We start from the raw sequence: 113,370 nt of genomic DNA, 5'->3' as shown, positions 1-113,370 counted from the left end.
CCCCTGGGTGGCGGCCGGTTCAGTGCCGCGTTTATCGAGCAGTTGAGCCAGCGCAGCGACGTGTCGTTCGCCTTGCCGCGCACCCGGCAGATTGCCGCGACAGCGGATCTGACCGCTGGCGCTTCGACGGTGACTGTGGAAATGATCCCCACCGCCGCCAACGATCCGTTGCTCGGCAGTCTGCCGATGCCCCAAGGGCTGGATCAGGTGCTGCTCAGCCAGACCGCCGCCGAAAAGCTCGGGGCCAAGGCCGGTGATTGGTTGCAGGCCAGTTTTGGCCGGCAGGTGGCCGGTCGTGGCGAGGCGCAGCGCACTCGCGTTCAAGTTCTGCAGGTTCTGCCGCTGGAAGCCTTCGCCCGGGACGGATTATTTGCGCCGTTGACGTTACTGGAGGCGGCTGAAGATTACCGGGATGGCCGCGCCGTGCCTGCGTTCGGTTGGCCAGGTGATGCGGTGGGCGCGATGGAGCAGCGGGTGTATCCGGCGTTTCGCCTGTACGCCCGCAGCCTCAAGGATGTCGAACCGCTGCGTCAGTACTTCGCTGCGCAGAACCTGCTGGTCTCGACCCAGGCCCAGGCCATCGCCCAAGTGCAATCGCTGAGCCGCAACTTGTCGATCGTGTTCTGGATCATCGCCGGATTGGCCGTGGCGGGAGCGTTCGCGGCGATTTTTGCCGGGGCGCTGGCGGCGGTCGAGCGCAAGCGTCGAGCGTTATCGGTGCTGCGCTTGCTGGGGTTTTCCACGGCGGCGTTGCTGTTGTTTGTGGTGGTGCAGGCGCTGTACAGCGCCGGCCTTGCCGCCCTGTTGAGTGCCGGGCTGTATGGCCTGGCGCAATCGGGCCTGAACCATTTATTTGCGCAGATGCCGGGCGAATACGCCAGCCATCTGCTGGCGCATCACTACGCGTTGGCCCTGGCGGCAGTGCTCGGCGTCAGTGCCGTGGCGGCGCTCTGTGGTGGCTGGCGAGTGGCGCGTATCCAGGCGTGTGAAGGAATCCGAGATGTATAAGTTACTGGGCGCCGCTATGGCGCTGAGCCTGGCCGGCATGGTCTGGGCTGATGAAGGCACCGACAAGCTGGACAACCCCAAGCCATTGCCCGATGACGTCAGCCTGCCGCTGCCGTGCGAAGGGCAGATGGTGTTCCGTTACGTCTACATCCTGGCCCAGGGCAGTCTGGACGACCGCGAGATCAGCCTCGGTTACCCGTTCAGCGAAGGTGAGGCCGGCTATCAGCAGTCGTTCATTTCCGGTTATCGCCGGGACTTCATCAATGGCCAGTTCACCCTCAAGGATCTGCCCAAGGACTGGAGCAAGAGCATCTCCCCGTTGATGCCCAAGACCGACGCCAACACCCCGCTCAAACCGATGCTCTATTTCATCGGCAAATACGAAGTCACCGCCCGCCAATACGCGCAGGTCATGGCCCAGGCGCAATCGTTGGCCAGCGGTGAACCAGCGCCAGCCTGCGAGGCGTTGCAGGCTGAAATTCCGCAAGGCATGGCCGGGCGTTTGCCCAAGGTGAAGCTGTCGCGATTCGACGCTGAACGCTTCTCGGCGGTGTACAGCGCCTGGCTAATGAAATACCACAAGGACCTGCTGCCGGTGAGCGGTCGCGGCACCTCGGCAGAGGAGGGCGGGCTGGGTTTTGTGCGCTTGCCGACCGAAGTCGAATGGGAATTTGCTGCCCGTGGCGGGCAAGCCGTCAGCCGTCAGGACCTGGAAGGGCGCCTGTTTCCCCGGCGCCTGGACGGCAGCGAAAGCGACGGACCGCTGGCCGATTGGGCGGTCTTCAATCAGGTCGCCGGCGGCACCGGTCAGGCCGCGCGCTTGATGCCGATCGGTACCAAACTGCCAAACCCCATTGGCTTGTTCGACGTGATCGGCAACGCCGCCGAGATGGTCCAGGAGTCCTTCCAGCTCGTGCACGCCGGACGCCGCCAGGGCACCTACGGCGGCTTCGTGGTCAAGGGCGGCAATTACCTGGAAGGCGAGGGCACCTTGTTCACCGGGATGCGCCGCGAGTACTCGCTGTTCGCCGCCGACGGCACCGAGCAAAACAACGAAACCACCGGGTTCCGGGTCGCGATTGGTGCGTTGTCGGCGCCCCGTTCGCGCTACAAGGAACTGTTTGCCCAATGGCAGAAAGAAGGTCGGCTGGCTTCGCTGACCGATGCCATCGACGACGCCCAGGACCCGACCAAACGCCTGGACAGCATCATTGCCGCCAGCGTCGATCCGCGTTTGCAAGCCGAGTTGGGGCTGGTCAACGAAGAGCTCAAGCGCAACGTCTCGCTCATCGCCCAACAGCGCGAGGAAGCGGCCGGCAACCTGATCCAGTCGGCGGCCCTGGTGGCCGAGACCGTCAACAACTACAACATTCGCCTGACCAATTTGCAGAAGAGTCGCCAGCAGGCCGTGGACGCCAAGGACGAGGCCAGCGCCAAGCTGTTCGCCATGGCGATCGACAACGGCCGCAGCGCGCTGGACGGCGCGGTGGCGATCTACATCGACAACCTGGCGACTGGCACGCGCTACACCGATGCCGTGATCCAGGCGCAGTTTCAACGCATCAAGGAAGAGTTGGAGCGCAAGCCGGTACTGGGCAAGAGCCTGGTGACGCGCGCGACGTTATTCGTTCGCCATGTCGGTGATTATCGTCAGCAACGACGAGCCGACCCGGCGGCGATATTGAAGGAATTGCTCGCATCGAACGCTCAGCGGTCTTGATCGTTCGTTGTACAGCGAGCTTGGAAGGGACTCAGGCGGCGATGGGCCGTGCTGAGCTGGTCAAACTTAAACGAGAACACAACTATGCTTTCCTCCCGTAAACCTTTTGCTTCGGTTTCCAAGCGTCATCTGCTGCTGATTGCCGTCGGCTTCAGCACTGTACTGACCGGTTGCGCTACGTCGCCGACGTCCAAAGTCGCCTCGAGCACCAAGGTCGAGTACTACCCGAACTGCTACGAGCCGGTGCAGCACCTGCGCGCCACCGATTCGAACATGACCAAATCGGTGGTTACCGGTGCGGCGGTCGGCGCTGTCGGCGGTGCACTGTTGGGCGCCCTGACCGATTCCGAGAACCGTGGCCGCAACGCCGCCATCGGTGCAGCAGGCGGTGCCCTGGCGGGCGGCGCGGTCGGTTACTACAACGAGCGTCAGAAGCAGATCGCCGATGACAACCAGCGCATCGCGTCCTACGCCTCCGACGTCAACAAAAGCGCCGCCGACATCGACCGCAGCACCGCGTATGCCAAGGCTTCGCAACAGTGCTACCAAAGCGCGTTCACCAAACTGGTCGCCGACCGCAAGGCCAAGACCGTCAACGACACCGAGGGCCGCAAGCGCCTGGCAGAAATCGTCGCCGGCCTCAAAGAGTCCAACGACCTGATCGTCGCGGTGAACGGTAAAGCCAGCGAAGACCTGAACAACTACACCCAGGCCTACGAAAAAGACCTGCAGCAAGTAGGTGTGCAGCGCACTGACGTGGTCACCGTGGCGACCGCCGACACCACACCGGTCGTGACCCCGACCAAGAGCAAGAAAGCGGTGAAACCAGCGAAAAAACCGGTGCTGCCAACCGTGCCGAAAGAAGCGGTCACCACCGAGAAAACCCTGCAAACCGCACAAGCCAAACAGGCGGAAAGCAAGCAAGTTGCCAGCGCAGGCACCACTCAGGTCAACAGCATGTGCAAGAACCCGGACCTGGGTGATTGGGCACCGGTACCTTGCCCGAATGTTTGATTGAGTTTTCTGTAGGGCTTTGATCATTCCCACGTGTTGCGTGGGGATGATCTGTACTGGCTACGCTTGGGCGCCATGCGCCGCCATCTCCTGCGCTGGCAAATGATCCAGCGCTCGCTTCACCAGCAACTGCGGATTATCCGCCATTCTGCTCAACGCCAATTTACATCCCTGCCAGCTTCCATAGGGGATGCCGAGTTGGAGCAAGCGCAAACTACCCGGCACGCTTACAAGCGAACAAAAGAATGATGTCGGACGCCTCCAGAAAGTACGTCAGAGTTTTCCGCGTTTCAGAATGTTGCGTCAGCAATGCGCGAAGGGCTTTCGATACTTTTGTAAGAAATTTGAGGCGAACAGAATATGTACTTGGAGAGAAGTAGATCAAATACAAGGCGCCATCATTTTGACGGAATCTTGTATTGCTTATTGTCTGTCACTGCTATGTCCATAGATGACTGTAACTTTTCGGAAACCTCCTACATTTTTCATTTTTTAATTTTGTCATGCTGGGTTCCGCTTCAGAGCGTGAATGTTCAGCGATTTTCACCGGGTTTGATAAACAGCTCTGGCCCAATGGTTTCGGGGGCAATGCGTCGAGATGGGAGGGTTAAAGCCAGCATCAGGGAATCCCCTGTCACATATAGGGCTTTCTCCTACATGCAATAGAGAAACCGCCGTTTTATTGTTTAATTGGATGCTTGCTAATGGCCATCATTGTGATTAGGATGCGCGCACTTGAAAGAGCACGAACTCAATTGGATGAGACTCATCGCAGCTCTTTGATACTGTCCGGCGCCATTGCAACTGCAATGGCCGCATGACCGTTATCCTAATTAAAGGCCATGGATGTCCTACTCAAGCAAACTTTCTGCCCATTACCTTGAACTCGCAAAAGCCTCTGTTTCCCAAGAGAGTTTCGCGGGCGAGGATGTTCGCTTTTCGAGCGAATACGAGGCATTGGAAAGCGAACTGGCCAAAGCCCAGTCCATGCATGAAAGTGGTCAGATCGACTGGCTGAAAGTCCGCGAAAACAGCGAAAACCTGCTGCGCACTCAATCCAAGGATTTGCGTGTCGGCGCGTGGCTGACCTGGGCGCTATACCAACGTGAATCCTTCCAGGGGCTGCTGGCCGGCCTCGGTTTGCTGCACCATCTCTGTGAAAACCACTGGGCTGAAGTTCACCCGAACAAGGCCCGCACCCGCTCCGCCGCCATCAGCTGGTTGGTGCCGCGTCTTGAGCAGGTGCTGAACGAAAACGTTGCGATCAAAGAGCAACTGCCGCTGTTCCGCCGGCTGGTCGAGCATCTGGAAGGCCTCGACGCCGCGTGCACCGAGCACTTGGGCGATGACGCGCCGTTGCTGCTGCCGATCTCCCGCCGCTTGAAAAACATGGTTCAGCGCGCCGCCGACAACCAGCCGGAGCCCGGTGTGGTGGGCGCCGCAGTGGCCCAGGTCAAGCAGGCTGCGACCCAGCTGTTCACCCCCGGCGCTCCGATCGACAACGAGAAAGAAGCCCATAAGGCCCTGCGCGCCCAGCAGGAAAGCGCCCGTCCGTTGTGCGCCTGGTGGCTCAAGCAGAAAGCCACCGACCTGCGCGCCCTACGCCTCAATCGTACGCTGCTGTGGCTGCCTATCGACGCGGTGCCCGAGCGCAATGCCGAGCAGATCACCGTCCTGCGGGGCGTGCCGGCAGACAAACTCAAGGCCTATCAGGACCGCTTCGACCAAGGGAAATACGCTGATCTGCTGGTAGAGCTGGAGGCGAGCCTGGCGAAGGCACCGTTCTGGTTCGATGGCCAGCGAATGGTCTGGGAATGCCTCCAGGGGCTGAACGCCGAGATGGCTATGCGCGAAGTGGAAATCCACTTCGCGCTTTTGGTTCAGCGCCTGCCCGGCATCATCGAATTGCGTTTCCACGACGGCGCGCCGTTCGCCGACCCGGCCACCCGCGCCTGGATCAGCGCCCACGTCATGCCGCACCTGCAAAGCGCCAGTGCGCCGCGCAAGGTCGAAGTCGCCGATACCCAGCCGGCCTGGGAACTGGCCCTGGAAGAAGTCATGCCGATTCTGCGCAAGGACGGCCTCAAGGCCGCCGTGCAGATCCTCAAGCAGGGCCTGCAAAGCGCCCACGGCGGGCGGGTTCGGTTCTTCTGGCAGTTCGCCCTCGCGCGGCTGTGCTTCATGGCCAAGAAATACGAACTGGCCAAGACCCAACTTGAAACCCTCGACCAAACATTACAGGACTCAGGCCTGCACGCCTGGGAGCCCGATCTTGCGCTGGAAGTGCTGCATTTGCTGCATAGCTGCTGCGAGTTGTTACCGCAGAACCATGCAGTGCGTGAACGCAAGGAAGAGATTTATCGCAGGCTGTGCCACCTCGATCTCGAAGTGGTACTCGAATAGGCCCCAGGGCCACAACCGCAAGGAGAAAAGCCATGGCCAAAGAAGGCTCGGTAGCCCCCAAGGAACGCATCAACGTCACCTTCAAACCCGCCACCGGCGGTGCTCAGGAAGAGATTGAACTGCCGCTGAAACTACTGGCAATCGGTGACTACACCCACCGCAAGGACGAACGCAAAGTCGAAGATCGCAAGCCGATCAGCATCGACAAGATGACCTTCGACGAAGTGCTGGCCAAGCAAGAGCTGAGCCTGACCCTGAGCGTGCCGAACCGTCTGCAGGAAGATGGCGAAGCCGACGAGTTGGCCGTGCAACTGCGCGTCAACTCGATGAAGGACTTCAACCCGGCATCCTTGGTCGAGCAAGTGCCCGAGCTGAAAAAACTGATGGAGCTGCGCGACGCGCTGGTGGCTCTCAAGGGCCCACTGGGTAACGCGCCTGCGTTCCGCAAAGCCATCGAAGGCGTGCTCGCCGACGACGAATCCCGCGGTCGCGTACTGGGTGAGCTGGGCCTGAACGCCACAGCCCCGGACGCCTGAGCCCCTATCAGCCAAGGAAGCCAACACAATGAGCACTAGCGCAGCACAGCAAAAGAGCAACGAGAACGGCGAATACAGCATTCTCGACAGCATCATCGCCGAAACCCGCCTGACCCCGGACGACGAAGCCTACGACATCGCCAAGCGCGGTGTGTCGGCGTTCATCGAAGAGCTGCTCAAGCCGCAGAACAACGGTGAGCCGGTCAAGAAGGCCATGGTCGACCGCATGATCGCCGAGATCGATGCCAAGCTCAGCCGTCAGATGGACGAAATCCTGCACCACCCGGACTTCCAGTCCCTGGAGTCGTCGTGGCGTGGCCTGCAGTTGCTGGTCGACCGCACCAACTTCCGCGAAAACATCAAGATCGAAATCCTCAACGTCTCCAAGGACGACCTGCTGGATGACTTCGAAGATTCGCCGGAAGTGATGCAGTCGGGCCTGTACAAGCACATCTACACCGCTGAATACGGCCAGTTCGGTGGTCAGCCGGTTGGCGCGATCATCGCCAACTACTACATGTCCCCAAGCTCGCCGGACGTGAAACTGATGCAGTACGTGTCCAGCGTAGCCTGCATGTCCCACGCGCCGTTTATTGCTGCCGCCGGCCCGAAATTCTTCGGCCTGGAAAGCTTTACCGGCCTGCCGGACCTGAAAGATCTGAAGGATCACTTCGAAGGCCCACAGTTCGCCAAATGGCAGAGCTTCCGTCAGTCGGAAGACTCCCGTTACGTTGGCCTGACCGTGCCGCGCTTCCTGCTGCGTAACCCGTACGACCCGGAAGAAAACCCGGTCAAATCGTTCGTGTACAAAGAAACCGTCGCCAACAGCCACGAGCACTACCTGTGGGGCAACACGGCCTACGCGTTCGGCACCAAGCTGACCGACAGCTTCGCCAAATTCCGCTGGTGCCCGAACATCATCGGCCCGCAAAGCGGTGGCGCGGTTGAAGACCTGCCGTTGCACCACTTCGAAAGCATGGGCGAAATCGAAACCAAGATTCCTACCGAAGTATTGGTTAGCGACCGTCGTGAATACGAACTGGCCGAGGAAGGTTTCATCTCCCTGACCATGCGCAAAGGCTCCGACAACGCGGCGTTCTTCTCCGCAAGCTCGGTGCAGAAGCCGAAGTTCTTCGGCATCAGCGCTGAAGGCAAGGCTGCAGAGCTGAACTACAAGCTCGGCACCCAACTGCCGTACATGATGATCGTCAACCGCCTGGCTCACTACTTGAAAGTGCTGCAGCGCGAGCAACTCGGTTCGTGGAAAGAACGTACCGACCTCGAGCTGGAACTCAACAAGTGGATCCGCCAGTACGTGGCCGACCAGGAAAACCCGAGCGCCGAAGTCCGTGGCCGTCGTCCACTGCGCGCTGCTCAGATCATCGTCAGCGATGTTGAAGGCGAGCCGGGCTGGTACCGCGTCAGCCTGAACGTGCGTCCGCACTTCAAGTACATGGGTGCCGATTTCACCCTGTCGCTGGTTGGCAAGCTGGACAAAGAGTAAGCGGAGCGACTCATGACTGGATACGGCAGCCTTTTCGAACGCCTGGGTGGCGACGCGGACAAACGCGTCGGCTGGAGCCGCGAGGTTTCCGCCATGGCGTCGGTGGCTGCCCATCTGGCCAAGATGCTCAGCACCCGTGCGGGCAGCGTGCAAACGCTGTCCGATTACGGGCTACCCGATCTCAATGACATGCGCCTGAGCCTGCACGACTCCCTGAGTCAGGCCCGCCGGGCCATCGAAAGCTTCATCGAAGCCTACGAACCGCGCCTGAGCAACGTGCGTGTCATCTCCCTGCCGCGTGACAACGATCAGCTTCGCCTGTCCTTCAGCATCGAAGGCCTGCTGGAAGTTGATGGTTTCAAGCGCCAGGTCAGTTTCGCCGCGCGCCTGGATGGCAGCGGTCAAGTAAAGGTCAATTAAGGAGACTCCGATGTCCGGCAAACCCGCAGCACGCGTATCCGACCCCACCGCTTGCCCGCTCCCCGGCCACGGCACCAACCCGATCGCCGCCGGCTCCGGCGACGTGTTCTTCGACGGCCTCGCGGCCGCCCGCGAAGGCGATGCCTCGGCGTGTGGTGGTGCGATGGTTGGCGACCTTGCGACGACTGTTTTGATCAACGGTAAACCGGCGGCGACCGTGGGCTCCGTTGGTGCTCATGGTAATAAAGTTACGGCCGGGTCCGGGACAGTGGTTATCGGGAACTTGCATTCGCCGGTGCCGTTTGTGGCGCCGTTGCCTGTGATTATTCCCGGAATATTCAATCGTGTTTTTGAGTTTAAAACTTCCGATGGAAAAGCGGTGAGCGGATTGAACTACACCATTCGTTCCCAGAGTGGGATAGAAAAAATCGGCTCAACATCGTCAGGTATATCAGGTTCCTTTTCGACCGGCAAAGTAGCTGAGCCTGTCACAATTTTGATTTCGGCGGAATAAAAAACGTGGAGACTATTGTTGTTGTAGACGATGTTCCCTACACCTTTTTGACCTCTGAAGGCAGTACGGCTCTAAAGGTTGAAGCAGAAACAACCGAGAGTAAAGATGTAAAGCCAAAGTCGGTGCCGCTTCCAAGTATCTGGCTAATTACTCGTACAAACGGTACACCGTTGTTTGGGTTGAAACCTGATTCTGAGGATAAAAGTTTTCGAATCATGACTGCGGAAAAACTATACGCGGAAAAGTATCAATGGTTTGAGCCGCTGGCAGATAATTATAGAAAACTCATTTGGGTGAATGAGGAGTCCACGCAAGCAGGTTCTGAAGCATATGTCGCGTATAAGCATTTCGAATGGCAGGAGATTATTGATTACGCCAATGTTGACAGGCCATCAATTGCTTATGCCAAGCAATCATATGCTGATTGGAAGGTGAGATCTGCTGGCGGTGATGGCTACTTGATGGTGTTTGTCAAAGATAAGCCTTATTGGACTGATGGAATAGGCCAGGTTCCTTTCGCTGTGGATACGTATCGACTTTATCTAGAACGGTATCAAGATATTGATACCGCAATCAAGGAAACGATCGTGACTGGTATCCAGTTTGGTGACGGTATGCCAATCGGGGCTAAAGTCGATGAAAAAAATGAATATGATAATTTCATTATTTTAAGAGCAGCGTTGTGGGCTTCCGAAAACTTCAAGCTTATCGTAGAGCATCACGCAGCGAGCCCTATTCGAAGCACCGAAAAAGAAATGAATCCTGTCAGCATTCCTTACGTGCCGACATCTAATGTCAGGCTGGAGAACCCGATTTTGCAGGGCGAATTGGATAAATATGGAATTTGGAACAAGCAGGTTGGCGAATAAATGAATAGTCGAATAGTCATAGGATTCCTGATTCATTTTCTGGCATGTGCACTTTACATTGTCATGAATAATTATGCGGTGCCAATCTACAAAGAGATGGTGGGCGGGTTGACGTCTCGTGGTGTCGCTATCGGGATGGGGATGTATGTGATTTTTTACTTTTTTGTTTTTTGTAATTTCATTATTGTTTTTGTTAAGAGAATGCCAGTCAAGATAGGTATAGCCGTGTTTATGGTCTTGGCTATTTTGTATTACATGCTTCCACAATACCCTGTTCGAGGTATGGCATATAGTGCACTGTCGGGAAGTTTGACTTTTATTGCAATTGTTATGTCCAGTCTATTGGTGAGGGCTTGGGCGAATTTTTTCCCAAAACGTGAATCGCTGTGAGCAAGGTAGTGATATAGAAAGCGCTTAATTAATGGGGCTTGATGTGAATTCCAATCCGACACCGATGAGTTGCGCCGTTTCTAATGGTGCCCAAGTTGCGAAAATAACTTTCGGGGCTGTTGCGTATTTGTTGGTGATCATTTTGTATGTATTTGTTCATGATCTTGGAGTTTCTTTTTATAAAGAACGAATGGGCGGCTTTACGGCGAGGGGCGTTGCTATTGGGATAACTGCTGAGCTGATGTTTGGATTTTTTATATTCATCAATGTGGTTGTTTTCGTGCTGCCTAGAACGGTTTTGAAATTTGCAACGATAGTGCTGATGGTCGCGATCGTACTTTTTTATTTTCTTCCTGAGAATCCAGTTCGTGCGATGGCATACAGCATGCTGACAGGAGGGATGAGTGTCATCGCGTTATTCACGCGCTCACTAGTTCATCGACTGATTATCCGACGGTGGCTTCGTGCCGGTGCGGCAACTTCACTAAATTCATGATCAGGCAGCTACTCAATGTCCTTTAACCACTACTACCAAAGCGAACTCACCGCACTTCGCCAGTTAGGTCGTCGTTTCGCCGAGCGTAGCCCGGCGTTGGCGCCTTTCCTTGGTCAGGCCGGGCGGGATCCGGATGTGGAGCGGTTGCTGGAGGGCTTTGCCTTTCTGACCGGTCGTCTGCGCCAAAAGCTCGACGACGAGTTGCCGGAGCTCAGCCACTCGCTGATGCAGTTGCTGTGGCCGAACTACATGCGGCCGCTGCCGGCGTTCAGCATTTTGCAGTTCGACCCGTTGAAGCGTTCCGGGCCGGCGTTGAGGGTCGAGCGTGATACGCCGGTGGAGAGCGTGCCGGTCGATGATGTGCGTTGCCGTTTCCGTACGTGCTACCCGACCGAGGTGTTGCCGCTGGATCTGGCTGCGCTGAATTACTCGGTGAAGGGTGACGGTTCGCTGTTGAGCCTGCGCCTGGAGATGAGCGCGGATGGTCACCTCGGCGAGTTGGAGCTGAGTCGTCTGCGCCTGCACTTTGCCGGTGAGCGTTACATCAGCCAGATGCTTTACCTGAGCCTGTTGCGCAACCTCGAAGGCATTGAGCTGATCCCGCTGGACGGCGCCGGCAAGCCCATCAACGGCGTAAGCGGTCAACCGATGGCGTTCAAGATGCCCGGCGACCGTGTGCAGCCGGTGGGTTTTGCCGAAGAGGAAGCGTTGATCCCGTATCCGCTGAACACCTTCCGCGGCTATCGCTACCTGCAGGAGTATTTCGCTTTCCAGGACAAATTCCTGTTCGTTGATATCAACGGTCTGGACCTGCTCAAGGCATTGCCGGAAGACACCCTCAAGCAAATGCGCGGCCTTGAATTGCGCTTCGATATTCGCAAGAGCGGCATCATGCGGATGCGTCCGACCCTGGACAACGTGAAGCTCTATTGCACGCCGATCGTCAACCTGTTCGAGCACGATGCGCTGCCGATTCGCCTCGACGGCAAGCAGGACGAATACCTGCTGCTGCCGGCCGAATACGACCTGGAAAACTGCGGTGTGTTTTCGGTGGAAACCGTGACTGGCTGGAAGCCCGGCGGCCTCGGTTATCAAGAGTACGTGCCATTCGAATCCTTCGAGCACGACCCGAGTTTCGACGTGCCCAACAGCCGTCCGCATTACAGCATCCGCCAGCGTTCGTCGTTGCTTCACGACGGCCTCGACACCTACCTGAGCTTCGGCATCCGCCACACCGAAGCCCACGAAACCCTGTCGATCGAGCTGATGTGCACCAACCAGAACCTGCCGCGCAAGCTCAAGCTCGGCGACATCCGCATGGCCTGCGAAGAGACGCCGGAGTTTTTGAGTTTCCGCAATATCACCCCGGCTACCTCGAGTTTCGCGCCGCCGCTGAACCGCGACTTCCTCTGGAAGCTGATCAGCAACATGTCGCTCAACTATCTGTCGCTGGCCGACGTCAACGCGTTGAAGGTGATTCTCGAAACCTACGACCTGCCGCGCTACTACGACCAGCACGCGGAAAAAGTCAGCAAACGCCTGCTGGGCGGGCTCAAGTCGATCAAGCACCAGCATGTCGACAGATTGCACCGAGGGTTGCCGGTTCGCGGGTTGCGCACCGAGCTGACCATCGACCCGGAAGGGTATATCGGCGAGGGCGACCTGTTCGTGTTCGCTTCGGTTCTTAACGAGTTTTTCGCGCTTTACGCCAGTCTCAATTCGTACCACGAGCTGCGGGTAAAAAGCACACAGGGAGAGGTGTACCAATGGACACCACGTATGGGCCTGCAGCCCCTGCTTTAAGCGGGCTGACCCGGGTAATACGCGAGTACTCGCTGTTTCAGGCCGTGCTGCTGGTGATTGACCGGCTGCGCGATGCACACCCGCACCTGAGCGAAGACGACCTGTACGACCAGCTAGAATTCCAGGCCAACCCGAGCCTGGGTTTCCCTGGCAGCGACGTCGATCGCGTGGAGTTTTTCGAAGAACACGGGATGAGGCGCGCGCGTCTGCGTTTCAACCTGATCGGCCTGGTCGGCTCCGGTTCGCCGTTGCCTGCGTTTTATGGCGAACAAGCGCTGGGTGACAGCGAAGACGGCAACCCGACCCGTAACTTTCTCGACCTGTTTCACCATCGCCTGCAACGGCTGATGCTGCCGATCTGGCGAAAGTATCGCTACCGCGCGAGTTTCCAGAGTGGCGCGCTCGACCCGTTTTCGGCGCAGCTGTTTGCCCTGATCGGCCTCGGCGGCGAAGAGATCCGCAAGGCCCAGGAACTGAACTGGAAACGCCTGCTGCCGTACCTCGGCCTGCTCAGCTTGCGGGCGCACTCGGCGGCGTTGATCGAAGCGGTGCTGCGCTACTACTTCAAGCACGCCGAGCTGACCATCGAGCAGTGCATCGAGCGCCGCGTCGAAATCCTCGACGAGCAGCGCAATCGCCTCGGTCGCGGCAACAGCATGCTCGGCGAAGACCTGGTGCTGGGCGAGCACGTGCGCGACCGCAGCGGCAAATTCCGCATTCACATCCGCGAGCTCGACTGGCAACGCTTCCACGAATTCCTGCCGATCGGTTTTGGCTACCAGCCGCTGTGCGCGCTGGTGCGGTTCACCCTGCGTGACCCGCTCGATTACGACATTCGCCTGGTGCTGCGCCAGGAAGAAATCCGCGAACTTCGCATCGGTGAGCAGAACGCCTGTCGCCTGGGGTGGACCAGTTGGCTCGGCCGCGAAAAAGCGGACGGCGTGGTGACCCTGGGCAGCAAAATTCATTAAGGACAGATGACACATGATCAACGTAGACCTGCAACAACTTATCCAGGCGCTGGACGCCGAAACCCGTCGTGACCTGGAAAGTTCTGCCGAACGCTGCGTCGCCCGTGGCGGCAGCAAGATCCTCGTCGAAGACTTGCTGCTGGGCCTGCTGGAGCGTCCGCAAGGCCTGCTCGCACGGGCGTTGCAGGATGCCGAAGTGGACGCTGGCGAGCTGAGCGCCGCGCTGCAATCGCGGGTCGAGCACAGCGCCTCGCGCAACCCGGTGTTCGCCCCGGAACTGGTGCAGTGGCTGCAAGACGCCTTGCTGGTGGCCAACCTCGAACTGGGCCAGAGCCAGGTCGAGCAGGCCGCGTTGATCCTCGCATTGCTGCGCAACCCGATGCGCTATGCCGGCAGCCGTTATCATTCGTTGCTGGCCAAGCTGAACATCGAGCGCCTGAAAGAATTCGCCCTGTCGCAGAAAGAACAACCGGCCACCGGCAAACCGGCGGTGCCCGGCGAATCGCTGCTGGAGCGCTTCACCCACAACCTGACCCAACAGGCCCGCGACGGCAAACTCGACCCGGTGCTGTGCCGCGATGGCGCGATCCGCCAGATGGTCGACATCCTCGCTCGTCGCCGCAAGAACAACCCGATTGTGGTCGGTGAAGCCGGCGTCGGTAAAACCGCCATCGTCGAAGGCCTGGCCTCGCGCATCGCCGCCGGCGAAGTGCCGCAAGTCTTGAAAGGCGTTGAGCTGCTGTCGTTGGACATGGGCCTGTTGCAGGCCGGCGCCAGTGTCAAAGGCGAATTCGAACGTCGCCTCAAAGGCGTGATTGACGAAGTCAAAGCCTCGCCGAAGCCAATCATCCTGTTCATCGACGAAGCCCACACCCTGATCGGCGCGGGTGGCAACGCCGGCGGTTCCGATGCGGCCAACCTGTTGAAACCCGCCCTGGCCCGTGGCGAGTTGCGCACCATCGCCGCCACCACCTGGGCGGAGTACAAAAAATACTTCGAGAAAGACCCGGCCCTGGCCCGTCGTTTCCAACCGGTGCAACTGCACGAACCGACCGTCAGCGAAGCGGTGACCATCCTGCGTGGCCTGGCTCAGGTCTACGAGAAGAGCCACGGCATTTACCTGCGCGATGACGCGGTGGTTGCAGCAGCCGAATTGTCCGCCCGTTACCTGGCGGGTCGTCAGCTGCCAGACAAGGCCGTCGACGTGCTCGACACCGCCTGCGCCCGCGTGCGCATCAGCCTCGCCGCCGCCCCGGAAAGCCTGGAGCGCCTGCGTGGCGAACTGGCCGAAGGTGGCCGTCAGCGTCAGGCCCTGCGTCGTGATGCCGAAGCCGGTTTGCTGATCGATCACGAAGCGCTGGACGCTCTGGAAGATCGCCTGGCCGACGCCGAAGACGAAAAGGTCACCCTCGAAACGCTGTGGACCGAGCAGAAAGAACTGGCCGAGCGCCTGCTGGAGCTGCGTCAGCAACTGGCCAAGGCTCGCGAAGCCGCCGCCGTCGAGCCGACCATCACGGTCGAGGAAGACGCCGAAGGCACCGTGATCGAATCGCTGCCCGTAGACGAAGCGCAAAGCGTCGAAACCCTGGAAGCGGCGCTCAACGAAACCCACAAAACCCTGACCGAGCTGCAAGTCAAAGAACGTCTGGTGAGCTTCGAAGTCTGCCCGCGTCTGGTGGCCGAAGTGATCAGCGCCTGGACCGGTGTGCCATTGGCGCAACTGGCCCGCGAACACAACGCCAAGGTCGCAAGCTTCGCCACTGACCTGCGCACGCGCATCCGTGGTCAGGAGCAAGCGGTTCATGCGCTGGACCGTTCGATGCGCGCCACCGCCGCTGGCCTGAACAAGCCGGATGCCCCGGTCGGCGTGTTCCTGCTGGTCGGCCCGAGCGGCGTCGGCAAGACCGAAACCGCACTGGCCCTCGCTGATTTGTTGTACGGCGGTGATCGTTTTATCACCACCATCAACATGTCCGAGTTCCAGGAGAAGCACACCGTGTCGCGTCTGATCGGTGCGCCGCCGGGCTACGTCGGTTACGGCGAGGGCGGCATGCTCACCGAAGCCGTGCGGCAGAAACCGTACTCGGTGGTGCTGCTCGATGAAGTCGAAAAAGCCGACCCGGACGTGCTCAACCTGTTCTATCAAATCTTCGACAAAGGCGTGGCCAACGACGGGGAAGGGCGCGAGATCGATTTCCGCAACACGCTGATCCTGATGACCTCGAACCTGGGCAGCGACCGCATCAGCGAGCTCTGCGAAAACGGCGCGCGGCCGACCGCCGAAGTCCTCGAAGAAACCATTCGCCCGGTGCTCAGCAAACACTTCAAGCCGGCATTGCTGGCGCGCATGCGCGTGGTGCCTTACTACCCGGTGGGCGGCCCGGTGCTGCGCGAGCTGATCGAAATCAAACTCGGTCGTCTGGGCGAGCGCCTGAACCGCCGTCAGCTGGATTTCACTTACTCCCAGGACCTTGTCGATCACCTGGCCGAACGCTGCACTCAAAGCGACAGCGGTGCGCGCCTGATCGACCACTTGCTCGACCTGCATGTACTGCCGCTGGTGGCCGACCGTTTGCTCGATGCGATGGCCACCGGTGAAAGCCTCAAGCGCGTGCATGCGACGCTCGACGGCAATGCCAGCGTGACGTGCGAGTTCGCCTGAGGTGGGTGTGATGTTCACTCAAGTGCCGCAACCGCTGGTCTATGCCGAAGCCTTGCTGGCGCAGTTCGCCAGCCTGTCGCGGGCGGCGGACAGCGCTGTGCTGCTGGGTGACTTCGTGCGCGGCCTGGCCGAGCTCAGCGGTTGCGAGCTGACGCAGTTGTACCTGCTGGATGCGACCCACACTTGCCTGGGGATGAACGCCGAGTGCCTGAACGGCGTTCTGCAACCCCGGGAAGGGGCCAGCCTGCCGGCGGATTACAACGGTGAACAACTGCTGCAATTCGCCCTGTGCCAGAACCGCGTGGTGTGCCTCAGCGAGCTGAGCGGCAGCCTGCACGAAACCAGCTTCCTGCCGCCCCAGGCCACGCCCTGGCAGTCGCTGCTGTGCGTGCCGCTGGTCAATCAGCAGAAGGCTGTCGAAGGTTTGCTGCTGTGCGCCAGTCGCCGGGTAATCGACCTGCAAGGCTTTGCCGATTCCCTCGGTCAACTGGGCTCGTTCGTGCTCGGCCAACTGCACTTGCTGCAGCGTTTGCGTCAGCCGAACGGTGATACACGCCCGGCGCCGCTCAACGTCCCGAGCGCCAGCGGTTATGGCCTGATCGGCAAGAGCGCGGCGATGCGCCAGACCTATTCGCTGATCAGCAAAGTCCTGCACAGCCCCTACACCGTGCTGCTGCGCGGTGAGACCGGCACCGGCAAGGAAGTGGTCGCGCGGGCGATTCACGATTGCGGCCCGCGCCGGTCCCAGGCGTTCATCGTGCAGAACTGCGCGGCGTTCCCCGAGAACCTGCTGGAAAGCGAGCTGTTCGGCTACCGCAAAGGCGCCTTCACCGGTGCCGATCGCGACCGTGCCGGGCTCTTTGATGCAGCCAATGGCGGCACCTTGCTGCTCGATGAAATCGGTGACATGCCGTTATCGCTGCAAGCCAAGTTGCTGCGGGTATTGCAGGAAGGTGAGATCCGCCCGCTGGGTTCCAACGACACCCACAAAATCGACGTGCGGATCATTGCCGCGACGCACCGGGATTTGTCGGTGCTGGTCAGCGAAGGCAAGTTCCGCGAGGACTTGTACTACCGCCTCGCGCAATTCCCGATCGAGCTGCCGGCGTTGCGTCAGCGCGAAGGCGACATCCTCGACCTGGCGCGGCACTTCGCCGACAAGGCTTGCGCGTTTCTGCAGCGCGATGCGGTGCGTTGGTCCGACGCGGCGCTGGATCACCTGTCCGGTTATGCCTTCCCCGGCAACGTTCGCGAACTCAAGGGTTTGGTCGAGCGCGCAGTGCTGCTGTGCGAGGGTGGCGAGTTGCTGGCCGAGCATTTCTCCCTGCGCATGGAAGCCATGCCGGAAGACAGCAGCCTGAACCTGCGCGAACGCCTGGAGCAGGTCGAGCGAAGTCTGCTGCTCGACTGCCTGCGCAAAAACGACGGCAACCAGACCCTCGCCGCCCGCGAACTCGGGCTGCCACGGCGCACGCTGCTGTACCGCCTCGGGCGGCTGAATATCAATTTGGGTGACTTCGATGGGTAGGCAAAAGACCGTCGGATCCGCCTCATTCGCTTCTAACAGCGCCACCCGAAAGGGTCGGCGCTTTGTGCTTTGTCTACCTCTGGAGACCCTCTGATGCCTGTTCGTCACTGGCAAGCCGTCCTGCTGACCCTCGTCGTTCTATGCGGCCTCGGCGGCTGTAGCGGCAATTACAAATACAACGACAACACCTATCGCCCATTGGGTGATCCGCAGGCGGTCAATCGCGGCAAGTGACCGCAAGGAGCATCATCATGGAACTGGTTTTCGAAATGCTGAACACCAAGCAGTTCGTGCCCACGGATTTGTGCCAGAAGACCTTCAAACAGGCCGGTGGCGTGATCGGCCGAGGCGAGGACTGCGACTGGATCATCCCCGACCGCAAGCGTCACCTGTCCAACCACCACGCGGTGATCAGCTACCGCGAGGGCACGTTTTTCCTGACCGATACCAGCAGCAACGGTATCCAGGACAGCGAAAGCGGCGCGCGCCTGCGCAAGGGCGAGCCGATGCGCATCGAACACGGCAGCGTGTATGTGCTGGGTGACTTCGAGATTCGCGCGCGACTGGTGCGCGACCCGGCGACGTTCGACGTCGAAGTCGGCCGTCCGCAGGCCGCGGGCAGCATCATCCCGGACGATGCGTTCCTCGACCTTGACCCGCTCAATGCCCTCGACCAGCAAGAACGCGTGTACTCGGAGATCGAGGAGCTGATTTTCCCGAGCACGGTGATCGAGGACACCCGTCAGCGCGCCGACTACGCGCGCATCGACATGGAAAGCCTGATGGTGCCGGAGCTGATCGCCGCCCCGGCAGAGCCAGCGCCAGCCCCGCCGCCAAAAGCGGTTGAGCGTCAGAGCGAAGGCTTCTGGGAGCACTTCGGTGCGGCGTTGGGCGTGGACCTCAAAGGCCTCGACCACGACGCCCGCGAAGCCCTGGCCCTGAACGCCGCACGCCTGCTCAAGCAGAGCGTCGGCGGTTTGCAGCAGAGCCTGCGCACCCGCAGCGAGCTGAAAAACGAACTGCGCCTGGCCCAGACCACCGTACAAGGCAGCCAAAAGAACCCGTTGAAATTCGCCGTCGATGCCGGTGAAGCGCTGGGCATTCTGTTGCAGGGCAACAAGCCGGGCCAATTGCCGGCCGAGCAAGCGATCTCCCGTGCGTTCCGCGATTTGCAGGCGCATCAGGTGGCCTTGCTGACCGCCAGCCGCGCCGCTGTTCGCGGCACTCTTGAGCACTTCTCGCCGCAACAGCTGACCCTGCGTTTCGAGCGAGACAACAAGCCGTTGCTCGCCACCTCCGGCAGTCGCTGGAGAGCTTACGGGCGTTATCACCAGGCCCTGCGTCAGGACGATGACTGGAGCGAGCGCCTGCTGGCCCGCGACTTCGCCCAGGCCTACGAAGAACAGATCCGCCTGATTTCCACCCTTCACACCGACCACCAAGGATGATGCGCATGTCTCGCTGTTCCACCGCTTTTTTCAAGATGCTGACTGCGTTCGCTGCTTTGGTGCTGCTGGCCGGTTGCTCGTCGCTGTCGCCGTATTCCACCGTGACCAAACTCAACCTGAAGCTGACCGCCAGCGATCAATTGAACCCGGACCTCAACGGTCGTCCATCGCCGATCGTCGTGCGCCTGTTCGAGCTCAAGCACCCGGTGGCCTTCGAGAACGCTGATTTCTTCAGCCTCTACGAACGCGCCAAGGAATCCCTGGCCCCGGACCTGGTGGCCAGCGAAGAACTGGAACTGCGCCCAGGCGAAACCGTCGAGCTCAAGCTCAGCGTGGAAGAGGGCAGCCGTTACGTTGGCGTGCTCGCCGCCTACCGCGACCTGCCGGAAACCAAGTGGCGCTACACCGTGCAAATCACTCCGGTGCAAGTCACCGCGGCTGACCTGACCCTCGATCAGGCCGGCATCCGCAACACCCATGAAACGCTCGCCAAGGCGGATGACTGAACATGAATGCCCATAAAGTCATTTGGCAGGAAGGCATGCTGCTGCGTCCGCAGCACTTCCAGCACAACGATCGTTACTACGACCACCAGATGAAGACCCGCACCCAGTTGCTGGGCAGCTACACCTGGGGCTTCCTCAACCTGGAAATCGACTTGCAGTTCCTCAACATGGGCAAACTGGTGATCAGCCAGGCCTCGGGGATTCTGCCCGACGGCAGCCTGTTCGAACTGGGCGGTAACACCGAGCCGTTGGCCCTGGACGTGCCGCCGAACACTGGCAACACGCCGATCTACCTGGCGCTGCCATTGGTGACGGGTAACCACATCGAGGCCCGTCGCCCGGAGCAATCCGACGTGCTGGCGCGCTACACCGCGTACGAAGCGGAAGTCGCCGACTCCAACGCCGGCGACGACTCCGCCAGCCAGGTCAGTTGCGCCCGTCCGGACTTCAAGCTATTGCTCGGCGAGCAGCAGAGCGACCAGGCCTACGTGAAACTGAAGATCTGCGAAGTGCTCGACACCACGCCCGACGGCGTGATCAGCCTCGACCCGGATTTCGTGCCGACCTACATTCAGGCGCATTCGTCCAGCTACCTGCTGTCGTGCCTCAAAGAAGTGATCAGCATGCTCGGCCACCGGGGCGACACCATTGCCGACCGGATCCGCTCCAACGGCAAGGTCGGTGGCGCGGAAGTCGGCGACTTCATGATGCTGCAACTGATCAACCGCACTGAATTGTTGCTGCGCCATTACCTCGGCCTGGAACAGGTTCACCCGGAAGAGTTGTACCGCACGCTGCTGACCATGCTCGGTGATCTGGCGACGTTTTCCAGTGACAGCAAACGCCCGCGTCTGGACAGCCGTTACCAGCACAGCGACCAGGGCGCGAGCTTCCGCAAACTGATGGAAGCGATTCGTCAGGTGCTGTCGATGGTGCTCGAACAGCACGCCATCGAACTGGTGCTGCAAGCGCGTCAGTACGGAATCATCGTGTCGCCGTTGCACGACCACAAATTGCTGGGCTCGGCCTCGTTCGTGCTCGCCGCCAGTGCCAACTGTGACTCCGAAGAACTGCGCCATCGCCTGCCGGCGCACCTCAAGGTCGGCCCGGTGGAGCGCATCCGCCAACTGGTCAACCTGCACCTGCCGGGTATCAAGGTCAAACCGCTGCCGGTGGCCCCACGGCAGATCGCGTTCCACTCCAACAAAACCTATTTCATCCTCGAACTCAGTTCCGAAGACCTGGCGCAACTCGAACGCTCCGGCGGCTTCGCGTTCCACGTGTCCGGCGAATTCGCCGAGCTTGAACTGAAATTCTGGGCCATCAGGAACTGACCGACATGATCAAGGACATGGAACACACCCAGGACGACAAAACCGTCCTGCTCGACCGCCAGGGCCACGGCCCGGCCTCGAGTCCGCTGACTGACTTCGCGGCACCGCCGCGTTTTGAACAGTTGGAAGAACGGATGATCTACGCCGCACGTCTGCGCCCGGCCGAAGCGTTCAACATCAGCCTCAACTCGCTGGTGGCGGCAGCGTCCGAACTGCTGTCGGAAGTGGTGCGGCTCAAGCACAGCGACACCCGCGAAGACCTGTACGCGCTCAACGAACGGCTGACCGCCGGGCTGAAGCTGTTTGAAGTGCGGGCGCTGCACAACGGTGCCGAAAGCAGCCAGGTGATGGCTGCGCGTTACGTGCTTTGCACCGTGGTTGACGAAGCCGTCGTGACCACGCCGTGGGGCAACGAAAGCGAGTGGTCGCAGATGAGCCTGCTCAGCAGCTTCCACAACGAAACCTTCGGTGGCGAGAAGTTCTTCCAACTGCTGGATCGCCTGTCGAAAAACCCGGTCAAGCACCTGCCGATGCTGGAGCTGATGTACCTGTGCCTGTCCCTCGGTTTCGAAGGCAAGTACCGCGTGCAGGCCCGCGGCATGCTCGAGCTCGAAGGCATCCGCGACGCCCTGTATCGGCAGATTCGCCAACTGCGCGGCGACGTGCCTCGCGAGTTGTCGCCGCATTGGGAAGGCTTGAACGATCAGCGTCGCAGCCTGGTGCGCATCGTGCCGGCGTGGATGGTGGTGCTGTTCACCGTGGTCTGCCTGGTGGTGATGTATTCGGGCTTCGCCTGGGTGCTGGGCGAACAACGCGAAACCGTTCTGCAACCTTATCAGCAGCTTGATCCGGCCACGGCTCAGCCGCAGTCGCAGCCGTAAACAGGGACGTGTGATGAAAAAGTTTTTCAAGAAAGTCGGCGCCTTCCTGCGCCAGACCTGGGTCTGGACCCTGCTGCTGGTGCTGTTCGTTGCGCTGCTGGTGTGGTTCGTCGGGCCGCTGCTGGCGGTCAATGACTACAAATTCTGGGAAGGTTCGACCTCCCGTTTGCTGACCATCAGTGTGCTGTTCCTGATCTGGGGCCTGACCATGGTCTTCGTCAGCTGGCGCGCCGGTGTGCGCAAAAAAGCTGTGGAAGCCACCGAAGACGGCCAGGACCGTATCCGCCGTGAAGAGCTGATCGACGAAGAAGAGAAAGAGTTGAAGGTGCGTTTCAAGGACGCCCTGAAAACCCTGAAGACGTCGAGCCTGTATCGCGGCCGCAGTGAACTCTGGCGCAGTGATTTGCCGTGGTACTTGCTGATCGGCCCGCAGGGCAGCGGCAAGACCAGCCTGCTGGACTTCTCGGGCCTTGAGTTTCCGATCAACAAGATCGACCGCAAACTCACCCGCGACACCCTCGGCACGCGGCATTGCGACTGGTACTTCGCCGACCACGGCGTGCTGATCGACACCGCCGGGCGTTACCTGACCCAGCCGGATGCCGAAGTCGATGGCAGTGCCTGGAGCACCTTGCTCGACCTGCTGCGCAAGCGTCGCCGTAACCGTCCGTTGAACGGCGTGCTGGTGACCATTCCGGTGGAAACCCTGCTGGGCGGCAGCGAGCAGGACCTTGAAACCCTGGCCCGCCAGGTGCGTGCGCGTCTTCAAGACGTGCATCAGAAATTGCACGTCGATGTGCCGATTTATCTGGTGTTGAGCAAGGCCGATCGCCTGCTCGGTTTCGACGAGTTCTTCGATCAACTGACCCGCGAAGAAAGCGATCAGGTCCTCGGCACCAGCTTCCGCAAAGAGCAGAGCGGCACCGACGTGACCGTGCTGCGCGCCGAGTTCGAAGAGCTGCTGCGTCGCCTCAACAGCCAGGTGATCATGCGCATGCACCAGGAGCGCGACACCCAGCGCCGTGGCCGCATCCTCGATTTCCCGCATCAACTGGGGCAGATCGGCGAGCGCCTGTGCCTGTTCGTCGACCTGGCGTTCACCGGCAACCGCTACCAGCGTGTCAGCCAGTTGCGCGGTTTCTACCTGACCAGCGCGCCGCACCTGACTCAACAGATGGACCAGACCACCGCCGGCATCGGCGCCAGCCTGGGCATGAACGCCGGCATGCTGCCGACCCTGCGCAGCGGCCGTTCGCGGTTCATTCATCATTTGCTCAGCCGGGTGATCTTCCCCGAGGCCGACCTGGCCGGTCTGGACAAGCGCGAGCGCAGCCGCATCCACTGGGGCCAGCGTGCCCTGTACGTGGGCGCACTGGCGGCACTGGCGCTGTTTGGCATGCTCTGGGCCGGTGGATTCTCGGCCAACTATGAGCGTCTGGAAAACCTGCGTTCCCTGGCACAAACCTGGAAGCAACAACGCTCGGCATTGACCGCACGCGATGACTCCATGGCGGTGCTCAAGACCCTCGACACCAGCTACGCGGCGACTCAAGTCTTCCCCCACAAAGGTGACGTGTCGTACCACGAGCGCGGCGGCCTGTACCAAGGCGAAGACGCCAATCCGGTGGTCAAGAGCGCCTACGAGCGTGAGCTCGAAGCGCAACTGCTGCCACGGGTTGCGACGCTGCTGGAAGGGCAGATCCGCGCCAACATGAAGGACCGCGAACGCCTGCTCAACAGCCTGCGCGCATACCTGATGCTGAACATGAAAGATCGCCGCGATGCGGCATGGCTCAAGGATTGGGTCGCCACTGACTGGTCCCTGCGCTACGCCGGCAACACCGCGGTGCAGAACGGTTTGAACACCCACTTCGAGCGTTTGCTCAAGCAGCCGTTTATCTACCCGCTCAACGAACAACTGGTGGCGCAGGCGCGTCAGGTGCTGCGCAGCGAGTCGCTGGCCAACGTGGTTTACCGGATGCTGCGCGAGCAGGCTCGCAACCTGCCGGAATACCGCCTGAGCCAACACATCGGCCCGCAGGGTTCGTTGTTTGTCGGCACCGATTACGTGATCCCGGGGTTCTACACCCAGCAAGGCTATCAGCAGTATTTCTCGGTCCAGGGCGCTGCGTTGGTCACCGATATCCTGCGTGATAACTGGGTACTGGGCGAAGGCTCGGGCATCAGCGGCATGGACTTGCGTCGCCTGATGGTCGAGCTGGAGCAGCTGTACTTCCGCGACTACGCCAACTTCTGGAGCGAAGCGGTCGGCCAGGTGGCTCTACCCGCGATCAGCGATTTCAGTGAGGGTGCCGAGCAACTGGCGGGCCTGACGTCGGCCAATTCCCCGGTGCTGCAACTGCTGGTGGAAGTGCGCGAGAACACCCGTTTCCCGGCGGAAGCCGAACCGGTTGATGAAGCCGCCGATGCCGCCGCGAAACTGGGCGAGCAGAAGGGCAAGCTCGGCAAGTTGGGCAAACTGGCGTCGGCCGCAGCGGACGCGGCGTCTGACATGGCCGCGACCAAAAACCTGCCGGACACCGCGAAGAAATCCCTGCAACGTCGCTTCGAACCATTGCACCGCTTGCTGGATGACAACAACGGCCCGGCCGCTGATTTGACTCCGGCCCTGCAAGCACTCAACGACCTGCAAATGCAAATGGCCAGCCTGGCCCGCGCCAGTTCACCGGAGCAGGCTGCGTTCGAAATGGCCAAGACCCGCATGAGCGGCCAGCGTGATGCGCTGAGCAACCTGCGCAATGCGTCGAACCGTCTGCCGCGTCCGGTGAGCGTGTGGTTCAACGTGCTGGCCGAAGACACCTGGCGTCTGGTGCTCAACGATTCCTACCAGTACCTGAACCAGCGTTATCAGAGCGAGCTGTACAGCTTCTACGGCAAGGCGATCAACAAGCGTTACCCGTTCAGTGCCCACAGCACCAGCGACGTCGCGATCAGCGACTTCCGCGAGTTCTTCAAGGCTCAGGGCATCGCCGATCGGTTCTTTGATACCTACATGCGTCCATTCGTCAGTGGCGATCCAGGCAACTACCGCCTGCGCAGCATCGACGGTCACAGCATGCCGATCTCCAAGGTCTACCTCGACCAGATGGCCGCGGCACAAGTGATCCGCCAGAGCTTCTTCGCCATCAACCCGGCCGAGCCGCAAGTGCAGTTCAAACTGGAGCCGTACACCCTTGACCCGGCCGTCAGCCGTTCCGAGTTCAAGTTTGGCGATAAGACCATTGAATACCGCCACGGCCCGATCGTGCCGGTGTCGTTCAAATGGCCGACCGACGCTGAAGACGGTCGCACCAGCCTGGTCCTCGACAAAATGGCTGGCCGCCCGATCGGCATCGAAAAGAACACCGGCCCATGGTCGCTGTTCCGTCTGTTCGACCTGATGCAGACCGAGTACCTGACCGGTCGCGACGTGCTGGTGCTCAAGGCTGATGTGGGTGGCCTGCGCGCCAATTACCTGCTCAGCAGCCAGCGCACGCCGAACCCGTTCGATATGGGCGTGCTGCGCACCTTCCGTATGCCGGTGCAGCTCTGATGTTGGTTGCCAGTCCCTGGCGCAGTGCTGCGCGTACCGATCCGGGCAAGGTTCGGGCGCGCAACGAAGATGCTTTTCTCGACTGCCCACAGCAGGGGCTGTGGGTGGTCGCGGACGGCATGGGCGGTCATCAGGGTGGCGACATCGCCAGCCAGTTGATCGTCGCCAGCCTGGCGGAGTTGCCGGTGCAAAATGACTTCGACGAACGACTCAAAGGTATTCGCCAGTGCCTGCACTGGCTCAACCGCCGTTTGGGTCAGGAGTTGACCGTCACCGCTGGGCGCCACGACAGCATCATGGGCAGCACCGTGGTGGCGCTGCTGGTGGAAGGCAATCGTGCGGCCTGCATCTGGGCCGGCGACAGCCGCTGCTACCTGTGGCGCGGCCAGCGTTTGTATCAGCTGTCCAAGGACCATTCGCTGCAACAGCAACTCATCGACGAGCAGAACATGAGCGTCGAGCAAGCCCAGGCTCACCCAGCCGCCCACGCCCTGACCCGTGCGGTCGGGGCTGCCGAGCAGCTGACCCTGGACGTGCTCGAACTCGAGGTCTATCCCGGCGATGCGTTTCTGTTGTGCAGCGACGGTTTGTATCAAGGGCTGAGCAGCGATGCCCTGGGCAATGCCCTGAGCCTGACCGCGCCGCACGTTGCGCTGGAACGCCTGTTCGACGGCGCCCTGCGTGGCTCGGCCCGGGACAACCTGACTGCCGTGGTGATCCGCCAATGACTGAATTCATGCCACCGATCGACGACCTGCTGGTGACCGAGGAAGAAGCCAATAACCTGACTTACTTCGCCTTCGCCAAACCTCTAAACGGAAAGCCGCATAAGGCTGAGCCTGCGTTGGCGCCCACCCGGGCCAGCGTCGGTGCACTGCCTGACGTGCTGGCGGGGCGTTACCGCATCGAGCGCCTGCTCGGTGCCGGTGGCATGGGTGCGGTTTACCGTGCACGGGACTTGCTGAGCGAACAGTTCGGCGATCCCGACCCTTACATCGCGCTGAAAATCCTCAGCGAAGAATTTGCCGAATCGCCGGACGCCAGTGCCTTGCTCTACAGCGAGTTCGCCCTGACCCGACGCCTGCGCCACGACAATGTGCTGCGACCGCACACCTTTGAAGTGGACACCGACTGCCAGCGCGCCTTCATCACCATGGAACTCATGCGTGGGCTGACCCTGGACAAATTACTCTGCGAGCGGCCCCTGGGCCTGCCGTGGACAGAACTGCGCGACATCGCGCTACCGCTGCTCGACGCGCTGGCCTACGCCCACGCTCGCGGCGTGCTGCACGGTGACATGAAGCCGAGCAACGTAATGCTCAGCGAAGAGGGCGTGCGCCTGTTCGACTTCGGCCTCGGCCAGGCGCAAGAGGGCATCCTGCCCGGCCTGCCACACCTGAGCCGCAATCGCTTCAACGCCTGGACCCCCGGCTACGCCGCCCCCGAACTGCTCGAAGGCCAGCCGCTGTCAGCCAGCGCGGACGTGTACGGCGTGGCCTGCGTGATCTACGAATTGGCGGGCGGCAAACACCCGTTCCGCCGCTTGCCCTCGACCGAGGCCCGCGACGGGCATCTGGAGCGCGAGCTGCACGCACCAAAGAATCTACCGAAACACTGCTGGCCAGCCCTGCGAACGGCGCTGGCTTTCGATGCGGCAGATCGAACGATCACTGCCGCCCAACTGCGTGACGCTATGGGCGCCACATCGTCTTGGCTGCAACGCCTTCGACTGCGGGCGTAACGGATGACTACCGAACAGGGAGCAAGCAATGTTCAACTCAGCTAACGAAACGCACTTCAGCCTCACAGTCGAAGACTACGCCGGCGACCTGCAAGTGCTGTCGTTCACCGGCACCGAAGGCATCAGCCAGCCGTATCGCTTCGACCTCGAACTGGTCAGCGAAAATCCGGATCTGGACCTGGAAAAACTCCTGCACAAGCAGGCCTTTTTGGCGTTCGATCCAAAGGGTTCCGGCATCCACGGCCAGATCTACCGCGTCGCCCAAGGTGATGCCGGCAAGCGCCTGACCCGCTACAAAGTCTCCCTGGTGCCGCAGCTGCAATACCTGCATCACCGCACCAACCAACGCATCTACCAGCAGATGTCGGCGCCGAAAATCATCGCCCTGATCCTCGAAGAACACGGCATCAAGGGCAACGCCTACCGCTTCCAGCTGAGCACCCCATGCCCGGACCGCGACTACTGCGTGCAATACGACGAAACCGACCTGCACTTCGTCCAGCGCCTGTGCGAAGAAGAAGGCATTCACTACCACTTCCAGCACAGCGAAAAAGCCCACCTGCTGGTGTTCGGCGACGACCAGACCGTGTTCCCGAAACTCGGCCAGCCCACCGCCTACGTCCAAGGCAGCGGCATGGTCGCCGACGAACCGGTAATCAAAGGCTTCAAGCTACGCCTGGAAACCCGCACCGGCCGCGTCACCCGCCGCGACTACGACTTCGAAAAGCCCAACCTGCGACTTGAAGCCGCCTACAAACCCGACGGCGGAAGCACCGAACCAGACCTCGAAGACTACGACTACCCCGGCCGCTTCCTCGACCGCGCCCGTGGCAAATTCCTCAGCCAACGCGCCCTCGAACGCCACCGCGCCGACTACCAACAAGCCGAAGGCCATGGCGACCAAACCACCCTCGTCAGCGGCCACTTCGTGGAAATGTCCGACCACCCACGCACCGAGTGGAACGACCTCTGGCTACTCACCGAAGTCGTCCACGAAGGCAAACAGCCGCAAGTGCTCGAAGAGGCGGTCACCAGCGACACCACCGACAACAAAGACGACTTCCACCAGGGCTACCGCAACCGCTTCCTCGCCACCCCGTGGAACGTGTTCTACCGCCCGGCCCTGGAACACCCAAAACCCCGCGTGCTCGGCAGCCAGACCGCCATGGTCACCGGCCCCAAAGGAGAAGAAATCCACTGCGACCCATACGGCCGCATCAAAGTGCAATTCCACTGGGACCGCGAAGGCCTGGCCGACGACAAAACCAGCTGCTGGATGCGCGTCTCTTCGAGCTGGGCCGGCGACCGTTATGGCGCCATCGCCATCCCGCGCATCGGCATGGAAGTACTCGTCACCTTCCTCGAAGGCGACCCCGACCAACCGCTGGTAACCGGTTGCCTGTACCACAAGGAAAACCAGGTTCCCTACGACCTGCCGGCGAACAAAACCCGCACCGTCTTCAAAACCCTCAGCTCACCGGGGGGCGGCGGGTACAACGAACTGCGGATTGAAGACAAGAAAGGGGCGGAGCAGATCTTCATCCATGCCCAGCGGGATTGGGATGAAAACATCGAGCATGACCAGAAGATTCGGGTGGGGAATGAACGCCACGATACGGTGGTGAAGAACACCTACACCGAGCTGAAGGCCGAAGAACACCGCACCACCATCGCCGACCGCAAGACAGAAGCGCGGATGGATGATCACCTGACGGTTGGGCAGAACCAGCATGTGAAGCTTGGGACTGCGCAGCTGACCAGTGCCGGGAAGGAGATTCACCTGAAGGCTGGGGACAAGATTGTTATCGAGGCTGGGATGGAGCTCACGGTTAAGGCCGGGGGGAGTTTTATCAAGCTCGATGCGGGTGGGGTTACCGTGGTTGGGCCGGTGGTGAAGATTAATGCCGGTGGGTCGGCAGGCTCGGGGACCGGGATTGGGATTAAGCCGCCGGTGCTGCCGGGGGCTGCGGATAAGGATAAGGCGGGGAGTTTGATGGATCAGGCGTTGGGGAATGCGGTGCCTGAGAAGGTTAAGCCGAAGGCTTTTTTTGTGTTTTCTGAGTGATCGACATGAATGGTGTTTTGAAGAAGAGCAATGGCTTCGCTGTAGCGGTTTTCACCGCGTCGCTGCTGAGCCTGTTTCATGGCAGCGTTTATGCGGATGAATGTCCGTCAGAAGACTTCGCTCAATTTCTGCCAGCGTTCTCTGCGAACGCAGAAACACAGCAACGTCTGACCGCGATGACGGTGAAGTCGCTGGTATTGAAGCCAGCGGGAGAGAGCAGAAATTTTGAGCCGCAAACGACGGGAGTCAACAGCTCCACGTTGGCGTTTCCACTGATGGCACCCGTAGCCACAGACAAGACAGAAGGTGTTGAAGTCGAAGCGGTGGACGACAGGCACTTCAACGTTGTGGATAAGCGCGCGGGTAACAGCAACATCAAGATTTTTAACTTTTCCCGTCAAGCGTGCTGGGTGCTAGAGGGGGTCGAGGACTGGTCGATTAGTGAGAAAGACCTAGTTGTGGCGAGTACTCCGACCATGAGCGCTGCCGAGAATTTCTGCTTTCAGCGTGCGGAAGCTTACGGAGGACTGGGGGGAGTGGAGCAGTACCGGTTGACAGGCGAATTTTTTGAGGCTTCGCTGGAAAACTACCTGTGCGCTGCAGCTTCGGGGGATCCTCAAGCCAGCTTGAATGCTGCCAGTTTGAGTCTCTCAGGTATGGCTCCACAGCTTGAGACGGAGAAGGTTGAGGCGCTTTTCAAGGCAGCGGCGACCACTCTCGCCGATGGTGCCGCCTCTCTATCAACGTTTTATTGCTACGGAAATAACCCTGCGGCTGAAGGCCCTTGCCAGCACCCCGAACAAGCTGAAAAGGAGCTTATTCGCGCGGCATCGATGGGCTCGGCTGATGCTATGAATTATTTGGGTTACTCCTTTGAAACAGGGGAGTTGGTGACCAAGGATATGTCTAGAGCGCTGGCGTGCTATCGCTTGGCTGCCGACAAAGGTAACGGCACCGCTCTGAACAATTTAAATCGATTGAAAACGCAAGCGACTGAAGCGGCTCGAGCCGGCAGCCATTGCTACTAATTTGCAGGATGCAGAAATGACAGAGCCACTTGATTTAAAGAACAACTACACCGGCGGTGATTACGTTTATCTGATGGGCGGGGACGGTGTTAGAACAAACGCTGCGGGTAAAAAACTGATTGATTGTTCCCATATGGTGAACTTGTTACTCACCGGAGCTGGTTACCAGATTCCGTATGAAGAAACACGCACCATGGAAAATTCCACTTACTACACAACGGTCCTACCGCAAGATGTGCGACGAGGTGACATCGCGCTTTGGATCAATGCGGCCCCAAACAGACCCGGTTCGCCTTTGTTCCATACGGGCATCGTTGAAGACTTCAATCCGGCTACCAAGGTCGGACATATATTTGGGGCTCAAAACAGCACCGGCCCGGCCAAAGCGATATTTGGCCCAAAACCTCCCAGCTTTTACTGGCCAGTAGTTACTAAATTTCTGCGAGCTAAAGAAGAGTTCAGAACAGGAGCAGCACCTGCACCCGCACCCGCACCTGCACCAGCTCCGGCGCCCGCTCCGGCACCAGCCAGCCCAGCTCCCCTGATGAACTTTCAATATCCATTCAGAAAAGCAGATGGTAAGCAGTTCACTGACGCTGAAGAAGTCTATAAGGCGATCGAAAGTGAAGCGTCGGGCCATTACCTGCTGGGCAGCAACAAATTTTGGCACGGTGGCATCCACATCTCCGACAGGAGCGCTCCACAGTGCGTGCTGAATGAGCCGGTTCGCTGTATGGCCGATGGCGAAGTCGTTGCGTATCGCCTTAACGAGGATTATCTGGAGTCGACCTTCGGCGACAACGAGAAAAAGCTGAGGTATTCCAACTCCTTCTGTCTAGTGCGTCACGAGTACAAATCAGCACCCAACCCGGAAGAAGGGCCGAACAAAGGCAAGCAAAACAAGCTGAACTTCTACAGTCTGTATATGCATTTGCTGCCTTATAAGCGCTATCCGCTATCTGAGGAAGAAACACCGAAACCCAAAGTGACCATGAAGGTAAATGACTTCAAGGCATACGACGAGTTTCCCGAAACTAGCAGCGTTCAGTCACCCGGAAAACTGGCTATGGGCACCAAGCTTGAGGTGCTGGAGCAGAGAAGCGTCGGTAACGTCACCTATGCTAAAGGAAAAATCCTTTCCGGCAGTGTAAAGAACGGGTCACACAAAGTTCGTGAAGCAGGGAGAGAGGTTTGGTTCGCCTATTTGAAGAATGGTGCACCTTACCAAAACTCCCAACCCAAACGTATTTGGCTCGCGGACGATGTACCAGAACGTGCCAGGCCAAATTATTGGCAAGGGAAAGTAAAAGCTAGGACGTGCCAACGCTTGGCGATGTATGCCGCACCAGCGAATCCTTCAAGCGGGCAACCAGCAGGTGCGCGTATAGAGGAAAATCGAGAGATCACGGTCAACAGCATCATTGCGTTCGATAGTAAGGATGTTGTGAGCTTGGTTCTCGACAACAAACTGCGGCGAATGGCCCCATGTACACCGGTGGAAGCTAGCATATGGCAAGGCGCTGGGAGCGTACCGTCAAATTTCTGGGCGATTATCGAAAGCGATCCGGAAAGTCAGTATGTGCAGTGGGAAACTGTAACTCCTACAGATTTTGATGTTGTATCAACAAGCATCGGCATCAAGGCTGGCGACCCAATTGGGTACTTGGGTAAAACTGAAAACCTTGTCAATGAGCAAGGTCAGACAGACAGTAAATTCCAGGTTCATGTGGAGATATTCACCGCCGAGGCTGACATCAAGAACTTCCTCGACAACCTCGCGGGCTTAAAGCTTGGCAAGCAGTACCTGTATTTGCCGATTGGAACCAAATTAAAGAAGAAGTTACCTGCTACTGGCACCAGCGATCCAATCAAGAATGAGCATGCGATTGACTTCAACAAGGCTCCTATCATCAAGGAGGGCAACGAAGATTGGTATGACATCAGCGTTGTTGAGGGTGATCAAACTGTTTCTGGACTGATCAAAAAGGCTGGCGCTGAAATTATCACTCAGCATGATTGGACGAAGTTGGGCTTTCAGATAGTTGAGGAGTCCAACGCCACGGCGGATGGCTTTCTCGATCCCGAAGACATGCCACAGTTCTTCAAGGATCTTTTCAAAAAAATCGATAAAAATCACGATGGTGACGTTGATCCAGAAGAGCTCGCTGACGCGTTGAAGAATGCTGACACTAGAGGTCAGTGGGCGAAACTGATTGCTCATCATCCAACCGAGTGGAAGTTCGAAGCAGATTCCGCGAAATGGAGTAAGTTGGACAAAATATTTGAAGCAGTTCCAAAAATGTTGAAGCATGAAAAAGAAAGAATAACTAATTACATTTTTTGGGAAAAACTTGCCGGCAAGGCAGTCATGAGTTCGGATGTGATTTGGCATTTTCATCCGATTAGCTTCGTAGACAATTTTTTATCATCTGTATGTATTCCTTTGGAAAAGGCGCAAGAGGTTGCCCTTCTTGTTTCTTCCGGCTATGAGGGCTCAACCTCAAACACGCTGGATTACGAGGCCGTGGCTGGTAACTTTGATGGTCAAGGCGTGTCTTTTGGCATAATTCAGTGGAATTTCGGGCAAGGTACACTTGGGCCATTGTTGCTGGCGATGAGGTCGGAGAATCAGGTCAAATTTGATAGCTGTTTTGACACCAATATGAACTTTCAGGCTTTGCTGAATGCGATAAATGCTGCGAGCATCCCTTCTCAGATGAATTGGGCTACAGGTGTAGCTGCTAGTAATCCTAACTGGAAGTCCGCCTTTAGGAAGGTTGGTGAAGTGGAAGAATTCCGAAAAATACAGTTGAAGTTTGCGGCTCATTACAATGACAATATTAAATCGTGCCTTGCATTAATGCGAGAGCTTGCCCCGCATTTAATGGTGAAAGTTCAGTTGAGGACGTATTGTGCTTTGTTTGATTTGTGTGTGCAGCAAAATAATCTAAATAGCGCTAAGGAATTAATTCAGGCGGAATTCCCAGTTGCCCAAATTACAACTCAGAAAGAGCTTCTTGTATTTGTATGTAAGAAGCGTGCAGAAAAAGCCTTAACTGCCTGGCGGTCCGACGCCTTTAGTCGCCGAATGGGAATAATTCAAGGGCAGGCATACACTGCGACGATGAATGGTATAACTAAAACTAGAAGTAATTCAAATTACGGTTTAATAGTCGAAGGAGACGTGTGTGAGATTTAATATTTCTTATTTCCTAGGGGCGCTGGTTTTTGCGGCTTCCTCTTTAGCTGGTGCCCAAGATTTGGTTTGTGATTCTGATAGTAATGTGTGCACAGTTTTGGTTGCCGAAAATTATTGTGGGGCAGGCGAGACGGCGAAAACTAAGTGGGATATACGAACTGGGGAATATATTTTAAGTTGTGAGTGCAATTGCACTTCACAGGAGAATACGTTCTGGCTTGTTTCTGGCGCCAATAAGGAGTCTGTGAGAAAGGTTGAAACCAGTAAGATAGTGAGTACTATCGACTTAAGAAAAAATAAGAATGGTGTGCCGGATGTGTTTGGTTTGGTTCCTTATTGCACGACTCTGCATACAGATTCAGATAAGCTAGTTAGCTTGCAAAAAATTCCAAGCGAGAATGATGCCCAGCATCCTTATTGTTATGAGGTTGATGAGTCGGCTTCATCAGAGCTTTGTTCGACGTCGGAATGCAAGGACAAGGAGGAACTGGTTAAAAAAATCACCAGCTCTATAAAGGCTGAAACTCTAATTGAGTTTAAGAGCGCTACTGCGAGACTTTATAAGGACAAAGTTCGCTTCCAGGACTTCCCTAAACGAGTGTTTGTGGAGAAGTACATTGCTGCGTATGCGTACTCAGTGAATAATCAACAATCGTACAATGATATCGCATACTATTGGCAGCAAGCGGGCTTTAATGAGGATGCTATTTGGTTGCTCGAGAAGGTGATATCGAATAGTCCTGATCGTACAGTTGCCTATCTTAATATAGCCGATGCGTACTGGTCGAAAGGGGATAAGCAGAAGGCATCTGCCAACTATAAGAAGTATGTCGATCTGATGGTGTCATCAGGTAAGCAGAAAAAAATTCCTGAGCGTGTTAACGAACGAAGTAAGTTATGACCAAAAAGGGGGGCGATTTATTTGTGGGGTAGATTTAACTTTCGATAAATAAATCTGTCCCCTTTGTTGTCGGGAAGGTCTGATCAAGGCTTATGGCGTCACGAAGAGGCAGCCTCAGCAGGAGAGTCCTGCGGTTAAAAGGATCGACTATGAGCGGCCTTAAGTCGGCGGTGCAAGTCTTTGAAGAATGGTCAGCTCGTGGATCAACAGGGAAGTAAATGGAAATGGCCAGGTTTTTTAGTTGTGTATGCGTGGTTGTATCAATCATCGGTTTTTCGTCACAACCAGCGTTAGCCAAAAACCTGCAAACCATCGAGCAGATGCACCCGGCCAATGTTGCTTGTCCCTCGAACGAGTTTTCAGCGTTCCTCGCAGCCTTTTCCGAGCGCGCAGACGTGCAAAAAGCGTTCGTCCGACAGCCGCTGAAAATGGTCACGACCGTAGCGGGAGATCCCGAGCCTGAGATGGAAAAACGCAGCGTCAGTGGTGATCAGATCAAGTTTCCAATCATCCCGGATCGTGTGAAACGAGAGGCCGATGGTCTTACGTTGACCGTCAAGGAAGAGCGGGGCAACAACGCCACGGCGATCCTGCAGAAGCCGGATACCGATTATGTCTTCGAGTATCAGTTTGTTCGTGGGCAATGTTGGCGGCTTGCAAAAGTCTCGGATTTTTCACTTTAGGCATGCGGTAAGCTCTACTGAGAGCACGACATCGTTTTCAAAAAAATGAGATCAGAGGGATCTGTGAAGAAGTTATTTTTAATGCTGTTGTTGGTATTGCCGCTGACGGCCCGTAGTGAGATCACAACACAGGTCTCGTGTTTCCGTTCGCTGGAAGGTAAAAACATCAATTTCGAATTCAGAACCTATTACGACTCGGTTACCCAATGGAGCGGCACTGGGGTTAGGTATAGCAAGTCGAAGAAGGCCATTTCTCTAGTCCATCGAAGCACCGAGCAAGAAATCCTGGCAGAGGATCGGCCCTATCAATTCACGACAACTTGGGTGGAAGTTTCCGAGGGGGCGCTGACGGGTGAGTATGAGATGGTCCGTCAGGGTGCTCGGATCTATGGGATGACCTATACGAATTACAAATCCGGTAAGAAATATTCGTTCGATCAAGATATCAGCATGGAGGCGTCACCAGAGACAGGCTGTCAGTGGTGAGTCGAGATTATCGAGAAAGGGGACTCAACGTCCCCTTTCTCTTTCTGTGGTCCCTTTATGCCTTAGCCCGATGCTCCGCCGGATTCGGCGAATCGATATGATCCAGCGCTCGCTCCACTAACAACTGAACCCCATCGGCCATTCTGCTGAGCGCCAGGGCTACTGATCTTCGAGTGCCGTCGATGTCGTCAGCCAGGTCGGCGGCGATGGCGCTGATGGACTTCAGGTCTTCCGAGGCGTTGGCCAGGAGGGCTTCGGTGTCGATGTCGGGGGAGACGGTGAAGAGTTTGCCTTTGCGCTTGGGTTTTTCTTTGGGGGGTGGGGCGAAATGGTGGTCGAGGGCGCGTTCGGCGGCTTCGTGGAGTTTTCTGGAATCTAAGGATTCGTAGGGGGATGTAGCTGGGTTTTCTGGGGGATTCGGTGTTGGCTTGAACATGAAGTGTTACTCCAAAATTTAAGGAGCTGACACCGTTTCGCGTGCACTTCGAAAGAGGTGGCAGCTGTGCATAGGTGTGCAAGACCGGTGGAGTCACCCGGCAGACCCGAAGGTCTCCCATACACAGCAGCCATAACGATTCGCGAGCATAGGAAAACGCTCGATGAATTGCCATAACCGAATGTGTACTCCATCGGACTTGCACGTCCGAATCACCGATTTTGCGGTGACGAACAGAGGTTATCGGTGAAGGCCAAGGGTGCCTAGTTCATGGACAGCCCGGCGTTTTGAAGGAAATGTCCGAGTGGTTTGAGGGCATCAGGATCAAAAGATCGCAGCCTTCGGCAGCTCCTACAGGAATGTGTTTCTTTAGGTGTAGGTCTGGTCCCTCAGAATGAAGTGCAAAGCGTGACTTGGCGGTCATCATGCGGGAAAAGCGGTTCATCTTCTTCTAACGCAACCCGATGGTGGCGTTCTTGCTTGAAGCGGCTACACTGCGCCGGCCGTTCATTTTTCTTTTGAGGCTGTGCGCATGAAATTTCGTTTTCTTCTGTGGATGCTGGGTTTGTTGATGGGTAAGGCCAGTCGGACTAATCCTGCGTTTCAGCAGCAATTGGGTGACAAGGCGTTGGTGTTTCAGCTACAGACCCTGGACGGGAAGGTGGCTCGGCATTTCTTTGTGAAGGACCAGCGCATTACCAGCAAGTCGGGCGTGTATGCCGAGCCTGCGTTTGCGATTGCCTTTAAAGACGCGGCGTATGGCTTTGCCACGATGCAGGCGAAGAACAAGCAGTTGGCGTTCATGCAGGGGATTCAGGACAAGTCGATTCAGATCAAGGGCAACCCGGCGCTGGTGATCTGGTTTCAGGGGTTGACCAAGTATCTGAAGCCTAGGAAGGCTAAGGCTAAGGCCTGAGAACCTTGATCCAGTCAGGAGGCTTTTGTGGCGAGGGAGCTTGCTCCCGCTGGGCTGCGAAGCGGCCCTAAACCTGAGATTGGGTTGTTTCAGGTCGACCGTGTGGGCCGGGGTTGCGACTGCTGCGCAGTCGAGCGGGAGCAAGCTCCCTCGCCACAGAGGTTGTGGTGATCAGGTAGATCGGTGGGGGATTCATCGCGGGCAAGCCCGCTCCCACAGGGATTACCTGAGTCCTGTGGGAGCGTGGCTTGGTGCGGGCGGCGATCCGACGATGCTTTTAGGCCTGGCCAAATTGCGAAGCCAGTTCGCGCAGCAGCACTTCAGCTTCAAGCACTTTGCTGACCACGTCGTTGGCCTTGTCGCGAGTCAGGCCCACACGCTCCAGCAAGGCATCCGGAATGTCTTCATCCGGACCCGAACCAATCCCGCGACTACGCAGCAAACGCACGGCCAAACATACGAGGTTCGGGTACTCGGCGTAGTCGCCGTCGTAGCTTGGGTCGTGCTGGAAGCGCAGGGCTGTGGCCAGTTCTTCGGGCATGTCCCAGTAGCGCATCAGCCATGAGCCGATCTGTTCGCGGCTGATGCCCAGCAGGTGTTGCTCGACGTAGCTATGGCACAGGTGCGGGTTGACCTCCAGGTGACGGCAGATCAGCGAGAAGTGCGGCGGGAAGACGTGGGCCAGCAGCAGGTAGCCGAAGTTGTGCAGCAGGCCGGCGAGGTAGGTCAGGCCGGCTTCCGGGCGCTGGGCGCGGGGCATGGCGCGGGTCAGGCCTTCGATGACGGCGGCGGTGTAGATCGATTGCTGCCAGTACGGCGTGGTGTGTTGCGGGTGGTCTTTGGGCAGGCTCAGGGTTTTGCCCAGGGCCAGGCCCAGCGCCAGGTTGATCACCAGGTCGAAACCCAGCACGCGGACGATGGCGTCTTCCACCGAACGAATCTTGCCCGGCGAGGCGTAGTACGGCGACGCCGCCCAGCTGACGACTTGGGCGGCCAGGGCTGGGTCGGTTTCGACCACGCCGGTGATGTCGTCGATGGTGGCGTTGGGGTCGACCCGCAGTTTGATGATTTTCTGCGCGGTTTCGGCCAGTGGCGGAATTTCGATGGTCGCTTCCAGGCGTTGCTGAATGCGCCGCGCGGTGAACGCTTGCACGGCCTGGGTGATTTCCTCGCGGTCATCGTCGGGACGGTCGAGGTTCGGGCGGATGCTGTGCACGGCTTCGCCGAAGTTGCCGGCGCTGGCCTTGGTCAGCATGGTTTTGAAATCTTCGCTGGTGATTTCCAGCAGCACGCCCGGCTCGCCCGAGTTGATCAGCAACTTCGGTTCGCGCAGCAGGCTTTCTTCGTACAGGCACGGTGAGCTGGTGAGCGCCGGCAGGCCGGGCAGCAGGCTCAGGCTGTGTTTGCCGAGCATTTTTACCAAACGTTCGGTGGATACGGCGGTCAACCGGCGGCCGGTGAGTTCGGCGAGGCGGTTGAGGTCGAGCAATTGACTTTGCGGAAACAGCACCATGAGCGCGCCGACGGCATCGTCCAGCAAAACCGCCTGCACTTTGCGTGAGGCATTCAGGCCGTGATGGTCGAGGACTTCCTGGTAGGCGATGCCCAGTTTGCCGAGCAGCAGCCGAATAACAGACGGAGCGTGCGGGGTTTCAGGGGCGAGGGCAGCTTCTGTCATGGTCTGTATCCGTTTTCAAACAATTGCAGGAGTATAACCAGCTTGTTTAAGGCCAGGGTCCAGAAACTGCGACAGTGCTCACACTTGGCCGTATTGCTGCCCATGGCGTAGCCAGCGGTCGAGCAGCGGGCTGACGTGATCCGGCCAACGCTCGAGCAAGGCCTGGGCGGCGTCGCGCACGGCGGGCAGCAAGTCGGCGTCGCGCATCAGGTCCGCGACCTTGAATTGCAGCAGGCCGGTCTGGCGTGTGCCGAGCATTTCGCCGGGGCCGCGCAGTTCGAGGTCTTTTTCGGCGATGACAAAACCGTCGTTGGTTTCGCGCATGATGCCCAGCCGCTGACGGCCGATCTGCGACAGCGGTGGATGGTAGAGCAGCACGCAATGGCTGACGGCGCTGCCCCGGCCGACGCGGCCACGCAACTGGTGCAATTGTGCGAGGCCAAGGCGTTCGGGGTTTTCGATGATCATCAGGCTGGCGTTGGGCACGTCCACGCCAACTTCGATCACGGTGGTGGCGACCAGCAGTTGCAGGTTGCCGGCCTTGAATTCGGCCATGACGGCAGCTTTTTCGGCGGGCTTCATGCGGCCGTGGATCAGGCCGACCTTCAACTCGCCGAGGGCGGCGGTGAGGTCTTCGTGTGTGGTTTCGGCGGCCTGGCAGGTCAGCTCTTCCGACTCTTCGATTAGCGTGCACACCCAATAGGCCTGACGGCCCTCGGCACAAGCGCCGCGCACCCGTTCGATCACTTCGACGCGCCGGGTGTCGGTGACCAGCACCGTGTTCACCGGGGTGCGACCAGGGGGCAGTTCGTCGAGGATCGAGGTGTCGAGGTCGGCGTAGGCGCTCATGGCCAGCGTCCGGGGGATCGGCGTGGCGGTCATGATCAGCTGGTGCGGACACATCCGCCCGCCGACGCCTTTCTGCCGCAGAGCCAGGCGCTGCTGCACGCCGAAGCGGTGCTGTTCGTCGATGATCGCCAGCGCCAGGTTCTTGAATTGCACTTCGTCCTGGAACAGTGCGTGGGTGCCGACCACCATCGGTGCGCCGCCCGCGATCTGCTCCAGCGCGGCCACGCGGTTCTTGCCCTTGAGCTTGCCCGCCAGCCACGCAACTTCGATGCCCAGCGGTTCGAGCCAGCGCTTGAAGGTGATGAAGTGCTGCTCGGCGAGGATTTCGGTGGGCGCCATCAGTGCGACCTGATAACCCGCTTCCAGTGCCTGAAGCGCGGCGAGGGCGGCGACCACGGTTTTGCCCGCGCCCACGTCGCCCTGAATCAGCCGCAGCATCGGTTCGTGCTGGCTGAGGTCGTAAGCGATTTCGTTGCCGACCCGTTGCTGGGCGCCGGTCGGGGTGAAGCCGAGGTTGGCCAGATACTGTGCTGGCAGCTTGGTGGCTTTGGGCATGGCCGGCGCGCGCAGGGCACGCATGCTTTCGCGCAGGCGTTGCTGGGACAGTTGATGGGTCAGCAGCTCTTCGAAGGCCAGGCGGTGCTGGGCCCAGTGATGGCCGAGGGCGAGTTCGTCGACGTCAGCATCGGCGGGCGGGTGATGCAGGTAGCGGATCGCATCGGCCAGCGGCGCCAGTTGATAGTCCCGGGCCAGTTCGGTCGGCAGCCAGTCGGGCAGGCTGCTGGGGCCGAGCAGGGTCAGGGTTTGCATGCACAACTGGCGCAAACGCTGCTGGGTCAGGCCTTCGGTGAGCGGGTAGACCGGGGTCAGGGTCTCATCCACCGGCGGCGGCTCGTCACCGGTGATGGCGCGGTATTCCGGGTGGTAGATCTCCAGCCCCGAGGCGCCGGGCCGGGCTTCGCCGTAGCAGCGAATCCGCGTGCCGCGTTTGAGGCCTTCTTTCTGGGCGTTGCTGAAATGGTAGAAGCGCAGGCTGAGCCCGCCGGTGCCGTCCTGCAGACGGACTACCAGGCTACGGCGCCGGCCCATGACCACGTCGGCGCCGCTGACGGTGCCTTCGATCACCGCGTCTTGCCCGGGTCGCAAATGGCCGATCGGGACCACGCGAGTGCGGTCCTGATAGCGCAACGGCAGGTGGAACAGCACGTCCTGGAGATTCTCCAGACCGACCTTGGCCAGTTTCTCGGCCATGGCTTCGCCGACACCCTTGAGTGCCGTCACCGACACTTGCGACAACTCGGTCATGACAGCGACTTAACCGGCCACCACCGGCGCTGGCGGCTTGGCCACCGAGCACAGGCGAATGGAGTCGGCGAGGATTTCAATCGCCTTGGGCCGTGGGAAGCTCGCGCGCCAGGCGATGGCTACGGTGCGGAACGGCACCGGCGCACTCAATGGACGCACTTCGATCACGCCCGGGGCGTAGTGGTGGCTGTCCACCGCCGACAGCGGCAGGATCGAAATGCCCAGGCCAGAGGCGACCATGTGGCGGATGGTTTCCAGCGAGCTGGATTCCACGGTGGTGTGCTTGGCGCCGTCGTTGCCTTTGGCCAGGGTCGGGCAGGCTTCCAGCACTTGATCGCGGAAGCAGTGGCCTTCGCCGAGCAGCAGCAGGCTCTTGTCGTTGAGCAGGGCGGCGTCGATGGATTCTTTTTGCGTCCACGGATGCTGGGCTGGCATCAGGACGTAGAACGGCTCGTCGTAGAGCTGCAAGGTCAGTACATCGGCTTCATTGAACGGCAGGGCGATGATGATCGCGTCGAGCTCGCCGTTGCGCAGTTTGTCGCGCAGCACGTGGGTGAAGTTTTCTTCGATGTACAACGGCATCTGCGGGGCGACCCGGTGCAGTTGTGGAATCAGGTGCGGGAACAGGTACGGGCCGACGGTGTAGATCGCGCCGACTTTCAGCGGTGCAGTCAGCTGGTTCTTGCCGGCCTGGGCCAGTTCGCGGATGCCTTGGGCCTGTTCCAGGACTTTTTGCGCCTGGGCAACAATGCCTTCGCCCACCGGGGTCAGGCGCACGGCGCTCTTGCTGCGCTCGAAAATCAGCACACCGAGTTCGTCTTCAAGCTTTTTCACGCCCACCGACAGGGTTGGCTGGCTGACGTGGCAACGCTCGGCCGCGTGACCGAAGTGCTGCTCTTGGGCGAGGGTAACGATGTAGCGTAATTCTGTGAGAGTCATAGCAAGCGTCCATGAAGTTGCGGGCCAAGCATACCGGCTGCAATCGATAGACGCACGTTATCAGACTGAGTGTGCTAAGTGACACTGGGCAATGCAGGTTTGCCGTTTCCAGATATGCAAAAAGGCACCTTTCGGTGCCTTTTATAGGTTTTGTAACCGCCGAAGAACCTGTGGGAGCGGCGGTGTTTTTAGCGTCGGCGTTCCAGCGAGTAAACAAACGGTGCAACGATTTCGATGGTGTCGTTGGTCAGCATATCAGCCGGTGGTTTGGGCAGCGGCTGGGCGCGGCGAATCATTTCCAGGGTCGCCCGGTCCAGATCGGCGTTGCCGGAGCGGCCCACCAGTTCGAACGACAACACGTTACCTTCGGCATCCACTACAAAGCGCAGACGGTTCAAACCTTCCTTGCCTCGCTGCTGGGCACTGGCCGGGTACCTTTTGTTCTTGGCCAGGTGCGCGAGCAGGGTGGCTTGCCAACTGGCCTTGGCTGCTTGTTGCGCGGGCGATGGACCGGGAGCCGGCTGAGCGGACTTCTCCGTCGGCGCCTGGGTTGGTTGCGTGTCGCTAGGCTTCTCCTCGGAAGGCTTTTCCTTCGGTGGCTCCGGCTTTTTCTCCACAGGCTTGGGCGGTTGCGGCTTCGGCTTGGGTTTGACCGGCTTGGGCACGGCAATCTCGGCCTTCGGCGCTTCAGCGAGTTTTGGAATCGGCAGTTCTTCCACCGGTGCCGGTGGCTGTGGCGGCGTGATCACCTTCGGCGGTGCGGGCGGTGGCGGGGCCGGTATCGGCGCCAGCTCGACCATCATCGCTTGCGGCGGCAGCTCGATCGGCGGGCGCGAGGTCCAGTTCAGCGCGAGCGCAATGGCCAGCGCATGGACGCCCAGCACCACGGCCAGGCTACCGCTGTAACGCGTCAGCTTTTGGCGCGTGTTGATCATTTTTTGGCTGCCGTCTCGAGTCCGACCAGACCGACCTTCAGGTAGCCGGCGGCGCGCAGGGCGTCCATCACGCTCATCAGGTCGCCGTAGTCCACGCCTTTGTCGGCCTGGAAGAAGATCGTCGTGTCTTTCTTGCCCTGGGTCTTGGCGTCGAGTGTGGCGCCGAGGGCTTCGGTCTTCACTTCGTCTTCGCCGAGGAACAGGCGCTGGTCAGCTTTGACGCTGAGGAACACCGGTTTCTCTGGCCGCGGCGCCGGTTTGGCGGTGGAGGCGGGCAGGTCGACCTTGATGTCCACGGTGGCCAGCGGCGCCGCCACCATGAAGATGATCAACAGCACCAGCATCACGTCGATGAACGGCGTGACGTTGATTTCGTGGTTCTCGGCCAGATCGTCGTCTGCGCCTTCTTTCAAATGCAGGCCCATGGCCGATTACCCCACTTTCACCATGTGCGGTTGCGAGCTGCGCTCGGGCGGCTGGTGGTCGAGGTCACGGCTGACCAGCAGCAGGACTTCTGCCGAGGCGTCGGACACTTGTGCCTTGTAACCGGCAATGGAGCGGGCGAAGACGTTGTAGATGACCACCGCAGGAATCGCTGCAACCAGACCCAGCGCGGTCGCCAGCAGGGCTTCGGCGATGCCGGGGGCCACGACGGCGAGGTTGGTGGTCTGGGTTTTGGCGATGCCGATGAAGCTGTTCATGATGCCCCACACGGTGCCGAACAGGCCGACGAACGGCGCGGTGGAACCGATGGTGGCCAGCACGCCGGTGCCGCTGCTCATGTTGCGACCGCAGGCGGCAACCAGGCGCTCGAGGCGAAAGCTCACGCGTTCCTTGATGCCTTCCTTCTCGCGGCTGTTGGCCGACAGGCGCATTTCTTCCAGCGCGTCATGGACCAGCAGGTTGGCCAGGGTGCCTTCCTTGGCCGCCGTCGTGCTGGCTTCCTTAAGGGTGGCGGCTTTTTTCAGATGAACGATTTCAGCGCGCAGACGACGCTTGGCGCCCATCAGCTCGAAGCCCTTGGCGATCCAGATGGTCCAGGTGATGATCGAGGCGATGGCCAGGCCGATCATCACGATCTTCACGATAATATCGGCGTTCTGGTACATGCCCCATGGCGACAGGTCGTGGGCCATGCCCAGGGAGTTGTCGGCTTCGAGAGCTTGCGGCATGTCCGCGGCGTCTACGGCCTGGACCGGATCGGTCGCGACAGGTGCGGCTTGAACGGCTGGTGTTTGAGTGGCCGCGGGCTGTGTGGCCGGCGCTTGCGCATCGGCGAATGCGGCGGTCGGCGCCAGCATCAGGCTGAGCAGCAGGGCGGCTACCGCGCTCCAGGCGCGAGGTCGTTTGGTTGGCGAAGCGGAGAGTTGATTGCGTGTCATGCTGGCCGGACCTGAGAGGAAAAGACGGTAAGTGTTCTTCCAGGCCTCGTAAGGCCGAGAACAAAAGTGGCTGGCATTATTGCAATTAATTCTTGTTAACAAAAGTAATAGCGTCTCTTTTTTTCTTCCATTGCTAGCTGCTTATCCATTTCGGGCGCTAGTCTGTACCTTTCTTGAGGGAGTCTTCTGATGTCCGCGCCTTCTGTTTTGATCGCCGGCTGCGGTGATGTCGGCAGCCGTCTGGCTACGCAATTGCTGGCAGGGCACTGGCAGGTTTATGGTCTGCGCCGCAATGTGTCGCGCTTGCCAGCCGGAGTGGTTGGCGTTGCAGGTGACCTGTTCAGCGCGCAATGCCCGGCTGACTGGCCGACCACGCCACTGGACTATCTGGTGTACAGCGCCGCTGCCACCGACCACGACGAGGCGGGCTATCGCGCCGCCTATGTCGAAGGCTTGCAGCATGTGCTGGGGTGGTTGAAGCGGCATGGCCAGCAGCCAAAGCGCATTCTGTTTGTCTCCAGCAGCAGTGTTTACGGTCAGCAGGACGGTGAGTGGGTCGATGAAACCTCGCCGACGGTGGCGGGCGGTTATTCGGGGCGTTTGATGCTGGAAGCCGAGCAAGTGGCGCGTGATAGTGGCATCCCGGCCAGCATCGTGCGTCTGACCGGTATTTATGGTCCGGGTCGAGAGTGGCTACTGACTCAGGTTCATCGCGGTTATCGCGTGGCGATCGATCCCCCGCTGTACGCCAATCGCATTCACGTCGACGACGCGGCGGGGTTGCTGGCGTTCCTGCTTGAGTCGGATCGGCGTGGAGTGGCGCTGGATGATGCCTATATAGGTGTCGATGATGCGCCTGCGCCAATGGCAGAGGTGGTGGGCTGGTTGCGTGAGTATCTGGGCGTGACCGAGTGGGCCGATGATGCCAGTGTGCGTCGTGCCGGCAGCAAGCGCTGCAGCAATGCTCGGGCGAAGGCGTTGGGCTGGACACCGCGCTATCCGAGTTTCCGCGAAGGTTATGCCGCGATCCTCGAAGGCCGCTGCTGACTTCCAGTCACCTCAAACCAAATGTGGGAGCAGGCTTGCTCGCGAAGGGAACATAACATTCAACATCATCGTTGATTGTTACACCGCTTTCGCGAGCAAGCTCGCTCCCACATGGGTTCTGCGTTGGCCTCAGGGCCGGCTTACTGCTTTTCGAGCAACCACTTGCGATCACCCGGTGTGAACGAAGGCATCTCGTCCGCCAGTGCAGTGTTCACCGTCTGGAAAATCTCCAGTTCTTTGCCCTTGCGCGCAAAGATCCAGGTATTGCCCTGGCCATTCAACTGCAGCCAGATGTTGTCGTTGCCGCCGCTCATCGACGCGCAATCGCCCGCCAGGCACAGGGCATAGCGATCTGCACCGGGCAGACCGGCGACCTGGCCGTCTGCCTGGAACTGGACGGTGCTGCCTTCGCCCGGGCCACTGAGGATTTTCCAGCTGCCGCCCATGTAAGCCGAATACAGCGCCCGCTCGAAACTGGCGCCAATCGGCGCTCCTTCCGGAACCTGGACCGATGCACGGTCGAAGACTTGCTCGGGCTCGTTGTCGTTGGCAGCCTGGTTCAGTCGCTTGCCATCACGCTTCAGCTCGCTGGCGGAGCTGCCATAAAAGTCGACATTCCAGGCGCCGGACTTTTCGCCCAGCAGCTTGCCTTCGACGTTTTCAAAACCATTGGTGTAGCGGGCCTGACCGGCTCTGGTGTTGACGTTCCATTCCAGATTCGGGCCATAGGCCTGGAGCGCTTCACGCAGGGGGCCGCCTTTGGATGCGGCATCGATCGCCACCTGGTTGATCCAGGTGCCGCTGATATCACGGTCGGCAGGGTTGCTGGCACATCCGCCCAAGAGTAGGGCGACCAGCGAGAGAGCTAGCGCGTGGCGCATGGTGGAATCCTTTCAGAACCCTTTGTACAAGATCAGTCGGCGCAGCCTCGCAAGGCTGCGCCAGACACATTACTCGATGACCAGAATGGCATCCATTTCAACCTGCGAACCCTTTGGCAGGGCTGCAACGCCGATGGCGGCGCGGGCTGGGTAAGGCTGGTCGAAGTACTTGCCCATGATCTCGTTGACCTTGGCGAAGTGGCTCAGGTCGGTGAGGAAAATGTTCAGTTTGACGATGTCTTTAAACGAACCACCGGCGGCTTCAGCCACGGCTTTGAGGTTCTCGAATACCTGGACGGTCTGGGCTTCGAAGCCTTCGACCAGTTCCATGGTTTTTGGGTCCAGAGGAATCTGACCCGACATGTACACGGTGTTGCCAGCCTTGATCGCCTGGGAGTAAGTACCGATGGCGGCCGGGGCCTTGTCGCTGTTGATAACGGTCTTGGTCATGTATGACTCCTTGTGAAGGGTGGGCTACGCGCGCATGCGGGTGATGCGGATGACCCCGGTCAGGGCGCGCAGTTTCTTGATCACGCGGGCCAGGTGCACGCGGTCGTGCACGCTGACCACCAGTTGGACCACGCTGATACGACCGTCGCGTTCGTCCATGCTGATTTTTTCGATATTGCCGTCGGCCGCGTTGACGCTGCTGGCCAGCAGGGCGATCAGGCCGCGCTGGTGTTCCAGTTCGACGCGCAGTTCGACGTTGAATTCGCCGGTGACATCCTTGGCCCACGAGAGCTGGATGCATTTTTCCGGGTTGTGGCGGATTTCGCTGATGTTGCGGCAGTTGTCCAGGTGCACCACCATCCCTTTGCCGGCGGACAGATGGCCAACGATCGGGTCGCCCGGGATCGGCGTGCAGCACTTGGCGTAACTGAGCACCAGGCCTTCGGTGCCACGAATCGCCAGCGGACCTTCAGGGCTCGGCAGCTGTTCGCCTTCGCCGAGCAGGCGTCGGGCGACCACGTAAGCCATGCGATTGCCCAGGCCGATGTCTTCGAGCAGGTCTTCAATCAGTTCGAGGCGGTATTCGTGGAGCATCAACTGCACACGCTCGGCCGGGACTTTTTCCAGCGAGCTGTCGAAACCGTTGAGCACCTTGTTCAGCAGGCGTTCGCCGAGGCTGATGGATTCGGAGCGACGTTGCAGCTTAAGCGCATGGCGGATGTGGGTCCGCGCCTTGCCGGTGACCACGAAGTTGAGCCATGCCGGGTTCGGCCGTGCGCCGGGGGCGCTGACGATCTCGACCGTGGAGCCGCTTTGCAGCGGTTCGGACAGCGGCGCGAGACGACGGTTGATCCGGCAGGCAATGCAGCTGTTGCCCACGTCGGTGTGTACCGCGTAAGCGAAGTCGACCGCCGTGGAGCCTTTTGGAAGCTCCATGATCCGGCCTTTGGGCGTGAACACGTAGACCTCGTCCGGGAACAGGTCGATCTTCACGCTCTCGATGAATTCCAGCGAGTTGCCGGCCCGTTGCTGCATCTCCAGCACGCCTTTGACCCACTGGCGGGCACGGGCATGAGTGCCTTTTGGCTGCTCGTCGCCGCTGGATTTGTACAGCCAATGGGCGGCGATGCCATTGTTGGCCATCTCTTCCATTTCACGGGTGCGGATCTGGATCTCGATGGGTACACCGTGCATGCCGAACAGCGTGGTATGCAGCGACTGGTAGCCGTTGGCCTTGGGGATCGCGATGTAATCCTTGAAGCGCCCCGGCAACGGTTTGTACAAATTATGCACAGCACCCAGCACGCGGTAGCAGGTATCGACCTTGTCGACGATGATCCGGAACGCATAAACGTCCATGATCTCGTTGAAGGCCCGGCGCTTGCCGCGCATTTTCTTGTAGATGCCGTAGAGGTGTTTCTGACGACCGCTGACCTCGCCCTGGATGCCGTCGATGGCCAGGCAGTGGCTGAGGGACTCTTCGATCTTGTTGACGATTTCCTTGCGGTTGCCCCGGGCGCGTTTGACCGCCTGGTTGATCCGCGCGGAACGCATCGGGTGCATGGCCTTGAAGCCGAGGTCTTCGAATTCTATGCGGATGGCATGCATGCCCAGCCGGTTGGCGATGGGCGCATAGATTTCCAGGGTTTCCTTGGCGATCCGCCGGCGTTTTTCGCCGGACAGCACTTCCAGGGTACGCATGTTGTGCAGGCGGTCGGCCAGTTTGACCAGGATCACGCGAATGTCGCGCGCCATGGCCATGGCCATTTTCTGGAAGTTTTCGGCCTGGGCTTCGGCTTTGGTCTCGAAGTTCATCTGGGTCAGTTTGCTGACCCCGTCGACCAGTTCGGCCACGGTTTCGCCGAACTGCGCTTGCAGCGCTTCCTTGGCAATACCGGTGTCTTCGATCACGTCATGCAGCATTGCAGCCATCAAGCTTTGATGGTCCATGTGCATGTCGGCAAGAATATTCGCCACCGCAAGAGGATGCGTGACGTACGCCTCACCGCTGCGGCGGCGTTGACCGTCGTGGGCTTGTTCGGCGTAGAAGTACGCTCGGCGGACCAGGTTGACCTGGTCCTTGCCGAGGTAGGTCGATAAGCGATCGGCGAGGGCGTCTATGCTCGGCATGATAATTCCTGCCGTTTGCTATGACCCCGCGCCGTGCTACGTCGACCAGGCATGGCTTATACTGCCTCGTTGGACTCGTCCTCGAACGCTGCGAACAGCGGTTCGTCTTCGACGATTTCAGCGTTGGCGATGAACTCGTAGCTCATCAGGCCTTCAGCGATTTCACGCAGCGCTACAACTGTAGGCTTGTCGTTTTCCCACTGAACCAGGGGCTCTTTGCCACCAGTGGCCAGTTGACGGGCACGCTTGGTAGAGAGCATGACCAGCTCAAAGCGGTTTTCCACGTGTTCTAGGCAGTCTTCAACGGTTACGCGGGCCATGGTATTCCTCGGAGCGAATGCAATATGCGCGCTGCCCGGTTGGGCGAGCGGACTCAACAGTTTAAAAAATCACCAGCGATTAGGGAAGCGCTGATTTTTTGACCAGGCTCTTCAACGCGCTATAAGCACCAATGTAAAGCCCTTGCAGCGGTTTTGGGAAGAGCTGATTAGCCGAGCAATTCAGCTAATAATTTGCCATGACGCTGCTGCTGACGCTTCTGATGCAGCTGATTGGCGCGGAAAATCGCCTTCAGATCGTCCAGTGCGTGGGCGAAATTGTCGTTGATGATCAGGTAATCGTAGTCGACGTAATGGCTCATCTCGCTGACGGCTTCGCGCATCCGGCCTTCGATGATCTCGTCACTGTCCTGGCCGCGATTGGTCAGGCGTTGGTGCAGGGCCTCCAGGGACGGCGGCAGAATGAAGATCGAACGGGCCTGGGGCATCAACTTGCGCACTTGCTCTGCACCCTGCCAGTCAATTTCCAGAATCAGGTCGTGGCCTTCATCCAGGGTCTGCTGCAGGTGGCTTTGCGAAGTGCCATAGAGATTGCCGAACACTTCGGCGCGCTCGAGGAAATCTCCGTGCTCGATCATCTTCACGAACTCGCTGCGTTCGACGAAGTGATAGTTCACGCCGTTCACTTCACCCGGGCGCATGGCGCGAGTGGTGTGGGAGACCGAGACGCGGATCTCCTGATCAGCGTCGGTCAGGGCTTTGACCAGGCTGCTCTTGCCCGCGCCCGAAGGTGCGGAAATGATGTACAGGGTGCCGGTACTGTGGGTCATGTCAGGTTTGCCTTACTCAATATTCTGCACTTGTTCGCGCATCTGCTCGATCAACACCTTGAGGTTGACCGCCGCTTGGGTGCTGCGCGGGTCGAAGGCTTTGGAGCCCAGTGTGTTGGCTTCGCGGTTGAGCTCCTGCATCAGGAAGTCCAGGCGCCGACCGGCAGCGCCGCCGGATTTGAGCACCCGGCGAACTTCGATGATGTGGGTGCTCAGGCGATCCAGTTCTTCGGCGACGTCGCTCTTCTGCGCGAGCATGACCATTTCCTGCTCCAGACGCTGCGGGTCGAGGTCGGCCTTCATGTCGGTGAAGCGGTCGAGGACTTTCTGACGCTGGGTGGCGAGCATCTGCGGGACCAGCTCACGCAGGATCACCACATCTTCTTCAATGGACGTCAGGCGTTCGTTGATCAACCGCGCCAGCTCCGCGCCTTCGCGCTCGCGGCCGGCCTTGAGTTCTTTCAGGCCCTGGTTGAACAGCGTCAGGGCTTCGGCATTCAGCGCTTGCGGGTCGGCGGCGTCGGCCACCAGCACGCCGGGCCAGGCCAGGACTTCCAGCGGGTTCAGCGCGGCCGGGTTCTTGATCAGGCTGGCGACGGTCTCGGCGGCAGCGACCAATTGCGCGGCGCGCTCGCGGTCCACTTGCAGCGGTTTGCCAGTGCTTTCTTCGGTGAAACGCAGGGTGCATTCGAGCTTGCCCCGGGAAATTCCCTGGCGCAGGGCTTCGCGGACGGCGCCCTCGAGGTCGCGGAAAGATTCCGGCAGGCGCAGATGGGGTTCCAGGTAGCGGCTGTTGACCGAGCGCAGCTCCCAGCTCAGGGTGCCCTGGACGCCGGCTTTCTCGACGCGGGCGAAGGCGGTCATGCTGTGCACCATGGAGGTACCTCGCAATGCAGGTCGGCGCGTAACCCATGGTTCGCGGACCCGCTATCTGTGAATTAAAGCCGACAGGCAGCAAAGGCGCAGGATTGTAGCGCAGTGGGGCGGATGCGCCCAATCACACGCTGTGACAATGAGCTGCAGGCCGTCGGCTACGCTCTATTCAGAGCCTTCAATCGTCGGGCGAATTTTTTAGAAGTGCCCACTCGCGGCCCACGGCTCTATAATGCTCGGCAGTTTTCCGTCCCCCGTACAGGTAATCCCTATGAAACGTCCAAGTGGTCGCGCTGCCGATCAGCTCCGCTCGATCCGCATTACCCGCAACTACACCAAACACGCCGAGGGATCTGTACTGGTCGAGTTCGGTGATACCAAGGTCATCTGCACCGTCAGCGTCGAGAACGGCGTGCCGCGTTTCCTCAAAGGGCAGGGCCAGGGCTGGTTGACCGCTGAATACGGCATGCTGCCGCGCGCCACTGGCGAGCGTAACCAGCGTGAGGCGAGCCGCGGCAAGCAAGGCGGCCGCACTCTGGAAATCCAGCGTCTGATCGGTCGTTCCCTGCGCGCTGCGCTGGACATGTCCAAGCTGGGCGACGTCACCTTGTACGTCGACTGCGACGTGATCCAGGCTGACGGCGGCACCCGCACCGCGTCCATCACTGGCGCCATGGTTGCACTGGTCGATGCCTTGAAAGTGATCAAGAAGCGCGGCGGCCTCAAAGGTGGCGACCCGCTCAAGCAAATGATCGCTGCCGTTTCGGTGGGCATGTACCAGGGCGAGCCTGTGCTTGACCTCGACTACCTGGAAGACTCGGCTGCCGAGACTGACCTCAACGTGGTGATGACCAGCACTGGTGGTTTCATCGAAGTCCAGGGCACTGCCGAAGGCGCACCGTTCCAGCCGGAAGAGCTGAACGCAATGCTGGCACTGGCGAAGAAAGGCATGATCGAGATTTTCGAACTGCAGAAAGCTGCACTGGCTGACTGATTGTTTTGACGTCCGGCAAAGGAGAGCGCCATGAGTGATGAACAGCAGTTGCTTCCCACCCCGAGCTCCGAGGCTCGCCAGTGGGCGATGTTTTGTCACCTCTCGGCGTTTCTCGGTGTCTGGTTTCCGTTCGGTCACCTGATCGGGCCGCTGATACTCTGGCAGTGGAAGCGTGAAGCCGACCCGTTCATCGATGCCCAGGGCAAAGAAGCGCTGAACTTTCAGATTACCGTGGCCCTGGTCTCGGGCATCTGTTACGTGCTGATGCTGGTGTTGATCGGTTTTGCGCTGCTGCCGCTGGTCCTGATCGGGGCGATGGTGCTGTGCATCATTGCCGGGCTCAAGGCCAATGACGGGGTGCCTTACCGCTATCCCTTCACCTGGCGGTTGATCAAATAACAGGCAGTAAAAATCAGCGCGCACAAAAAAGCCGACAGCGATGTCGGCTTTTTTGCATCTGCGAAAAGACGCTTAGATCGTCAGCGTCCAGTCGTAGTCCACGATCAACGGTGCGTGCTGCGAGAACCGTGGCTGACGTGGCAGGCGTGCGCTGCGTACGAAGCGGCGCAGGCCAGGGGTCAGCAACTGGTAGTCGAAACGCCAGCCCAGGTTGAGCATCTCGGCCTGTTCGTTGTCCGGCCACCAGCTGTACTGGTCGCCTTCGCGGCTGACTTCCCGCAGGGCGTCGACATAACCCATGTTGCCGACAATCTCGTCCATCCAGGCACGCTCAGGCGCCAGGAAGCCCGGGGATTGTTGGCTGTCGCGCCAGTTCTTGATATCCAGCTTCTGTTGCGCCACGTACAGCGAGCCACAATAAATGTACTCGCGACGTTTGCGTCGCTGTTTATCCAGATAACGGGCGAAGTCGTCCATTAGCTTGAACTTCTGGTTCAAGTCTTCATCGCCATTCTGCCCCGAAGGGAGCAGCAAGGTCGCGATGCTGACCTTGTCGAAATCGGCTTGCAGGTAGCGCCCGTAGCGGTCGGCCGTCTCGAAGCCGAGACCGCTGATGACAGCCTTCGGTTGCAACCGCGAGTACAAAGCCACGCCACCTTGGGCGGGAACTTCGGCTTCGCAGGCATAAAGGAAGTAGCCATCCAGTTGGAAGGCTGGATCGTCCAGTTCAAAGGCGGAGGCGCGGGTGTCCTGCAGGCAGATGACGTCGGCATTCTGTGCTTGCAGCCAACTGAGCAAACCACGCTCGACTGCAGCCTGAATACCATTGACGTTCACACTGATGATCCGCATAAGTGGCCCCAAAAATCGCGTGCGGGTATGATACACGGCGTCTACCTAATTAGCTAAATCCGTGGTATTTGGGGTTTTTTTCATGCAAGCGTATCAACGCGATTTCATTCGTTTTGCCATCGATCGCGGCGTTTTGCGCTTCGGTGAGTTCACCCTGAAGTCCGGGCGCACCAGTCCATACTTCTTCAATGCCGGCCTGTTCAACTCAGGAAAAGCCCTGGCGCAGCTGGGCCGTTTCTACGCGGCAGCCATCGTCGAGAGCGGTATTTCCTTCGACGTACTGTTCGGCCCCGCCTACAAAGGCATCCCGTTGGCGGCAGCCACCGCCGTGGCGCTGGCCGAACATCACGACCGTGACCTGCCATGGTGCTTCAACCGCAAGGAAGCCAAGGCCCACGGCGAAGGCGGTAGCCTGGTCGGCGCGCCATTGACTGGCGACGTGCTGATCATCGACGACGTGATCACCGCGGGCACCGCCATCCGTGAAGTGATGCAGATCATCGCTTCCCAGGATGGCGCCAAAGCTGCCGGTGTGCTGATCGCCCTGAACCGTCAGGAGCGTGGCAACGGTGAGTTGTCGGCCATCCAGGAAGTGGAACGTGACTTCGGCATTCCAGTGATCAGCATCGTTTCGCTGAACCAGGTGCTGGAGTTCCTGGCTGACGATCCGCAGCTCAAGCAACATTTGCCTGCGGTTGAAGCCTACCGCGCCCAGTTCGGCGTGTAATCACGCTCCCACAGGGATTGCAGACAGCAAAAGACCCCGCTCAGCAAGTTGAACGGGTCTTTTGTTTATGTATGGCCCAGTCCCCCAGCTTTATTTTTTGCTGGTGCTGCTGAATGTCTCGGCTTTTTTGATCCCGGTGGGTTTATTGGTTTTCTCCGGGTACGGATCAGCCACAGCATCGCCCTGGCCAGTCAGAATTCTCCAGCCATGACGGATGTGCGCGGTTTTGCGGAGTTGCGGGCAGGGCGGCATCGATGTTTTGCCCTGATTCGAGTATTCGTGACCGCAATCGACGCAGGCGTAGGTGCCAGGTGAAACATCGCTGCCGTAAGGGACGTAGTCTTTTTGCATGGGTAGACCTCCTGTGGATTCAGAGAAGATCCTATGCAGATGGCTTCCTTCATGATGTCGGACGTTTCGCCCAATCAGGTCAGGCATTTCCTGCGCGCATAAAAAAGATCGCAGACTTCGTCAGCTCCTACAGGTTTTTCGTACATCCGAAATCCGTAGGTGCCTGCCGAAGGCTGCGATCTTTTTAAGGTTTTGAATCAGGGACGCTTGCGATTGCTGATCAGCGTGCCCACACCGGTGTCGGTGAAGATTTCCAGCAGAATGGCATTTGGCACTCGACCATCAATGATCAGCGAGCTGCCCACGCCACCCTGTACCGCTTCCAGTGCGCAACGGATCTTCGGCAGCATGCCGCCGTAAATGGTGCCGTCGGCGATCAGATCGTCGACTTGCTGGGTGCTCAGACCGGTCAGGACCTTGCCGCTCTTGTCCATCAGGCCGGCAATGTTGGTCAGCAGCATCAGCTTCTCAGCTTTCAGAGCCTCGGCCACTTTACCGGCCACCAGATCGGCGTTGATGTTGTACGACTCGCCGTTGGCACCGACGCCGATCGGCGCGATCACCGGAATGAAATCGCCTTTGACCAGCAGGTTCAGCAGGTCGGTGTTGATCCCGACCACTTCGCCGACGTGGCCGATGTCGATGATTTCCGGCTGGGTCATCTCAGGGGTCTGGCGGGTGACGGTGAGCTTCTTCGCGCGAATCAGCTCGGCGTCTTTACCGGTCAGGCCGATGGCGCTGCCGCCGTGACGGTTGATCAGGTTGACGATGTCCTTGTTGACCTGGCCGCCGAGGACCATTTCCACCACGTCCATGGTCGCGGCGTCGGTGACGCGCATGCCATCGACAAAGTGGCTCTCGATCGACAGCCGCTTGAGCAGGTCGCCGATTTGCGGGCCGCCGCCGTGAACCACCACCGGGTTGATGCCGACGGCTTTCATCAGCACGATGTCGCGGGCGAAGCCGGTTTTCAGCTCCTCGCTTTCCATCGCGTTGCCGCCGTATTTGATCACCAGCGTCTTGCCGACATAGCGGCGAATGTAAGGCAGCGCTTCGGACAGGACCTTGGCGGTGTTGGCGGCGGCTTCGCGTTCGAGGGTCATTCAGGGCTCCGGGTGCTTCAATAGATCAAAACGGTAGTTGGAGATCAGGTGCAACGCGCTTCAGCTGGACGTGGAATACATCCTTGATGCGCTGCAATTCAGCCTCGTCATCGGCCTCGAAGCGCAGCACCAGCACCGGTGTGGTGTTGGAGGCGCGAACCAGGCCCCAGCCTTTGGCATAGTCGACTCGCACGCCGTCAATGGTGGTCAGGTCGGCGCCTTCACCCCACTGTGCGTCGTGCAGTGCATCAATGATGCTGAATTTGCTCTCTTCGGTCACATGGATATTGATTTCCGGCGTAGAAATATCGTTCGGGAAGGTCGCGAACAACTCTTCCGCGGTGGATTTCTCTTTGCTGAGGATCTCCAGCAGCCGCGCGGCGCTGTAAATGCCGTCGTCGAAACCGAACCAGCGCTCCTTGAAGAAGATATGCCCGCTCATTTCGCCGGCCAACAGGGCGCCGGATTGTTTCATTTTCTTTTTGATCAGCGAGTGACCTGTTTTCCACATCAGTGGGCGACCGCCATATTCTTTGATCAGCGGGATCAGGCGACGGGTGCATTTGACGTCGAAGATGATTTCCGCGTCGGGGTTGCGTGCTACCACATCCTTGGCGAACAGCATCAGCAGGCGGTCCGGGAACACGACGCTGCCGGTGTTGGTGACCACGCCCACGCGGTCGCCATCGCCGTCGAAGGCCAGGCCCAGGTCGGCGTTGGTTTCCTTGACCTTGGCGATCAGGTCTACCAGGTTTTCCAGCTTGCCCGGGTCCGGGTGATGGTTCGGGAAGTTGCCATCGACATCGCAGAACAGCGGGATGACTTCGCAGTTCAGGGCTTCGATCAGTTGCGGGGCAATCACGCCGGCCGCGCCGTTGCCGCAATCGACCACCACTTTCAGGCGGCGGGCGAGTTTGATGTCCTGGACGATTTCGGTGTTGTAGCGGTCGAGGATCTCGACCTTGGTGATGCTGCCCTTGCCGCTGCTCAGGTTGTTGGTCTTGAGTCGGTCGTGCAGGGCCTGGATCTGTTCGTTGGCCAGGGTATCGCCAGCAATGACGATCTTGAAGCCGTTGTAGTTCGACGGGTTGTGGCTGCCGGTGAGCATCACCCCGGATTTGCCGGCCAGTACGTTGGCGGCGTAGTACAGCGCTGGCGTTGGCACCAGGCCGACGTCGCTGACGTGGCAACCGCTGTCGGCCAGGCCCTGAATCAGTTGTTCCACCAATTCCGGGCCGGACAGGCGACCGTCGCGGCCGACGGACACATTGGGTTCGCCCTGGGCCAGGCTCTGGGAGCCGATGGCGCGACCGAGCCAATAAGCGGTTTCAGCGTTCAAGAATTCCGGGACGGTGCCACGAATGTCGTATGCGCGGAAGATGCTGTCGGGGAACTTGGGTGCGACTTGGGCTGGGGTGCTCATCTGTAGGAATGCTCCATCTTGAAAGTGGCTGGACCTGCCGGCGAAAAACTCGTCTGCGGGCTCAAACTGAAGGGTATGACGGTGTTTTCCACCGAGAGTTCGTGGTGTGAAAAGGCCATGCCATCAACATCGGCGAGCAATTGGCCGGCCAATGCCTTGATTTCCAGTGGTAAACCTTCCAGATGACGTCTGTGCAATTTTCATCCTTAAAATGCAGGGGGTAGGTCAGGCCAGGCAGTGCTCCCAGCCTGAATGCCGATGATCAGTGGCTGCCGGAGTGGCCGAACCCGCCGGTGCCGCGCTGGGTTTCGACGAACTCTTCGACCATTTCAAAATGCGCTTGAACCACCGGCACCAGCACCAATTGGGCCAGCCGTTCGCCGACAACGATGTTGAAATCGGTCTGGCCACGGTTCCAGCACGAGACCATCAGCGGGCCCTGGTAATCGGAGTCGATCAGGCCGACCAGGTTGCCCAGCACGATGCCGTGCTTATGGCCCAGGCCGGAGCGCGGCAGAATCAAGGCCGCCAGGCCCGGATCGCCGATATACACCGACAGGCCGGTAGGGATCAGCAGGGTCTCGCCCGGCTTGATGACAGTGTCTTTTTCCAGCATGGCGCGCAGGTCGAGGCCGGCGGAGCCGGGCGTGGCGTACTGCGGCAGCGGAAATTCGCTGCCGATGCGTGGGTCGAGGATCTTGGCTTGCAAAGCGTGCATGTAAATTAAACCTGGTTCAGACGTTCGGCGATAAAAGTGATCAGCTGGCGGGCAATCTTGCCTTTGCTGGTCTGGGCAAAAATAGTGGCGTGCAGCTCCCGGTCGATCACGCTGCAGGCGTTTTCTTCGCTGTTGAAGCCAATACTCGGGTTGGCGACGTCGTTGGCGACGATCAGATCGAGGTTCTTGTCTTTCAACTTGCGGGCAGCGTAGTCGAGCAGGTGTTCGGTTTCGGCGGCAAAGCCGACACTGAACGGACGGTCGGGACGGGTGGCGATGGTGGCCAGAATGTCTGGGTTGCGCACCATCTGTAGCAACAAGCCGTCGCCGCTTGTAGGGTCTTTCTTGAGTTTCTGTGGGGCCACGACTTCCGGGCGGTAGTCCGCGACCGCTGCCGAGGCGATAAACAGGTCGCAAGGAATCGCGGCTTCACAAGCGGCGAGCATGTCCCGGGCGCTGACCACGTCGATGCGGGTGACGCGATCCGGGGTCGGCAGGTGCACGGGACCTGTGATCAGGGTCACGCGGGCGCCGGCTTCTACCGCGGCTTCGGCCAGGGCAAAGCCCATTTTGCCGGAGCTGTGGTTGGTGATGTAGCGCACCGGGTCGATATTTTCCTGGGTCGGGCCGGCGGTGATCAGCACGTGTTTGCCGGTCAGCGCCTGGCGCTGGAAGCAGTCTGCCGCGCACTGGGCGAGGTCGGTGGCTTCGAGCATGCGGCCCATGCCGACGTCGCCGCAGGCCTGGCTGCCGGAGGCCGGGCCGAAGACTTTGAAGTCGCGGCTTTCGAGGGTTTGCAGGTTGGCCTGGGTCGCCGGGTCGCGCCACATGGCCTGATTCATCGCCGGCGCCACGGCGACTACCGCGTCGGTGGCCAGCACCAGCGTGGTCAGCAGGTCGTCGGCAATGCCTTGGGCCAGGCGAGCGATCAGGTCCGCAGTGGCGGGGGCGATCAATACCAGATCGGCCCATTTGGCCAGTTCGATGTGGCCCATGGCGGCTTCGGCCGCCGGGTCCAGCAGGTCCAGGTGGACCGGGTGCCCGGACAGGGCCTGCATGGTCAGCGGGGTAATGAATTCGCTGCCGCCACGGGTCATGACCACGCGCACTTCAGCGCCCTGGTCGATCAGGCGGCGAACCAGCTCGGCGCTCTTGTAGGCAGCAATGCCGCCGCCGACGCCCAGAACGATGCGTTTCCGATACAGCCGCTGCATAGGTCTGCCTTTCATTTCGTTGATGACTGCATGGCGATACCCCCTCCCCAGGGGTGAAATCGCCCGCAAAAAAGATGGGCTACGATATCACAGCGACCGCTACGGAACAGCGGCGCCCACTTACATGGAGGTGTTATGAGCATTCGCGATTGGCCAGCGGCGGAGCGACCGCGGGAGAGGTTGCTTGAGTTGGGTTCGGCGAGTCTTTCGGACGCCGAGTTGCTAGCGATTTTTTTACGTACCGGTGTATCGGGTAAAAGTGCAGTAGATCTGGCACGGCATCTGTTGAGTCAGTTTGGCAGCCTGCGTTCACTGCTCGAAGCCGATCAAACTGCGTTCAGCAGGCAATTGGGGCTCGGGCCGGCGAAATTCGCTCAGTTGCAAGCGGCACAGGAAATGGGCAGGCGGCATTTAGCCGAACGTGCGCGCCAGAAATCGGCACTGGAAAATCCGCAGGCGGTTCGTGATTACCTGAAGTCGATGCTGCGCCACGAGCCTCACGAGGTATTCGGCTGTCTGTTTTTGGATTCAAAACATCAAGTGCTGACCTTTGAAGTGCTGTTTCGCGGCTCCATCGACAGTACCAGTGTCTATCCAAGACAAGTGGTTAAACGCGCTTTGGCCCACAACGCCGCAGCGTTGATCCTCTGCCACAACCATCCGTCGGGTAACTCCAACCCCAGTCAAGCCGACCGGATGCTGACCAAGCGCCTGCAAGAAGCGCTGGACCTGATCGATGTGCGGGTGCTCGACCATTTCATCGTCGGTGACGGCGATCCGTTGTCCATGGCCGAGTACGGGTGGATGTGAAGGGGAAAGGCTGGATGAGTCCCTGTGGGAGCTAGCCTGCTCCCACAGCTTTTGTGGCGACGCTGATTACTTGAAGTTGACCTTGGAGTAATCCTGCCGGCCAAACGGGCTGACCTGATAACCCTCGACGTCTTTGCGCGTCAGGGCGAAGGCGGTCGGGTGAGCCAGCGGCAGCCACAACGCCTGTTGCTGGATCTGCGCCTGGGCCTGCTCGTAGAGCTTGGTGCGTACACCTTGCTCGCCGGTGGTCTTGCCGGCGCTGATCAGCTTGTCCAGGTCCTGGTTGCAGTAGCGGGCGAAGTTGGTGCCGGATTTGACCGCCGCGCAGGAAAACTGCGGCGTGAGGAAGTTGTCCGGGTCACCGTTATCGCCGGCCCAGCCCATGAACAGCAGGTCATGCTCGCCGGCCTTGGCGCGGCGAATCAGCTCGCCCCATTCGATCACACGGATTTCGGCCTGGATGCCGATTTCCGCCAGGTCGGATTGAAGCAATTGCGCGCCGAGGCTCGGATTGGGGTTCAGCAGGCTGCCGGAAGGGCGGGTCCAGATGGTGGTCTGGAAGCCATTCTTGAGCCCGGCCTTGGCCATCAGCGCCCGGGCTTTCTCGACATCGTGAGGGTAGCCCGGCAAATTCCTGGCGTAGCTCCAGGTATTGGGCGGGTAGGGCCCATTGGCAGGCTCGGCGGTGTCTTCGAATACCGCTTTGACGTAGTTGGCTTTGTCGAACGCGAGATTGATTGCCTGGCGCACTTCCGGCTTGTCCAGCGGCGGATGTTGGCTATTGATGCCGACGAATGCGGTCATGAAGGCGTCAGTCTTTTCCACCTTCAGGGTCGGCTCCTGCTTCGCAGCCTGTACGTCCAGCGGCTTCGGCGACAGGGCGATCTGGCACTCGTTGCGGCGCAATTTCTGCAACCGCACGTTGGCGTCCGGGGTGATCGCGAAGATCAACGGGTCCACCGATGGCTTGCCCTGGAAGTAGTCGCGGTTGGCCTTATAGCGAATCGAGGCATCTTTCTGGAAACGCGTGAAGATGAACGGGCCGCTGCCGATCGGCTGGCTGTTGAGCTTCTCCGGAGTACCGGCCTTCATCAGTTGCTCGGCGTACTCGGCCGAATAGATCGAGGCGAAGCCCATGGTCAGGGTCGGCAGGAACGTCGAGTCCGGGTGATCGAGGGTGAAACGGATGGTGAGTGGGTCCAGGGCGTCGATTTTCTTGATCAGTGTCGGTAACTGCATCGACTGAGCGTGCGGGAAGCCGCTCTGGGCGACTTTGTGCCACGGGTTTGCCGGATCGAGCATGCGGTCGAAACTGAATTTCACGTCTTCGGCGGTCAGGTCGCGCGTCGGGCTGAAATACTCGGTGCGGTGAAATTTCACCTGCGGATGCAGTTTGAAGACGTAGGTCAGGCCGTCGGGCGTGACGTCCCAGCTGTCCGCGAGGCTGGCGACCACTTTGCCGCTGGCCGTGTCGAAGTCCACCAGGCGGTTCATCAGCACGTCGGCCGAGGCGTTGGTGGTAGTCAACGAGTTGTATTGCACCACATCGAACCCTTCCGGGCTGGCCTCGGTGCAGACGCTCAGGGCGGCGGCATGGGCCAGGGGGCTCAGCAGAAGCGGGGCGAGCAACAGTGGTAGGGCAGCGAGGCGCATGGTCGGATTCCTTTACAGATCGAAGGCCCATCTGCAAGTGCAGTCTGGAAAAGGCTTACCCTAGTGGGCTCTTTTGCAAATGACTATCCCCTTTTTCATTTTCAGGGGAGTATGGGTGATTGTTTTCGGTGAGTGACGGTTGAGAAAAACCCTGAATTGGCTCGTTGGCCGATTCTCTGCGACGAGCGGTCGCTATCGGGCTTAGCCTTTACCCAAGGCACTCGGCGCCCGAAAAATCAGGTTTTTATCAACTCAATTCACACCGGTTGTTGTTGCTCTCTGGTCTTTCTGGTATAAAGCAGCGCTCTTTTCTAGGGGCCCGGTTCCTTCGTTTGTAGGTGTAGCCGGTAAGACCCTTAAAGAAACGCGGCGCCTGGCGCCAAATGACTGAGAGATTAAGCGGCCAACCCATGCCGGGTTGGGCATGTGGTTTTAGAGGGCTGAGGCATGTCGAGAGTCTGTCAAGTTACCGGTAAGGGTCCGGTGACTGGGAATAACATTTCCCACGCAAACAACAAAACCCGTCGTCGTTTCCTGCCGAACCTGCAGCATCACCGCTTCTGGGTTGAGTCCGAGAAACGTTTTGTGCGTCTGCGCGTATCTGCCAAAGGCATGCGTATCATCGACAAGCGTGGCATTGATGTCGTGCTGGCCGAAATCCGTCGCGATGGCAAGATCTAAGGGAGCTAATCATGCGTGAATTGATTCGTTTGATTTCGAGCGCCGGTACTGGTCACTTCTACACTACCGACAAGAACAAGCGCACTACTCCGGACAAAATCGAGATCAAGAAATATGATCCGGTTGTTCGTAAGCACGTGATCTACAAAGAAGGCAAAATCAAGTAATTGATTTTTCCTCCTTACGAAAAAGGCCCGTATCGCGAGATACGGGCCTTTTTTGTTGGCTGTCGGTTCAAGCGGCACAAACCCTCAAGCCTTCTGTTCAAACACCACATAAATCTTGCGGCACGGCTCCAGCACTTCCCAAGTGCCTTTGAAACCGGCCGGAATCACGAAGCGATCCCCCACGCGCAGGGTCTTGGCGCCGCCGTTGTCATCGCGCAGCACTGACACCCCCTGAACGATTTCGCAGTATTCGTGTTCGGTGTAGTTCACCCGCCACTGACCGACTTCGCCTTCCCAGACACCTGCGCTCATCTGGCCGCACGGGCTGTTGTAGTGGTTGTACACCGTTTGCTCGGGGTCGCCCTTGAGGACTTTGGCCGGGTCTGGCCGATAGCGATCGGGCTGGGTGGTGGCCTGACTGAAATCGACGATATCCTGAATGCTCATGCTGGTATTCCCACGTGATTGCGGCGCGACTGGCTGGAAAATTGAAAGTCTATGTTTATTAAAATGAACATCGCAAGGTCGTTTAACGGCCTTTTGTCAAATATATTGAAACTTCACCCGCCGCTGGTTTAGGGTAGCGGTTGCCTTGAGCCGAAAAGCAGGCTGGCCGGGCAGAATTCCTGACAGCACCCGCGAAGAGCGCGGGCGCTCGTATTCAATAAGAGGAGGACACTCGTATGACCACCCTGACTCGTGCCGACTGGGAACAGCGGGCTCGCGATCTGAAGATCGAAGGCCGTGCCTACATCAATGGCGAATACACCGATGCAGTCTCCGGTGAAACGTTCGAGTGCATCAGCCCTGTCGATGGCCGTCTGCTGGGCAAAATTGCCAGCTGTGACGCCGCCGACGCCCAGCGCGCCGTGGAAAACGCTCGCGCCACGTTCAATTCCGGCGCCTGGTCGCGCCTGGCGCCGACCAAGCGCAAAGCCACCATGATTCGTTTTGCCGGCCTGCTGAAACAGCACGCCGAAGAGCTGGCCCTGCTTGAAACCCTGGACATGGGCAAGCCAATCAGCGATTCCCTGTACATCGACGTTCCCGGTGCGGCACAAGCCCTGAGCTGGAGCGGTGAGGCCATCGACAAGCTCTACGACGAAGTCGCCGCCACCCCGCACGATCAGCTGGGGCTGGTGACTCGCGAGCCGGTCGGTGTGGTCGGCGCGATCGTGCCGTGGAACTTCCCGTTGATGATGGCCTGCTGGAAACTCGGCCCGGCGCTGTCCACCGGTAACTCAGTGATCCTCAAGCCTTCGGAAAAATCGCCGCTGACGGCTATTCGTATTGCAGCGCTGGCAGTTGAAGCCGGCATCCCGAAAGGTGTGCTGAACGTGCTGCCGGGTTACGGTCATACCGTCGGCAAGGCCCTGGCCCTGCACAATGATGTCGACACCCTGGTGTTTACCGGTTCGACCAAGATCGCCAAGCAACTGCTGATCTACTCCGGCGAATCGAACATGAAGCGTGTCTGGCTTGAAGCCGGTGGCAAGAGCCCGAACATCGTGTTCGCCGATGCGCCGGACCTGCAAGCCGCCGCCGAATCGGCTGCCAGCGCTATTGCCTTCAACCAGGGCGAAGTCTGCACCGCCGGTTCGCGCCTGCTGGTCGAGCGTTCGATCAAAGACAAATTCCTGCCATTGGTGATCGAAGCCCTCAAGGCCTGGAAGCCGGGCAATCCGCTGGATCCGGCGACCAACGTCGGTGCGCTGGTGGATACCCAGCAGATGAACACCGTGCTGTCCTACATCGAATCCGGTCATACCGATGGCGCCAAGCTGGTGGCTGGCGGCAAGCGCATTCTTCAGGAAACCGGGGGCACCTACGTCGAGCCGACGATTTTCGACGGTGTCAGCAACGCGATGAAAATTGCCCAGGAAGAAATCTTTGGCCCGGTGTTGTCGGTGATCACTTTCGATACCGCCGAAGAAGCCGTTGCGATTGCCAACGACACACCGTACGGCCTCGCGGCTGCGGTATGGACCACGGATATCTCGAAGGCTCACCTCACCGCCAAGGCTTTGCGCGCCGGCAGTGTGTGGGTCAACCAGTACGACGGCGGCGACATGACTGCGCCGTTCGGTGGCTTCAAACAGTCCGGCAACGGTCGCGACAAGTCGCTGCACGCGTTCGACAAGTACACCGAGCTGAAGGCGACCTGGATCAAGTTGTAAGCAAGTGAGGGCGCCTGGCGGTAAATCGGGCTCCTGAACGACGCAGATCCCTTGTGGGAGCGAGCTTTTGTGGCGAAGGGGCTTGCCCCCTCGCCACAAAAGCTCGCTCCCACACTGTTTTGTGCTGTACATAAAATATCCACAGGAGCGTGGAACATGCGTTGGGCGACTTATTTCGCCGTGTTGGCGTCTGTCTTGAGTGTCGGCCTGGCCCTGGGTGTCAGCATGCCGTTGGTGTCGCTGCGTCTGGAAGGTTGGGGTTACGGCTCGTTCGCGATCGGCGTGATGGCGGCGATGCCGGCCATTGGCGTACTGCTGGGGGCAAAGATCTCCAGCCATCTCGCGGCCCGTCTCGGCACGGCCAATCTGATGCGCCTGTGCCTGTGGGGCGGGGCGGTGTCCATCGGTTTGCTGGCGCTGTGGCCGAGCTACCCGATCTGGCTGGTGCTGCGGTTGATGATCGGGGTAATCCTGACCCTCGTCTTCATCCTTGGTGAAAGCTGGATCAACCAACTGGTGGTCGAGCAATGGCGCGGGCGACTGGTGGCTCTGTATGGCAGCAGTTATGCGCTGAGTCAGCTGGCCGGGCCGCTACTGTTGGGGGCGTTGGGCACCGAGCATGATTACGGTTTCTGGGTGGGCGTCGGTTTGCTGATGACGTCACCGTTCCTGCTGCTGGGTCGTAGCGGCGCACCTGCCAGTGAAGCCTGCAGTGTGACCCTCAGCGACTTGCTGAACTTCTGCCGTGGCCTGCCGGCAATTGCCTGGGCGGTGTCGCTGTTTGCCGCGTTCGAAGCGATGATTCTGACCTTGCTGCCGGTCTACTGCCTGCGTCAGGGTTTCACCACGGAAATCGCCCTGGCGATGGTCAGCACGGTGGTGGTGGGGGATGCCTTGCTGCAATTGCCGATTGGCGCACTGGCCGATCGCTTGTCGCGGCGTACATTGTTTACCGGCTGCGCGATGCTCTTGCTGCTGTCGAGCCTGGCGATTCCATTGCTGATCGATACGCTGTTGATCTGGCCGCTGTGGGTGTTGTTCGGCGCCAGCGCCGGTGGTCTGTTCACCTTGTCGCTGATCCTGATCGGTGAGCGTTACCGCGACGATGCGCTGGTGCGGGCCAATGCCCATATCGCGCAGTTGTGGGGCATCGGTTGTCTGATCGGACCCTTGGCGGCCGGTGCCGGCAGCCAGTGGATCAGCGGGCATGCCTTGCCGTTGCTGATGGCGGCGGGCGCGTTGGGGTTGGTGATTCTGGTGTCGCGGCAAGGCGCGTTTGGGACGGTGCAGCCGGCGTAGATCCTGGCAATTCAAGCTACAGCATCCGCTCCAGGCCGACCATGCTGCTGAGCCATGAATTGAAATGCTGCCACCAACTTCCCGGTTCTTTGGTCAATGTGTGCTGCTTGCCGTCGTCTTCGGTGATCCAAACGATCTGACTATTTTCCAGTCGGGCCTGATAGCTGAGGGGGGGCGCCATACCTTCCAGTGCCAGTTCGCGCACCCGTCCGGCGAGCTGTGGGTTGTCCACCAGTACTCCGACTTCGGTGTTCCACAGTACCGAGCGCGGGTCGAAATTGAACGAGCCGATGAAGGCTTTCTGTCGGTCGAATACCATCGCCTTACTGTGCAGGCTGGAGTCGGAGCTACGGGAGGAGCTGCTCCCGCTGTGAAACAGGCGCGGTCCGCTGCCGCTGCCTCCGTTGTCGCCGGGCTGGCGGCGTAATTCGAACAGCTGCACGCCATGCTCCAGCAAGGCTTTGCGATAAGGTGCGTAACCACCGTGCGTGGCCGGCACATCGGTGGCTTCCAGTGAATTGGTCAGCAAACTTATCGACACGCCGGCATCGGCGCGACCGGTCAGGTACACCAGGCCCGGTTGGGCGGGTACGATGTAGGGCGAGACCATGATCAACTCCTTGCTGACTCCATTGAGCTCGGGTGCCAACTGGGTGGACAGCTGCAAGTACGGAGCCGGCTCGCCATCGGCCAGCACCTTGGTTGGTGCGTCCCACAGCGCCTGGTTCCAGGCCCAGATCAGCTCCTGGCGCCAGGTCTCCAGGCGCGGATGAGTGGTATAGGTCATCAACTGTTGGTAGAGCGTGTGATTCTGTTTGCGCGTTTCCTCCAGGGATTCGTCCAGTCGCGTCCGGGTATTTTCCAGGTCCTTGAGTGTCGGCCTGATCGAGAGAAACTGCTCGATCGGCTTGCTCAGAGCACTGTTCCAATACTCGTCGAAGCTATGCCCCAGCTGCTGGGCAACCGGGCCGACGCTGAGCATGTCGATGTCGGTGAAATTACGGTTGGGCTCGGCATCGAAGTACTCGTCCCCCAAGTTGCGCCCGCCAACGATTGCCACGCTGTTGTCCGCCACCCACAGTTTGTTGTGCATGCGGCGATGTTGCTGCGACAGGTTGAACAGCCGGCCCATGGTACGCGTCACGACGGTGCTGCGGCCCAGGTGCAGCGGGTTGAAGACGCGGATCTGAATCTTCGGATGGACAGCGAGGGTTGCGATGATCTGATCCAGGCCATCGCTGGTGGTGTCGTCGAGCAGAATCCGCACCCGTACACCGCGGTCGGCGGCCTTGAGCAGCTCGCTTATCAGTATCCGTGTGCTGATGCCGTCATGGACGATGTAGTACTGCAAGTCGAGGCTGCTTTGGGCATTTCGAATCAGCTCGGCGCGGGCGGTGAAGGCCTCGGTGCTATCGGATAGCAAGCGGAAGCCCGACTGGCCCTGGTGGGGAGCGGCCTGGGCCTGGATCGAACGGCCAAAAGCAGAGTCGGCGGCCGGCAGGGCCTGGCTCGGTTCGCGAGGGATATTGAGTGTCGTACAGCCACCCAGAAGTGAGGCGAGTAACAGAAGAGCAAGCGGGGGCTGTCTGATTCTCACGGCGCGTATTCCGGATGGTGGCGGATAGCATATGGACGCCGTATCCCGAAGAAAGGTCAGTCGGTTTCCGCCAGCAGTTTGATTGCTGTCGCACCGACCTTGCGCACAGCTTCTTCAATCTGCGGGGTCGTTTTGGCAGCGTAGTTCATCCGCAGGCAATTACGGTATTTGCCCGAGGCGGAAAAGATACTGCCCACGGCAATCTGTACGCCTTGATCGTGCAGGGCACGATTGAGTTTCAGGGTGTCGAAGCCCTCCGGCAGCTCAACCCACAGCATGAAGCTGCCTTGCGGACGGCTGGCGCGGGTGCCGGCCGGGAAATAACGGGTGACCCAATCGATCATTGCGTCGCGATTGCGCTGGTATTGCATCCGCATCCGCCGCAAATGCGGTTCGAAGTGCCCGGCCTTGAGAAATTCGGCAATCGCAATCTGTGGTTGCGTTGCGGTGGAGCCGGTGCTGATGTACTTCATGTGCAGCACGCGCTCCAGATACCGGCCCGGCGCGACCCAGCCAATGCGCAGGCCCGGTGCCAGGGTCTTGGAAAAGGAACTGCAGAGCAGGACGCGGCCGTCCTCGTCGAAGGATTTGATCGTGCGCGGGCGGGGGTAGGTGTAGGCCAGTTCGCCATACACATCGTCCTCGATAATCGCCACGTCGAAACGCTGTGCCAGGTTCAACAGCGCACGTTTGCGTGACTCCGGCATGATGTAGCCCAGCGGGTTGTTACAGTTGGGGGTCAACTGTATGGCTTTGATCGGCCATTGCTCCAGCGCCAGTTCCAACGCTTCGAGGCTGATGCCGGTGAGCGGGTCGGTGGGGATTTCCAGCGCTTTCATGCCAAGGCCCTTGAGGGTCTGCATGGCGCCGTGAAAGCTTGGCGAATCCACTGCGACGATGTCACCCGGTCCGCAGATGGCGCGGATGCTGGTCGACAGTGCTTCGTGGCAACCGGTAGTGATTACCAGATCGTTGGCGCTCAATTGGCAGCCGGAATCGAGCATCAGGCGAGCGATTTGTTCGCGCAGTTCGAGGGTGCCGCAGATGTTGTCGTAATACAGGCCTCGCATGTCCTGCTGGCGGCTGATACGTGCCAGGTTGCGCAGCAGCGGTTTCATGGTCGGCGAGTTGATGTCCGGCATACCGCGGCCCAACTGCACGACATCCTTGCGCGGCACGGCGCGGATCAGTTCCAGCACCTGATCCCACTGTGAAATATCCACCGGTCGTTGGGCTGGGCGGCCGACCACGGGTAGCTCTGGCAGTTCGCGGCTCACCGGTACGAAATAGCCGGATTTGGGTTTGGGCATCGCCAGGCCTACGTCTTCCAGCACTCGATAGGCCTGTTGCACCGTGCTCAGGCTGACCCCGTGCTCGACACTCAGCGCCCGCACCGAGGGCAGCCGGTCACCGGGGCGATAGAAGCCCTGTTCGATACGTGTGCCGAGCAACTCGGCGAGGTTGACGTAAAGGGTCATGGTGCAGTCTCGATGTGGGTGATTCGGTTAACCAATACAGATGGGGCAAAAATAAGCGATTCAGAGGTTGAAACAGAAAAACTGTATGGAATTAATACTGCTCCGTTGAATCTGTAATGCTTTTTGCCGTCCGCGCATCATGAAAGCTCTGGCTACCCAAGTAAACAGGAGCGACGAAAATGAACGGCTTGAGCGATGTGCGGCTGACGTTACACAGTCAGGAACTGGCGGCAGGGCAACAGAACGGCGCGCGCGAGGTAATTATGCGCAACGCACCGTCCTGCCTGGGTCGCTGGGGTCTGTTCTGGCATCGTCTGCACACGCGTAAGGCGTTGTTGGAACTGACGCCGGAGCAACTCAAGGATGTCGGGTTGAGTCGGGAGCAGGCGCGGGAGGAGGGGCTTAAACCTTTCTGGCGGATCTAGTACTGTTGATCGTTCCCACGCTCTGCGTGGGAATGCCACCCCGGACGCTCCGCGTCCGCTGTGACGCAGAGCGTCACTGGATGCATTCCCACGCAGGAGCGAGGGAACGATCATCTTCCTCAAACCAACTCTTTAAGTCGATGCCACAACATCCCCAGGGCCAATAATGGCGAACGCAAATGTTTGCCCCCGGGAAAGGTAATGTGCGGCACCTTGGCAAACAGATCGAAACCACCACTGTGCTGGCCGCTGATGGCCTCAGCCAACAACTTGCCTGCCAGGTGCGTGGCGTTTACGCCATGACCGGAATAGGCCTGGGCGTAATACACATTCGGTTGCTCCTTGAGCCGGCCGATCTGCGGCAGGCGATTAGCCCCGATGCCGATCATCCCGCCCCACTGATAGTCGATCTTCACCCCGGCCAGTTGCGGGAACACCGCCAGCATCTTCGGACGCATGTAGGCGGCGATGTCTTTCGGATCGCGTCCTGAATAATGGCAGGCGCCGCCGAACAGCAGGCGGCGGTCCGCCGAGAGTCGGTAATAATCCAGCGCTACCCGTTGATCGCAGACCGCCATGTTCTGCGGCAGCAGCGCGTGAGCCTGCTCTTCACTCAAGGGTTCGGTGGCGATGATGTAACTGCCGGCGGGCAGCACCTTGCCGCCAAGTTGCGGGTTGAGATCGTTGAGGTAGGCGTTGCAGCCCAGCACCAGGGTCTTGGCGCGGACCGAGCCCCGGGCGGTGAGGACCTTGACCTCGCGGCCATAATCGATGCGGGTTACAGCCGATTGCTCGAACAGTTTGGCGCCCAATTGCCGGGCGGCGGCCGCTTCGCCCAGCGCCAGGTTCAGTGGGTGCAGATGCCCGGAGCCCATGTCGATCAAACCACCGACATAGCGATCGGAACCCACCACGCTGTGCATTTCGTTAGCTTGCAGCAGACGGGTTTCGTAACGGTAACCGAGGCTGCGCAGCTCGCTGGCGTCTTCAGCGAAGCCTTCCAGGTCATGGGCCTTGTTGGCGAGGTCGCAGTAGCCCCAGGTCAGGTCGCAAGGGATCTGAAAGCGCTCGATTCGCTGTCGGACGATTTCCACCGCTTCCAGACCCATCAGTTTCATCTGACGCACGCCGTCTGCACCGATCACGTTGGCGAACTGATCGAGGCCATGGCCGACGCCGCGAATCAATTGCCCGCCATTGCGTCCGCTGGCGCCCCAACCGATCTTGTGCGCCTCCAGCAGCACCACGCGCAAGCCTCGTTCAGCCAGTTCCAGCGCGGTGTTCAGCCCCGAGAACCCGCCGCCCACCACGCACACGTCCGCGACCAGCTCACCTGTGAGTGTTGGAAGGTCGGGTTGCGGCAGGCTGCTGGCGGCGTAATAAGAGGCGACGTGCCGGTGGTTAGGGGCAGGTTGCTGAACGGCGGCGTTCATGGACGTCATCCTGATGCGTGTGTTTGAAAAAGTTGACGGAGCATAAGCCGCCCCTTCGGATACGGGCAACATTGGTCGGTTGGTGCTGTCTGGGTCGGGGCTTTTGCGTCAGAATCCCCATCTATTCCGCATTCGGTCACCGTTTAGATGAGCTGCAACAGTCAGAAAATTCGCACGCTGCGCCAGCAGATTCCCACCTTCGAGTGCGTGCCCGGCTGCCATGACTGCTGTGGGCCGGTCACCACCTCGCCCGAAGAAATGTCCCGCCTGCCGCGCAAGACCCGGGCTGAGCAGGACGCGGCGATGGACGAACTCAATTGCGTCCATCTGGGGCCCGACGGCTGCACGGTGTATGACGAGCGCCCATTGATCTGCCGTCTGTTCGGTACCACCAAGACATTGCCATGCCCCAATGGGCGGCGGCCGGTGGAGCTGATTCACCCGCGGGTCGAGAAGCAGATCCACGAATACATGGCCAGTACCCGGCAGGTGTTGGTGTAGGGCTCAATCCGGAATTGGCAGACTCAAACTCTCTTTCACTTCTTCCATCACGATATAGCTCTTGGATTCGCGCACATGCGGCAACTTGAGCAGGATGTCGCCCAGCAATTTGCGGTACGAGGCCATTTCGGAAATCCGCGCTTTCACCAGGTAATCGAAGTCCCCTGACACCAAATGGCATTCAAGTACGTGGGGCAGTTTCAGCACCGCGCGTCGGAACTCTTCGAAAGTATCGCCGGATTTGTAGTCGAGACTGATCTCGACGAACACCAACAGACTACCCTTCAGGTGCTGCGGATTCAGCCGGGCGTTGTAGCCCATGATGATCCCTTCGCGCTCCAGGCGCCGTACCCGTTCAGTGCAGGGGGTGGTGGAGAGGCCGACCTTTTCCCCCAGTTCGGTGAAGGAGATACGCCCGTCCGCTTGCAGAATCCGCAGGATGTTGCGGTCGATCTTGTCCAGCTCACGTTTGGTCTGAGTGTTGGTCCGCATAGGGGATGCGCCTCCGTGAAAAGGGTTTTTACCGAGAATTGTCGCCAAATATAAGCACTTATATAGTGAAAAGCACTGGCTAATCTTTTTTAAACTGCCCACATCTTCGGTCTGCACAATAAACGTCAGCGGTAAGCCGCGATGAGGGATATGAAAATGCGCGTTCTGGTCTTGGGTAGCGGCGTCATCGGTACCGCCAGTGCCTATTATCTGGCACGAGCCGGCTTTGAAGTGACGGTCGTGGACCGTCAGCCAGCGCCGGCCATGGAAACCAGTTTCGCCAACGCCGGGCAGGTTTCGCCGGGTTATGCCTCGCCGTGGGCCGCGCCGGGCGTGCCGCTCAAAGCCATCAAGTGGCTGTTGCAGCGCCACGCGCCATTGGCGATCAAGGCCACTGCCAATATCGACCAATACCTGTGGATGGCGCAGATGCTGCGCAACTGCACCGCCAGCCGCTACGCGGTGAACAAAGAGCGCATGGTGCGCCTGTCCGAGTACAGCCGCGACTGCCTCGACGAATTGCGCGCCGAAACCGGTATTGCCTACGAAGGCCGCAGCCTCGGTACTACCCAGCTGTTCCGCACCCAGGCGCAACTTGATGGGGCCGCCAAGGACATCGCCGTGCTGAAAGAGTCCGGCGTGCCGTTTGAACTGCTTGATCGCGCCGGCATTGCCCGGGTCGAACCGGCCCTGGCCAGCGTCACCGACATCCTCGCCGGTGCCTTGCGCCTGCCGAACGACCAGACTGGCGACTGCCAGATATTCACCACCCGCCTGGCCGAAATGGCCGTGAAACTGGGTGTGGAGTTCCACTTCGGCCAGGATATCCAGCGCCTCGACTTCGCCGGTGATCGCATCAACGGTGTGTGGATCGACGGCAAGCTGGAAACCGCCGACCGTTACGTGCTGGCCCTCGGCAGTTACTCGCCGCAGTTGCTCAAGCCGCTGGGCATCAAGGCCCCGGTGTACCCACTCAAGGGTTACTCGCTGACCGTGCCGATCACTAACCCGGCGATGGCCCCGACGTCGACCATTCTCGACGAGACCTACAAGGTCGCGATCACCCGCTTCGACAACCGCATCCGCGTCGGCGGCATGGCTGAAATCGCCGGTTTTGACCTGTCGTTGAACCCGCGCCGGCGCGAAACCCTGGAGATGATCGTCAACGACCTTTATCCTCAGGGCGGCAATCTGCCCGAAGCGAGTTTCTGGACTGGCCTGCGTCCGACCACTCCGGACGGCACGCCGATTGTCGGTGCCACACCGTTCAAAAACCTGTTCTTGAATACGGGCCACGGTACGCTCGGCTGGACCATGGCTTGTGGGTCCGGTCGTTTGCTGGCTGACCTGATGGCCAAGAGAACGCCGCAGATCAGCGCCGAAGGCCTCGATATTTCCCGTTATGGCAATAAACTGAAGGAGCCTGCAAAACATGTCAATCCAGCGCCAGCTCACCAATGAGCGCATGAGCCAGATCGTTGTCCATAACGGTACTGTGTATCTGGCAGGACAGGTCGGCGACGACATGAGCGCCGGGATTGAACAGCAGACCCGTGAAGCCCTCGCCAATATCGAGCGTTTGCTGGATCTGGCCGGGACTGACAAGAACCGTCTGCTGTCGGTGACCATTTACCTGAAAGACATCGACGCGCACTTCGCAGGCATGAATTCGGTGTGGGACCAGTGGCTGCCAAAAGGCGTCGCGCCGGCCCGTGCCACGGTCGAATCGAAGCTGTGCGAACCGCAAATCCTGGTCGAGCTGTCGGTCGTTGCCGCGCTGCCATAAACGCTCTGCCATAAATCAAGTCACAAAGATCCCTCTCCCGGCGCTGTTGGTGGTTCACGCTGTCAGCCAGCGCCGGTTTTTATCCCAATGACCGACTAGAAGTCCGCCGCCATGCGTCCTGCCCGAGCCCTGATCGACCTCCAAGCCCTGCGTCACAACTACCGGATTGCCCGTGAAGTCACGGGTGCCCGTGCCCTCGCGGTGATCAAGGCCGATGCCTATGGCCATGGCGCCGTGTGTTGCGCCCAGGCGCTGGAAGCCGAGGCGGACGGGTTTGCCGTGGCGTGCATTGAGGAAGCCCTGGAGCTGCGCGCCGCCGGCATTCGTGCGCCGGTGTTGCTGCTGGAAGGTTTTTTCGAAGCCGATGAGTTGGCGCTGATCGTCGAGCATGACTTCTGGTGTGTGGTGCATTCGTTGTGGCAACTCGAAGCCATCGAAAAAGCCACGCTGAGCAAACCGATTACGGTGTGGCTCAAGCTCGACTCCGGCATGCATCGGGTTGGTCTGCATCCAGCGGATTACCAGGCAGCCTATCAACGGCTGCTGGCCAGCGGCAAAGTGGCGAAGATCGTGTTGATGAGTCACTTCGCCCGCGCCGATGAACTGCACTGCCACGCCAGCGTCGATCAGGTCGCGGTATTCGAGGCGGCGCGTAAGGGTTTGGCGGCCGAAATCAGCCTGCGTAACTCGCCGGCGGTGCTTGGTTGGCCGCAGATTCCGAGCGACTGGGTGCGCCCGGGCATCATGCTCTACGGCGCGACGCCGTTCGAAGAGGCCAATGCCGTGGCGTCTCGCCTGCAACCGGTGATGACCCTGGAATCGAAAGTGATTTGCGTGCGTGAACTGTCGGCCGGCGAGCCGATTGGTTACGGCGCGAAATTCGTCACCCCCAAGCCGATGCGTGTGGGTGTGGTGGCGATGGGGTATGCCGACGGCTATCCGCGCCAGGCCCCGAGCGGCACACCGGTGCTGGTGGCCGGGCAGCGTAGCCAGTTACTGGGCCGGGTATCGATGGATATGCTCTGCGTCGACCTGACCGACGTACCGCAAGCCGGCCTCGGTTCGCCCGTCGAGTTGTGGGGCAAAAATATCCTCGCCAGTGACGTCGCGACGGCCGCCGACACGATTCCTTATCAGATCTTCTGCAACCTGCGTCGGGTTCCGCTGCTCTATTCCGGGGCCTGACAAACAGCGCTCCCGACCGAAAGTCGCTTCGCCAGGCTGGATTCAGGCGCAAGTGTTGTAAATACTGAACGCTGTCGCCATGATAACGCTCAATATTCTTGCAACCTGAATCCCTGGAGGCTCCAGCATTGGACGTCGGTGAACGACTGCAATCGATCCGTAAGCTCAAAGGTCTTTCCCAGCGTGAGCTCGCCAAACGCGCGGGTGTTACCAACAGCACCATATCGATGATCGAGAAGAACAGCGTCAGCCCCTCGATCAGTTCGCTGAGGAAGGTACTGGGCGGGATTCCCATGTCCATGGTCGAGTTCTTTTCCGAAGAAATCCTGCAGGAAAAGCCGACTCAGATCGTCTACAAGGCCCACGAGCTGATCGATATTTCCGATGGCGCAGTGACCATGAAGCTCGTCGGTCGGGCTCACCCGAGCCGGGCTATCGCGTTCCTCAACGAAATCTACCCGCCAGGCGCCGACACCGGTGAGGAGATGCTCACCCACGAGGGCGAGGAAACCGGGATTCTGGTGGAAGGTCGGCTGGAACTGGTGGTAGGGCTCGAAACATTTGTGCTCGAGGCCGGCGACAGCTACTACTTTGAAAGTACCAAGCCGCACCGTTTCCGGAATCCGTTCGATGCCCCGGCGCGACTAATCAGCGCAGCCACTCCAGCGAATTTCTAAGAGGCACGGCGTCGTGCCCGGATTGCACAGACGCCCATGCTGTATTCCCGCCTTGTGATAAGACCCCTTCGACTTTGGGGTTGTTTCAGTGTGGCGGGCTTACCGCTATACTTGCGCCCGCCTGCGAACCGTGGCCGCAGGCGTGACTAGCCACCATTGAGGGTGTACGCGTGAACCTAATTATGAAAATGCTGGCCGCACCAGCAACCGTATTGGCCCTTTGGGCAGTCAGCGCACAAGCTGCGACCAACGACGATATCGCTAAACGTCTTGAACCTGTCGGCCAGGTTTGTGTGCAAGGTAAAGAATGCAAGGGGATGGAAGTCGCTGCTTCGGTTGGCGGCGGTGCGTCGAAAACTCCTGACGAAATTATTGCCAAACACTGCAATGCTTGCCATGGCACCGGCCTGTTGGGCGCACCGAAGATCGGTGATGCCGCAGACTGGAAAAAACGTGCCGATAAAGAAGGCGGCACCGCTGCTGGCTTGGCGAAGGTAGCGTTGAGCGGGCTCAATGCGATGCCACCAAAAGGCACCTGCAGTGACTGCGAACTGAAAGACCTTGAAGGCGCCATCCAGAAGATGTCTGGCCTGAAATAAGCCTGTTTTCAACGAAAAGCCGCTTGCGAGCGGCTTTTTTGTACCTGCGATTTGCCTGAGGCTATTCTTTGCAGCAAAGACCCGGCAAGCTCGGTTCAACCCAATTCATGGGGTGTGCGGGAGGATCAGATGGTGCAGTTGTGTTCTATCGAGCAGGCGGTCGATGACGTCCTGGCACGATTGCCGGCGCATATCCACATGGGCCTGCCGCTGGGGCTGGGCAAACCCAACCACTTCGTCAACGCGCTGTATCAACGCATCGCGCAACTGCCCGAGCGGCAGCTGACGGTCTACACCGCCCTGTGCCTTGGACGCCCGCCCTTGGGCGATGGTTTGCAAAAGCGCTTCCTCGAACCCTTCGTCGAGCGGGTGTTCGGCGATTACCCGGAACTGGATTTCCTCGCCGACCTGCATCGCGAAAGTCTGCCGAACAACGTCCACATTCATCAGTTCTTCATGCAACCGGGCAGCCTGCTGAACAGCGCCCCGGCCCAGCAGGATTACGTCAGCAGCAATTACAGCCACGCCGCGCGGGACATCAATGCCGCCGGTTTGAATCTGGTGGCGCAACTGGTCGCCAGCCACAGCGAACATCCCGATCGCCTGAGCCTGAGCTGCAATCCGGACATCACCCTCGACCTGTTGCCGATGATCGCCAAGCGCCGTGCGGCGGGGGAGACAATCCTGATGGTGGGCCAGGTGCACAACGATTTGCCGTACATGCCCGGTGACGCGGAAGTCGGCATCGACACCTTCGACCTGCTGATCGACGCCAAGGACAACACCACGTTGTTCTCCACACCAAACATGCCGGTGGGTTGTCAGGATCACTTCATCGGGCTGCACGCCAGCACGCTGGTGCGCGATGGCGGTACCTTGCAGATCGGCATCGGCGCCATGGGCGATGCCCTCACAGCGGCGTTGCTGGCGCGGCAGGCTGACAGTGACGGTTACAAGGCGTTGCTGGCAGATTTGAATCTCAGCCAGTGGGCGCAGCTGATCGAGCGCGAAGGGGGCGTCGAACCGTTCGCCAAGGGCCTTTACGGTTGCAGCGAAATGTTCGTCAACGGCTTGCTGGTACTGGCGGATGCCGGGATCGTGCGGCGCAAGGTCTACCCGGACGTGCCGACCCAGCAGCAGGCCAACGCCGGGACGCTGAATGAGGCGGCGCAAACCGATGGCATCTCGGTACATGGCGGTTTTTTCCTCGGACCGCGCAGTTTCTACGAGCGCTTGCGCGAGTTGCCGCAGAGCAAGCGGCTCGAATTCAACATGACCCGTATCAGTTACATCAACGAGCTCTACGGCCAGGAAGAGCTCAAACGCTTGCAGCGCCTTGATGCGCGCTTCATCAACACTGTGTTCACCATGACCCTGCTCGGCGCCGGCGTGGCCGATCAACTTGAAGACGGGCGGGTGCTGAGCGGCGTTGGCGGGCAATACAACTTCGTGGCCCAGGGTCATGCACTGGAAGGCGCGCGCTCAATCCTGCTCCTGCGCAGTTGGCGTGAGTCGGGCGGTGAGGTCAGTTCGAACATCGTCTGGGAATACGGCCATTGCACGATCCCACGGCATCTGCGGGACATTGTCATCACCGAGTACGGCATCGCCGATTTGCGGGGCAAGACCGACGCCGCGGTGATCGAGGCGTTGCTGAACATCAGCGACTCACGCTTCCAGCCGGGGCTGATCGAACAGGCGCAGAACGTTGGCAAATTGCCGAAGCATTTCCGCCTCGATCCGCGTTTCGCCGACAACAGCCCACAGCGTTTGCAGGCGATTCAGGCGCGGCATTCGAATCTGTTTCCGGAATATCCGTTGGGGTGTGATTTCACGGCGCAGGAGCGGGATTTATTGCGGGCGCTGAACTGGTTGAAGAGCAAGTTCAAGCTCGCGGAGATTCTGGAATTGGGCAAGGCGGCGCTGGATGCGCCAGAACCTTCGGAGTTTCCCGTGCATCTGGAGCGGATGCAGCTGACGAAACCGGAGGGGTTGAAAGAGGATTTGTTTCAGCGGTTGTTGCTCACTGGCCTCAAAGCCACCGCGCAATAACTGGCAGTCGAAATCAAATGTGGGGGGCGAGCCTGCTCGCTCCCACATTGGTTTTTCGGTGTAGTGGCTTTATTCGATGAAGGTTACAACGCCATCCTTCAGCGACTGCACCCGAGCCAACGATTCCACGCGATAACCCTGGGCATCCAGCTCCGCACGGCCACCCTGGAACGACTTCTCGATCACGATGCCCAGACCGGCCACGGTCGCGCCGGCCTGTTTGATGATCGAGATCAGCGCTTGCGACGCCTTACCGTTGGCCAGGAAGTCGTCGATGATCAGCACGCGGTCGCTGCTGGTCAGGTGGCGAGGGGAGATCGCCACAGTGCTTTCGGTCTGCTTGGTGAACGAGTAGACCGTCGCCGACAGCAGGTTTTCAGTCAGGGTCAGGGACTGATGCTTGCGCGCGAAAATCACCGGTACGCCGAGGTTCAGGCCGGTCATGATCGCCGGGGCGATACCCGAGGCTTCGATGGTGACGATCTTGGTGATGCCCGAATCCTTGAACAGCGTGGCGAATTCGTCGCCGATCAGCTTCATCAGTGTCGGGTCGATCTGGTGGTTCAGAAAAGCGTCGACTTTCAGGACCTGGTCGGAAAGCACGATGCCTTCTTCGCGAATTTTCTTGTGCAGTGCTTCCATGAAGCTGTCCTCTGTTGGCGTCTTTTGTGCCGAAGGTCTAAATAAAAGTGGCTAATTCTAGCGCTTTAACATCGCGCGTATATCTGCCAGCGCGCTGTTGCCGCGAACGGCTTTGACTTCGGTCGGGGTGTCGTCGTTGCCTTCCCAGGCCAGGTCGTCCGGCGGCAGTTCATCGAGGAAGCGGCTGGGCGCGCAGTCGATGATCTCGCCATATTGCTTACGCTTGGCGGCGAAAGTGAAAGCCAGCGTCTGACGCGCTCGGGTAATCCCGACGTAGGCCAGGCGGCGTTCCTCTTCGATAGTGTCGGCTTCGATGCTGGAACGGTGCGGGAGGATTTCCTCTTCCATGCCCATGATGAACACGTAAGGGAATTCCAGGCCCTTGGAGGCGTGCAAGGTCATCATCTGCACACCTTCGGCGCCATCTTCCTCTTCCTGCTGACGCTCCAGCATGTCGCGCAGCACGAGTTTGCCGATGGCGTCTTCGACGGTCATCTCGCCGTCTTCGTCTTTCTCCAGCGTGTTCTTCAGTGCCTCGATCAGGAACCAGACGTTACCCATGCGGTAATCGGCGGCCTTGTCACTGGAGCTGTTGGTGCGCAGCCAATTCTCGTAGTCGATGTCCATGACCATGCTGCGCAGGGCGGAGATCGGGTCTTCGCCGGCGCACTGCTCGCGGACCTTGTCCATGAAGCGCTTGAAGCGCGACAGGCGATCGGTGAAGCGGCTGTCCAGGTGTTCGCCCAGGCCGATTTCGTCGGTGGCGGCGTACATCGAGATTTTTCGCTCGGTGGCGTAGTTGCCCAGCTTCTCCAGTGTGGTCGAACCGATCTCCCGGCGTGGGACGTTGATCACCCGCAGGAAGGCGTTGTCGTCGTCCGGGTTCACGATCAGGCGGAAGTAGGCCATCAGGTCCTTCACTTCCTGGCGTCCGAAAAAGCTGTTGCCGCCGGACAGTCGGTAAGGCACCTGGTGATGCTGCAGCTTCAGCTCGATCAGCTTGGCCTGGTAGTTGCCGCGATACAGAATCGCGAAATCGCTGTAGGGCCGGTCGGTGCGCAAGTGCAGGCTGAGGATTTCCACGGCCACGCGCTCGGCTTCGGCGTCTTCGTTGCGGCAGCGGATCACGCGGATCTCGTCGCCGTGACCCATTTCACTCCACAGCTGCTTTTCGAATTCGTGCGGGTTGTTCGAAATCAGCACGTTGGCGCAGCGCAGGATGCGGCTGGTGGAGCGGTAGTTCTGCTCCAGCATCACCACTTTCAGGGACGGGTAATCGTCCTTGAGCAGCATCAGGTTTTCCGGGCGGGCGCCGCGCCAGGCGTAGATCGATTGGTCGTCGTCGCCTACCACAGTGAACTGGTTGCGTTTGCCGATCAGCAGTTTCACCAGCAAATACTGGCTGGCGTTGGTGTCCTGGTATTCGTCCACCAGCAGGTAGCGGACCTTGTTCTGCCATTTTTCCAGGATGTCGTCGTGTTCCTGGAACAGTTTTACCGGCAGCAGAATCAGGTCGTCGAAGTCCACCGCGTTGAACGCCTTGAGCGTGCGCTGGTAGTGGGTGTAGACGATGGCGGCGGTCTGTTCCTTGGGGTTGCGTGCGTTTTCCAGGGCTTCGGGCGGCAGGATCAGGTCGTTTTTCCAGGCGCCGATCATGTTCTTGATCTCGTCGACGCCGTCGTCGCCCGAGTATTCCTTCTGCATGATGTCGGTCATCAGGGCTTTGACGTCGGTCTCGTCGAAGATCGAGAAGCCCGGTTTATAGCCCAGCCGCACATGTTCCTTGCGGATGATGTTCAGGCCCAGGTTGTGAAAGGTGCACACCGTCAGGCCGCGGCCTTCACCGCCCTTGAGCAGCGTGCCGACCCGTTCCTTCATCTCCCGCGCGGCCTTGTTGGTAAAGGTCATGGCGACGATGTACTGGGCACGGATGCCGCAGCTCTGGATCAGATGCGCAATTTTGCGGGTGATCACGCTGGTCTTGCCGGAGCCTGCGCCGGCGAGCACCAAAAGAGGGCCGCCGACATAGCTCACGGCTTCTTGCTGCCGGGGATTGAGTCGGGACATACGAAATCAGGGAGTCGTTAGCGAAATGGGCCGGCATTTTAACAGGCTCAGCGAATTGTGCTGCTCTCTCCGACTTGTGACGCAACACGCGATCTCTATTTGCCGGTTTTGATACTTTCACGCAGGATGCGCAATGAATTCGCGTCTAAGGTACGTATTCAAGACTCGGAGTCGTGTTTGATAACCGATGATATTGGGTCATTGGTTACCCGAGCGGCATAATGCGCGCCGCCTACATCTTTGCAGAGTCTAGGGAGCTAGCTTGTCTACGCCTGTCGAACCCTTGCGTTTGCTGCTACTGGCCGAAGAGCCGGCGTGGGCAGCGTTGTTGCGCGAGTGTCTGGCTCCAATGGGGAGTTCGGCAGTGCTGCTCAGCGCGCCGAGCTGGGAGTCGGTCAGCAACCTGTTCGATGACAACCGCAGCGCGGTGTTGTTGACGATTCCTGCTCTGCAGCCGGCACCCGGCCGTTGCAGCCTGCCGACGGTGTTGCTGCTCGAACACGAGCCTCTGGCGCCGCCCGACGGTGTGAGCGACTGGCTGGTGCGCAATCTGGTGGATCCCGGCATGTTGCGCCGCTGTCTGCGTCATGTGCGTGAGCGCGGGGTGTTGGAAAACACCTTGCAGCGCCTGGCCGAGCAGGATCCGCTGACCGGCATCGCCAACCGTCAGGGTTTCCAGACCTTGCTGGCGGCACGTCTGGCGGACAACGACGGCCGCGGCCTGGCCCTCGGTCACCTCGACCTCGACAACTTTCGACACGCCAACGACGCCCTCGGCCATCAGGCAGGCGACCGGTTGATTCTGCAAGTGGTCTCGCGGCTGAAAAGCCAGCTGGAGGCCGGCGATCAACTGGCGCGGCTGGGCAGCGATGAGTTCGCCCTGCTGATCGACACCCGCCGCGCCCCGCAGCGCGCTGAATGGATGGCCGAACGCATTACCGAAGCCCTGTCCGAACCCTACTGGATCGACGGCGAAAGCCTGTTGATCGGTTCCAGTCTCGGCATTGCTCACGCCCGGGCGCAGGCCGGCGCCGACCCGCTGATGTGGCACGCGCACATCGCCATGCAGCAGGCCAAGAGTACACAAGGCTGCACCTTTCACATCTTCAACGAGCGGATCAATCGCAATGCCCGCAGCATCGCCGACCTTGAAAGCGAGCTGCGCCGGGCCTTGCGCCGCGATGAGCTGGAGTTGCATTACCAGCCGCGCCTGAACCTTGAGGACGGTCAGATCGTCGGCCTCGAAGCTTTGGTGCGCTGGCGTCACGGCGAACGCGGTTTGCTGCCCCCCAGCGAATTCGTGCCACTGGCCGAGCAAAGCGGCTTGATCGTGCCGCTGGGTTACTGGGTGATTTCCCGTGCCCTGCGGGACATGCAGGCGTTGCGTGAGCGGGGTCTGCCGGCGCTGCACATGGCGATCAACCTGTCGTTCCGGCAGTTTCAGGACAGCCAGTTACTGTCGACCCTGAGCCGGCTGATTGCCGAGCGTGGCGTCGAGGCGCAATGGCTGGAATTCGAACTGACCGAAACCGCGGTGATGCGTCGCAGTGACCTGGTCAAGCAGACCATGGACGCCCTCGGGCGGCTCGGTGTGCGCTTCTCGCTGGACGATTTCGGCACCGGGTTTTCATCGTTCGTGCACCTGAACAGCCTGCCGATCGCCTTGTTGAAGGTCGACAAGAGCTTTGTCGGCGGCATGGAAGAGCGGGAAGAGAATCGCAAACTGGTGCACGCCATGATCAACCTGGCGCACAACCTCAACCTCGAAGTGGTTGCCGAAGGGGTGGAAACACCGGAGCAGCTGGATTTGTTGCGCGGGTTTGGTTGCGATCAGGTGCAGGGGTATCTGATCAGCAAGCCATTGCCGTTGGCGGAATTGGTTGAGTATTTGACCTTCGGCAGTAGTCAGCAGCCCTTACTGGAAGTCGTAAGCTAACCACAAACAACGGTGGATGCTTGTGTGGCGAGGGAGCAAGCTCCCTCGCCACACAGCCTCGCTCCTGCAGGGTTTAATCAGGCTGGGTGGTTTGGAAGCTCGGCTGCGACGATGGCTCGCGCCGAATCATCCGCGTCATCTTCCACTCAAACGCCAGCGTCAGGCTCACGGCCGCACACGCCAGCCCCAGCGCCAACCCCCACCAGACGCCCGTCGGCCCCCAGTTCAGATGGAAGGCCATCCACCACGCGGCCGGCGCACCAATCAGCCAATAGCAGCCCAAACCCACCAGGAACGTGGTCTTGGCATCCTTGAGTCCGCGAATGCAGCCCATGGCAATGGTTTGCGTGCCGTCGAACAGCTCGAACCACGCCGCCACCGCCAACAAGCTCACGGCCAGTTCGATGACCGGGCGAAAGGCTGGGTCGTTGTGGTCGAGGAACAAGCCGATCAACTGATTCGGCAGCAGCCAGAAGACCATCGCAAACCCCAGCATCGACACCGCCCCGAAGGCGATCCCGACCCGTCCGGCCAGCCGCGCATCCAGCAATTGCCCGGCGCCGTAATGCTGGCCGATGCGCATGGTGATCGCGTAGGAAAGCCCCGCCGGCACCATGAACGCCACCGAGACGATTTGCAGGGCGATCTGGTGCGCCGCCAGTTGCGTGCTGCCCATGGTGCCCATGCACAGCGCGGCGAAGGCAAACAGGCCGACTTCCACCGCATAGGTGCCGCCAATCGGCAGGCCCAGGCGCCACAACTCCTTCAAGTACTGACGATTGGGCCGCGACAGCCCCTGGCGCAACGGATAAGCGTCATAGGCCGGGTGCCGACGAATGTGCAGCGCGAGCGCCAGCGCCATCAGGTTGGCCACGATCGCTGTGACCAGACCGATGCCCATCAGGCCCATTTTCGGCAGGCCGAACATGCCGGTGATCAACGCATAGTTGAGCAGGAAGTTGGCCACGGTGCCACCGAGGCTGATGACCATCACCGGCGTCGCCCGGCCGATGGCGCTGGTGAAGCCGCGCAGTGCCATGAAACTCAGGTAGCCGGGCAGGGCGAACGGCAGGATCAACAGAAACTGGCCGGCGGCCTGGACGTTGGTTGCGGTCTGGCCGAACAGCAGCAACACCGGTTTGAGGTTCCACAGCAGCAGACCCGCCACCAGCGCCATCAACCAGGCCAGCCACAAACCGGCCTGGGTCAGCCGCGCTGCGCCGATGATGTCGCCCGCGCCCTGACGGATCGCCACCAGGGTGCCGACCGCCGCGATCACGCCGATGCAGAAGATCGACACGAACGAATACGTCGCCGCGCCCAGACCGCCGCCGGCCAGCGCCTCGGGACTCAGGCGCGCCATCATCAAGGTGTCGGTGAGGACCATCAACATGTGCGCCAACTGAGAGGCAATCAACGGCCCCGCCAGCCGCAGGATGGCCCAGAGTTCAATACGCGCTGGATGCTGCATGATCATCACGCTCGATTGTCAGAGAGAACAGGAAGCGTCGATTCTCGGCGCTCTGCGGGGTTTCCACAAAGGGATAAAAAGGATGGGTGGCATGATTAAAACTCATGCCAGGGACTTTCTGATAAGTTGAGGCAACCGCGCTATAGGAGCTTTCCCAATGTCTCGTCGTCTTCCTCCCTTGTATGCCCTTCGAGCATTCGAAGCGGCGGCGCGACATAGCTCGTTCACCCGCGCCGCCGAAGAACTGTCGATCACCCAAAGTGCGGTCAGCCGGCACATTCGTACGCTCGAAGAGCATTTCGCCTGTCGCCTGTTTCATCGCAGCGGGCGCAACCTGCAACTGACCGAATCGGCGCGGCTGATACTGCCCGGCATTCGCGAAGGCTTCACCGCCCTGGAACGAGCCTGCAATACCCTGCGTGCCGAGGACGACATCCTGCGCATGAAAGCCCCGTCGACCCTGACCATGCGCTGGCTGTTGGCGCGGCTCAGTCGGTTTCGCCACCTGCGACCGGGGAACGAGGTGCAATTGACCAGCGCCTGGATGGACGTTGATACGGTGGACTTCAACCACGAACCCTTCGACTGCGCCGTCATCCTCAGCAACGGGCATTTTCCACCGGACTGGGAGACGACTTTGCTGTTTCCCGAAGAGCTGATTCCGGTGGGCGCGCCGAATCTGCTGAAGGACCAACCGTGGGACGTTGCGCGCCTGGCCAGCACCGAACTGCTGCACCCGACGCCGGACCGCCGTGACTGGCGCAACTGGCTGGAGCGCATGGGCCTGAGCGATCAGGTCTCGCTCAAGGGCGGGCAGGTGTTCGACACCCTGGAACTGGGCATGATCGCTGCCGCCCGTGGCTACGGCGTGTCCATGGGTGATTTGCTGATGGTGGCGGAGGATGTCGCGCAGGGACGTCTGAGTTTGCCGTGGCCGACGGCCGTCGCCAGTGGTGAGCACTATTACCTGGTCTGGCCGAAAACCCGCCCCGGCGGTGAACGTTTGCGCCGACTCAGCGATTTCCTGCAAGGCGAAGTCCGGGCCATGGAATTACCGGATGTCGAACGCCTGGGCTGAATTGATGGAGCCGCTGCAATGGCGGCCTTGAGCCATATCCCGGCTAATCACTCAAGTATTCGGTTTTGCCGCCGAAAATCTGCTGATGGAACCTTAGTGCCAGGCTCCATGTTTTCCCCACTATCAGAAATTTTGCCGAGTGCGACGGGATCAGGATGATCCGGCCCACTGGGTCAGGAGCTGTCATGTCTCAACCTCGTGCTCGGATTGCCTCACAGCTGGGTCTTGCGCTTGCCGTGATACTGGCGATTGTCATCAGCGGCAGCACCGTGTTTGCCCTGCGCTCGCTGGACGCCGCCAACCTCGCCACCCGTGAAGAGCACCTGGCCAGCGAGGCGCGGCTGCTGGCCGATCAGCTGAGCACGTTCCACGGCACGTTGCGTGAGAGTACCCAGCGCCTCAGCGGCCTGTTCGAGAAGCGCTTCAGCGCCGGTTTGAGCGTGCACCCGGATGAGCCGGTGACCGTGGCGGGTGTGCAGACCCCGGGCCTGCACCTGGGTGGCGAAGTGTTGAACAACAACTTCAAGGAAGTGGACGAGTTCAAGCAAATGACTGCCGGCGTTGCGACGCTGTTCGTGCGCAGTGGTGAAGACTTCATTCGGGTCAGCACGTCCCTGAGCAAACAGGACGGCACCCGGGCCATCGGCACATTGCTGGATCACGCTCACCCGGCTTATGCGCGCTTGATGGCCGGGCAGAGCTACGTCGGCCGCGCCTTGCTCTTCGAACGGTCCTACATGACTCAGTACACCCCCGTACGCGACAGCGGCGGTAAGGTGATTGCCGTGCTGTTCGTGGGATTCGATTACACCGACGCCCAGAACGCCCAGTTCGAAAACCTCAAGCGCTTCCGCATCGGCCAGACCGGCTCCCTGGCGCTGCTCGATGAGCAGAGCAAATGGCTGGTGCCGATCGCCGGTGTGCAAGCGTTGGACGTGGCCGTCCCGGCCATCGTCGGTCTGGCCAAGACGCCGGGCAAGGGCGATTTCTGGAGCGACAAGTCGCAAGACTTCTACAGCATTGCCGTACCGTTCGAAGGCGGGCCGTGGTCGGTGGTGGCGAGCATGCCGAAAGCGGAAATCCGCGCGGTGACCTGGAGCGTCGGCATTCGCCTGGCCATCGGCAGCCTGTTGGCGATGTTGCTGGCGGTGGGTTCGGCGGTCTGGTTGTTGCGCAGCAAACTGGCGCCGCTGGGGGATCTGGTGCGTCAGGCCGAAGCCTTGGGTGCCGGTGATTTGAGCGTGCGCCTGAATGTGTCGAGCAACGACGAAATCGGTCAGTTGGCCCGCGCTTTCAACCAGATGAGCCAGGCCTTGTCGACCATGGTCGAGCACATTCGTAGAGCCTCGGAAGAGGTCAACAGCCGCGCCCAAGCGTTGTCCGGTCTGTCTGGCGGTGCCTATGAAGGGATGGAGCAGCAGTCCGGCGAAATCACCAGCATGGCCGGCGCCGTGGAAGAGTTCAGCGCCACCTCGTTGAACATTGCCGACAACATGGGCAACACCCAGCGTCTGGCGCAGGAAAACGCACAGCAAACCCAGATCGGTCGTACGTCGATGGACGAAGCGTCCTCGTCTCTGGAACAAATCGCCGGTGCGCTGAACAGCACCGCGACGGTGATCAACACCTTGGGTCAGCGCTCCCAGGAAATTGGCGGCATTGTCGGGGTGATCACCGCGATCGCCGAGCAAACCAATTTGCTGGCGCTCAACGCTGCCATCGAAGCCGCCCGTGCCGGTGAGCAAGGTCGTGGGTTTGCGGTGGTGGCTGATGAGGTGCGCAACCTGGCCTCGCGTACTCGCCAGGCCACTGACGAAATTTCCGGGATGATCCAAAGTATCCAGCAGGAAACCGGCAACGCGATCAGCACCATGGAGCAGGGTAACGTGCTGATGCAGGAAGGCTTGTCGCGCAACGCCAACGTCGCCTCAGCCCTGGCGCGGATCGATGAGCAAAGTCGCTCGGCCGGTCAGCAATTCGCCGCCATCACCACCGCGACCCAGGAACAAAGCAGCACCGCGACCTTGCTCAGCAGCAACCTGCAAAGCATCGCCCTGGCGAACAGTGAGCAGCGGGAAGTGGTGTCGAACCTGGCGGTGACTGCCAAAGAGCTGGAGAAGCTTGCGGCGGACTTGCGGCATGAGGTTGACCGGTTCCGCTGAGGCACCTCCGAAACAGCCATCGCGAGCAGGCTCGCGATGGCATCAACTCAATTCTCCGCGTTACCCACAAGCCCCGTATCGACGATCATTTGGCATTTGCCATCGTGATCTCGATTTTTATGCTTGCTGAAACGTTTCTTCAAGTTTATAAAAATGGCACAACTCCAAGAAAGGCTGCTGCCATGACCCCGCTCAAACTCTTCGTTGCCCTCAGCGCACTGTCCGCTGCTTCCCACGCCATGGCCTGGGATTACGTCCTGCTCGATACCGACAAAGCCGCCCAGAACTGGCAGATCACCAGCCAGCAACTCGGCGTAAAAACCGCCAAACCCTTCTCCGTAACCCTGCGCACCTTGCACGGCGGTCGGCAGGAGGGTGTCAGCATCGTCGACATCGATAACGGCACGATGAAACTCTCGGTGGTGCCGACTCGCGGCATGAACGTGCTGCAAGCTTCGGTCGGCGATGTGCGCATGGGCTGGGATTCGCCGGTCAAGGAAGTGGTCAACCCGTCCTTCATCGAACTCAACGGCCGCGGTGGCCTGGGCTGGCTGGAAGGTTTCAATGAGCTGGTCACCCGCTGCGGCTACGAATGGGTCGGCCATCCCGGCATGGACAATGGCGAGCTGCTGACCCTGCACGGTCGCGCCGCCAACATTCCGGCCAACAAAGTCACCCTGCACATTGATGAAAAACCGCCATACGCCATCAGCCTGCGCGGTGAACTGAAAGAGCAGGCATTCAAGAAAGTCGACTTCTCCGTCGCAACCGAACTGGTTACCGAGCCCGGCAGCGTAGTGTTCGCCCTCAACGACACCCTGACCAACAACGGTGATTATCCGAAGGAATACCAGGCGCTGTATCACAGCAACTTCAGCACCCCGTTCCTGGAGCAGGGCGCCCGCTTCGCCGCGCCGGTGAAGCAGGTCTCACCGTTCAACGACAAAGCCAAGGGCGATCTGCCGGACTGGCAAACCTACCGCGCACCGACCAAGGACTACGACGAAACGGTTTACAACGTGGTGCCGTATGCCGATGCCAAGGGCGATACGTTGACCGTGCTGCATAACAAGGCCGGCAGCCTGGGTGTCTCGGTCGGCTTCAACACTCAGACACTGCCGGTGTTCTCCCTGTGGAAAAACACCGATACCCAAGGCCAGGGCTATGTCACGGGGCTGGAGCCTGGGACGAGTTTTTCCTATAACCGCCGGTATCAACGGCCACTGAACCTGGTGCCGACAATTGCGCCGAAGGAACAGAAGCAGTTCCGTATCAGCTACAGCTTGTTGGCGGATAAGGCGGCTGTGGATAAGGCATTGAAGCAGGTGAGCGAGATTCAGGGCGGGCGCGAGACAGAGGTGCGGCAGACGCCGTTGGCTGATCTGACCAAGGGGTGACACGGACTAGAGCGCTGTTGGCCGATATTGCAGCGCCTCGGCCAAGTGTTCGCGTCTGATCCCGTCGGCTTGTTCAAGGTCCGCCAGCGTGCGCGCGACCTTGAGCAGTCGATGGGCCGCTCGCAACGACAGCGTTAAACGCTCGCAGGCGGATTCCAGCCAGTTTTCATCGGCTGTGGATAACTTACAGTGCCGGCGTAGGCCTGGCAGGTCGAGGAAGGCATTGGCGCAACCCTGGCGTTTGTGTTGCCGCTCTCTTGCATCAGCAACCAACTCGGCGGCGGTGGCTGTATCGTCGCCGGGTTTCAACGCAGGATTCAACGCCGTGGCCTCACGAGCAACCGTCAGGTGCAGATCGATGCGGTCCAGCAGCGGCCCCGACAGTTTGTTGCGATAGCGCTGCACCATGTCCGGCGTGCAGGAACAACGACCACTTGGCTCGCCAAGATATCCACAGGGGCAGGGGTTCATCGCTGCGACCAATTGAAAGCGCGCCGGAAAGCGAACGCGGTCCTTGGCGCGGGAAATCACGATGTGGCCGGATTCCAGTGGCTCTCTCAATACCTCCAATACCTTGCGATCAAACTCTGGAAGCTCATCAAGGAACAGCACACCATGGTGGGCGAGAGTGATTTCGCCGGGTTGCGGTTTCGAACCGCCACCCACCAGTGCGGGGCCTGAAGCGGAGTGGTGTGGCTGTCGGAAGGGGCGCTGAGGCCAATGACTCAGCGGCACACAACTGGCGACCGATTGAATCGCCGCGACTTCCAGTGCTTCGCTCTCGGCCAATGGCGGTAACAGCCCCGGCAGACGACTCGCCAACAACGTTTTTCCTGTCCCCGGCGGACCGCTGAACAGCAGGTTATGAGCCCCCGCCGCTGCAATCAGCAAGGCTCGCTTGGCCGCAAGTTGTCCCTGCACTTCGTTCAAGTCGGGATAGGGTTTGCTGGCGTAGAGCAAACCGTTGGAAGCGTAGGGTTCGATGGGCGTGTGGCCATTGAAATGCGCGACCGCTTGAAGCAGATGGTCCACCGCAATCACTTTCAACCCCGAAGCCAGGCACGCCTCCTCGGCATTCGCTCGTGGGACTACCAGCGTGCGCCCGGCCTTGCGCGCTGCCAGCGCCGCCGGCAACACCCCGCGAACCGCCCGCACCGCGCCCGACAGCGCCAGCTCTCCCAGGCACTCCACGTCATCCAGCGTCAACGTCGGCACCTGCACGCTGGCCGACAGAATCCCCAAGGCAATCGCCAGATCGAATCGCCCGCCATCCTTCGGCAAATCGGCGGGAGCGAGATTCAAGGTGATGCGCCGCGCTGGAAATTGCAGGCCGGAATTGATGATCGCGCTACGCACCCGGTCCTTGCTTTCCTTCACCGCCGCCTCGGGCAGCCCGACCATGGTCAGCGAGGGCAAGCCGTTGGCCAGATGCACTTCTACAGTGACGGCGGGCGCATCCACACCAATCTGGGCGCGGCTATGGACGATGGAGAGGGACATGGTCGTTCCTTGAGCTGTACGGGAACCGCTTCCTGCGGTTTTTTGAAGGGTAGTTGGCGGAGGAAGTTCTGGTGGGGTGGTTTAGGCGACAAACTTTCACTGGATGTTTCAAGTACGAAGCAGGCCAATCGCGAGGCACAAAAAAACCGCCACTCGGGCGGTTTCTTCGGGAAGCCTAATCAGACTCGTGCACCTGCAAGCAAGCCATCAGGTTCAAGTTCTTTGCCATACGTTGCTGCGACTTTAAAAAAGCGACGCTGACTGGCAGAAACGTTTCCCGCCAAGCGGAGCGCCTCGGCATGATACTCAGCGATCATTGATGGCTTCGCTTTTTGCTTTTTGGGTTTCATAGACACCTCGCGTGCCCGGATGAGTGGATTGATCTTATTGGTCGTCTAGCGAAAAGACAAGGCGGTTGGTTTTGTCAAAAATGAATCCAAGTTTTTGATAATAGGAAATGGCACCCGGGTCAGGTTCTTGTACCTCGATCTCATCGCAGCCCAGCATCCGCGCATACAGTTCCGTAGCCAGCAATGCAATTGGAGCGATCCAGCCTCGCAAAGCGGGGGTGTTTCTTGTATGTCCCTGCAAAAGCACAATTTTTATGCAGATAGTGCTTTCACGCAGAGTCGCATAGCACAAACCACAGAGCTCTTCTTCATACCAGATAGCCAGATCCAGCCCCCTTGCATCCTTACGCTTCCAGTCCGGAATGCATTCCCACGGGTACAGGATTACTGCTTCCCACAGATGACAGGAGTTGATTGCAGCCGCGGTGATCGGATCGAGCCTGAGTGCTGAGACGTTGATTCCTGCGGCACGAATGTCAGGATCATCGGACATGGCTTCGTAAGTGAGATTTCGAGCATCAGACTTGAATATCTGGTTGCGGAGTTCTGTGCCTTTTCCTTTTCTTCTCATCGCTTTTGTACTGTTGAGATCGAGGCGAAGAAGGTAACGGACGCGGGCGTGGTCACGTAATCAGGCGCAGGAGTTGGCTACTGTAGGACCGTACTTAGATGAATGAAGGACGTCAGAAGCGCAACAGGTGGAATTGGGTATGGTTGTGGAAAATGATTACGTCTGGCGCGCAGCAAATGTAGTCCATAGGCTGTGCAAATGAATGATCGTTCCCACGCTCTGCGTGGGAACCACCCCGTGACGCTCTGCGTCACATCTGGAGCGTCCCTGGCGGCATTCTCACGCAGAGCATGGGAACGACCAGGTTACTCGGCGTCAGCAACTGGATTGAGCTTCGCTTCCAGCTCCGCCACTTTCGCCTCCAGGCTCTCCAACCGGGCGCGGGTCCGCGCCAGCACAACCATCTGGCTATCAAACTCTTCCCGGCTCACCAGGTCCAGCTTGCTGAAGCCGCTCTGCAGCAGGGCCTTGAACTGGCTTTCGATTTCGCTTTTCGGCAGTGGGGTGTCGCCGCTGAAGAGGCGGGAGGCTGTGCCGCTCAGGGCGTCGAGGAAGTCTTTGGGCGCGAGCATGGGAAATGTCCTGTCAACAATGGCGGGCAGTGTACCACGCAGTGTCTATAGTCAATCTCGAAGGCTGGGATGCACGCTTTTCGCGCATGCGAGTGGATAGCCACGCACTGTTGTTGTGCGTAACCGTTGCGTCAATCGGCTGGAGAGGCCTGCGTTAGCGGCCAAGGGCTTGAAATCAATGGGTTTTGGATAGATGGCAAGCTTTCTGCTTAGTCGCTGGTGACCCATGCACTGATGCAGTCGCTGTGACGAATGCAGTGCGCCAAGCGGAACGGGGGAAGTTTCGTGCGGAGTGGTTAGCTGGCGTCGAACGGGCAGGTAAGGCCGACGATGCGTTACAAAGCCAGGCACTGCGCTTAGACTTGAGTCGGGTTTGTTTTCCTGGGGCAAGTCCACCAATTCGGGAGAGAGTTTTCATGAAGCTAGTCACTGCCATCATCAAGCCGTTCAAACTGGACGACGTGCGCGAGTCGCTGTCCGAGATCGGCGTGCAGGGCATTACCGTTACTGAGGTCAAAGGCTTCGGTCGGCAGAAGGGTCACACCGAGCTGTATCGCGGCGCGGAGTACGTGGTCGATTTTCTGCCTAAGGTGAAGATCGATGTCGCCATTGACGACAAGGATCTGGACCGGGTTATCGAGGCGATAACCAAGGCCGCCAACACCGGCAAGATCGGTGACGGCAAGATCTTCGTGGTCAATCTGGAACAGGCGATTCGCATCCGTACCGGCGAAACCGATACCGACGCAATCTAAGCCGCCACAAACCCAACGCCCCAGGAGAAAACAAAATGACTCTGCGTAAAATCGCAGGGCTAGGAGCCCTGTTGTCCCTCGTAATGCCCGGCCTGGCCATGGCGGCAGACGAAGTGGCGGCCCCAGTCCTCAACTCCGGCGACACCGCCTGGATGATGACCTCGACAGCCCTGGTGCTGTTCATGACCATTCCCGGCCTCGCGCTGTTCTACGGCGGCATGGTTCGGTCAAAAAACGTTCTTTCCGTGATGATGCAGTGCTTCGCCATTACCGGTCTGATCAGCGTTCTGTGGGTCATTTATGGCTACAGCGTTGCGTTCGACACCACCGGCATGGAACAGGGCGTCATCAATTTCAACTCGTTCTTCGGGAGCCTGAACAAGGCCTTCCTCGCCGGTATCACGCCAGCGAGTCTGACCGGGCCTGCGGCGCTGTTCCCTGAGGCAGTGTTCGTCACCTTCCAGATGACCTTCGCCATCATTACCCCGGCGCTGATCGTCGGCGCCTTCGCCGAGCGGATGAAGTTCTCCGCCATGCTGATCTTCATGGGCGTGTGGTTCACCCTGGTTTACGCACCGATTGCGCACATGGTCTGGTCCGGCAACGGCGGCCTGTTGTGGGACTGGGGTGTTCTGGACTTCGCCGGTGGCACCGTGGTTCATATCAACGCCGGTGTGGCAGGTCTGATTGCCTGCCTGGTACTGGGCAAGCGTAAAGGCTTCCCGACCACTCCAATGGCGCCGCACAACCTCGGTTACACCTTGATGGGTGCTGCGATGTTGTGGGTCGGCTGGTTCGGTTTCAACGCCGGTTCCGCTGCCGCAGCCAACGGCACTGCAGGCATGGCGATGCTGGTGACTCAGATCGCCACCGCCGCTGCGGCGCTGGGCTGGATGTTTGCCGAGTGGATCACTCACGGCAAGCCAAGTGCACTGGGTATCGCCTCGGGTGTGGTGGCCGGTCTGGTTGCAATCACTCCGGCCGCTGGCACCGTGGGCCCGATGGGCGCTCTGGTGATCGGTCTGGCAGCAGGCGTGGTGTGCTTCTTCTGCGCGACTACCCTGAAACGCAAACTCGGTTATGACGATTCCCTGGATGCCTTTGGCGTGCACGGTATCGGCGGTATCCTCGGCGCGATCCTGACCGGTGTGTTCGCGGCACCGTCCCTGGGTGGTTTCGGCACCGTCACCGACATCGCGGCTCAAGTCTGGATTCAGTGCAAAGGCGTGGGCTTCACGGTGATCTACACCGCGATCGTCACCTTCATCATCCTCAAGGTGCTGGACGCTGTCATGGGGCTGCGCATCACCGAGGAAGAAGAAGCAGTCGGCATCGATCTGGCGCTGCACAACGAACGCGGCTACAACTTGTAAGCACGCCCGTAAAAAATTGCCCGGCTTGCCGGGCATTTTTTTGTCTGAGATTTGTCAGTGAGGGAGCGGCTGAAAGGTTTTTTCATACACGTTCAGGGGCGTTTACAACGGGTGTTTTTCTGCGGCCAATGGCTTACACGATTGAAGGAATATTAGGGCCTTTGTTTTTTCCCAGAGCGCGCTAGAATGCGCCCCGAACGTGCGGAGAACTGTATGTGGCAACAGACTCTGATTACCCTGCGGGCACGGCCCCGGGGCTTTCATCTGGTAACGGACGAGTTACTCGCCGGCTTGCCTGAACTCAAGGCGTGTCGGGTCGGTCTGTTGCATTTGTGGCTACAGCATACCTCGGCGTCGTTGACCATCAACGAGAACGCCGATCCGGCGGTACGTCGCGACTTCGAACGATTTTTCAATCGTCTGATCCCACAAGGAACAGACGACTATGAGCATAACGACGAAGGCCAGGACGACCTCCCGGCGCACTTCAAGGCCAGCGTGCTTGGCTGTCAGCTCAGTTTGCCGATCTCGGCAGGCCGACTGGCGTTGGGAACCTGGCAAGGCGTTTATCTGGGCGAGCACCGTGATCATGGCGGTGCCCGTAAAGTCCTCGCCACCGTGTACGGTGAAGGGGAATAAACCGCTGGTCACCAGCGGTGGTTGAATTTTTTCCGGCAGCCTTCGACAGAAGGCAAAGCTGGGCTATAACTAATCTGCTTTTCGCAAGTCATGAGGTAGAACATGAGCGACGATGATCTGGAAAACGACGACCTCGAAGTAGGCGACGACGACGAAACCGAAGAAGGCCTGGAAGCGGCGGCTGAAGACGTCGCTGAAGACGACGGCGGTGATGTGCCCGTTCCGACTGCCAAAGGCAAAGCCAAGGCAGCGGTATCGGTCGATGAGCTGCCGAGCGTTGAAGCCAAGAACAAGGAACGCGATGCCCTGGCCAAGGCCATGGAAGAGTTTCTGGCACGGGGCGGCAAGGTGCAGGAAGTGGAGGCCAATGTGGTCGCCGATCCTCCCAAGAAGCCTGATAACAAGTACGGCAGCCGGCCTATCTAAGCGCCTGCTTCCTGCTTGCTGAAAAAGCCCGCCGTCGCTGCGGGCTTTTTCATGGGGGAAAATCAAAGGATCACAGCACCTCAAATATCGGCTGAGTTCCAGCGAGCCAACAACCCCGGCAACTCGGTCAAACTGCGAATCTCGGCATCCGGCGCCCTCTCGGCTTCCCACACTTTGCCCGCCGGGTTAAACCAGATCGCTCGCAACCCCGCCTGCTGTGCTCCGGCAATGTCATCGCCAGGATGATCGCCGATATGCACCGCGGTTTCGGCGGTCGCGCCGCCACGTTGCAACGCTTCATGAAACAGTCGCGCATCCGGTTTGGCGATGCCGATGTCTTCGGCGCACAGGGCAAACCTGAAGTAATCCGCCAGGCCCAGTCGGCGTACATCGGCGTTGCCGTTGGTCACTACACCGAGGGCGTAGTGCTTGGCGAGTGTCTCCAGCGTCGGCTCGACTTCGGGGAAAACTTCCAATTGATGCCGGGCATGCAGAAACACTTCAAAACTTTGATCAGCCAGGTCTGAGGCTTGACCATGGTCGTAACCAGCCTCTTCCAGAGCATGAAAAAGCACCCGCCGACGCAGCGCACTGATTCGGTGCTTGAGGTTCGGCTCGTTGCTCAACACCCGCTCGCGAATCGACCACAAATGCTCCACCGGCACCGCGCCCAGGTTCGGCGCATGCTCGGTCAGCCATTCACGCAATATGGCTTCGGCGCTGGCGATTACCGGGGCGGTGTCCCACAGGGTGTCGTCGAGGTCGAAGGTGATCAGTTGGATGGTCATGAATCATCGCCTTTAATGCGTTTGGCCCGTGGATGGGCGCTGTCGTAGACCGTCGCCAGGTGCTGGAAGTCCAGGTGGGTGTAAATCTGGGTGGTCTTGATATCCGAGTGGCCGAGCAGTTCCTGCACGGCGCGCAAGTCCTGAGAGGACTCCAGCAAATGGCTGGCGAAAGAGTGTCGCAACATGTGCGGGTGCAGGTTCTGCCCCAGCTCCCGCTCGCCGGCAGCCTTGACCCGCACCTGAATCGCCCGAGGGCCGAGGCGTCGACCTTGCTGGCTGACAAACACCGCGTCATCCGCCGGGTTGGTCATGGCCCGCAACGGCAACCATAGTTCCAATGCTTCGCGAGCCTTTTTACCCACCGGCAACAGCCGGGTCTTGCTGCCTTTACCGAGGACCTGGACCATTCCGTCAGCCAGGTCCAGCTGATCGAGGTTGAGCCCAGTCAGCTCCGAAAGCCGCAAGCCGGAGGAGTAGAACAACTCCAGAATCGCCTGATCCCGACGGGCCAGAAAATCATCCTCTACCGCGCCTTCCAGCAGTTGCAGCGCGCGGTCGGTGTCGAGGGTTTTCGGCAGACGACGCTCGCCTTTGGGCGGTGCCAGGCCATTGGCCGGGTCGTGGTCGCACAGGCCTTCGCGGTTCAGATAATGATAGAGCCCGCGTACCGCCGACAGTAGCCGCGCCAGGCTGCGGGACGATTGGCCTTGTGCATGCAGGCGGGCGATCAGGCTGCGCAGCCGCTGGATATCCAGTGCGGCCCAGCTGCCGATGTTCTGTTTGACGCACCAGCCCAGCACTTTGTCGAGGTCGCGGCGGTAAGCGTACAGCGTATGCGGCGATACTTGCCGCTCACTGCGCAGGTGTTCGCAGTAAGCGTCCAGTTGCCGTTCCACGATCAGCGTACCGAGCGCAGGGAGTTGTTGACCCGTGGCAGCACGCGGCCCATGACTTCGGCGATGTAGCTGAGGAACAACGTGCCCACCGAACTCTTGTAGTGCTGCGGATCGCGGCTGGCGATGGCCAGAACACCGTGGATGCCCTGGTGGCTGATTGCGACGACGGCGGTGGAGCCGATCTGCTTGCGCTGTTCTTCGCCGAACAGGAAGTCCAGTTCATGCTCACGCAGGCTGCCGCAGACGCTCTTGTCTTCCGAGAGCAGGCCGCCGATGGCCGTTTGTGCGTCGGCGTGGGTGACCCAGCGGCCTACCGGCATCGGGTTGTCGCCCAGCAGGATCAGGCTGACGAAGGGCACCTGAAAGTCCTGGCGCAGGCTGTCTTCGACGCCGATCACCACGTCTTCCAGGCTGGTCGCGTCCATCAATGTGAGAATCAGACGGCGGGTCTTGTCGAACAGGCGATCGTTGTCGCGGGCCACGTCCATCAAGTGCGAGAGACGATGACGCAACTCGATGTTGCGATCGCGCAGAATCGTCATCTGGCGTTCGACCAGCGAAATGGTGTCGCCGCGCTGGTGCGGAATGCGCAGGGCCGGGAGCAGTTCTTCATGCTCGATGAAGAAATCCGGATGAGCCTCCAGGTACGCGGCAATCGCCGCCGCCTCAAGGCTTTCGGAAGGGGATTCGTCGGGCTGTAGGGCGGGAACCTGGGGCTTGTCGGTCATGGATTTCGCTCACTCAAAGACGCACTTGTCCTTCGTATACGCGTACTGCCGGGCCGGTCATCATGACCGGTTGGCCAGGGCCTGCCCATTCAATGGACAGGCGCCCGCCGGGCAGGTCGATCAATAGCGGCGAATCCATCCACCCCTGGCTGATCGCGGCCACCGCGGCAGCACAAGCGCCGGTTCCGCAGGCCTGGGTTTCCCCGGCCCCGCGTTCCCAGACGCGCAACTGCGCGCGGTTCCGGTCGATGACCTGGAGAAAACCGACATTGACCCGCGCCGGAAAGCGCGGGTGATGTTCGATTTTCGGCCCCAGTTCATGCACCGGTGCTTTGTTGATGTCGTTGACCCGCAACACGGCATGGGGGTTGCCCATGGACACCGCAGCCAGTTCGACCATGGTGCCGTCGACGTCGACCTGATAGCTCAGGGCCTGGCTTGGGGCTTCGAACGGAATCTCGGCCGGCACCAGGCGCGGGGCGCCCATGTTGACGCTGATCTGGCCATCGTTGCGGATGTCCAGTTCGATGATGCCGCTTTTGGTCTCGACGCGAATCTGCCGCTTGGCGGTCAGGCGCTTGTCGAGCACGAAGCGGGCGAAGCATCGAGCGCCGTTACCGCACTGTTCCACTTCGGAGCCGTCGGCGTTGAAGATCCGATAGCGGAAATCCACGTCCGGGTTGCTGGGCGCCTCGACGATCAGCAACTGGTCGAACCCGATGCCGGTGTGCCGATCGCCCCATTGCTTGGCATGCTTGGGCAGAATGTGCGCGTGCTGGCTGACCAGGTCGAGAACCATGAAGTCATTGCCCAGGCCGTGCATCTTGGTAAAACGCAGCAGCATGGGGTTACTCCGGCAGCAGGCTTTCGCCAGCAAACAACTCGGCTACCGTCTCGCGGCGACGCACTTCGATTGCCTGATCACCGTCCACCAACACTTCAGCGGCGCGGCCGCGAGTGTTGTAGTTGGAACTCATGACAAACCCGTAGGCACCGGCCGAATGCACGGCCAGCAGGTCGCCTTCTTCCAGCGCCAGTTGACGATCCTTGGCCAGGAAGTCGCCGGTTTCGCAGATCGGGCCGACGATGTCGTAGGCACGCGCCGCGGTATCGCGAGGGCGCACGGCGGTAACGTCCATCCAGGCCTGGTACAGCGCCGGGCGGATCAGGTCGTTCATGGCCGCATCGACGATGGCGAAGTCTTTGTGTTCGGTGTGCTTGAGGTACTCGACCTGGGTCAGCAGCACGCCGGCGTTGGCGACGATGAAGCGGCCTGGCTCGAACACCAGCGCCAGGTCACGACCGTCGAGGCGCTCGCGCACGGCCTTGATGTAGTCGGCGGCCAATGGCGGCTCTTCATCGCGATAACGCACGCCCAGACCGCCACCCAGATCGATGTGGCGCAGGTAGATGCCGCAATCGCCGAGGCGGTCGACCAGGCCCAGCAGGCGGTCGAGGGCATCGATGAAGGGCGGCAGGGTGGTCAGTTGCGAGCCGATGTGGCAATCGACGCCGACCACTTCCAGGTTAGGCAGTTGCGCGGCGCGGACGTACACGTCTTCGGCGTCGGCGATGGCGATGCCGAACTTGTTCTCTTTGAGACCGGTGGAAATGTACGGGTGCGTGCCGGCATCGACGTCCGGGTTGACGCGCAGCGAGATCGGCGCGCGAACGCCCAGCTCGGCGGCGACTACTTGCAGACGCTCGAGCTCGTCGGTGGATTCGACGTTGAAGCAGTGCACGCCGACTTCCAGGGCGCGACGCATGTCGTCACGGGTCTTGCCGACACCGGAGAACACGATCTTTTCGGGGCTGCCGCCAGCGGCCAGTACACGCTCCAGCTCGCCACGGGAAACGATGTCGAAACCGGCGCCCAAACGGGCCAGGACATTCAGTACACCCAGGTTGGAGTTGGCCTTGACCGCAAAGCAGACCAGGTGCGACGTGCCGGCCAGCGCATCGGCGTAAGCCAGGTACTGGGCTTCGATGTGGGCACGGGAGTAGACGTAGGTCGGTGTACCAAAGCGTTCGGCGATGGCGGACAGGGCAACACCTTCCGCGAACAGCTCACCGTCACGGTAGTTAAAAGCGTCCATGGCGTTCCCTTATTGGTAGACGTCGTGTTTGTGTGCTTTCGACGGAGACTGTTGCGACGACTTGGCCTGCTCTGCAGGATCCTGGCTGTCATCGGGCAGGTACAGCGGGCCTTTTTGACCACAGGCCGATACCAGGCAGGCAACCGCGACGAGCGCAGCAAGGGAAGAGATCAGGCGCTTCATGGCGAAATCCTTGAAAATGCGTTAATTGCGCCGGAGTATACCGGCCACCCGGCAGCTTGCCTATGTGACGCGGCTCCCGTCCGGCGGGCCTTTGACTGTGGCGCAGTAACTTGTCCTGCGTTGCGCAGGGATATTTCGTACCGCACCTCGTCCTTGGTGGTTATTCTTTGCAATCATCGGGGCTCGCCCGTATCTTGCGGCGCTTGAGCGTGAGTAGACACTTTTTGAGGTTCCCGTAATGAGTTTGACTGAAGCCCGTTTTCACGACCTGGTCGATGCCACCCAGCAGACGCTGGAGGATATTTTCGATGAGAGTGACCTGGATATCGATCTGGAGAGCTCGGCCGGTGTGCTCACCGTCAAGTTCGAAAACGGCAGCCAGTTGATCTTCAGTCGCCAGGAGCCGTTGCGGCAATTGTGGTTGGCGGCGGTGTCCGGTGGCTTCCACTTCGACTACGACGAAGAGAGCAAGCGCTGGATGTGTGACAAGAGCGACGAGCAACTGGGTGAGATGCTCGAGCGCATCGTCAAGCAGCAAGCCGACGTCGAACTCGATTTCGAAGGTCTGTGAGATCGTGACCCAGCCTGCGCCCGTTCGCCCGCCCAAACCGCTCTATAGCAACGTCAGCCCGGCAGTGCCTTCGCCGTGCAGCGGTGTGTGCCGGCTGGATGAGCAGAAGGTTTGCCTGGGGTGTTTTCGGCATGTCGAAGATATCCGCGAATGGCGCTCGGCCGATGATGAGCGGCGGCGGGTAATTTGTGCGCAGGCCTCGAATCGCAAGGCCACTGCCAATCCTTCGTAGGAGATGCCGCAGGCCGTCCGGTGGCGACTTGTATATTTATTGAGCTGTGATAGTGTCCGGGTACGCCTCAACCCATCGAGGCTCGTGAAAACCCCGCCTTTTTCTGGCGGGGTTTTGCTTTTTTCGTGCAGAAGAAAGGAGTCTGCCCTGATCATGACCGCACCTTCCATCACCCTTACCCGTCTGGACGTGCAACGTCTGGAGCGCCTGATCGACAGCCTGGATGACTCGCTGCCGGGCGTTATCGCGCTGCAAACCGAACTGGATCGCGCCGATACCCTGGTCGGTCACGAAGAGGTGCCAGCCGATGTCGTGACCATGAATTCTAAAGTGCATTGCCGTGAAGAGAGCAGTGGCAAGGACTATCACCTGACCCTGGTCTATCCCAAGGATGCCAACGCCGACGAAGGCAAGATTTCCATTCTGGCGCCGGTCGGCAGCGCCCTGCTGGGTCTCAAGGTCGGTCAGCACATTGACTGGCCAGCGCCGGGTGGCAAAACCCTGAAACTGACCTTGCTGGCAGTCGAGTCGCAACCGGCCAATGGCGGCGACTTTCCGGAATAAAACCCTTAGACCTGCTCGAGCGCCTCGTTCAATGCGCGCTCCAGGTCGGCCTTGTAGCGCAAATACAAATTGCTTGAACTCTGACCATCACCGAGCAGGCCCGACAGGTCCAGGTCGGTGATGTAGCAGCGATAGCGTTCGGTCTCGCGGCGCTGTTCGACAATTTCCCGGGCGACCACACTGAACAGTTGGTCGCCATGTTCCAGCTCTGAAAATTCCCGCTGATTGCAATACAACGTGACTTGCACCTGTCCCGGTGCGGCTTTGCCGACGATCGCCTGTACGTCATAGAACGGTTTGTTGACTGGGGTTTGCGGCGCCGGTCGGGCTTCGACCCGACGCGCCCGCGCGGAGCCTGAAGGCAATAACTGGTAATACAAAGTCTCCAGGCTCAGCGGCTGGGCGGCGTCCATCGGTAGCAAGGCGTCGCGCCGGTACTGGATCGATTGCAGGAAACGTTGCAGTGGCACCAGCAGGCTTTGTTCGTCGTGATAGGGCAAGCGTTGTTGCCACAAGGCATTGAACTCATCCAGTACGTACATATCGGCCTGGTGTTCGTTGATCCGGTAGAACACCTGAACGCAGTCGGGTTGCCCCATGGGCAGGATCAGCGCCAGGTCGTGGTCTTCCAGTGCCATCGGGTCCAGATGCAGCGGGCTGTAGCTGGCCAGCTCTTCGCCGAGGTAGTCAAACAGCGCCGGCAGCGTGGCGAGGGCAACGTGATTGACCTGGCCGGGCACCAGCTCCAGCACGTGGTAATGCTGCTGGACCTGAATCAGGTAACGATGATTGAGTTTGCTCAGCAGCAGGTTTTGCGCGGTATCGAGAACTTCTTCGACTCGTCGGGCTATGAATTGCGCGCGGTTGTGGCAGAAGCAACGTACCCGCAGCTTGGGCTGCTGTGGCCCGTCCGGCAGGTTGTTGAGGTAATCGCGCAGACAGTCGAGCAGCGCATGGGGGCCGTCAAAGCGGCTGACCAGCACCTCGTTCCAGCTGTTTAGCGTGACCTGATCCAGGGTCAGCACCAGATTTTCCCGCACGCCGGCGTAGCTCAGGGAATCGGTGCGCTCGGTGGTCATCAGGATGTTCATGTCGCGATGGTGCTTGAGCGGATCGACGCCGACGTTCACCAGAATCAGTACTTCGCTCGGCACGCTGGCGCGCAGCAAAGGCTCTTCGGCGACGGTGGTCAGGGGCAGGGCAATGCTTTGCTGCAGGCTGCCGAGCAGGTTGAACAGTTCGAACTCGCTCAAGTCGCTGGTGCCGGGGTGCAGGGCCAGGCGGGTGCTGCTGTCGATCACGCCGTTACGGTGACACCAGGTGAGCAGTTCGAGTAACTGGCGGCTGCGCTTGATCGGCGCGAAATGCTCCCACTCATGAGCGGTCAGGCTGCCGTTGTACAAACCCCATTGGGTTTGCCCCGGCTCTCTCTTGTTCGGGGCCTGCACCAGCGTCAGGGTGTCTTCGGCCAGATCGGGGGCGATGCCCGGGTTGATGCATTCGACCTTGTCGGCCTTGCGCTCGAAGGCCGCGTACAACCGCCGGCCCAGCACATTGAGGTCGCGCTTGTTGATCAGGCTGACGGTCTGTTCGTTACGGGCAAACTGTGTCAGGAAGCGGTAGCTGTAATTCAGTTCGCCGACCAAGGCCCGGCGTTCTGCGCTGACCTGGCGGACTTTCCACTGGCTGCGGCTGTCGAGCAACGCCAACTGACGCTGATCCCAATGCCATTCGTGGGCCAGGCGCTCAAGCAACGAACGCTGCCAGCTCTGGGTGCGACCGCTGTTGCCGGTGAGCTTGCGATTGACTTTCAGGTACAGCGCGCGGCGTACCAGCTCCAGCCGCTCCGGTTCGCCCCGGGCCGTGAGGTATTCCTCGATGCGCCGGTAAACCACCATGTACGGGTCCAGTTCATCGAGGTCCAGTCGATTGGCAAACACCGCCTGTTTGAAACGCAGGCTCAGGCAGTGGACTTTCGGGTGTTCACTGGCGTAGACCTCGGTCAGCAGCAGTTTTAGCACTGATTTGTAGGGCGATTCGATGCCTTTGAACAACTGCCAGAGCCCGGCGCCGATGAATTCCCCCGGCGGGATGTACGCCAGATGCCCCAGGTCCAGGGTTTCGTCGGCACGGATGAAACGCTTGGAAAGCAGCGTGTGGGTGTAACGGTTGTACGCGGCCTCTTCGTAAACCGGCACCAGCCACCAGATGGGGGTGCGTCCGGCCAGCCAGATCGCGGTTCGATAGAACTCGTCCAGCAGCAGATAGTGCTGGGTGGTGCCACAGTCTTCCGAGCTCAACTGCGTATCGCGCTCGCCGAGCACGAAGCGGGCTGGGTCGATCAGGAAAAAGTGCGCCTCGGCGCCCTGGCTGGCGGCCCAGACTTCCAGCAACTGACATTTCTTGCGCAGTTCGGTGAGCTCGCTTTCGCTCAAGTCCGGTCCGTGACATACCCACACATCCATATCGCTCTGATCGGCCTGGGCCAGGGTGCCGAGGCTGCCCATCAGGAACAGGCCGTGCATGGGGCGCGGCGGATTGCTGCCGTGGCGTGGTTTGTAGGAAAACGAGCGGGTCAGGCGTTGGGCTTCGGCGAGGGTGTTGGTGTCGGGTTCGTAATTCGACAGGCCGGCCGGGGTGCTACCCGAAACGTAACCCGGCAACAGCGGATGATTGACGTGGAAAAACAGCGGCAGCAGGGTCAGCACCGTTTGCTGGCGGGTCGACAACCCTTCCATGGCACGGGCCAAGCGACCCTCGTTGAGCTTCAGAAAACGGGCGCGCAGCTGGCTGAGAACCTTGCGATCGATTCCCTCGTCCAGATCGGGGCGGATTTCATGGGTGCGGGTCATGTCAGCTCAATCCGGCTCGCGGGGCTCGGACGCAGGAGGGCTCAGGGTGAGGGGCAGTTTAGCGCCTCGGCCCCGGGACTTTTAAGCTGATTTTGTTTTCCTGGCGTCAGATTTCTATCGTTTGGCGACGGCAGGTAACAGGGCCAGTCATCAAGTGTGCCCGCGGAAATCCCGTGACAGAGCTTTCCGTGGGCCATGCGCTGGTATTCAGGCAGTTTCCTGGACGGACAGAATGGTGAGAACGGTCTGCACATTTTGTGCGGCGTCACGCCCCAGGCTGGTCAGGTAACCGCCATCGGGCTGGGTGATCAATTCTTTGTCGAACAGTCTTTGTGCGGCGGCAATGGCTTTCGGGGCAGCGGTCTGATGAATTTTCAAACCTTCCTGGGAACTGTCCAGGTTGAAGAGTGCGAGGATTTCCAGTTCGGCAACCAACTCAGGGGTAAGCGACATAAGGACTCCAGACTTTCTAGGAATTAGACGATAGCGCCCCTAAGGTGAACCCGTCGGTGAGGCATGTCCAGTGCTGGCAACAGGGTTTTTCACCCCGAGAGGCATTCCCCGAAGGGTGGTACGGAAAGCGGGGGTGGTTTCTGTAGGAGCGAGCGCGCTCCTACAGGGGGAGGGCGGGGTTATTGCTTTTCCGGCGGCAACTCTGGCAGTGCGCGCAGCGCCGTTTCATACCATTCGGTGTCGAATGCACGGTCCTCATCGAGCATGGCGTCGATCTCGTAGGCCAGCACATGGGCCATCAGGTTGAGGATTTCTTCACGTTCGTAACCCACCAGGGTCAGCTTGTTGAAGGTTGCCTTGGCCGCTGGCGGGTTGTCGCTTTCGATCTGGTTTTCGATTGCTTCGATCAGCGTCGTTTCGGCGAACTCTTCTTCGTCGTTGTCGATGTCGTTTGGCTCGCTCATGGCAGGCTCCTCAAGGAAAGGCGGCCAGTTTACCTGCATTCAGCATTGTGATGCTGCTGGCAAGAAGTGCCAGGGCGTTCTATAACTGGCGCTGCCAACCCCCTGCACGGCCTGGAGGCTATGTAATGCTCAAGCTTTATGGATTTTGCGTCAGCAACTATTACAACATGGTCAAGCTGGCGTTGCTGGAGAAGGGACTGCCGTTTGAGGAAGTACCGTTTTACCCAAGCACTAGCCCCGAGTCGCTGGCCATCAGCCCGCGTGGCAAGATTCCTGTACTGGGCGTCGAGCAAGGTTTCGTCAACGAAACCAGCGTGATTCTCGAGTATCTCGAGCAGAGCCAGAAAGGCACACCGCTGCTGCCGAGCGAGCCCTTCGAGCGAGCGCAGGCGCTGGCTTTGGCCAAGGAAATCGAGTTGTACATCGAACTGCCAGCGCGCGCCTGCTACCCCGAAGCGTTTTTTGGCATGTCAGTGCCGGAAGCGATCAAGGACAAGACCAAGGCCGAGTTGCTGCTGGGGTTCGCCTCACTGGGCAGGCACGGCAAGTTCGCCCCTTACGTGGCGGGCGACCGTCTCAGCATTGCGGATTTGTATTTCCTGTACAGCGTGCCAATGGCTTGTGCCGTGGCGCAGAAGCTGTTCGATATCGATCCGTTGGCTGAGATGCCGGCGGCCAAGGCGCTGCTGGAGCGTCTGGGGCAGAATCCGAACGTGCAGCGAATTGCGGCAGACAAAGACGCATCAATGCCCGCGTTTCTGGCGATGATCGCGTCGAAGAAATAGATTGTGTAACGATCTTGAGAATGCCTTCGCGGGCAAGTCTCGCGCCTGAGGGGGGACGGCCCCTGTAGGCGCGAGCGGTGCGGCGATCCGACTTGCCCGCGAAGCTTTTAACGGCTGGCGAGCAATGCCTGACCGCGAGCCACGGCAGCCTTGACCTGTGCCGGCGCGGTTCCGCCGATATGGTCACGGGCATTCACCGAACCTTCCAGGGTCAGCACGGCAAACACGTCCTGCTCGATCTGGTCGCTGAACTTGCGCAGTTCTTCCAGGCTCATTTCCGCCAGGTCCTTGCCGCTGTCTACACCGTACTTCACCGCGTGGCCAACGATCTCGTGGCAATCACGGAACGGCAAGCCGCGGCGTACCAGGTAGTCGGCCAGGTCGGTGGCGGTCGAGAAACCGCGCAGGGCAGCTTCGCGCATCATCGCGTGCTTGGGCTTGATCGCCGGGATCATGTCGGCAAAGGCCCGCAGCGAGTCGCGCAGGGTGTCGGCGGCGTCGAACAGCGGTTCCTTGTCTTCCTGGTTGTCCTTGTTGTAAGCCAACGGCTGGCCTTTCATCAGGGTCAGCAGGCCCATCAGCGCGCCGAACACCCGGCCAGTCTTGCCGCGAACCAGCTCCGGCACGTCCGGGTTTTTCTTTTGCGGCATGATCGAGCTACCGGTGCAGAAACGGTCCGGCAGATCGATGAACTGGAACTGCGCACTGGTCCACAGTACGAGCTCTTCGGAGAACCGCGACAAGTGCATCATCGCGATGCTCGCGGCCGAGCAGAACTCGATGGCGAAGTCGCGATCGGACACGTTGTCCAGGGAGTTGCCGCCAACAGCGTCGAAGCCCAGCAACTGCGCGGTGTACTCGCGGTCGATCGGGTAAGTGGTACCAGCCAGTGCAGCACTGCCCAGCGGCATGCGGTTGGTACGCTTGCGGCAGTCCACCAGGCGCTCGTAGTCGCGGCTGAGCATTTCGAACCAGGCCAGCATATGGTGCCCGAAGGTCACCGGCTGCGCGGTTTGCAGGTGAGTAAAGCCCGGCATGATGCTGCCGGCTTCGCGCTCGGCCTGCTCCAGCAAGCCTTTTTGCAGGCGGGTGATCTCGGCCAGGATCAGGTCGATTTCGTCACGCAGCCACAGTCGAATGTCGGTGGCGACCTGGTCGTTGCGGCTACGGCCGGTGTGCAGCTTTTTACCGGTCACGCCGATGCGGTCGGTCAGGCGCGCCTCGATGTTCATGTGCACGTCTTCGAGGTCGATGCGCCAGTCGAACTGGCCGGCCTCGATTTCACCCTGGATGGTCTTCAGGCCATCGATGATGCTGTCGCGCTCGGCATCGGTCAGCACGCCGACCTTGGCCAGCATCGTGGCGTGGGCGATCGAGCCCATGATGTCGTGGCGATACAGGCGCTGGTCGAAGGTGACGGAGGCGGTGAAGCGGGCAACGAAGGCGTCGACGGGTTCACTGAAGCGGCCGCCCCAGGACTGATTGGTCTTGTCAGTGCTCATGAATTCGCTCGTATCGGCTTGAAGAAAGATGGCGTGGAACGCTGAAGCGGATAATAACAGGGTTGCCAATCCTGTCGCTGACACTGGTCGATACGTTTTTTTCTCATGGGGCGATCCATACTCGAAGCCAGCGATGCGCAAAATGCGCAACGATATTTCTCATTTGAGCAATATCGTCGCGGCAACCGTCTACAGTTGGACAGTAGGATCAGCGCACTTCTCGATGCTGCAGCTGACTATAGAGAGAAGAGGGGTGTTCATATTGTGTATCAGCAAACCCTATGGCGATGCCTCGCCAACGCGGGCCTGGGCCGTCAGTCACCCGGCAGATGAAAATTTAGCCGCCGGTCTCGCGGCACTTTTTGGCCCTCGCGCTAGTCTTAGCGTGGATCGCGGTGACGGACGTCACTTCACCTGTCTACGCTATCTTTGTGCGAGACTCACGCAGGAATCCAGCGCAATATGAATGTCCTGATCGTTGATGACGAACCCTTGGCCCGCGAGCGCCTGAGCCGAATGGTCGGCGAACTCGAGGGATACAACGTCCTGGAGCCCAGCGCCACGAATGGCGAAGAGGCGTTGGCACTGATCGACAGCCACAAGCCGGATATCGTTCTGCTCGATATTCGCATGCCGGGCCTCGATGGCCTGCAAGTGGCGGCACGATTGTGCGAACGCGAAACCCCGCCCGCCGTGGTGTTTTGCACAGGGCCCGATGAATTTGCCGTGGAAGCCCTACAGGCCAGCGCCGTGGGCTATCTGGTGAAGCCCGTGCGCACAGAACAGCTACATGAAGCATTGAAAAAAGCCGAGCGCCCCAATCGCGTCCAGCTCGCCGCCTTGACTCGTCCCGCCGCCGAAACTGGCAGCGGCCCACGCAGCCATATCAGCGCCCGCACACGTAAAGGTATTGAACTGATCCCGTTGGGCCAGGTGGTCTACTTTATTGCCGATCACAAGTACGTGACCTTGCGCCATGAAGGCGGCGAAGTGCTGCTGGATGAGCCACTCAAGGCCCTCGAAGACGAATTTGGCGACCGTTTCGTGCGGATCCACCGCAATGCACTGGTCGCCCGCGAACGCATTGAACGGTTGCAACGCACCCCCCTGGGGCATTTCCAGCTGTTTCTCAAAGGCCTGAACGGCGACGCCCTGATCGTCAGCCGACGCCATGTGGCCGGCGTGCGCAAAATGATGCAGCAGCTTTAATCCGCCATTCAGGGCGGATTTCTACCCTGTTTTAGGACCTTGAGGGCCAGGGAGGCCATGCAGTTTCTGATACAAGTCAAAGTGGATTTGGCTGAGCTGTTATTATCCGCCGTATCTATTCAGTACGGATTGATCCATGTCCTCTCGCGAAATCCGCATCGCCACCCGCAAAAGTGCTCTGGCCCTATGGCAGGCCGAATACGTCAAGGCTCGTCTGGAACAGGCCCATCCGGGCCTGCTCGTGACACTGGTGCCCATGGTCAGTCGCGGCGACAAGCTGCTCGATTCGCCCCTGTCGAAAATCGGCGGCAAGGGCCTGTTCGTCAAGGAACTGGAAACCGCGCTGCTGGAAAACGAAGCCGACATCGCCGTGCATTCGATGAAAGACGTGCCGATGGACTTCCCGGAAGGCCTCGGTCTGTTCTGCATCTGCGAGCGCGAAGACCCGCGCGATGCATTTGTCTCCAATACCTTCGCCAGCCTGGATGAGTTGCCACCAGGCAGCATCGTCGGCACCTCCAGCCTGCGCCGCCAGGCTCAGTTGCTGACCCGTCGCCCGGATCTGGAAATCCGCTTCCTGCGTGGCAACGTCAACACGCGTTTGGCCAAGCTCGATGCCGGCGAATACGACGCCATCATCCTCGCCGCGGCGGGTTTGATTCGTTTGGGCTTCGAACACCGCATCACCTCGGCCATCAGTGTCGATGACAGCCTGCCGGCCGGAGGCCAGGGCGCGGTCGGTATCGAGTGCCGTAGCGCCGACACTGAGATTCATGCACTGCTCGCACCGCTGCATCACCAGGATACGGCCATCCGCGTGACCGCTGAACGTGCCCTCAACAAACATCTGAATGGCGGCTGCCAGGTGCCGATCGCCTGCTACGCCGTGCTTGAAGGCGAGCAGATCTGGTTGCGTGGCTTGGTGGGCGATCCGAACGGCGGCCTGTTGCTCTGCGCCGAGGCCCGAGCGCCGCGCAGCGAGGCCGAGGCCCTGGGCGTGCAAGTGGCCGAAGACCTGCTGAGTCAGGGCGCCGACGCCATTCTCAAAGCAGTCTATGGCGAGGCTGGGCACGAGTGACTGGCTGGCGCCTGCTGCTGACGCGCCCTGCGGATGAATCAGCGGTGCTTGCCCGTGTGTTGGCTGACGCGGGGGTTTTCAGTAGCAGCTTGCCGCTTTTGGACATCGAGCCGATGCCGGCCTCTGCCACAATGCGTGCAGTGATTCAGGACCTGGATCACTATTGCGCGGTGATCGTGGTCAGCAAGCCGGCCGCCAGAATCGCTGTCGAGCTGCTCCACCAGCATTGGCCGCAACCACCGGTTCTGACGTGGTTCAGCGTCGGCGCGGCGACGGCGCAGATCCTCGAGGCTAACGGGTTGGATGTGAGCTTCCCGGCCGACGGTGATGACAGCGAAGCCTTGCTTGAACTTCCGCGGTTGCGCGAGGCTATCGCCCGTCCCGATCCACGGGTGTTGATCGTGCGTGGGGAGGGTGGGCGCGAGTTGCTGGCTGAGCGTTTGCGCGAGCTTGGTGCTAGTGTCGAGTATCTGGAGTTGTACCGACGCGGCTTGCCGCAGTATCCACCGGCAGCGTTGCCTGAGCGGATCGAGGCGGAACGCTTGAACGGGCTGGTGGTCAGCAGTGGACAGGGTTTTGAGCACCTGCACCGATTGGCTGGCGATGCCTGGCCGATCATGGCGCGGTTGCCGTTGTTTGTTCCAAGCCCCAGGGTCGCCGAGCTGGCACGCGCCGCCGGGGCCCAAACAGTTGTGGATTGTCGTGGCGCCAGTGCCGCGGCCTTGCTGACGGCGTTACGGGAGCACCCCGTACCCGTTTTTTAATGCAAAGGATGGATACGTGAGCAAAACAGCCTTGCCTAAAGATGACGTCCAGCCGGTGCTCGATGCGCCGGTAGAAGCACCGGTTGTAACCGGGCCACCTGCTACTGAGCCGCGCCGAGGCAATGGGCTGGCAATCGTCGCGCTGCTGTTGGGCGCTGCCGGTGTTGCCGTAGGCGGTTGGGGAGTCTGGCAGGTGCGTCACCTGCAAGCCAATAACCTGCAACAGTTGAGTCAGGTACAGGCGTTGAACGATCAGGCGCAGAGCCTGAAGCTCAACGAGCAGCGTCTGACCGCTCGCCTCGAACAGATGCCTGCCGCCGAAGAGCTCGATGCGCGCAGTCGCCTGGTCACTCAACTTCAGGGCGATCAACAGCGTTTGAATCAACGCTTGGAAACCGTCCTCGGTGCCAGCCGCAAGGATTGGCGTCTGGCCGAGGCTGAGCATTTGCTGCGACTGGCCAGCCTGCGTCTGTCGGCCTTGCAGGACATCAGCAGTGCCCAGGCCCTGGTGCAGGGTGCCGATGAGATACTCCGTGAACAGAATGACCCGGGGGCTTTTGCCGCTCGCGAGCAAGTGGCCAAAACCCTGGTGGCCCTGCGCAGTACCGAACAGCCGGATCGCACCGGGTTGTTCCTGCGACTGGGTGCCTTGCGCGATCAAGTGATCAGCCTCACCGAACTGGCGCCCGAGTACAAGGACCGTGGCGAATCCCTGCTGGGCCTGACGGCCGATGGCGACGGCGCCAGTCGCTGGGCGCAATGGTGGGATCAGATCTCGCGTTACATCCGAATCGATTTCAACGCCGACAAGAATGTCCGTCCATTGCTGGCAGGGCAGAGCCTGAGCCAGGTGCGTCTGGCCCTGAGCCTGGCGCTGGAACAGGCGCAGTGGGCCGCGCTCAATGGTCAGGCTGCGGTTTACACTCAGGCGCTGACCGAAGCGCGGGACGTGCTCAAGGGTAACTTCAACCCGGACAACCCTCAGAGCAAGATCATGCTGGAGCAGGTGGCCGAGTTGAGCAAGCAGCCAGTCACGGTGGTCACGCCGGATCTGACAGGCACGTTGAGCGCCGTCCAGGCTTACCTTGAGCGACGCAACGTCAACGCCGAGGACTCAGTGAAACCTCTGGCCAAACCTGCCGCGAACACTGCGCAGGAGGCCAGGCCATGAAGCGTCTCTATGTGATCGTGTTCGTGGTCATCGCTGCCGCCGCCGCGTTGGGGTTGGCGATTGCCGAGCATTCCGGCTACGTGCTGATCGCCTACAAGAGCTTCCGTTACGAATCGAGTCTGTGGGCAACCCTGGCCTTGGTGGCCGTGCTGTGGCTGGTGTTCTGGGGCATCAAGGCGCTGGTCGAACTGGTGACGACTTCCGGTGGGGTGGTCAACCCATGGTCGCGGCGCAATCGCAGTCGACGGGTGCAAGTGGCGATCGAGCACGGCCAGCTGGATTTGGCCGAGGGCCGCTGGGCCAGTGCGCAGCGTCACCTGTATCGCGCGGCGGAAGCCGAACGTCAGCCGCTGCTCTACTACCTGGGGGCTGCCCGCGCCGCGAACGAACAAGGTCTCTACCAGGAAAGCGATAACTTGCTGGAGCGCGCTTTGGAGCGACAGCCCCAGGCCGAGCTGGCAATTGCCTTGAGTCATGCCCAATTGCAGACCGACCGCGGCGACACCGACGGCGCTCTAGTCACCCTGCAAGCCATGCACGAGCGTCATCCTCATAACGTCCAGACCCTGCGCCAGTTGCAACGCCTGTATCAGCAGCGGGGCGACTGGTCGGCAGTGATTCGCTTGCTGCCGGAATTACGCAAGGACAAGGTGCTGCCGCCAGCCGAGCTGGCTGAACTGGAGCAGCGCGCCTGGGGTGAGAATCTTTCGTTGGCGGCGCACCGGGAAGAGGACGGAACGGTCGGTTTGCAATCGCTCGCTCGTGCCTGGCAGCAGCTCACCACCGCTCAGCGGCAGGAGCCGCAACTGGTGCTGGCCTATGCCGAGCAACTGCGGCAACTGGGGGCGCAGGTCGAGGCCGAAGAGGTTCTGCGTACGGCTCTCAAGCGCAAATACGACAGTCATCTGGCACGCCTGTACGGTCTGGTTCGCGGTAGCGATCCGGCCAGACAGCTGCACACCGCTGAAGGTTGGCTCAAGGATCATCCGGCCGACCCGAGCCTGTTGCTGACGTTGGGCCGTTTGTGTCTGCAAAGCAGTCTGTGGGGCAAGGCCCGGGACTATCTGGAAAACAGTCTGCGTGTACAGCGTAATCCTGAAGCCTGCGCCGAACTGGCGCGGTTACTGGCGCAATTGGGTGACACCGAACGCAGTAATCAGTTGTTCCAGGAGGGCTTGGGCCTGCTGGACGAGCGCTTGCTGTCGGCTCCGCTGCCGGTGCCGGCTCATGCTTGATGCCGGCCTGTAGCCGCAGCCGAAGGCTGCGTTCGGCTGCGCAGCAGTCGTAAATCAGGCGCCGCAGTCGGATCAGGTGAGTCGTGTTAAACCGATTACGACTGCTGCGCAGCCGAACGCCGGCTGCGCCAGCTGCTACAGGGGAGTCGTTCGTCAGGGCGATCCAACCGCTCCGAGCCCACCACTGTTTTTACGTTGTAGTCCTTATCTGGCAAAGTCCTACAACGGACTACATCTTATCCTCTCGACTCTGTCGGGAATTCCCTACACTTCTGGTGAAGTGTCCGTGCTGGCCTGCCTTGAAAGGCTGCTGCGCTTTCCTCTACCGTAACCGCTTGTCTCTACAGTTACGGAAAAGCCATGTCTTTGGCCTGCTCACGCTCCTTGTTTTTCATGGTTTTCATTGCAGGTGCCCTGGCCTTGGGCGTTTCCTATTACCTGGAATATGCGGTGGGCCTCAAGCCTTGCGGGTTGTGCCTGTTGCAACGGGTTTGCCTGGCGCTGCTCACGGGTGTCTGCCTGACGGCTTCGGTGCAGGGGCCTGGTCGCTTCGGATCATTCCTGTATTGGTTACTGGGTCTGCTATGCAGTGTGGCGGGTACCGTCACGGCGTGGCGGCAGGTTGTGTTGCAGAGCGATCCGGTGCATCAGCTCTCGGCATGCTCGCCCAACCCGACTGATCTGTTTGCCAGTACACCCTGGTTGTGTGCCGTGCAACGGTTGTTCAAGGGAACCGCCGACTGCGCGGAAATTTCCTGGACGCTGTTCGACCTGAGTATCCCGGAATGGAGCCTGTTGTTCTTCGTTGCGATGATGATTCTGGGCGGGTATCAATTGCTGCGCCTTGTCTGGATCGCGTGTCAGCGACGAGTCGTCGCACCGGGTATTGGCGGGTGATTAAACACTTGTATGAACTTTATCTCCTGCGTACCTTGAAGCCATAGGCGCGCGGGCATAATCTGGCCCGCACGTATCATTGGAATTATGTTGCTCGTTGCTGTTCTGCCTGACCAAGACCGGATGTGCCGAGTCTTGGGGGCAGGCGTAGAACGGCATGACCCATTAGGGAAGAGAGATCGCCATGTTAGATAGTTGTCAGAATGCTCAGGAACGCTGGGGTGGGGTTCATAAGCTCATTGACCGCTGGCTACAAGAGCGTGAAGAGTTGGTAAAGGCGTTCCACGACTTGCGAAATGCCAAACCGGCTTTCGCCGACAAGTCCTTGAACGGTCGGTTCTGCGAGATTCTTGTCGACTACGTTTCTGCCTGGCACTTCGAAGTGAGTGAGCATCTGGTCAATGAGGCCAAGGCCTTTGGCGACGATGGCGGCCTTGAACTGGCGGAGCAGATCAACCCGCGTATCGACGTGAGCACTGAGATGGCGCTGTCGTTCAATGATCATTGTCACAAGGGTGACTGCAACGACACCGAGCGTTTCGCCGAAGCGCTGGAAAAGCTGGGCAGCCAACTGCGTG

General features: G+C 59.8%; 107 protein-coding genes and 2 pseudogenes (2 of these 109 cut by a window edge). 66 read left to right on the top strand and 43 right to left on the bottom strand.

The genetic code is table 11. From position 1 onward, the window contains the following. The 29 genes from PSH69_RS29305 to PSH69_RS29165 form a co-directional block, all read left to right on the top strand. Window positions 1–1,008 carry the 3' portion of an ABC transporter permease gene (locus PSH69_RS29305; RefSeq protein ID WP_305410542.1) on the top strand. Its footprint begins 189 nt before the window's first position, so 1,008 of the gene's 1,197 nt are visible here — the last part of the coding sequence; its start codon lies beyond the left edge, outside the window; it ends in the stop codon at window positions 1,006–1,008. Next, the gene (locus PSH69_RS29300) at window positions 1,001–2,728 is read left to right on the top strand and encodes an SUMF1/EgtB/PvdO family nonheme iron enzyme (protein ID WP_305410541.1); all 1,728 of its coding nucleotides are present in this window, start codon (window positions 1,001–1,003) and stop codon (window positions 2,726–2,728) included. The genes PSH69_RS29305 and PSH69_RS29300 overlap by 8 nt, the downstream gene beginning before the upstream one ends. Before the next feature lie 84 nt (window positions 2,729–2,812). Further along, complete coding sequence (gene tagQ, locus PSH69_RS29295; protein ID WP_305410540.1) at window positions 2,813–3,742, top strand: type VI secretion system-associated lipoprotein TagQ; 930 nt, start codon at window positions 2,813–2,815, stop codon at window positions 3,740–3,742. Between the two features lie 846 nt (window positions 3,743–4,588). Next, window positions 4,589–6,145 (top strand): type VI secretion system protein TssA, encoded by a 1,557-nt coding sequence (gene tssA, locus PSH69_RS29290; RefSeq protein ID WP_305410539.1) that lies wholly within the window; start codon window positions 4,589–4,591, stop codon window positions 6,143–6,145. Window positions 6,146–6,177: 32 nt separating this feature from the next. Beyond that, window positions 6,178–6,681 carry a type VI secretion system contractile sheath small subunit gene (gene tssB / locus PSH69_RS29285; RefSeq protein WP_305410538.1) on the top strand — a complete coding sequence of 168 codons (504 nt, stop codon included), beginning with the start codon at window positions 6,178–6,180 and terminating at the stop codon, window positions 6,679–6,681. 28 nt (window positions 6,682–6,709) lie between these two features. Continuing rightward, window positions 6,710–8,185, top strand: coding sequence for a type VI secretion system contractile sheath large subunit (gene tssC / locus PSH69_RS29280; RefSeq protein WP_019580436.1), 1,476 nt, complete (start codon window positions 6,710–6,712; stop codon window positions 8,183–8,185). 12 nt (window positions 8,186–8,197) lie between these two features. Beyond that, window positions 8,198–8,605, top strand: coding sequence for a type VI secretion system baseplate subunit TssE (gene tssE / locus PSH69_RS29275; protein WP_018927433.1), 408 nt, complete (start codon window positions 8,198–8,200; stop codon window positions 8,603–8,605). 10 nt (window positions 8,606–8,615) lie between these two features. Continuing rightward, on the top strand, window positions 8,616–9,119 hold the full coding sequence (locus tag PSH69_RS29270; RefSeq protein WP_305410537.1) for a PAAR domain-containing protein: 504 nt from the start codon (window positions 8,616–8,618) through the stop codon (window positions 9,117–9,119). Between the two features lie 5 nt (window positions 9,120–9,124). After that, entirely contained in the window at window positions 9,125–9,988 is an 864-nt protein-coding gene (locus PSH69_RS29265) for a hypothetical protein (protein WP_305410536.1), read from the top strand. After that, window positions 9,989–10,378: a hypothetical protein gene (locus PSH69_RS29260; RefSeq protein WP_305410535.1), complete on the top strand. Its 390-nt coding sequence runs from the start codon at window positions 9,989–9,991 to the stop codon at window positions 10,376–10,378. Window positions 10,379–10,421: 43 nt separating this feature from the next. Further along, window positions 10,422–10,874, top strand: coding sequence for a hypothetical protein (locus tag PSH69_RS29255; protein WP_305410534.1), 453 nt, complete (start codon window positions 10,422–10,424; stop codon window positions 10,872–10,874). 15 nt (window positions 10,875–10,889) lie between these two features. Then, window positions 10,890–12,677, top strand: coding sequence for a type VI secretion system baseplate subunit TssF (tssF, locus tag PSH69_RS29250; RefSeq protein WP_019650073.1), 1,788 nt, complete (start codon window positions 10,890–10,892; stop codon window positions 12,675–12,677). Then, a complete protein-coding gene (gene tssG / locus PSH69_RS29245) occupies window positions 12,641–13,648 on the top strand; it encodes a type VI secretion system baseplate subunit TssG (RefSeq protein ID WP_018927440.1) in 1,008 nt (335 codons plus the stop codon). The genes tssF and tssG overlap by 37 nt, the downstream gene beginning before the upstream one ends. A 13-nt stretch (window positions 13,649–13,661) precedes the next feature. Next, a complete protein-coding gene (gene tssH, locus PSH69_RS29240) occupies window positions 13,662–16,310 on the top strand; it encodes a type VI secretion system ATPase TssH (protein WP_305410533.1) in 2,649 nt (882 codons plus the stop codon). Between the two features lie 10 nt (window positions 16,311–16,320). Further along, window positions 16,321–17,838, top strand: coding sequence for a sigma-54-dependent Fis family transcriptional regulator (locus PSH69_RS29235; RefSeq protein WP_018927442.1), 1,518 nt, complete (start codon window positions 16,321–16,323; stop codon window positions 17,836–17,838). A 93-nt stretch (window positions 17,839–17,931) separates the two neighbouring features. Further along, window positions 17,932–18,072, top strand: coding sequence for a hypothetical protein (locus tag PSH69_RS29230; RefSeq protein WP_007894589.1), 141 nt, complete (start codon window positions 17,932–17,934; stop codon window positions 18,070–18,072). A 17-nt stretch (window positions 18,073–18,089) separates the two neighbouring features. Then, window positions 18,090–19,286 (top strand): type VI secretion system-associated FHA domain protein TagH, encoded by a 1,197-nt coding sequence (tagH, locus tag PSH69_RS29225; protein WP_305410532.1) that lies wholly within the window; start codon window positions 18,090–18,092, stop codon window positions 19,284–19,286. 5 nt (window positions 19,287–19,291) lie between these two features. Next, window positions 19,292–19,792, top strand: coding sequence for a type VI secretion system lipoprotein TssJ (gene tssJ, locus PSH69_RS29220; RefSeq protein WP_018927445.1), 501 nt, complete (start codon window positions 19,292–19,294; stop codon window positions 19,790–19,792). A gap of 2 nt (window positions 19,793–19,794) precedes the next feature. Continuing rightward, a complete protein-coding gene (gene tssK / locus PSH69_RS29215) occupies window positions 19,795–21,126 on the top strand; it encodes a type VI secretion system baseplate subunit TssK (protein ID WP_018927446.1) in 1,332 nt (443 codons plus the stop codon). A 5-nt stretch (window positions 21,127–21,131) separates the two neighbouring features. After that, window positions 21,132–22,007, top strand: coding sequence for a type IVB secretion system protein IcmH/DotU (gene icmH / locus PSH69_RS29210; RefSeq protein WP_105342331.1), 876 nt, complete (start codon window positions 21,132–21,134; stop codon window positions 22,005–22,007). 13 nt (window positions 22,008–22,020) lie between these two features. Then, window positions 22,021–25,560, top strand: coding sequence for a type VI secretion system membrane subunit TssM (gene tssM / locus PSH69_RS29205; protein WP_305410531.1), 3,540 nt, complete (start codon window positions 22,021–22,023; stop codon window positions 25,558–25,560). After that, on the top strand, window positions 25,560–26,288 hold the full coding sequence (locus PSH69_RS29200; protein ID WP_305410530.1) for a PP2C family serine/threonine-protein phosphatase: 729 nt from the start codon (window positions 25,560–25,562) through the stop codon (window positions 26,286–26,288). The genes tssM and PSH69_RS29200 overlap by 1 nt, the downstream gene beginning before the upstream one ends. Then, window positions 26,285–27,301: a serine/threonine-protein kinase gene (locus PSH69_RS29195; RefSeq protein ID WP_305410529.1), complete on the top strand. Its 1,017-nt coding sequence runs from the start codon at window positions 26,285–26,287 to the stop codon at window positions 27,299–27,301. The genes PSH69_RS29200 and PSH69_RS29195 overlap by 4 nt, the downstream gene beginning before the upstream one ends. A 28-nt stretch (window positions 27,302–27,329) precedes the next feature. Then, the gene (locus PSH69_RS29190; protein ID WP_305410528.1) at window positions 27,330–29,366 is read left to right on the top strand and encodes a type VI secretion system tip protein VgrG; all 2,037 of its coding nucleotides are present in this window, start codon (window positions 27,330–27,332) and stop codon (window positions 29,364–29,366) included. A 5-nt stretch (window positions 29,367–29,371) separates the two neighbouring features. After that, a complete protein-coding gene (locus tag PSH69_RS29185) occupies window positions 29,372–30,394 on the top strand; it encodes a tetratricopeptide repeat protein (RefSeq protein WP_258671645.1) in 1,023 nt (340 codons plus the stop codon). 16 nt (window positions 30,395–30,410) lie between these two features. Then, window positions 30,411–33,593: an EF-hand domain-containing protein gene (locus tag PSH69_RS29180; protein ID WP_305410527.1), complete on the top strand. Its 3,183-nt coding sequence runs from the start codon at window positions 30,411–30,413 to the stop codon at window positions 33,591–33,593. Further along, on the top strand, window positions 33,583–34,494 hold the full coding sequence (locus PSH69_RS29175; RefSeq protein WP_305410526.1) for a tetratricopeptide repeat protein: 912 nt from the start codon (window positions 33,583–33,585) through the stop codon (window positions 34,492–34,494). Before PSH69_RS29180 ends, PSH69_RS29175 begins: the two co-directional genes overlap by 11 nt. A gap of 218 nt (window positions 34,495–34,712) precedes the next feature. Next, entirely contained in the window at window positions 34,713–35,177 is a 465-nt protein-coding gene (locus tag PSH69_RS29170; RefSeq protein ID WP_305410525.1) for a hypothetical protein, read from the top strand. An 81-nt stretch (window positions 35,178–35,258) separates the two neighbouring features. Then, on the top strand, window positions 35,259–35,663 hold the full coding sequence (locus PSH69_RS29165; RefSeq protein WP_018927471.1) for a hypothetical protein: 405 nt from the start codon (window positions 35,259–35,261) through the stop codon (window positions 35,661–35,663). A gap of 55 nt (window positions 35,664–35,718) precedes the next feature. Here the strand turns inward: PSH69_RS29165 and PSH69_RS29160 are convergent, their stop codons facing one another. Continuing rightward, complete coding sequence (locus PSH69_RS29160; protein ID WP_305410524.1) at window positions 35,719–36,099, bottom strand: DUF6124 family protein; 381 nt, start codon at window positions 36,097–36,099, stop codon at window positions 35,719–35,721. A gap of 532 nt (window positions 36,100–36,631) precedes the next feature. Between PSH69_RS29160 and PSH69_RS29155 the strand changes: the two genes are divergently transcribed. Beyond that, the gene (locus PSH69_RS29155) at window positions 36,632–37,015 is read left to right on the top strand and encodes a helicase (protein ID WP_305410523.1); all 384 of its coding nucleotides are present in this window, start codon (window positions 36,632–36,634) and stop codon (window positions 37,013–37,015) included. A 277-nt stretch (window positions 37,016–37,292) separates the two neighbouring features. Here PSH69_RS29155 and PSH69_RS29150 read toward each other — a convergent pair whose 3' ends face one another. The 6 genes from PSH69_RS29150 to exbB all read right to left on the bottom strand — a co-directional run bounded on the left by PSH69_RS29150 (window position 37,293) and on the right by exbB (window position 44,103). Then, entirely contained in the window at window positions 37,293–38,693 is a 1,401-nt protein-coding gene (locus PSH69_RS29150; protein ID WP_305410522.1) for an aminoacyl-tRNA deacylase and HDOD domain-containing protein, read from the bottom strand. Window positions 38,694–38,771: 78 nt separating this feature from the next. Further along, window positions 38,772–40,847 carry an ATP-dependent DNA helicase RecG gene (gene recG, locus PSH69_RS29145; protein ID WP_019650087.1) on the bottom strand — a complete coding sequence of 692 codons (2,076 nt, stop codon included), beginning with the start codon at window positions 40,845–40,847 and terminating at the stop codon, window positions 38,772–38,774. Window positions 40,848–40,856: 9 nt separating this feature from the next. After that, window positions 40,857–41,786 (bottom strand): hydrogen peroxide-inducible genes activator, encoded by a 930-nt coding sequence (locus PSH69_RS29140; RefSeq protein ID WP_008007618.1) that lies wholly within the window; start codon window positions 41,784–41,786, stop codon window positions 40,857–40,859. A gap of 188 nt (window positions 41,787–41,974) precedes the next feature. Beyond that, entirely contained in the window at window positions 41,975–42,721 is a 747-nt protein-coding gene (locus tag PSH69_RS29135) for an energy transducer TonB (protein WP_305410521.1), read from the bottom strand. Further along, complete coding sequence (gene exbD, locus PSH69_RS29130) at window positions 42,718–43,146, bottom strand: TonB system transport protein ExbD (RefSeq protein WP_007934588.1); 429 nt, start codon at window positions 43,144–43,146, stop codon at window positions 42,718–42,720. The genes PSH69_RS29135 and exbD overlap by 4 nt, the downstream gene beginning before the upstream one ends. A gap of 6 nt (window positions 43,147–43,152) precedes the next feature. Further along, window positions 43,153–44,103, bottom strand: coding sequence for a tonB-system energizer ExbB (exbB, locus tag PSH69_RS29125; protein ID WP_305410520.1), 951 nt, complete (start codon window positions 44,101–44,103; stop codon window positions 43,153–43,155). Between the two features lie 189 nt (window positions 44,104–44,292). Between exbB and PSH69_RS29120 the strand changes: the two genes are divergently transcribed. After that, entirely contained in the window at window positions 44,293–45,150 is an 858-nt protein-coding gene (locus PSH69_RS29120; RefSeq protein WP_305410519.1) for an SDR family oxidoreductase, read from the top strand. Window positions 45,151–45,290: 140 nt separating this feature from the next. Here the strand turns inward: PSH69_RS29120 and PSH69_RS29115 are convergent, their stop codons facing one another. From PSH69_RS29115 to PSH69_RS29090, 6 genes are all read right to left on the bottom strand, one after another. Continuing rightward, window positions 45,291–46,031 carry a hypothetical protein gene (locus tag PSH69_RS29115; protein ID WP_018927479.1) on the bottom strand — a complete coding sequence of 247 codons (741 nt, stop codon included), beginning with the start codon at window positions 46,029–46,031 and terminating at the stop codon, window positions 45,291–45,293. Between the two features lie 69 nt (window positions 46,032–46,100). Further along, on the bottom strand, window positions 46,101–46,481 hold the full coding sequence (locus PSH69_RS29110; RefSeq protein WP_003177257.1) for a RidA family protein: 381 nt from the start codon (window positions 46,479–46,481) through the stop codon (window positions 46,101–46,103). A gap of 24 nt (window positions 46,482–46,505) precedes the next feature. Next, complete coding sequence (spoT, locus tag PSH69_RS29105) at window positions 46,506–48,611, bottom strand: bifunctional GTP diphosphokinase/guanosine-3',5'-bis pyrophosphate 3'-pyrophosphohydrolase (RefSeq protein ID WP_007934594.1); 2,106 nt, start codon at window positions 48,609–48,611, stop codon at window positions 46,506–46,508. 56 nt (window positions 48,612–48,667) lie between these two features. Continuing rightward, the gene (gene rpoZ, locus PSH69_RS29100) at window positions 48,668–48,931 is read right to left on the bottom strand and encodes a DNA-directed RNA polymerase subunit omega (protein WP_003177259.1); all 264 of its coding nucleotides are present in this window, start codon (window positions 48,929–48,931) and stop codon (window positions 48,668–48,670) included. 167 nt (window positions 48,932–49,098) lie between these two features. Continuing rightward, complete coding sequence (gmk, locus tag PSH69_RS29095; protein ID WP_018927481.1) at window positions 49,099–49,719, bottom strand: guanylate kinase; 621 nt, start codon at window positions 49,717–49,719, stop codon at window positions 49,099–49,101. A gap of 12 nt (window positions 49,720–49,731) precedes the next feature. Beyond that, complete coding sequence (locus PSH69_RS29090) at window positions 49,732–50,595, bottom strand: YicC/YloC family endoribonuclease (RefSeq protein ID WP_019580465.1); 864 nt, start codon at window positions 50,593–50,595, stop codon at window positions 49,732–49,734. Window positions 50,596–50,863: 268 nt separating this feature from the next. Here PSH69_RS29090 and rph point away from each other — a divergent pair, with 268 nt between their 5' ends. Then, window positions 50,864–51,586 (top strand): ribonuclease PH, encoded by a 723-nt coding sequence (gene rph, locus PSH69_RS29085; RefSeq protein WP_007934600.1) that lies wholly within the window; start codon window positions 50,864–50,866, stop codon window positions 51,584–51,586. A gap of 30 nt (window positions 51,587–51,616) precedes the next feature. Next, on the top strand, window positions 51,617–51,985 hold the full coding sequence (locus PSH69_RS29080; protein ID WP_018927483.1) for a DUF4870 domain-containing protein: 369 nt from the start codon (window positions 51,617–51,619) through the stop codon (window positions 51,983–51,985). A gap of 72 nt (window positions 51,986–52,057) precedes the next feature. Here PSH69_RS29080 and PSH69_RS29075 read toward each other — a convergent pair whose 3' ends face one another. Next, the gene (locus PSH69_RS29075; RefSeq protein WP_007934608.1) at window positions 52,058–52,837 is read right to left on the bottom strand and encodes an exodeoxyribonuclease III; all 780 of its coding nucleotides are present in this window, start codon (window positions 52,835–52,837) and stop codon (window positions 52,058–52,060) included. An 82-nt stretch (window positions 52,838–52,919) separates the two neighbouring features. On the opposite strand from PSH69_RS29075, the gene pyrE reads away from it, so the two are divergent. After that, window positions 52,920–53,564 carry an orotate phosphoribosyltransferase gene (gene pyrE / locus PSH69_RS29070; RefSeq protein ID WP_018927484.1) on the top strand — a complete coding sequence of 215 codons (645 nt, stop codon included), beginning with the start codon at window positions 52,920–52,922 and terminating at the stop codon, window positions 53,562–53,564. Between the two features lie 90 nt (window positions 53,565–53,654). Here the strand turns inward: pyrE and PSH69_RS29065 are convergent, their stop codons facing one another. From PSH69_RS29065 to coaBC, 6 genes and pseudogenes are all read right to left on the bottom strand, one after another. Next, window positions 53,655–53,915: a hypothetical protein gene (locus PSH69_RS29065; protein ID WP_305410518.1), complete on the bottom strand. Its 261-nt coding sequence runs from the start codon at window positions 53,913–53,915 to the stop codon at window positions 53,655–53,657. 197 nt (window positions 53,916–54,112) lie between these two features. Continuing rightward, the gene (gene argB, locus PSH69_RS29060; RefSeq protein WP_018927486.1) at window positions 54,113–55,018 is read right to left on the bottom strand and encodes an acetylglutamate kinase; all 906 of its coding nucleotides are present in this window, start codon (window positions 55,016–55,018) and stop codon (window positions 54,113–54,115) included. Window positions 55,019–55,043: 25 nt separating this feature from the next. Next, window positions 55,044–56,420: pseudogene (locus PSH69_RS29055) on the bottom strand (phosphomannomutase/phosphoglucomutase); the annotation flags it as partial. Window positions 56,421–56,437: 17 nt separating this feature from the next. Then, window positions 56,438–56,638, bottom strand: a complete 201-nt coding sequence (locus tag PSH69_RS29050; protein ID WP_305410517.1) for a hypothetical protein — start codon at window positions 56,636–56,638, stop codon at window positions 56,438–56,440. 65 nt (window positions 56,639–56,703) lie between these two features. Then, complete coding sequence (gene dut, locus PSH69_RS29045; protein WP_105342285.1) at window positions 56,704–57,159, bottom strand: dUTP diphosphatase; 456 nt, start codon at window positions 57,157–57,159, stop codon at window positions 56,704–56,706. A 5-nt stretch (window positions 57,160–57,164) separates the two neighbouring features. After that, complete coding sequence (coaBC, locus tag PSH69_RS29040; RefSeq protein WP_019650096.1) at window positions 57,165–58,373, bottom strand: bifunctional phosphopantothenoylcysteine decarboxylase/phosphopantothenate--cysteine ligase CoaBC; 1,209 nt, start codon at window positions 58,371–58,373, stop codon at window positions 57,165–57,167. 135 nt (window positions 58,374–58,508) lie between these two features. Between coaBC and radC the strand changes: the two genes are divergently transcribed. After that, window positions 58,509–59,183 (top strand): DNA repair protein RadC, encoded by a 675-nt coding sequence (radC, locus tag PSH69_RS29035; protein WP_086944350.1) that lies wholly within the window; start codon window positions 58,509–58,511, stop codon window positions 59,181–59,183. Between the two features lie 66 nt (window positions 59,184–59,249). Here radC and PSH69_RS29030 read toward each other — a convergent pair whose 3' ends face one another. Next, window positions 59,250–60,836, bottom strand: coding sequence for an ABC transporter substrate-binding protein (locus PSH69_RS29030; RefSeq protein ID WP_305410516.1), 1,587 nt, complete (start codon window positions 60,834–60,836; stop codon window positions 59,250–59,252). Between the two features lie 447 nt (window positions 60,837–61,283). Here PSH69_RS29030 and rpmB point away from each other — a divergent pair, with 447 nt between their 5' ends. Beyond that, a complete protein-coding gene (gene rpmB / locus PSH69_RS29025; protein ID WP_018927492.1) occupies window positions 61,284–61,517 on the top strand; it encodes a 50S ribosomal protein L28 in 234 nt (77 codons plus the stop codon). An 11-nt stretch (window positions 61,518–61,528) separates the two neighbouring features. Beyond that, window positions 61,529–61,684: a 50S ribosomal protein L33 gene (rpmG, locus tag PSH69_RS29020; RefSeq protein WP_003177274.1), complete on the top strand. Its 156-nt coding sequence runs from the start codon at window positions 61,529–61,531 to the stop codon at window positions 61,682–61,684. Window positions 61,685–61,768: 84 nt separating this feature from the next. On the opposite strand, the gene PSH69_RS29015 is transcribed toward rpmG, so the two are convergent. Continuing rightward, window positions 61,769–62,131, bottom strand: coding sequence for a cupin domain-containing protein (locus PSH69_RS29015; RefSeq protein ID WP_018927493.1), 363 nt, complete (start codon window positions 62,129–62,131; stop codon window positions 61,769–61,771). Window positions 62,132–62,367: 236 nt separating this feature from the next. Between PSH69_RS29015 and PSH69_RS29010 the strand changes: the two genes are divergently transcribed. Beyond that, a complete protein-coding gene (locus PSH69_RS29010; protein ID WP_086944351.1) occupies window positions 62,368–63,861 on the top strand; it encodes an aldehyde dehydrogenase in 1,494 nt (497 codons plus the stop codon). A 156-nt stretch (window positions 63,862–64,017) separates the two neighbouring features. Then, window positions 64,018–65,160 carry an MFS transporter gene (locus PSH69_RS29005; RefSeq protein WP_305410515.1) on the top strand — a complete coding sequence of 381 codons (1,143 nt, stop codon included), beginning with the start codon at window positions 64,018–64,020 and terminating at the stop codon, window positions 65,158–65,160. Between the two features lie 16 nt (window positions 65,161–65,176). Here the strand turns inward: PSH69_RS29005 and PSH69_RS29000 are convergent, their stop codons facing one another. Next, complete coding sequence (locus tag PSH69_RS29000) at window positions 65,177–66,757, bottom strand: phospholipase D family protein (protein WP_305410514.1); 1,581 nt, start codon at window positions 66,755–66,757, stop codon at window positions 65,177–65,179. 56 nt (window positions 66,758–66,813) lie between these two features. Next, on the bottom strand, window positions 66,814–68,235 hold the full coding sequence (locus PSH69_RS28995) for a PLP-dependent aminotransferase family protein (RefSeq protein WP_305410513.1): 1,422 nt from the start codon (window positions 68,233–68,235) through the stop codon (window positions 66,814–66,816). Between the two features lie 179 nt (window positions 68,236–68,414). On the opposite strand from PSH69_RS28995, the gene PSH69_RS28990 reads away from it, so the two are divergent. Next, the gene (locus PSH69_RS28990; protein ID WP_305410512.1) at window positions 68,415–68,660 is read left to right on the top strand and encodes a DUF1127 domain-containing protein; all 246 of its coding nucleotides are present in this window, start codon (window positions 68,415–68,417) and stop codon (window positions 68,658–68,660) included. Between the two features lie 119 nt (window positions 68,661–68,779). Here the strand turns inward: PSH69_RS28990 and PSH69_RS28985 are convergent, their stop codons facing one another. Beyond that, window positions 68,780–70,093 carry an FAD-binding oxidoreductase gene (locus PSH69_RS28985; protein WP_305410511.1) on the bottom strand — a complete coding sequence of 438 codons (1,314 nt, stop codon included), beginning with the start codon at window positions 70,091–70,093 and terminating at the stop codon, window positions 68,780–68,782. A gap of 147 nt (window positions 70,094–70,240) precedes the next feature. Here PSH69_RS28985 and PSH69_RS28980 point away from each other — a divergent pair, with 147 nt between their 5' ends. After that, window positions 70,241–70,594: a YkgJ family cysteine cluster protein gene (locus PSH69_RS28980; protein ID WP_305410510.1), complete on the top strand. Its 354-nt coding sequence runs from the start codon at window positions 70,241–70,243 to the stop codon at window positions 70,592–70,594. A 3-nt stretch (window positions 70,595–70,597) separates the two neighbouring features. Here the strand turns inward: PSH69_RS28980 and PSH69_RS28975 are convergent, their stop codons facing one another. Next, on the bottom strand, window positions 70,598–71,086 hold the full coding sequence (locus tag PSH69_RS28975) for an Lrp/AsnC ligand binding domain-containing protein (protein WP_003177284.1): 489 nt from the start codon (window positions 71,084–71,086) through the stop codon (window positions 70,598–70,600). A gap of 156 nt (window positions 71,087–71,242) precedes the next feature. On the opposite strand from PSH69_RS28975, the gene dadA reads away from it, so the two are divergent. The 6 genes from dadA to PSH69_RS28945 all read left to right on the top strand — a co-directional run bounded on the left by dadA (window position 71,243) and on the right by PSH69_RS28945 (window position 77,385). Further along, window positions 71,243–72,547, top strand: a complete 1,305-nt coding sequence (gene dadA, locus PSH69_RS28970) for a D-amino acid dehydrogenase (RefSeq protein WP_305410509.1) — start codon at window positions 71,243–71,245, stop codon at window positions 72,545–72,547. Further along, complete coding sequence (locus PSH69_RS28965) at window positions 72,519–72,872, top strand: RidA family protein (protein ID WP_018927502.1); 354 nt, start codon at window positions 72,519–72,521, stop codon at window positions 72,870–72,872. The genes dadA and PSH69_RS28965 overlap by 29 nt, the downstream gene beginning before the upstream one ends. A gap of 111 nt (window positions 72,873–72,983) precedes the next feature. Beyond that, on the top strand, window positions 72,984–74,057 hold the full coding sequence (gene alr / locus PSH69_RS28960) for an alanine racemase (protein ID WP_305410508.1): 1,074 nt from the start codon (window positions 72,984–72,986) through the stop codon (window positions 74,055–74,057). A gap of 128 nt (window positions 74,058–74,185) precedes the next feature. After that, window positions 74,186–74,734 (top strand): cupin domain-containing protein, encoded by a 549-nt coding sequence (locus tag PSH69_RS28955; protein ID WP_018927504.1) that lies wholly within the window; start codon window positions 74,186–74,188, stop codon window positions 74,732–74,734. 170 nt (window positions 74,735–74,904) lie between these two features. Further along, a complete protein-coding gene (locus PSH69_RS28950) occupies window positions 74,905–75,333 on the top strand; it encodes a cytochrome c5 family protein (RefSeq protein ID WP_081625748.1) in 429 nt (142 codons plus the stop codon). Window positions 75,334–75,462: 129 nt separating this feature from the next. Continuing rightward, window positions 75,463–77,385: an acetyl-CoA hydrolase/transferase C-terminal domain-containing protein gene (locus PSH69_RS28945; RefSeq protein WP_305410506.1), complete on the top strand. Its 1,923-nt coding sequence runs from the start codon at window positions 75,463–75,465 to the stop codon at window positions 77,383–77,385. A gap of 69 nt (window positions 77,386–77,454) precedes the next feature. Here the strand turns inward: PSH69_RS28945 and PSH69_RS28940 are convergent, their stop codons facing one another. Together PSH69_RS28940 and rep are read right to left on the bottom strand one after the other, a co-directional pair. Next, complete coding sequence (locus PSH69_RS28940) at window positions 77,455–78,027, bottom strand: xanthine phosphoribosyltransferase (protein ID WP_063342146.1); 573 nt, start codon at window positions 78,025–78,027, stop codon at window positions 77,455–77,457. A 57-nt stretch (window positions 78,028–78,084) separates the two neighbouring features. Beyond that, on the bottom strand, window positions 78,085–80,094 hold the full coding sequence (rep, locus tag PSH69_RS28935; protein WP_018927510.1) for a DNA helicase Rep: 2,010 nt from the start codon (window positions 80,092–80,094) through the stop codon (window positions 78,085–78,087). A gap of 262 nt (window positions 80,095–80,356) precedes the next feature. On the opposite strand from rep, the gene PSH69_RS28930 reads away from it, so the two are divergent. Further along, the gene (locus PSH69_RS28930) at window positions 80,357–82,030 is read left to right on the top strand and encodes a bifunctional diguanylate cyclase/phosphodiesterase (RefSeq protein WP_305410505.1); all 1,674 of its coding nucleotides are present in this window, start codon (window positions 80,357–80,359) and stop codon (window positions 82,028–82,030) included. A 73-nt stretch (window positions 82,031–82,103) separates the two neighbouring features. On the opposite strand, the gene PSH69_RS28925 is transcribed toward PSH69_RS28930, so the two are convergent. Beyond that, window positions 82,104–83,501, bottom strand: coding sequence for a NorM family multidrug efflux MATE transporter (locus tag PSH69_RS28925; RefSeq protein ID WP_305410504.1), 1,398 nt, complete (start codon window positions 83,499–83,501; stop codon window positions 82,104–82,106). 157 nt (window positions 83,502–83,658) lie between these two features. Between PSH69_RS28925 and PSH69_RS28920 the strand changes: the two genes are divergently transcribed. The 3 genes from PSH69_RS28920 to PSH69_RS28910 all read left to right on the top strand — a co-directional run bounded on the left by PSH69_RS28920 (window position 83,659) and on the right by PSH69_RS28910 (window position 88,138). Further along, complete coding sequence (locus PSH69_RS28920) at window positions 83,659–84,579, top strand: LysR substrate-binding domain-containing protein (protein WP_305410503.1); 921 nt, start codon at window positions 83,659–83,661, stop codon at window positions 84,577–84,579. Between the two features lie 185 nt (window positions 84,580–84,764). Next, the gene (locus tag PSH69_RS28915) at window positions 84,765–86,741 is read left to right on the top strand and encodes a methyl-accepting chemotaxis protein (protein WP_305410502.1); all 1,977 of its coding nucleotides are present in this window, start codon (window positions 84,765–84,767) and stop codon (window positions 86,739–86,741) included. A 182-nt stretch (window positions 86,742–86,923) separates the two neighbouring features. Further along, window positions 86,924–88,138, top strand: coding sequence for an aldose 1-epimerase family protein (locus tag PSH69_RS28910; RefSeq protein WP_305410501.1), 1,215 nt, complete (start codon window positions 86,924–86,926; stop codon window positions 88,136–88,138). A gap of 6 nt (window positions 88,139–88,144) precedes the next feature. On the opposite strand, the gene PSH69_RS28905 is transcribed toward PSH69_RS28910, so the two are convergent. The 4 genes from PSH69_RS28905 to PSH69_RS28890 form a co-directional block, all read right to left on the bottom strand. Further along, window positions 88,145–89,638: a YifB family Mg chelatase-like AAA ATPase gene (locus PSH69_RS28905; RefSeq protein ID WP_305410500.1), complete on the bottom strand. Its 1,494-nt coding sequence runs from the start codon at window positions 89,636–89,638 to the stop codon at window positions 88,145–88,147. 179 nt (window positions 89,639–89,817) lie between these two features. Further along, entirely contained in the window at window positions 89,818–89,988 is a 171-nt protein-coding gene (locus PSH69_RS28900) for a hypothetical protein (protein WP_305410499.1), read from the bottom strand. A gap of 34 nt (window positions 89,989–90,022) precedes the next feature. After that, complete coding sequence (locus tag PSH69_RS28895) at window positions 90,023–90,481, bottom strand: N-acetyltransferase (RefSeq protein WP_370695223.1); 459 nt, start codon at window positions 90,479–90,481, stop codon at window positions 90,023–90,025. A 383-nt stretch (window positions 90,482–90,864) separates the two neighbouring features. Continuing rightward, complete coding sequence (locus PSH69_RS28890; protein WP_019580496.1) at window positions 90,865–91,131, bottom strand: accessory factor UbiK family protein; 267 nt, start codon at window positions 91,129–91,131, stop codon at window positions 90,865–90,867. 416 nt (window positions 91,132–91,547) lie between these two features. On the opposite strand from PSH69_RS28890, the gene glnK reads away from it, so the two are divergent. The 4 genes from glnK (at window position 91,548) to sutA (ending at window position 94,324) form a co-directional block, all read left to right on the top strand. Beyond that, entirely contained in the window at window positions 91,548–91,886 is a 339-nt protein-coding gene (gene glnK / locus PSH69_RS28885; protein ID WP_002555808.1) for a P-II family nitrogen regulator, read from the top strand. Between the two features lie 35 nt (window positions 91,887–91,921). After that, window positions 91,922–93,259 carry an ammonium transporter gene (locus PSH69_RS28880; RefSeq protein ID WP_305410497.1) on the top strand — a complete coding sequence of 446 codons (1,338 nt, stop codon included), beginning with the start codon at window positions 91,922–91,924 and terminating at the stop codon, window positions 93,257–93,259. A 213-nt stretch (window positions 93,260–93,472) separates the two neighbouring features. Continuing rightward, window positions 93,473–93,898 carry a secondary thiamine-phosphate synthase enzyme YjbQ gene (locus PSH69_RS28875; protein ID WP_305410496.1) on the top strand — a complete coding sequence of 142 codons (426 nt, stop codon included), beginning with the start codon at window positions 93,473–93,475 and terminating at the stop codon, window positions 93,896–93,898. A gap of 102 nt (window positions 93,899–94,000) precedes the next feature. Beyond that, the gene (gene sutA / locus PSH69_RS28870) at window positions 94,001–94,324 is read left to right on the top strand and encodes a transcriptional regulator SutA (RefSeq protein WP_018927530.1); all 324 of its coding nucleotides are present in this window, start codon (window positions 94,001–94,003) and stop codon (window positions 94,322–94,324) included. 80 nt (window positions 94,325–94,404) lie between these two features. Here the strand turns inward: sutA and PSH69_RS28865 are convergent, their stop codons facing one another. Genes PSH69_RS28865 through PSH69_RS28840 form a run of 6 tightly spaced genes read right to left on the bottom strand, consistent with a single transcriptional unit; the run spans window position 94,405 to window position 99,015 of the window. Beyond that, window positions 94,405–95,112 carry an HAD family hydrolase gene (locus PSH69_RS28865; RefSeq protein WP_019580497.1) on the bottom strand — a complete coding sequence of 236 codons (708 nt, stop codon included), beginning with the start codon at window positions 95,110–95,112 and terminating at the stop codon, window positions 94,405–94,407. Continuing rightward, complete coding sequence (gene xerC, locus PSH69_RS28860; RefSeq protein ID WP_018927532.1) at window positions 95,109–96,008, bottom strand: tyrosine recombinase XerC; 900 nt, start codon at window positions 96,006–96,008, stop codon at window positions 95,109–95,111. Before xerC ends, PSH69_RS28865 begins: the two co-directional genes overlap by 4 nt. 2 nt (window positions 96,009–96,010) lie before the next feature. Then, the gene (locus PSH69_RS28855; RefSeq protein WP_007941280.1) at window positions 96,011–96,736 is read right to left on the bottom strand and encodes a DUF484 family protein; all 726 of its coding nucleotides are present in this window, start codon (window positions 96,734–96,736) and stop codon (window positions 96,011–96,013) included. Window positions 96,737–96,749: 13 nt separating this feature from the next. Further along, window positions 96,750–97,580: a diaminopimelate epimerase gene (gene dapF, locus PSH69_RS28850; RefSeq protein WP_018927533.1), complete on the bottom strand. Its 831-nt coding sequence runs from the start codon at window positions 97,578–97,580 to the stop codon at window positions 96,750–96,752. 4 nt (window positions 97,581–97,584) lie between these two features. Further along, entirely contained in the window at window positions 97,585–98,832 is a 1,248-nt protein-coding gene (gene lysA / locus PSH69_RS28845) for a diaminopimelate decarboxylase (RefSeq protein WP_018927534.1), read from the bottom strand. 9 nt (window positions 98,833–98,841) lie between these two features. After that, window positions 98,842–99,015, bottom strand: a complete 174-nt coding sequence (locus PSH69_RS28840; RefSeq protein WP_007941283.1) for a lipoprotein — start codon at window positions 99,013–99,015, stop codon at window positions 98,842–98,844. A gap of 238 nt (window positions 99,016–99,253) precedes the next feature. Between PSH69_RS28840 and cyaY the strand changes: the two genes are divergently transcribed. The 3 genes from cyaY (at window position 99,254) to rnk (ending at window position 100,382) form a co-directional block, all read left to right on the top strand. Then, window positions 99,254–99,586 (top strand): iron donor protein CyaY, encoded by a 333-nt coding sequence (cyaY, locus tag PSH69_RS28835; protein ID WP_018927535.1) that lies wholly within the window; start codon window positions 99,254–99,256, stop codon window positions 99,584–99,586. Window positions 99,587–99,590: 4 nt separating this feature from the next. Next, window positions 99,591–99,818: a DUF1289 domain-containing protein gene (locus tag PSH69_RS28830; protein ID WP_305410495.1), complete on the top strand. Its 228-nt coding sequence runs from the start codon at window positions 99,591–99,593 to the stop codon at window positions 99,816–99,818. 153 nt (window positions 99,819–99,971) lie between these two features. Further along, entirely contained in the window at window positions 99,972–100,382 is a 411-nt protein-coding gene (rnk, locus tag PSH69_RS28825; RefSeq protein ID WP_305410493.1) for a nucleoside diphosphate kinase regulator, read from the top strand. Window positions 100,383–100,387: 5 nt separating this feature from the next. Here the strand turns inward: rnk and PSH69_RS28820 are convergent, their stop codons facing one another. From PSH69_RS28820 to PSH69_RS28810, 3 genes are all read right to left on the bottom strand, one after another. Further along, complete coding sequence (locus tag PSH69_RS28820) at window positions 100,388–103,234, bottom strand: class I adenylate cyclase (RefSeq protein ID WP_305410492.1); 2,847 nt, start codon at window positions 103,232–103,234, stop codon at window positions 100,388–100,390. A 207-nt stretch (window positions 103,235–103,441) separates the two neighbouring features. Continuing rightward, the gene (locus PSH69_RS28815; RefSeq protein ID WP_030129110.1) at window positions 103,442–103,687 is read right to left on the bottom strand and encodes a TIGR02647 family protein; all 246 of its coding nucleotides are present in this window, start codon (window positions 103,685–103,687) and stop codon (window positions 103,442–103,444) included. A gap of 179 nt (window positions 103,688–103,866) precedes the next feature. Then, on the bottom strand, window positions 103,867–104,151 hold the full coding sequence (locus PSH69_RS28810) for a hypothetical protein (RefSeq protein WP_018927538.1): 285 nt from the start codon (window positions 104,149–104,151) through the stop codon (window positions 103,867–103,869). Between the two features lie 125 nt (window positions 104,152–104,276). Here PSH69_RS28810 and PSH69_RS28805 point away from each other — a divergent pair, with 125 nt between their 5' ends. Next, window positions 104,277–104,936, top strand: coding sequence for a glutathione S-transferase family protein (locus PSH69_RS28805; RefSeq protein ID WP_305410491.1), 660 nt, complete (start codon window positions 104,277–104,279; stop codon window positions 104,934–104,936). Window positions 104,937–105,043: 107 nt separating this feature from the next. On the opposite strand, the gene argH is transcribed toward PSH69_RS28805, so the two are convergent. Beyond that, the gene (gene argH, locus PSH69_RS28800; RefSeq protein WP_019580504.1) at window positions 105,044–106,438 is read right to left on the bottom strand and encodes an argininosuccinate lyase; all 1,395 of its coding nucleotides are present in this window, start codon (window positions 106,436–106,438) and stop codon (window positions 105,044–105,046) included. A gap of 462 nt (window positions 106,439–106,900) precedes the next feature. On the opposite strand from argH, the gene PSH69_RS28795 reads away from it, so the two are divergent. From PSH69_RS28795 to rsd, 7 genes and pseudogenes are all read left to right on the top strand, one after another. Further along, a complete protein-coding gene (locus PSH69_RS28795; protein WP_007899317.1) occupies window positions 106,901–107,647 on the top strand; it encodes a LytTR family DNA-binding domain-containing protein in 747 nt (248 codons plus the stop codon). Between the two features lie 136 nt (window positions 107,648–107,783). Further along, entirely contained in the window at window positions 107,784–108,725 is a 942-nt protein-coding gene (hemC, locus tag PSH69_RS28790; RefSeq protein WP_018927542.1) for a hydroxymethylbilane synthase, read from the top strand. Then, the gene (locus tag PSH69_RS28785) at window positions 108,722–109,489 is read left to right on the top strand and encodes a uroporphyrinogen-III synthase (protein WP_305410490.1); all 768 of its coding nucleotides are present in this window, start codon (window positions 108,722–108,724) and stop codon (window positions 109,487–109,489) included. The genes hemC and PSH69_RS28785 overlap by 4 nt, the downstream gene beginning before the upstream one ends. A gap of 16 nt (window positions 109,490–109,505) precedes the next feature. Continuing rightward, window positions 109,506–110,660, top strand: a complete 1,155-nt coding sequence (locus PSH69_RS28780; RefSeq protein WP_305410489.1) for a uroporphyrinogen-III C-methyltransferase — start codon at window positions 109,506–109,508, stop codon at window positions 110,658–110,660. Beyond that, window positions 110,657–111,895 carry a heme biosynthesis protein HemY gene (locus PSH69_RS28775; protein ID WP_305410488.1) on the top strand — a complete coding sequence of 413 codons (1,239 nt, stop codon included), beginning with the start codon at window positions 110,657–110,659 and terminating at the stop codon, window positions 111,893–111,895. Before PSH69_RS28780 ends, PSH69_RS28775 begins: the two co-directional genes overlap by 4 nt. Before the next feature lie 360 nt (window positions 111,896–112,255). Further along, window positions 112,256–112,796, top strand: a pseudogene (locus PSH69_RS28770) (disulfide bond formation protein B). Window positions 112,797–112,976: 180 nt separating this feature from the next. Beyond that, window positions 112,977–113,370, top strand: partial view of a sigma D regulator gene (rsd, locus tag PSH69_RS28765; RefSeq protein WP_253417656.1) — the 5' portion only. 77 nt of this gene lie beyond the right edge of the window; the window shows 394 of its 471 coding nt (coding positions 1–394); it begins with the start codon at window positions 112,977–112,979; the stop codon falls past the right edge of the window.

The organism is Pseudomonas sp. FP1740 (assembly GCF_030687165.1).
GTDB lineage: Bacteria > Pseudomonadota > Gammaproteobacteria > Pseudomonadales > Pseudomonadaceae > Aquipseudomonas.
Note: the sequence above shows the minus strand (reverse complement) of the source record. Positions and strands in the feature narration are given on the sequence as shown.

Coding starts and splice junctions, on each gene's coding strand:
- tssE (WP_018927433.1), top strand. CDS start 8,198: ATGACTGGATACGGCAGCCTTTTCGAACGCCTGGGTGGCGACGCGGAC.
- exbB (WP_305410520.1), bottom strand. CDS start 44,103: ATGACACGCAATCAACTCTCCGCTTCGCCAACCAAACGACCTCGCGCC.
- PSH69_RS28855 (WP_007941280.1), bottom strand. CDS start 96,736: ATGACCGACAAGCCCCAGGTTCCCGCCCTACAGCCCGACGAATCCCCT.
- glnK (WP_002555808.1), top strand. CDS start 91,548: ATGAAGCTAGTCACTGCCATCATCAAGCCGTTCAAACTGGACGACGTG.
- tssG (WP_018927440.1), top strand. CDS start 12,641: ATGGACACCACGTATGGGCCTGCAGCCCCTGCTTTAAGCGGGCTGACC.
- PSH69_RS28915 (WP_305410502.1), top strand. CDS start 84,765: ATGTCTCAACCTCGTGCTCGGATTGCCTCACAGCTGGGTCTTGCGCTT.
- pyrE (WP_018927484.1), top strand. CDS start 52,920: ATGCAAGCGTATCAACGCGATTTCATTCGTTTTGCCATCGATCGCGGC.
- cyaY (WP_018927535.1), top strand. CDS start 99,254: ATGAGTTTGACTGAAGCCCGTTTTCACGACCTGGTCGATGCCACCCAG.
- PSH69_RS29090 (WP_019580465.1), bottom strand. CDS start 50,595: ATGGTGCACAGCATGACCGCCTTCGCCCGCGTCGAGAAAGCCGGCGTC.
- PSH69_RS29170 (WP_305410525.1), top strand. CDS start 34,713: ATGGAAATGGCCAGGTTTTTTAGTTGTGTATGCGTGGTTGTATCAATC.
- exbD (WP_007934588.1), bottom strand. CDS start 43,146: ATGGGCCTGCATTTGAAAGAAGGCGCAGACGACGATCTGGCCGAGAAC.
- tssF (WP_019650073.1), top strand. CDS start 10,890: ATGTCCTTTAACCACTACTACCAAAGCGAACTCACCGCACTTCGCCAG.
- spoT (WP_007934594.1), bottom strand. CDS start 48,611: ATGCCGAGCATAGACGCCCTCGCCGATCGCTTATCGACCTACCTCGGC.
- icmH (WP_105342331.1), top strand. CDS start 21,132: ATGATCAAGGACATGGAACACACCCAGGACGACAAAACCGTCCTGCTC.
- sutA (WP_018927530.1), top strand. CDS start 94,001: ATGAGCGACGATGATCTGGAAAACGACGACCTCGAAGTAGGCGACGAC.
- alr (WP_305410508.1), top strand. CDS start 72,984: ATGCGTCCTGCCCGAGCCCTGATCGACCTCCAAGCCCTGCGTCACAAC.
- gmk (WP_018927481.1), bottom strand. CDS start 49,719: ATGACCCACAGTACCGGCACCCTGTACATCATTTCCGCACCTTCGGGC.
- PSH69_RS28865 (WP_019580497.1), bottom strand. CDS start 95,112: ATGACCATCCAACTGATCACCTTCGACCTCGACGACACCCTGTGGGAC.
- dut (WP_105342285.1), bottom strand. CDS start 57,159: ATGCACGCTTTGCAAGCCAAGATCCTCGACCCACGCATCGGCAGCGAA.
- PSH69_RS29150 (WP_305410522.1), bottom strand. CDS start 38,693: ATGACAGAAGCTGCCCTCGCCCCTGAAACCCCGCACGCTCCGTCTGTT.
- PSH69_RS28945 (WP_305410506.1), top strand. CDS start 75,463: ATGGTGCAGTTGTGTTCTATCGAGCAGGCGGTCGATGACGTCCTGGCA.
- tssA (WP_305410539.1), top strand. CDS start 4,589: ATGTCCTACTCAAGCAAACTTTCTGCCCATTACCTTGAACTCGCAAAA.
- PSH69_RS28910 (WP_305410501.1), top strand. CDS start 86,924: ATGACCCCGCTCAAACTCTTCGTTGCCCTCAGCGCACTGTCCGCTGCT.
- PSH69_RS29155 (WP_305410523.1), top strand. CDS start 36,632: ATGAAATTTCGTTTTCTTCTGTGGATGCTGGGTTTGTTGATGGGTAAG.
- PSH69_RS29135 (WP_305410521.1), bottom strand. CDS start 42,721: ATGATCAACACGCGCCAAAAGCTGACGCGTTACAGCGGTAGCCTGGCC.
- lysA (WP_018927534.1), bottom strand. CDS start 98,832: ATGGACGCTTTTAACTACCGTGACGGTGAGCTGTTCGCGGAAGGTGTT.
- PSH69_RS28940 (WP_063342146.1), bottom strand. CDS start 78,027: ATGGAAGCACTGCACAAGAAAATTCGCGAAGAAGGCATCGTGCTTTCC.
- argB (WP_018927486.1), bottom strand. CDS start 55,018: ATGACCCTCGAACGCGAAGCCGCCGCCAACACCGCCAAGGTCCTGTCC.
- PSH69_RS28795 (WP_007899317.1), top strand. CDS start 106,901: ATGAATGTCCTGATCGTTGATGACGAACCCTTGGCCCGCGAGCGCCTG.
- PSH69_RS29300 (WP_305410541.1), top strand. CDS start 1,001: ATGTATAAGTTACTGGGCGCCGCTATGGCGCTGAGCCTGGCCGGCATG.
- PSH69_RS28990 (WP_305410512.1), top strand. CDS start 68,415: ATGAACGGCTTGAGCGATGTGCGGCTGACGTTACACAGTCAGGAACTG.
- dapF (WP_018927533.1), bottom strand. CDS start 97,580: ATGCTGCTGCGTTTTACCAAGATGCACGGCCTGGGCAATGACTTCATG.
- rph (WP_007934600.1), top strand. CDS start 50,864: ATGAAACGTCCAAGTGGTCGCGCTGCCGATCAGCTCCGCTCGATCCGC.
- radC (WP_086944350.1), top strand. CDS start 58,509: ATGAGCATTCGCGATTGGCCAGCGGCGGAGCGACCGCGGGAGAGGTTG.
- PSH69_RS28975 (WP_003177284.1), bottom strand. CDS start 71,086: ATGCGGACCAACACTCAGACCAAACGTGAGCTGGACAAGATCGACCGC.
- tssK (WP_018927446.1), top strand. CDS start 19,795: ATGAATGCCCATAAAGTCATTTGGCAGGAAGGCATGCTGCTGCGTCCG.
- PSH69_RS29030 (WP_305410516.1), bottom strand. CDS start 60,836: ATGCGCCTCGCTGCCCTACCACTGTTGCTCGCCCCGCTTCTGCTGAGC.
- PSH69_RS29165 (WP_018927471.1), top strand. CDS start 35,259: ATGCTGTTGTTGGTATTGCCGCTGACGGCCCGTAGTGAGATCACAACA.
- PSH69_RS28985 (WP_305410511.1), bottom strand. CDS start 70,093: ATGAACGCCGCCGTTCAGCAACCTGCCCCTAACCACCGGCACGTCGCC.
- PSH69_RS28965 (WP_018927502.1), top strand. CDS start 72,519: ATGTCAATCCAGCGCCAGCTCACCAATGAGCGCATGAGCCAGATCGTT.
- PSH69_RS28805 (WP_305410491.1), top strand. CDS start 104,277: ATGCTCAAGCTTTATGGATTTTGCGTCAGCAACTATTACAACATGGTC.
- PSH69_RS29195 (WP_305410529.1), top strand. CDS start 26,285: ATGACTGAATTCATGCCACCGATCGACGACCTGCTGGTGACCGAGGAA.
- PSH69_RS28890 (WP_019580496.1), bottom strand. CDS start 91,131: ATGCTCGCGCCCAAAGACTTCCTCGACGCCCTGAGCGGCACAGCCTCC.
- PSH69_RS28905 (WP_305410500.1), bottom strand. CDS start 89,638: ATGTCCCTCTCCATCGTCCATAGCCGCGCCCAGATTGGTGTGGATGCG.
- PSH69_RS28920 (WP_305410503.1), top strand. CDS start 83,659: ATGTCTCGTCGTCTTCCTCCCTTGTATGCCCTTCGAGCATTCGAAGCG.
- PSH69_RS28880 (WP_305410497.1), top strand. CDS start 91,922: ATGACTCTGCGTAAAATCGCAGGGCTAGGAGCCCTGTTGTCCCTCGTA.
- PSH69_RS29120 (WP_305410519.1), top strand. CDS start 44,293: ATGTCCGCGCCTTCTGTTTTGATCGCCGGCTGCGGTGATGTCGGCAGC.
- PSH69_RS28820 (WP_305410492.1), bottom strand. CDS start 103,234: ATGACCCGCACCCATGAAATCCGCCCCGATCTGGACGAGGGAATCGAT.
- rpoZ (WP_003177259.1), bottom strand. CDS start 48,931: ATGGCCCGCGTAACCGTTGAAGACTGCCTAGAACACGTGGAAAACCGC.
- tssM (WP_305410531.1), top strand. CDS start 22,021: ATGAAAAAGTTTTTCAAGAAAGTCGGCGCCTTCCTGCGCCAGACCTGG.
- PSH69_RS28815 (WP_030129110.1), bottom strand. CDS start 103,687: ATGTCGCTTACCCCTGAGTTGGTTGCCGAACTGGAAATCCTCGCACTC.
- PSH69_RS29015 (WP_018927493.1), bottom strand. CDS start 62,131: ATGAGCATTCAGGATATCGTCGATTTCAGTCAGGCCACCACCCAGCCC.
- PSH69_RS29230 (WP_007894589.1), top strand. CDS start 17,932: ATGCCTGTTCGTCACTGGCAAGCCGTCCTGCTGACCCTCGTCGTTCTA.
- PSH69_RS28900 (WP_305410499.1), bottom strand. CDS start 89,988: ATGAAACCCAAAAAGCAAAAAGCGAAGCCATCAATGATCGCTGAGTAT.
- argH (WP_019580504.1), bottom strand. CDS start 106,438: ATGAGCACTGACAAGACCAATCAGTCCTGGGGCGGCCGCTTCAGTGAA.
- PSH69_RS29260 (WP_305410535.1), top strand. CDS start 9,989: ATGAATAGTCGAATAGTCATAGGATTCCTGATTCATTTTCTGGCATGT.
- tssH (WP_305410533.1), top strand. CDS start 13,662: ATGATCAACGTAGACCTGCAACAACTTATCCAGGCGCTGGACGCCGAA.
- PSH69_RS29180 (WP_305410527.1), top strand. CDS start 30,411: ATGACAGAGCCACTTGATTTAAAGAACAACTACACCGGCGGTGATTAC.
- PSH69_RS29005 (WP_305410515.1), top strand. CDS start 64,018: ATGCGTTGGGCGACTTATTTCGCCGTGTTGGCGTCTGTCTTGAGTGTC.
- PSH69_RS29200 (WP_305410530.1), top strand. CDS start 25,560: ATGTTGGTTGCCAGTCCCTGGCGCAGTGCTGCGCGTACCGATCCGGGC.
- PSH69_RS28810 (WP_018927538.1), bottom strand. CDS start 104,151: ATGAGCGAGCCAAACGACATCGACAACGACGAAGAAGAGTTCGCCGAA.
- PSH69_RS29080 (WP_018927483.1), top strand. CDS start 51,617: ATGAGTGATGAACAGCAGTTGCTTCCCACCCCGAGCTCCGAGGCTCGC.
- PSH69_RS29235 (WP_018927442.1), top strand. CDS start 16,321: ATGTTCACTCAAGTGCCGCAACCGCTGGTCTATGCCGAAGCCTTGCTG.
- PSH69_RS28925 (WP_305410504.1), bottom strand. CDS start 83,501: ATGCAGCATCCAGCGCGTATTGAACTCTGGGCCATCCTGCGGCTGGCG.
- coaBC (WP_019650096.1), bottom strand. CDS start 58,373: ATGCAGCGGCTGTATCGGAAACGCATCGTTCTGGGCGTCGGCGGCGGC.
- rpmG (WP_003177274.1), top strand. CDS start 61,529: ATGCGTGAATTGATTCGTTTGATTTCGAGCGCCGGTACTGGTCACTTC.
- PSH69_RS29065 (WP_305410518.1), bottom strand. CDS start 53,915: ATGCAAAAAGACTACGTCCCTTACGGCAGCGATGTTTCACCTGGCACC.
- PSH69_RS29140 (WP_008007618.1), bottom strand. CDS start 41,786: ATGACTCTCACAGAATTACGCTACATCGTTACCCTCGCCCAAGAGCAG.
- PSH69_RS29270 (WP_305410537.1), top strand. CDS start 8,616: ATGTCCGGCAAACCCGCAGCACGCGTATCCGACCCCACCGCTTGCCCG.
- PSH69_RS29190 (WP_305410528.1), top strand. CDS start 27,330: ATGTTCAACTCAGCTAACGAAACGCACTTCAGCCTCACAGTCGAAGAC.
- PSH69_RS29160 (WP_305410524.1), bottom strand. CDS start 36,099: ATGTTCAAGCCAACACCGAATCCCCCAGAAAACCCAGCTACATCCCCC.
- PSH69_RS28875 (WP_305410496.1), top strand. CDS start 93,473: ATGTGGCAACAGACTCTGATTACCCTGCGGGCACGGCCCCGGGGCTTT.
- PSH69_RS29185 (WP_258671645.1), top strand. CDS start 29,372: ATGAATGGTGTTTTGAAGAAGAGCAATGGCTTCGCTGTAGCGGTTTTC.
- recG (WP_019650087.1), bottom strand. CDS start 40,847: ATGACCGAGTTGTCGCAAGTGTCGGTGACGGCACTCAAGGGTGTCGGC.
- PSH69_RS29075 (WP_007934608.1), bottom strand. CDS start 52,837: ATGCGGATCATCAGTGTGAACGTCAATGGTATTCAGGCTGCAGTCGAG.
- tssC (WP_019580436.1), top strand. CDS start 6,710: ATGAGCACTAGCGCAGCACAGCAAAAGAGCAACGAGAACGGCGAATAC.
- hemC (WP_018927542.1), top strand. CDS start 107,784: ATGTCCTCTCGCGAAATCCGCATCGCCACCCGCAAAAGTGCTCTGGCC.
- PSH69_RS28840 (WP_007941283.1), bottom strand. CDS start 99,015: ATGAAGCGCCTGATCTCTTCCCTTGCTGCGCTCGTCGCGGTTGCCTGC.
- PSH69_RS28995 (WP_305410513.1), bottom strand. CDS start 68,235: ATGACCCTTTACGTCAACCTCGCCGAGTTGCTCGGCACACGTATCGAA.
- tagH (WP_305410532.1), top strand. CDS start 18,090: ATGGAACTGGTTTTCGAAATGCTGAACACCAAGCAGTTCGTGCCCACG.
- rpmB (WP_018927492.1), top strand. CDS start 61,284: ATGTCGAGAGTCTGTCAAGTTACCGGTAAGGGTCCGGTGACTGGGAAT.
- rnk (WP_305410493.1), top strand. CDS start 99,972: ATGACCGCACCTTCCATCACCCTTACCCGTCTGGACGTGCAACGTCTG.
- PSH69_RS28895 (WP_370695223.1), bottom strand. CDS start 90,481: ATGTCCGATGATCCTGACATTCGTGCCGCAGGAATCAACGTCTCAGCA.
- PSH69_RS29010 (WP_086944351.1), top strand. CDS start 62,368: ATGACCACCCTGACTCGTGCCGACTGGGAACAGCGGGCTCGCGATCTG.
- dadA (WP_305410509.1), top strand. CDS start 71,243: ATGCGCGTTCTGGTCTTGGGTAGCGGCGTCATCGGTACCGCCAGTGCC.
- rep (WP_018927510.1), bottom strand. CDS start 80,094: ATGTCCCGACTCAATCCCCGGCAGCAAGAAGCCGTGAGCTATGTCGGC.
- tssJ (WP_018927445.1), top strand. CDS start 19,292: ATGTCTCGCTGTTCCACCGCTTTTTTCAAGATGCTGACTGCGTTCGCT.
- tssB (WP_305410538.1), top strand. CDS start 6,178: ATGGCCAAAGAAGGCTCGGTAGCCCCCAAGGAACGCATCAACGTCACC.
- PSH69_RS29115 (WP_018927479.1), bottom strand. CDS start 46,031: ATGCGCCACGCGCTAGCTCTCTCGCTGGTCGCCCTACTCTTGGGCGGA.
- PSH69_RS28980 (WP_305410510.1), top strand. CDS start 70,241: ATGAGCTGCAACAGTCAGAAAATTCGCACGCTGCGCCAGCAGATTCCC.
- PSH69_RS29110 (WP_003177257.1), bottom strand. CDS start 46,481: ATGACCAAGACCGTTATCAACAGCGACAAGGCCCCGGCCGCCATCGGT.
- tagQ (WP_305410540.1), top strand. CDS start 2,813: ATGCTTTCCTCCCGTAAACCTTTTGCTTCGGTTTCCAAGCGTCATCTG.
- PSH69_RS28775 (WP_305410488.1), top strand. CDS start 110,657: ATGAAGCGTCTCTATGTGATCGTGTTCGTGGTCATCGCTGCCGCCGCC.